A 115343-nucleotide genomic window follows, 5' to 3' on the forward strand; every position below is an offset into this window, starting at 1 on the left:
GAGAAATTTCGAGTGCGGATGTTCCGCCACCTTATTCTTCAGACTTTGCTCATCTTCGTGGAGATCAAACCAAATCACGTTTTCACGCGGTGTCATTGACGACGGAACGGTACGGGATTCCAGCTCAAAGACGTTTTCTATCAGCTCGTGTTCCTGTTTACGTAACACGCCCGCCAGTGCACCTGCTTCCACAACTGCATAGATGTCATCAGAAGTGATGTCATCTTTACGTACCATTGGCAGTTTAAAGATACGGAAGATCATATTCGCCAGGCCGTTGAAGAACCACACCAACGGGGTGCAAACGTACAGGCAGAAGCGCATCGGGTTGATGATACGCAAAGCCACCGCTTCTGGCGCAATCATACCGATGCGTTTCGGAGTTAAATCCGCAAACAGGATAAACATGCCAGTTACTAACGAGAAAGAGAGAATAAAGCTCAGTTGCTCAGAGAGTTCCGCCGACATATAGCGGGAGAACAGGCTGTGAAAAGCTGGAGAAAACGCCGCATCACCGACAATACCGCCGAGAATCGCCACTGCGTTAAGACCGATTTGTACCACGGTAAAGAACATGCCAGGATTTTCTTGCATATTCAGAACGCGTTGGGCATTTATATTGCCTTCATCAGCCAGCAGTTTTAGTTTGATTTTGCGTGAAGCGGCAAGTGAGATCTCGGACATCGAGAAGAACGCACTTACAGCGATCAAGCAGAGTATGACAAAAATACTGTTTAACATATCTTATCCGACCTTTCAGGCCAGATCCTCGGAAGGGGAAGTTGATTAATTTGTGTGAAATACACATTGAAAGCCGATTCGAAGAAAGTGAACCGGCATTTTCAGTGGCTAGTATAGCGTAAGGTACTGTAAAGTCGCCAGAGGGTTAAAATTCAGACGACTGATAAATGCAAAACTGCCTGATGCGCTATGCTGTTCAGGCCTACGAAGTCTCTGCAATACATTGAATTTTGAGGGTTTTGTAGGCCTGGCAAGGCGTTTACGCCGCATCCGGCATAAACAAAGCTCACTTTATCAACAATCTGAGTTTGTAACCGTAACGCTATGCTTCCGGCGGCAGACAGACGCCAATTCCGCCAATTCCACAGTAACCATATGGGTTTTTATGCAGATATTGCTGGTGGTCATCTTCGGCATAATAAAATGGTGAGGCGTTAGCGATTTCCGTGGTGATGTGACGATCGTCATCGGCGGCAAGCATCGCCGCCTGAAAACGCTCCAGACTGGCACGAGCGGCGGCATCCTGTTCTGGGGTCAGCGGATAAATCGCTGAACGATACTGCGTGCCGTGGTCATTGCCCTGACGCATTCCCTGGGCGGGATCGTGATTCTCCCAAAATACCTGTAGCAACTGCTCATAGCTGATGACTGAAGGATCGTAAACAATGCGTACCGCTTCGGCATGACCAGTATCACCGGAGCACACTTCCCGATAAGTGGGGTTTGGCGTATATCCGCCGGTGTAACCTGCGGCGGTGCTGTAAACGCCGGGTAACTGCCAGAACAGACGCTCCACACCCCAGAAACAACCCATCGCAAAAATGGCAATCTCCATTCCGTCAGGTACATTGGTCATTGAGTGACCATTGACCGCATGCAGCGTGGCTACGGGCATCGGGGTGTTACGTCCAGGCAGGGCATCGGCGGGGGAAACCAGATGCTTTTTATCAAATAAACTCATGGTGTCGCTCTCCCGAAAATCGGTCATTGGGGTTAAGGTTGTAACAAGAGACGTATTTGCACACAATAACCACCGTGAATAGGTCTAAAGTAAAACATAAGAAATATTTGGGGTTTAGTCTGCTTTTTAATCCATATTACTGGATTTTTGTTAAGCCGTTTAACGGCGTTCCAGGGGCAGGAATAAAGGATATTCAGGAGAAAATGTGCGCTATATCCGACAGTTATGCTGTGTAAGCTTACTCTGCTTAAGCGGATCTGCCTTCGCCGCGAACGTCCGTCTACAGGTCGAAGGGTTATCGGGACAACTGGAAAAGAACGTTCGTGCACAGCTTTCAACAATTGAAAGTGATGAAGTGACGCCAGACCGTCGCTTTCGCGCACGCGTCGATGATGCCATCCGCGAAGGTCTGAAAGCGCTGGGTTATTACCAGCCGACCATTGAATTTGATCTCCGTCCACCGCCAAAGAAAGGGCGGCAGGTATTGATCGCCAAAGTCACGCCAGGCGTGCCGGTGTTAATTGGCGGCACCGATGTGGTATTGCGCGGCGGCGCGCGGACCGATAAAGACTATTTGAAATTGCTCGATACTCGCCCGGCTATTGGTACGGTACTGAACCAGGGCGATTATGAAAATTTCAAAAAGTCCTTAACCAGCATTGCGTTGCGTAAAGGTTATTTCGATAGCGAATTTACCAAAGCGCAGCTGGGCATTGCGCTTGGCCTGCATAAAGCCTTCTGGGATATTGATTATAACAGTGGCGAACGTTATCGCTTTGGGCATGTGACCTTTGAAGGATCACAAATCCGCGATGAATACTTGCAAAATCTGGTGCCGTTTAAAGAGGGCGATGAGTACGAGTCGAAAGATCTCGCGGAACTGAACCGCCGACTTTCTGCTACCGGCTGGTTTAACTCGGTGGTGGTGGCACCACAATTTGATAAAGCGCGCGAAACGAAAGTATTACCGTTGACGGGCGTGGTTTCGCCGCGCACAGAAAACACCATCGAAACCGGTGTCGGTTACTCTACGGACGTGGGACCGCGCGTGAAAGCGACGTGGAAAAAGCCGTGGATGAACTCATACGGTCACAGTTTGACCACCAGTACCAGTATTTCCGCGCCAGAACAGATCCTCGACTTCAGCTATAAAATGCCGCTGCTGAAGAACCCGCTGGAACAATATTATTTGGTGCAGGGCGGTTTTAAGCGCACTGACCTGAACGATACCGAGTCTGACTCCACGACGCTGGTGGCTTCTCGCTACTGGGATCTTTCCAGCGGCTGGCAGCGTGCCATTAACCTGCGCTGGAGTCTCGACCACTTTACCCAGGGTGAAATTACCAACACCACGATGCTGTTTTATCCGGGGGTGATGATTAGCCGCACGCGTTCTCGTGGTGGCCTGATGCCAACCTGGGGCGACTCGCAACGTTACTCTATCGACTACTCCAACACGGCCTGGGGCTCGGATGTCGATTTCTCCGTTTTCCAGGCGCAGAACGTCTGGATCCGCACACTGTACGATCGCCATCGTTTTGTGACACGCGGCACGCTGGGCTGGATTGAAACGGGTGATTTCGACAAAGTACCGCCGGATCTGCGTTTCTTCGCCGGGGGCGACCGCAGTATTCGTGGCTACAAATACAAATCTATCGCCCCGAAATACGCCAACGGTGACCTGAAAGGGGCATCGAAGTTGATAACCGGATCGCTGGAGTACCAGTACAACGTGACCGGAAAATGGTGGGGCGCGGTGTTTGTCGATAGTGGCGAAGCGGTAAGCGATATTCGCCGCAGCGACTTTAAAACCGGTACCGGGGTTGGCGTGCGCTGGGAATCGCCGGTCGGGCCAATCAAACTCGATTTTGCCGTACCGGTCGCGGATAAAGACGAACACGGGTTACAGTTTTACATCGGTCTGGGGCCAGAATTATGAGTTTATGGAAAAAAATCAGCCTCGGCGTGGTTATCGTTATCTTACTGTTGCTGGGATCGGTGGCGTTTCTGGTGGGCACCACCAGCGGCCTGCATCTGGTATTTAAAGCGGCGGATCGCTGGGTGCCAGGACTGGATATTGGCAAGGTCACCGGCGGCTGGCGCGATCTCACCTTGTCTGACGTTCGTTATGAGCAGCCAGGCGTGGCGGTAAAAGCGGGCAATCTCCATCTGGCGGTCGTGCTTGAGTGCCTGTGGAACAGTAGCGTTTGTATTAATGACCTGGCGCTGAAAGACATTCAGGTCAACATCGACAGTAAAAAAATGCCCCCTTCTGAACAGGTTGAAGAAGAGGAAGATAGCGGGCCGCTGGATCTCTCCACGCCCTATCCCATCACCCTGACGCGGGTGGCGCTGGACAACGTCAACATCAAGATTGATGACACCACGGTGTCGGTGATGGACTTCACCTCCGGCCTGAACTGGCAGGAGAAAACCCTGACCCTGAAACCGACATCACTGAAAGGTTTATTGATTGCTCTGCCGAAAGTGGCGGAAGTAGCGCAGGAAGAGGTCGTCGAACCGAAGATTGAAAATCCGCAGCCGGATGAAAAACCGCTCGGCGAAACGCTGAAAGATCTCTTTTCTCGCCCGGTATTGCCGGAAATGACTGACGTGCATTTGCCGCTCAACCTGAATATTGAAGAGTTTAAGGGCGAGCAGTTGCGCGTGACAGGCGACACGGACATCACCGTGAGCACCATGCTGCTGAAAGTGAGCAGCATCGACGGTAATACCAAACTGGACGCCCTGGATATCGATTCCAATCAAGGGATCGTCAACGCCAGCGGCACGGCGCAGCTATCAGACAACTGGCCGGTGGATATCACCCTCAACAGCACACTGAACGTGGAGCCGCTGAAAGGCGAAAAGGTGAAGCTGAAAGTGGGTGGTGCGCTGCGCGAACAGCTGGAGATAGGCGTTAACCTTTCTGGCCCGGTAGATATGGATCTGCGCGCCCAGACGCGGCTGGCAGAAGCTGGATTGCCGCTCAACGTGGAAGTGAACAGCAAACAGCTTTACTGGCCGTTCACTGGTGAGAAGCAGTATCAGGCGGATGATCTGAAACTGAAACTCACCGGTAAAATGACCGATTACACGCTCTCTATGCGCACGGCAGTGAAGGGACAGGAGATCCCGCCAGCCACCATTACCCTTGATGCCAAAGGTAATGAACAGCAGGTCAATCTCGACAAACTCACCGTCGCGGCGCTGGAAGGGAAAACTGAACTCAAGGCGCTACTCGACTGGCAGCAGGCAATTAGCTGGCGCGGTGAGTTAACGCTTAATGGCATTAACACCGCGAAAGAGTTCCCGGAGTGGCCGTCGAAACTCAATGGTTTGATTAAAACGCGCGGTAGTCTGTATGGCGGCACCTGGCAGATGGAGGTGCCGGAGTTGAAGCTGACCGGTAACGTCAAACAGAACAAAGTGAATGTTGACGGTACACTAAAAGGCAACAGTTACATGCAGTGGACCATCCCTGGGTTGCATCTGGAACTGGGGCCAAACAGTGCCGAAGTGAAAGGTGAACTGGGTGTAAAAGATCTCAATCTTGATGCCACCATCAACGCGCCGGGGCTGGATAATGCGCTACCAGGACTGGGTGGTACAGCGAAAGGGTTGGTGAAAGTACGCGGCACAGTGGAAGCACCGCAGCTGCTGGCCGATATCACCGCACGCGGTCTGCGCTGGCAGGAACTTTCCGTGGCGCAGGTTCGTGTGGAAGGCGATATCAAATCCACCGACCAGATTGCGGGTAAACTTGACGTGCGCGTTGAGCAAATCTCGCAGCCGGATGTAAATATCAACCTCGTCACCCTCAATGCCAAAGGCAGCGAAAAGCAGCACGAGCTACAGTTGCGGATTCAGGGCGAACCGGTTTCCGGGCAGCTTAATCTGGCAGGAAGTTTTGATCGCAAAGAAGAACGCTGGAAGGGAACACTTAGCAATACCCGCTTCCAGACGCCAGTCGGCCCGTGGTCGCTGACCCGCGATATTGCGCTGGATTATCGCAACAAGGAGCAAAAAATCAGCATCGGGCCACACTGCTGGCTTAACCCGAATGCAGAACTGTGCGTGCCACAAACCATTGATGCCGGGGCTGAAGGGCGTGCGGTGGTGAATCTCAACCGCTTCGACCTGGCGATGCTGAAACCGTTTATGCCAGAAACCACACAGGCCAGCGGTATCTTCACGGGTAAAGCGGATGTCGCATGGGACACCACTAAAGAAGGGCTGCCACAGGGGAGTATCACCCTTTCGGGGCGTAACGTGCAGGTAACGCAAACCGTCAACGATGCGGCGCTGCCCGTGGCGTTTCAGACGCTGAATCTGACAGCGGAGTTGCGTAACAACCGTGCCGAACTGGGCTGGACCATCCGCCTGACCAATAACGGCCAGTTTGATGGGCAGGTGCAGGTGACCGATCCGCAAGGCCGCCGTAATCTTGGTGGCAACGTTAATATCCGTAACTTCAACCTTGCGATGATAAATCCCATCTTTACCCGTGGGGAAAAAGCAGCGGGGATGGTGAGTGCTAACTTACGTCTGGGTGGTGATGTGCAAAGCCCGCAGTTGTTTGGTCAGCTCCAGGTTACGGGTGTGGATATCGACGGCAACTTTATGCCGTTTGATATGCAGCCGAGCCAGCTTGCGGTTAATTTTAACGGTATGCGCTCGACGCTTGCCGGTACTGTGCGGACCCAACAGGGAGAAATCTACCTGAGTGGTGACGCCGACTGGAGCCAGATTGAAAACTGGCGGGCGAGGGTAACCGCGAAAGGCAGTAAGGTACGGATCACCGTGCCGCCGATGGTACGAATGGATGTATCCCCAGATGTTGTATTCGAGGCTACACCAAACCTGTTTACCCTCGATGGTCGCGTGGATGTCCCGTGGGCGCGCATCGTGGTGCACGATCTGCCGGAAAGTGCAGTAGGCGTCTCCAGCGATGTGGTGATGCTTAACGATAACCTGCAACCGGAAGAGCCGAAAACGGCGTCGATTCCGATTAACAGCAACCTGATTGTCCACGTTGGCAACAATGTGCGCATTGACGCCTTTGGCCTGAAAGCGCGGCTGACGGGCGATCTTAACGTCGTACAGGATAAACAAGGGCTGGGCCTGAACGGGCAGATCAACATCCCTGAAGGGCGCTTCCATGCCTATGGTCAGGATCTGATCGTTCGCAAAGGCGAGTTGCTGTTCTCTGGTCCGCCGGATCAACCATATCTTAATATCGAAGCCATTCGTAACCCGGATGCTACAGAAGACGACGTAATCGCCGGAGTTCGCGTCACTGGTCTGGCAGACGAACCGAAAGCGGAGATCTTCTCTGACCCGGCGATGTCGCAACAGGCCGCGCTTTCCTACCTGCTACGTGGACAAGGGTTGGAGAGCGATCAGAGTGACAGTGCGGCGATGACCTCAATGCTGATTGGTCTGGGGGTTGCACAAAGTGGTCAGATTGTGGGTAAAATCGGCGAGACGTTTGGCGTAAGCAATTTAGCGCTCGACACAGAGGGAGTAGGCGACTCCTCCCAGGTGGTGGTCAGCGGCTATGTATTGCCAGGTCTGCAAGTGAAATACGGCGTGGGTATATTTGACTCAATAGCAACACTCACGTTACGTTATCGCCTGATGCCTAAGCTATATCTGGAAGCCGTGTCTGGTGTAGATCAGGCACTGGATTTGCTCTATCAGTTCGAGTTTTAGCAATGCGAATATTTGTCTACGGCAGTTTACGCCACAAACAAGGCAACAGTCACTGGATGACCAATGCCCAGTTACTGGGCGATTTCAGTATCGATAACTACCAGTTGTATAGCCTGGGCCACTATCCAGGCGCAGTTCCGGGGAACGGAACAGTACACGGTGAAGTTTATCGTATTGACAACGCCACGCTGGCCGAACTTGATGCCTTGCGCACCAGGGGCGGTGAATACGCGCGCCAGTTGATTCAGACGCCGTACGGGAGTGCATGGATGTACGTTTATCAACGACCCGTCGATGGATTAAAGCTAATTGAAAGCGGCGACTGGTTAGACAGGGATAAGTAATAATAAAAGCACGCCACCTTCGGGTGGCGTTGTTTTATGCGATGTATCTCGCGATTTTTTTTGTAACTTCCCTATCTTTAGCTTTTCTCTCCGAGCCGCTTTCCATATCCGTAAACGCATAAAAAACTCTGCTGGCGTTCACAATTACGTAGGGGTAAAACGGGGGCATGCTTTGAACGGTGAGAATGAGTGAGGTCGGCTAATTTCCAGCAAGCGGCTATGAACAGCAAAATGGTGGTCGTGTTTGCTTGTTCTTACCGTTCAAGCCTTGCAAGCGCTGAGAATAATGATAGGGGAATAGAGAGTTTATTTATCGCGGGCATAAAAAACCCTTACTAACCGAAGCCCGGCGTTCAGGGTTATGGCACTAGAAGAACTTATTTATTCTTTGCGCGCTCGAAGGAGGCAACGATTTCAGCTTTAGCGGCTTCTGCGTTTTCCCAGCCTTCAACTTTCACCCACTTGCCTTTTTCGAGGTCTTTGTAGTGCTCGAAGAAGTGAGCGATCTGTGCTTTCAGCAGTTCAGGCAGATCGTTAACGTCTTTGATGTGATCGTATTCTTTGCTCAGCTTGGTGTGCGGAACAGCAATCAGTTTCGCATCTTCACCAGCTTCGTCGGTCATTTTCAGAACGCCAACCGGACGGCAGCGAATCACAGAACCTGGCTGCAGCGGGTACGGAGTCGGGACCAGTACGTCAACCGGGTCACCGTCCAGAGACAGGGTGTGGTTGATGTAACCGTAGTTGCACGGATAGAACATCGCGGTGGACATGAAGCGGTCAACGAACAGTGCGCCGCTCTCTTTGTCGATTTCGTATTTGATCGGATCTGCGTTAGCCGGGATCTCAATAACAACGTAGATGTCTTCCGGCAGATCTTTACCCGCAGGGACGTTGAGTAAGCTCATGTCTGTTTCCTTTAAAAATATGTGGCAAACAAGTGCCGAGTATTATAGCCAACTCGCGCCGAATGTCTTCGCTTGTTTTCGTCTTCATTTTCCTTTTTCGCCAGTTTTAAGAAGGTTTACAGAGCAGGAAAATCCATAACCGTAGCCGCATTTTTCATAGTGAGATGAAAGCGATTACAAACTTGTGATTAACGTTTTATTTACTTTTTTGAAGTGTGATGTAACGCAATCCGTTACATAACGAATTGTCTATAGTTTTTTCGCGAACATCTTTTCACCAATAATAATTACCCCGACGAGGACAACCCTATGTGGAAACGCTTACTTGTAGTCTCTGCAGTCTCGGCAGCCATGTCGTCTATGGCGTTGGCTGCTCCATTAACCGTTGGATTTTCGCAGGTCGGATCGGAATCCGGCTGGCGCGCCGCTGAAACCAATGTGGCGAAAAGTGAAGCCGAAAAGCGCGGAATTACGTTGAAAATTGCCGATGGTCAGCAAAAGCAGGAAAACCAGATTAAAGCGGTACGTTCCTTCGTCGCGCAAGGGGTGGATGCGATCTTTATCGCTCCGGTGGTAGCGACCGGTTGGGAGCCGGTATTAAAAGAGGCGAAAGATGCCGAAATCCCGGTCTTCTTGCTTGACCGTTCCATCGATGTGAAAGACAAATCTCTCTATATGACCACCGTCACTGCCGACAACATCCTCGAAGGCAAATTGATCGGTGACTGGCTGGTAAAAGAAGTGAATGGCAAACCATGCAACGTGGTGGAGCTGCAGGGCACCGTTGGGGCCAGCGTCGCCATTGACCGTAAGAAAGGCTTTGCCGAAGCCATTAAGAATGCGCCAAATATCAAAATTATCCGCTCGCAGTCAGGTGACTTCACCCGCAGCAAAGGCAAAGAAGTGATGGAGAGCTTTATCAAAGCGGAAAACAACGGCAAAAACATCTGCATGGTTTACGCCCATAACGATGACATGGTGATTGGTGCAATTCAGGCAATTAAAGAAGCGGGCCTGAAACCGGGCAAAGATATCCTGACAGGCTCTATCGACGGCGTGCCGGACATCTACAAAGCGATGATTGATGGCGAAGCGAACGCCAGCGTTGAACTAACGCCGAATATGGCAGGCCCTGCTTTTGACGCGCTGGAGAAATATAAAAAAGACGGCACCATGCCTGAAAAGCTGACGCTGACCAAGTCCACCCTTTACCTGCCTGATACCGCAAAAGAAGAGTTAGAGAAGAAGAAAAACATGGGGTATTGAGGGGCATCAATGCCTGATGCCGACTTGTGGGCCGCCGGATAAGGCGTGTATGCCGCATCCGGCGGTTGTGCGAGATGCCTGATGCGACGCTCTTGTGTCTTATCTGGCGCACGCTTTACAACGGGGGAAACTATGAATACTAACCAGCACCAGGAAATCCTCCGCACCGAAGGATTAAGTAAATTTTTCCCCGGCGTCAAAGCGTTAGACAACGTTGATTTCAGCCTGCGCCGTGGCGAAATTATGGCGCTGCTCGGTGAAAACGGAGCAGGTAAATCAACGCTAATCAAAGCATTAACCGGTGTCTACCACGCCGATCGTGGCACCATCTGGCTGGAAGGCCAGACTATCTCACCGAAAAATACCGCCCACGCACAACAACTCGGCATCGGCACAGTCTATCAGGAAGTCAACCTGCTACCCAATATGTCGGTCGCTGATAATCTATTCATAGGTCGCGAACCCAAACGTTTCGGCCTTCTACGCCGTAAAGAGATGGAAAAGCGCGCCACCGAACTGATGGCATCTTACGGTTTCTCCCTCGACGTGCGGGAACCGCTCAACCGCTTTTCAGTCGCGATGCAGCAAATCGTCGCCATTTGCCGGGCCATCGATCTCTCCGCCAAAGTGCTGATCCTCGATGAACCCACCGCCAGCCTCGACACTCAGGAAGTAGAGTTACTGTTTGGCCTGATGCGTCAGTTGCGCGATCGCGGCGTCAGCCTGATCTTCGTTACTCACTTTCTCGATCAGGTCTATCAGGTCAGCGATCGGATCACCGTCTTACGCAACGGCAGTTTCGTAGGTTGTCGGGAAACCCGCGAGCTACCGCAGATCGAACTGGTAAAAATGATGCTGGGGCGCGAGCTGGACACCCACGCGCTACAGCGTGCCGGACGAACATTGCTGAGCGACAAACCCGTTGCCGCGTTCAAAAATTACGGCAAAAAAGGAACGATCGCACCGTTTGATCTCGAAGTACGCCCCGGCGAGATCGTTGGCCTGGCAGGCTTGCTGGGATCAGGACGTACCGAAACCGCCGAAGTGATCTTCGGGATCAAACCTGCTGACAGCGGCACGGCGTTGATCAAAGGCAAACAGCAAACCCTGCGATCGCCACATCAGGCTTCGGTACTGGGTATCGGCTTCTGCCCGGAAGACAGGAAAACCGATGGCATCATCGCCGCCGCCTCGGTGCGGGAAAATATTATCCTCGCTCTCCAGGCCCAGCGCGGCTGGCTACGACCGATTTCTCGCAAAGAACAACAAGAGATTGCCGAACGCTTTATCCGCCAGCTTGGCATTCGCACACCTTCAACTGAACAGCCGATTGAGTTTCTCTCCGGTGGCAATCAGCAAAAAGTGCTGCTCTCACGCTGGCTACTGACCCGACCGCAATTTCTGATCCTCGATGAGCCAACGCGCGGCATTGACGTTGGTGCGCATGCCGAGATCATCCGCCTGATTGAAACGCTGTGCGCTGATGGTCTGGCGCTGCTGGTGATCTCCTCTGAACTGGAAGAGCTGGTGGGCTATGCCGATCGGGTGATTATCATGCGCGATCGCAAACAGGTGGCGGAGATCCCGCTGGCAGAGCTTTCCGTTCCGGCGATCATGAACGCCATTGCGGCGTAAGGAGAACAGTGTGATGCCTCAATCTCTCCCTGACACTACGCCGCCGAAAAGGCGCTTTCGCTGGCCAACAGGAATGCCGCAGCTGGCGGCGCTATTGCTGGTGTTGCTGGTCGATAGCCTGGTGGCCCCGCATTTCTGGCAGGTGGTGCTTCAGGATGGGCGTTTGTTCGGTAGCCCTATCGACATTCTTAATCGCGCCGCCCCCGTTGCGCTACTGGCGATTGGCATGACGCTGGTTATCGCCACCGGTGGTATCGATCTCTCCGTAGGGGCGGTGATGGCTATCGCCGGAGCCACAACGGCTGCGATGACGGTCGCGGGATTCAGCCTGCCAATTGTTTTGTTAAGCGCCCTGGGCACTGGCATCCTGGCGGGATTGTGGAACGGCATACTGGTAGCGATCCTCAAAATTCAGCCGTTTGTCGCCACCCTGATCCTGATGGTCGCCGGGCGCGGCGTGGCGCAACTGATCACCTCCGGGCAGATCGTCACGTTTAACTCGCCGGATCTCTCATGGTTTGGCAGTGGATCGCTGTTGTTCCTGCCAACGCCAGTCATTATTGCGGTGCTGACGCTTCTTCTGTTCTGGCTGTTGACCCGCAAAACGGCACTGGGGATGTTTATCGAAGCTGTTGGTATCAACATTCGGGCGGCAAAAAATGCCGGAGTCAACACGCGGATCATCGTCATGCTCACCTACGTGTTGAGCGGGCTATGTGCGGCGATTGCGGGCATTATCGTGGCGGCGGATATTCGCGGTGCCGATGCCAATAACGCCGGGTTATGGCTGGAACTGGACGCCATTCTTGCGGTGGTGATTGGCGGTGGATCGCTGATGGGCGGGCGCTTTAACCTGCTGCTCTCAGTAGTGGGTGCGCTGATTATTCAGGGAATGAACACCGGGATCTTGCTTTCGGGCTTTCCGCCAGAGATGAACCAGGTAGTGAAAGCAGTGGTGGTGCTTTGCGTGCTGATTGTTCAGTCGCAACGCTTTATCAGTCTGATTAAAGGAGTGCGTAGCCGTGATAAAACGTAACCTGCCGCTTATGATCACCATCGGCGTCTTTGTGTTGGGCTATCTCTACTGCCTGACGCAGTTCCCCGGTTTTGCTTCCACAAGAGTGATCTGCAATATCCTGACCGATAACGCCTTTCTGGGGATTATTGCCGTCGGCATGACCTTTGTGATCCTCTCCGGAGGGATCGATCTCTCCGTCGGTTCGGTGATCGCCTTTACTGGGGTGTTTCTGGCAAAGGTGATTGGCGATTTCGGCCTCTCGCCGCTGCTGGCGTTTCCACTGGTGCTGGTGATGGGCTGTGCCTTCGGCGCATTTATGGGGCTTCTGATTGACGCCCTGAAGATCCCGGCGTTTATCATTACCCTGGCAGGAATGTTCTTTTTGCGCGGCGTCAGCTATCTCGTTTCGGAAGAATCGATCCCGATAAACCATCCTGTTTATGACACGCTCTCAAGCCTTGCATGGAAAATCCCTGGTGGCGGTCGCTTAAGTGCGATGGGGCTACTGATGCTGGCGGTGGTGGTTATCGGCATATTCCTCGCGCATCGTACCCGTTTTGGTAATCAGGTATACGCCATTGGCGGCAACGCAACGTCGGCGAACCTGATGGGGGTTTCCACTCGCAGCACCACTATTCGCATTTATATGCTCTCCACCGGACTGGCAACACTGGCGGGGATTGTTTTCTCGATTTATACCCAAGCCGGATATGCGCTGGCGGGCGTAGGTGTGGAACTGGACGCTATCGCCTCAGTGGTGATTGGCGGTACACTTTTGAGCGGTGGCGTTGGAACGGTATTAGGGACGCTTTTTGGCGTGGCGATTCAGGGGCTAATTCAGACTTACATAAACTTTGATGGCACGCTGAGTTCCTGGTGGACGAAAATCGCCATCGGCATTTTGCTGTTCATTTTTATTGCCTTACAGCGTGGATTAACGGTGCTGTGGGAGAATCGCCAGAGTTCGCCAGTAATGAGAGTGAGTCCGGAAATTAGACTAAAAGAATAAATTTTACTGATATATAAGGATATTTTTATGTGGGTGAAGGACGGCGAAGAATTACAAACAACATGTAAAAACTGTGGTGTGGCTGTTTTACCACCTGACGATTATTGTAAAAGTTGTGCGGATAAAAAGCTTACAGGGATTGGCGGCTGGCTATTTCTGCCGGCAATTGGTTTAGTGCTTGGTATTCTTGCGAACGCGTATTCAATTATCCATACTTGGGGGCTTACTCGCGTAATTTACGAAGAACCGCTCAGGACGGCACTTTATCTGGAAACCGCCGGATTTGCCGTTTTGTTTCTGCTGTTGATTTATACTACTTATTTGTTTTTTAACAAAAAACGCCAGCTTCCACAGTATTATATTGCCCTTCTTCTGTCACTGTTTGCATTCATTGTGGCTGATATTTGGGGGACAATGCACTTTCTTAATGCCTCATTTGAATTGACAGATGCATGGGAGCTTCTGAAAAGTATCATCCATCTTGCAATCTGGATCCCCTATTTTTGCGTATCTAAACGAGTCAAATTAACCTTTGTTAATTGATAATTGAAAACGCCGGACTGCTCCGGCGTTAACTCATTTACGCGTCCGGGAACTCACGGATAAAGCGTTCGACATCTTCAACCATATGGTCATTGCCGACAAAGAACGAACGACGCTGGTGCAGGGTTTCCGGGATGATATCCAGAATACGCTCTTTGCCATCGCTCGCTTTACCGCCCGCTTGTTCCGCCAGGAATGCCATCGGGTTGCACTCATACAGCAAACGCAGTTTACCGTCCGGGTGGCTGGCGGTGCTTGGGTAGAGATAAATCCCACCTTTCAGCAGGTTACGGTGGAAATCTGCGACCAGTGAACCGATATAACGTGAGGTATATGGACGGTTGGTGGACTTATCTTCTTCCTGGCAGAATTTAATGTACTTCTTCACCCCGTTCGGAAACTTAATGTAATTCCCTTCGTTGATGGAGTAGGTTTTGCCTTTCTCCGGGAAGCGCATCCGTTCCTGGCACAGGCAGAAAACGCCAAGCGAAGGATCGTAAGTAAAGGCGTGAACACCGCATCCGGTGGTGTAAACCAACATGGTAGAGGAGCCGTATACCACGTAACCTGCCGCAACCTGTTTGTTACCAGGCTGGAGGAAGTCTTCTTCCGTTACCGGCGTACCGACAGGGGTAACACGGCGGTAGATGGAGAAAATGGTACCGACAGAGACGTTAACATCGATGTTGGACGAGCCATCCAGTGGGTCCATCAGCACCACGTATTTTGCGTGTTCACAGCCTTCAAAGACGACAATCTCATCTTCTTCTTCAGAGGCAATGCCCGCAACGATATCGCGTGCTTTCAGTGCGGCTTTCAGTTTTTCATTAGCGAACAAGTCGAGTTTCTGCTGAACCTCGCCCTGTACGTTCTCAGCACCGCTGGCACCCAGGATATCAACCAGTCCTGCTTTGTTGATATCGCGATGGATAATCTTGGCGCCCAGTTTTATTGCCGACAGCAAAGCAGTGAGCTCACCGGTAGCATGAGAAAACTCGTGCTGCTTTTCGACAATAAATTCACCTAACGTTTTCATAAAACTTTCCCTGCAATGTTTATGGAGTAAAGCGACCGCAACAATCTTAACAAATAATCTCAATGTCGCGCTCAGGTGAATCGCGCCAGCAAATTACGGATTATCCTGAAATGCGTTTCTCACTTGCCCGACATATGCGTAAAATGAGCGGCAGATTAAAAAAGGATAGTGACGTATGCGCATTCATATTTTAGGAATTTGTGGCACGTTTATGGGCGGTCTGGCGATGCTGGCGCGCCAGTTAGGCCATGAAGTAACGGGTTCGGACGCCAATGTGTATCCGCCGATGAGCACCTTACTTGAGAAGCAAGGCATTGAACTGATTCAGGGTTACGATGCCAGCCAGCTCGACCCGCAGCCGGATCTGGTGATCATTGGCAACGCCATGACCCGTGGAAATCCGTGTGTGGAAGCGGTACTGGAAAAAAACATCCCTTATATGTCTGGCCCGCAGTGGCTGCACGATTTTGTGCTGCGTGACCGCTGGGTGTTGGCCGTTGCCGGTACACACGGCAAAACCACCACCGCGGGAATGGCGACCTGGATTCTGGAACAGTGTGGCTATAAACCGGGTTTTGTGATCGGCGGTGTTCCGGGGAACTTTGACGTTTCGGCACGTTTAGGCGAAAGCGACTTCTTTGTTATCGAAGCGGATGAGTATGACTGCGCCTTCTTCGACAAACGCTCTAAATTTGTCCATTACTGCCCGCGTACGCTGATCCTCAACAACCTTGAGTTCGATCATGCCGATATCTTTGACGACCTGAAAGCGATCCAGAAACAGTTCCACCATCTGGTGCGTATCGTTCCGGGGCAGGGGCGTATTATCTGGCCGGAAAACGACATCAACCTGAAACAGACCATGGCGATGGGCTGCTGGAGCGAGCAGGAGCTGGTGGGCGAGCAGGGGCACTGGCAGGCGAAAAAGCTGACCACTGACGCTTCCGAATGGGAAGTCTTGCTGGATGGCGAAAAAGTGGGCGAAGTGAAATGGTCGCTGGTGGGCGAACATAATATGCACAACGGCCTGATGGCGATTGCGGCGGCCCGTCATGTTGGCGTAGCGCCGGCAGATGCTGCTAACGCGCTGGGTTCGTTTATTAACGCTCGTCGTCGTCTGGAGTTGCGCGGAGAAGCAAATGGCGTGACGGTGTATGACGATTTTGCCCATCACCCGACGGCGATTCTGGCAACGCTGGCTGCGCTGCGCGGCAAAGTTGGCGGAACGGCGCGCATTATTGCCGTGCTGGAACCGCGCTCAAACACCATGAAAATGGGGATCTGCAAAGACGATTTGGCACCTTCATTAGGTCGTGCCGATGAAGTCTTCCTGCTGCAACCGGCGCATATTCCGTGGCAGGTCGCAGAAGTGGCAGAAGCCTGCGTTCAGCCTGCACACTGGAGTGGCGATGTGGATACGCTGGCAGATATGGTGGTGAAAACCGCTCAGCCTGGCGACCATATTCTGGTGATGAGCAACGGCGGTTTTGGTGGAATTCATCAGAAACTGCTGGATGGGCTAGCGAAGAAAGCGGAAGCCGCGCAGTAATTCGGCCTCAGCCTGATATAGTGTGTGTAGGCCGGATAAGGCGTTCACGCCGCATCCGGCATTTGAGCATAGTGCCTGATGCGACGCTTGATGCGTCTTATCAGGCCTACAGGTGCACCGCATCCGGCAAACCATACTCACATCAACAACGAAAATTACCCTTCGTTTTCCGCTAACTCACGCAGATACTGGAAAATCTGGCGCGCGGATTTCGGCGGCTTATTCCCTTCTTTCTCTTTCTTCGCGTTGCGGATCAGAGTACGCAGTTGCTGACGATCGGCATCGGGCCACAGATTCAATACTTCAGCGATGGCGTCATCACCTTGCTCGATCAGACGATCGCGCAGGTTTTCCAGTTTATGGAACAACACCACTTGCTGGTTGTGGCGGTTTTTCAGCTTATCCAGCGCCTGACGGATCGGTTCTACGTCGCGCTGGCGCAGCATCTTACCGATGAGCTGCAACTGGCGGCGGCGACCTTCCATCTTAATACGCTGGGCGAGCTCAATAGCCGCACGCAGATCCGCGTCTAACGGGATCTTATCCAGTGCGTTTTTCCCCAGATCAACAATTTCTGCGCCAAGGCGTTTTAGCTCCTCGGCATCACGTTTAATTTCACTTTTACTGACCCAGATAATTTCATCGTCTTCGTCTTCGATGTCATCACCGGGAACGTCGTCGAGCCAGTCTTCGGGCTGCTTAGTCATCTCAGGCTCCTTAAAAAAAGAGGCTAATGTTACCAGTTAAGATGCGCACTGAAAAACGGTTCTCTGTTAGACTTCAGAGAAACTCTCTACATTATGGCACTTGCAATGAAAGTAATCTCTCAAGTTGAAGCGCAGCGCAAGATTCTGGAAGAAGCAGTTTCCACTGCGCTGGAGTTGGCCTCAGGCAAATCGGACGGTGCGGAAGTTGCCGTCAGCAAGACCACCGGCATTAGCGTTAGCACGCGATATGGCGAAGTGGAGAATGTCGAATTCAATAGCGATGGCGCGCTGGGGATCACTGTTTATCACCAGAACCGTAAAGGTAGCGCATCGTCTACCGATTTAAGCCCGCAGGCCATTGCCCGCACCGTACAGGCAGCGCTGGATATTGCTCGTTACACTTCGCCAGATCCCTGTGCCGGCGTGGCAGACAAAGAGTTGCTGGCCTTTGACGCGCCGGATCTCGACTTGTTTCACCCTGCGGAAGTTTCCCCGGATGAAGCTATTGAACTGGCTGCTCGCGCAGAACAGGCAGCATTACAGGCGGATAAACGCATCACCAATACCGAAGGCGGCAGTTTTAACAGCCACTACGGCGTAAAAGTTTTTGGCAACAGCCACGGCATGTTGCAGGGTTATTGCTCAACGCGTCATTCACTCTCAAGCTGCGTAATTGCCGAAGAAAATGGCGATATGGAGCGTGATTACGCCTACACCATTGGTCGCGCGATGAGCGATCTGCAGACGCCAGAGTGGGTCGGGGCCGACTGTGCTCGCCGTACTTTATCGCGCCTGTCACCGCGTAAACTTTCCACCATGAAAGCGCCGGTAATTTTTGCCAATGAAGTGGCAACCGGACTTTTTGGGCATCTGGTTGGGGCGATAGCGGGTGGATCGGTTTACCGTAAATCCACCTTCCTGCTGGATTCGCTGGGTAAACAAATTCTACCGGATTGGCTGACTATTGAAGAGCATCCGCATTTGCTGAAAGGGCTGGCATCGACGCCATTCGACAGCGAAGGTGTGCGCACCGAGCGTCGCGATATTATTAAAGATGGCATTCTGACCCAGTGGCTGCTGACCAGCTATTCCGCACGCAAACTGGGGCTGAAAAGCACCGGACATGCAGGCGGTATTCATAACTGGCGAATTGCCGGGCAAGGGCTAAGCTTCGAACAAATGCTCAAAGAGATGGGCACCGGGCTGGTGGTGACGGAGCTGATGGGCCAGGGAGTGAGTGCCATTACCGGTGATTATTCCCGTGGTGCTGCGGGCTTCTGGGTAGAGAATGGCGAAATTCAGTATCCGGTTAGCGAAATCACCATCGCAGGTAATTTAAAAGATATGTGGCGCAATATTGTCACCGTCGGTAACGATATTGAAACACGCAGCAATATACAGTGTGGTTCTGTGCTGTTGCCGGAGATGAAAATCGCCGGGCAGTAAAAAAGCTGGCGCGACCTGCCGCGCCATAAACTAAAAAATTACACAAAATCATTCGCGCTGCATCGAGACGGAAAGTGAATGAGAGCCGGGGAGCGTACTCGTAGTACGTGACCCGGTCGAATGAGCGTAGCCGTCGATGAGGCAGTGTGAAGGATGAAGTGTAAATAAAAAAGGAAGTGAGCAATGCGCAAAAGCCTGTTAGCTATTCTTGCAGTCTCCTCGTTGGTATTCAGTTCGGCGTCGTTTGCCGCTGATCTTGAAGACAATATGGAAACCCTCAACGACAATTTAAAAGTGGTCGAAAAAGCCGATAACGCGGCGCAAGTCAAAGACGCGTTAACCAAAATGCGCGCAGCGGCGCTGGATGCGCAAAAAGCAACGCCGCCGAAGCTCGAAGGCAAATCGCCAGACAGCCCGGAGATGAAAGACTTCCGCCACGGTTTCGACATTCTGGTCGGTCAGATTGATGACGCGCTGAAGCTGACTAATGAAGGTAAAGTAAAAGAAGCGCAGGCTGCCGCAGAGCAACTGAAAACGACCCGCAACGCCTATCACCAGAAGTATCGTTAATTCCTTATTGGGCGGTGAAACGTTACCGCCCAACGCTTTCTTACCCTTCGTAAAATCACCGCAATATCTATCTTCACTACGGCATATTCCTGCGTGTCGTCCTCATTTTTGCGAGGCGTTTTCCAGAAATGAATGTAATGCATATGTAATGCTATAATGCATTACACTTTTCATAATTACCGGAGGCATAATGGCCACACTTAACGTCCGCCTGGATGACAAACTGAAAAATGAGGCTTATGCGGTGCTGGAAAAATTAAATATCACGCCTACTAAAGCAGTGCGGCTGCTGTTTCAGTACGTTGCGGAAAATGGACGAATGCCGGTAAAAACGCTCACTGTCAGTGATAGTGAAGAAGCCTTGTTACGCACTGTCAGGGAACGACTGGCCAACCCACAGGAGGCCATTAAGGTCCGACTGGATGAACTATGAACTGGCTTTTGATCCGCGGGCGCTGAAGGAGTGGCAAAAACTGGGCGTGAAAGTCCGGGAACAATTTAAAAAATGCTTGGGGATGTGCTGAAAAGGCCGCGCAATCCATCGGCTAAACTACGGGATTTGCCGGACTGCTACAAAATTAAGCTTCGCACACTGGGATATCGCCGGGTCTATCAGGTCAATGATAAAGAGTTGCTCGTGTTGGTGATAGCTATTGGTAAGAGAGAGAACTCAGCCGTTTATGAAGACGCGACAAAACGGCTGGATGAGTGACTAACGCAAATGATGCACCACCTGATTGCTGCTGCCGCGCCAGATCAGGGAAGGGTCTTTTAGATCCTGCATAAATTTGCCGTCGACCAGCACGTTAATCAAATCAACAACCTGCATTTGCGCAGCGTTGAGTTCGTCGAGTTTATAGCCTGTCCACACCCAGATGTCTTTACCCGGACATTCGGCGCGGATGCGTTGTACCAGTTTCAGAATATCCGGCACGTTTTGCGGATGCAGCGGATCGCCGCCGGAGAGGGAAATACCCTGGCGTTTGATGCGGGTGTCGTTCAGATCGTTAATGATCTGGTCTTCCATTGCTTTGGTAAATGGCTGACCGGAATTTACTCGCCAGGTGCTTTTGTTATAGCAACCGGGGCATTCATGAACACACCCGGAGACAAACAGGGTGCAGCGAGTGCCGGGGCCGTTGACGATGTCGACAGGATAGTACTGATGATAATTCATTATTTCGCCTGGCTTATCAGTCCGCGTGTAGGCTGTATCAGGCAATCAACGCCTGATGCGACGCTGTTGCGTCTTATCAGGCCTGGAGCCGTTGCCAAATGTAGGCCGGATAAGGCGTTTACGCCGCATCCGGCATTTGCTTAGCAGAGTGAAGATTAACCGATCTGCCCATTTCCCAAATGTTTAACGCGGCGCTTAACTTCTTCCTGCTTACCAGCGTTAAACGGACGCGCATCCGGGCTACCTAAATATCCGCACACGCGGCGAGTCACCGACACACGGGAGGCGTCATGGTTACCACATTTCGGGCAGGTGAAGCCTTTACTGGTGCACTCAAACTCACCGGTAAAACCACACTCGTAACACTCATCAATCGGCGTATTGGTGCCGTAATACGGTACATGCTGATAGCTGTAATCCCAGACATCTTCCAGCGCCTTCAGGTTGTGCTGAATGTTTGGATATTCGCCGTAGCAAATGAAGCCACCGTTCGCCAGCGGCGGGTAAGGCGCTTCAAAGTCGATCTTGTCGTACGGGTTCACCTTCTTCTCCACATCGAGGTGGAAACTGTTGGTGTAGTAACCTTTATCAGTCACGCCCGGCACCACGCCAAACTCCGCGGTATCGAGGCGGCAGAAGCGGTCGCAAAGGTTTTCACTTGGTGTGCTGTAGAGACTGAAACCGTAACCCGTTTCTTCTTTCCACTGATCCACTGCCTGACGCAGACGTTCAACAATGGCGATACCTTTCGCGCGCAGCTGCTCGTTGTCATACACATGCTCGCCGCCAAACAGCGCGTTGATGGTTTCGTGGATGCCGATGTAACCCAGCGAAATAGACGCACGACCGTTTTTGAAGATTTCAGAAACGTCGTCGTCAGCATTCAGACGAACGCCACAAGCACCTTCCATATAGAGGATCGGGGCCACGCGCGCTTTAACGCCTTCGAGACGAGCGATACGGGTCATCAGCGCCTTACGTGCCAGCACCAGACGTTCATCCAGCAGCTTCCAGAAGGTGGCTTCATCGCCTTTCGCTTCCAGAGCAATGCGCGGCAGGTTCAGGCTGATCACGCCGAGGTTGTTACGACCATCGTGGATCTGTTCGCCGTTTTCATTTTCCCACACGCCGAGGAAGCTGCGGCAGCCCATCGGGGTTTTAAACGAACCGGTGACTTTCACTACCTGATCGTAGTTCAGGATATCCGGATACATGCGCTTGCTTGCACACTCCAGCGCCAGCTGTTTGATATCGTAGTTCGGATCGCCTTTTTTATGGTTCAGGCCATCGCGAATCGCAAACACCAGTTTCGGGAACACCGCAGTTTTGCGGTTTTTACCCAGGCCAGCGATACGGTTACGCAGGATAGACTCCTGAATCAGGCGAGACTCCCAGCTGGTGCCCAGACCAAAACCAAAGGTCACAAACGGTGTTTGACCGTTGGCGGTGTGCAGGGTGTTTACTTCGTACTCCAGCGACTGGAAGGCATCGTAGCACTCTTTGATGGTACGAGAGTTAGCGTAACCTTCGGCGTCCGGGATGTTCCACTCTTCTGCGGTCTTGCGGTGTTTGTTGTAGCTGGCGGTGACAAACGGTGCCAGCACTTCATCGATACGGTTAATGGTGGTGCCGCCATAAATATGACTGGCGACCTGAGCAATAATCTGCGCAGTTACCGCGGTTGCCGTAGAGATCGACTTCGGTGGTTCAATCTCGGCGTTACCCATCTTAAAGCCCTGGGTCAGCATACCTTTCAGGTCGATCAACATGCAGTTGAACATCGGGAAGAACGGCGAGTAATCGAGATCGTGATAGTGAATATCGCCACGCTCATGCGCCTGCACCACGTCACGCGGCAGCAGGTGCTGACGTGCATAGTGTTTAGCCACAATCCCGGCCAGCAGGTCGCGCTGGGTTGGAATCACCTTGCTGTCTTTGTTGGCGTTTTCGTTGAGCAACGAGGCGTTGGTCTGCTCGACCAGACCACGGATCTCCTGATTCAGGCGACCGCGTTTTTCACGTTCAATGTCGCGATCGTGACGGTACTCGATGTAAGCACGAGCCAGTTGTTTGTATGGACCCGACATCAGCTGGTTTTCAACGGCGGTCTGGATCTCGTTGATATCCACCTGGCTGCGGCCCTGCATCTGCTCGCTGACAACCGCGGCAACAGTGGCGCAATAATCTGCATCATCGACTTCCGCTGCTTTAGCTGCACGCAGAATCGCTTCTTTGATGCGCTCTGATTTAAACGGCACTTTGCAGCCGTCTCGTTTCATCACATGCGGTGTCATGATCGCTCCATATTTTTAAGAACAGGTTATCCACAGAAATTGGGAAAGGCGTTTTCCGGTTTTTTCGTTTCGTTTTCCGGTGCTTTCCGCAATCGCCATCCGCTTATCCACAACGCCGCACCTTTTTCGTGGGGAGCTGTAGTAGCAATTATAGTCGATTAATACAACATATTGGGTCGGGACGCATTTTAAAGTCTATATATAGTGCTTTGCATCAAGGATGTTTGAACTTTTTTTGATGTAGCTCAAAGTAAAAAGCAGAGCGTACGGATGACGGGCGCTACAGCGTTATGTAAATTTTTTAATGAATTTGTTGATTATAAAATCAACAAAAACAACATACTGAAAGGCAAAACCCCGGAATGACCAGTATTAGCGGGGCTTAGCGGATACTTACTTCTGTAACCACCAGACGGCCTCAAAAGGCCGTAAAGTCATGGCACAGGGTTGTGCTGAGGCTTCTTCGTAGTTATGCATCACAAGCTGCCAGTTTCCTCGCATTTGCCCTGGCTGCCAGGGTTGGATCTCACGGCTAAGGTTGGCAATGACCAGCAAGGTTTGCCCCTTCCATTCACGGCGATAGCACCACAATACAGGGCTGTCTGGCAGCAGATCCTGGTAATTGCCCCATGTCAGGACGGCTTCTTGCTTACGCAGTGCGATTAACTTTTGGTAGGTATAAAACACCGAGGACTCATCGGCCAGCGCAGCTTCTACGTTGATTTCTTGATAGTTATCGCCCAGGCCAATCCACGGTTCACCCGTTGTAAACCCGGCATTATCGCCGTTGCTCCATTGCATTGGCGTGCGACTATTGTCACGGGATTTACTGGCGAGGATTGCCAATAACTCCTCGGCGTCACGCCCATCGTTGCGCAGTTCGGCAAACATATTGAGGCTCTCCACGTCGCGATAGTCAGTAATGCGCGTGAAATGTGGATTAGTCATGCCAATCTCTTCGCCCTGATAGATATATGGCGTTCCCTGCATGCCATGCAGCACCATCGCCAGCATTTTTGCCGCAGGTTCGCGGTAGTCCCCTTCATCACCAAAACGAGAAACAATGCGCGGCTGATCGTGGTTACACCAGAACAAGGCATTCCATGCCACGTTGTGCATTCCTTGTTGCCAGTGGCGGAACAATGCTTTCAACGCCACAAAGTCAGGTTTAGCCAGCGTCCATTTTTCACCACCGGGATAATCGACCTTCAGGTGATGAAAATTAAAGGTCATCGACAATTCACTGCCTGTTAGTGCCGCGTATCGCTGGCAATGCTCAAGGCTGGTGGAGGACATTTCACCCACGGTCATTAAACCGCGAGGCGTAAACACATCGCGGTTCATCTCGTGCAAAAACTCGTGTGCTCGTGGCCCGTCGGTGTAGAAGCGACGCCCGTCGCCATCCAGGTCATTAGGAAAACGCGGATCTTTAGAGATCAAATTCACTACATCCAGGCGTAACCCGTCGACCCCGCGATCGGCCCAGAACTCACAGACTTTTTTCAGTTCTGCGCGTACCGCCGGATTCTCCCAGTTGAGATCCGCCTGTTCTGGTGCAAAGAGATGCAAATAGTACTGTTCGCTTTCTGCATGCCAGCGCCACGCACTACCGCCAAATTTTGAACGCCAGTTATTCGGTGGCGTTTCTGGTTCACCATCGCGCCAGATATAAAACTGGCGGTAAGGGCTTTCTTTGCTCAGCGCCTCGCGAAACCAGGCATGTTGGGTAGAGGTATGGTTAAACACCATATCGAGAATGATACGAATGCCGCGTGATTTCGCCTGCGTCACCATTTCGTCAAAATCGTCCAGCGTACCGTAAGTGGGATCTATCGCCGTATAGTTCGCTACGTCGTATCCGTTATCGACCTGGGGAGAGACATAAAAGGGGGTTAGCCAGATAGCATCGACGCCCAGTTTATGCAGATAGTCCAGGCGTTGGATAACGCCACGTAAATCACCGGTGCCGCTACCCGTGGTGTCCTGAAAACTCTTGGGATAAATCTGGTAGATAACGCCGTTTTGCCACCAGTGGGGAAGATTCGTCATTACGTTATTCCTGCAAATGCGAGGGGGCGCAATTGCGCCCCGAAGAAAATTAAACAATGTCCAGCGTACCCAGGCGGTATTTCCGCTGGTAGATAAATGAGGTGAGTACAATCGGGATGATGATGGCGATAGCCATTGCCAGCGCAAACACTTGCCAGTAGCTCGGTTGAATAGAGAGCATTCCCGGCAGGCCGCCTACGCCGATGCCATTCGCCATAACGCCGTTCAGACCGCATAGTAATCCTGCCAGACCAGAACCAATCATCGCGCACAGCATCGGGAAGCGATATTTCAGGTTGATGCCGTACATTGCAGGCTCAGTGACCCCAAGCCAGGCGGAGATAGCGGCAGGCACGGAGATCTCGCGTTCATTGTTCTTGCGGCTGGAAATGATAATGCCTATCACGGCGGAGCCCTGAGCGATATTCGACAGCGCAATAAGCGGCCACACTGGCGTGCCACCCATGCTTTGAATCATCTGCAAATCTATAGCAAGCGTGGTCTGGTGTACGCCGGTGATCACCAGCGGTGCGTAAAGGAAGCCAAACAATGCCGCACCAATGGGGGCAAAGCTGCCGGTCATCAGGTGACGCACCGCAAAGGCAACGCCATCGCCAATCATGCGACCAAACGGACCAATCAGCGCATGGGCGAGGAACACCGCGAGGATCAGCGAACAGACCGGCACCACCACCAGATAGAGGTAATCCGGCACGATACGCTTAAGGCGAGTTTCTATAACGCCCAGCGCCAGCCCGGCTAACAGTGCCGGAATAACCTGTGCCTGATAGCCCACTTTGGCGATGCTGAACATGCCAAAGTTCCATACTTCCGGTAGCTGCTGCCCGAGCAGATAAGCGTTCATCAACTGTGGGGAAACCAGCGTCACGCCAAGCACGATACCGAGGATCGGCGTGCCGCCCATTTTTTTCACCGCTGACCAGCAAATTCCGACCGGCAGGTAGAAGAAGATCGCTTCACCGATCAACCACAGAAAATCGTAGATCGTTTGCAGGGAAGGGTACATTTGCGCCAGCGTTTGACCGTTGCTCATGGGCAAATCGCCGATCACATTGCGAAAACCGAGGATCAAACCGCCGCTAATCAGCGCGGGCAGCAACGGGAAGAAGATCTCCGCGAAATGAGAGATCAACTGCTCATGCCATTTCATATTCTGCCGGGCGGCTTTTTTCACCTGCTCTTTATCAACCTGCGCCTGTCCGGTCGTCGCTATCAGCGCTTGATAGTAATCACCCACGTTGGTGCCAATTACCACCTGAAATTGCCCGGCATTGGTGAAACAGCCTTTCACCATGGGGAGTTGCTCAATCTCTTTCGGTCTGGCATTGGCCGGTTGGTTGAGGACAAAGCGCAGGCGAGTAATACAGTGGCTCACCGTCGCAATATTGCCGCGCCCGCCGACCAGTTCAATCAACCGATCGAGATCCGTTTGGTTTATTTTGCTCATCATAAAGCCCCATGGCAGATGACATTTTTGGTTGGCTGCAGAATATATTGCGCGGAAAAATTTAAAAACGGGAACGTTCCCGAAACGCAGCGAAGATCACAATTTATCGTTCAGGAAACGATCAGGACAGGGTGGCGGGGATGATGATTTGTTGCGGTTCGCTGCGCCCGGTTACCTGCGCGATCAACTGGCAGGCCGCCTGGCGTCCAGCTTCGGCGTAACCTGGGTCAACGGTGACGATCTCCGGATGGAGGAATTTCATTAACGGCGTATTACCGACGCTCGCCAGTTGCAAGGTGTCGATGCGTTGCTCTTGCAGGTATTTACTTGCGCCAAGTGCCAGCGTGTCGGTTGCGCACAGTAACGCGGTAGTTTCAGGGGTAATCACTTTTGCTACGTTCTCATAGCCTTGCTTCATCGCAAGGCCTGGCAGAGCGGCAACGGGATGCAGTTTATGCGCTTTGCAGTACGCCAGGTAGGCTTCGTGACGTCGCTTACCGGTCGTCACGTCACTGTGCGGTACGCCGAGATAACTGATATTACGATGCCCCTGGTCATACAGCCGTTGCATCAGGATTTTGATTGCCCCTTCGTCGTCATAACAGACCGAAGCAAAGCCTTTTGCGTCACGCGCCAGCAGAACCAGCGATGACTGCCAGTGGGCTAACATGTCTTCTGTTATGCCGGTAAAACCGAACAGCACTACGCCGTCGATATTACGCCGTTTCAGCACCCCCAAATGTTCGGCAACTAATTGCGGAGAAAACTGACTTTCCATCATGATCGGGTCGTAACCTTGTTCATAGAACGCTGGCAGCATGGTTTGGACGGCGAGATTTTCTGACAACGAATCCAGACGGGTCACGATGATGGCGACGACTTTGTCGCTTTGCCCACGCATAGCGCGTGCGGAGCGGGAAGGGGAAAATCCATGCTGATTCATCACTGCTTCCACGCGCTCGCGCGTGCGCTGACTCACGCCGCTTTCGTTATTCAGCACTCGGGAAACCGTAGATTTCCCCACGCCGCTTAAGCGCGCGATGTCTTTGATGGTCAGCCGATTTTGCATCCTGTTGTCCCGTAATTGCGTTTCATTATTTGAGCCTAACTTTACCCGTGCATTCAGCAATGGGTAAAGTCTGGTTTATCGTTGGTTTAGTTGCCAGTAGGTATTATATCGCCATAAATGCCACGAATATTATTGGATTCTCCTTATTATTTGCGGCGCTTTTTTCACTTACCGGAGGTTATATGGAACCTGATCCCACGCCTCTCCCTCGACGGAGATTAAAACTTTTCCGGTAAGCCCGTCTTTTCACGGCGTTACCGGATGCGTAAGGCCGTGACGTTTTAACGTCCCAGCTCAGCTTTATTACCTTCAGGTAAGGCTTCGCCACGCCTGAAGACATTTCTGCACTGTTTTAGACAGTGCGGAGGGACTCCTTATGTTTAAAGAAATTTTTACCCGGCTCATTCGCCATTTACCTTCCCGTCTGGTTCATCGCGATCCATTGCCTGGCGCGCAGCAGACAGTGAATACGGCGGTCCCGCCGTCCTTAAGTGCGCATTGCCTGAAAATGGCAGTGATGCCAGAACAGGAATTATGGAAAACGTTCAATACCCATCCGGAAGGGTTAAATCAGGCGGAAGTGGAATCTGCCCGCGAACAACATGGTGAAAATAAATTACCCGCGCAACAACCGTCGCCGTGGTGGGTGCATTTATGGGTCTGCTATCGCAACCCCTTTAATATTTTGCTCACCATTCTCGGTGCTATTTCTTACGCCACGGAAGATTTATTTGCCGCAGGTGTTATCGCGCTAATGGTCGCTATTTCTACGTTGCTGAACTTTATTCAGGAAGCTCGTTCCACCAAAGCGGCAGATGCCCTGAAAGCGATGGTCAGCAATACCGCGACGGTGCTGCGCGTAATTAACGACAAAGGCGAAAATGGCTGGCTGGAGATCCCGATCGACCAGCTGGTGCCCGGCGATATTATAAAACTGGCGGCGGGGGATATGATCCCGGCAGATTTACGTATCTTGCAGGCGCGGGATCTGTTTGTCGCTCAGGCGTCGTTAACCGGTGAGTCTCTGCCCGTGGAAAAAGCTGCTACCACTCGCCAGCCGGAGCACAGCAATCCGCTGGAGTGCGACACCCTGTGTTTTATGGGCACCACCGTAGTGAGCGGCACGGCACAAGCAATGGTGATTGCTACAGGAGCCAACACCTGGTTTGGTCAACTGGCGGGGCGTGTTAGTGAGCAGGAAAGCGAGCCGAATGCCTTTCAGCAAGGGATTAGCCGCGTCAGTATGCTGCTGATTCGCTTTATGCTGGTGATGGCTCCGGTGGTGTTGCTGATCAACGGTTACACCAAAGGTGACTGGTGGGAAGCGGCACTGTTCGCACTTTCGGTTGCGGTAGGCTTAACGCCAGAAATGTTGCCGATGATTGTCACTTCGACGCTGGCGCGTGGTGCCGTAAAGCTGTCGAAACAGAAAGTGATCGTCAAACATCTGGATGCCATTCAGAACTTTGGCGCTATGGATATTCTGTGCACTGATAAAACCGGCACCCTGACGCAGGATAAAATTGTGCTGGAGAATCATACCGATATCTCCGGTAAAACCAGCGAACGCGTGCTGCATAGCGCGTGGTTGAACAGTCATTATCAGACCGGACTTAAAAACCTGCTTGATACAGCGGTGCTCGAAGGTACGGATGAAGAGTCAGCGCGCTCGCTGGCCAGTCGTTGGCAAAAAATTGATGAGATTCCGTTTGATTTCGAGCGTCGCCGGATGTCGGTGGTAGTGGCAGAGAATACCGAACATCATCAACTGGTTTGCAAAGGCGCATTGCAGGAAATCCTCAATGTGTGTTCGCAGGTGCGTCACAATGGTGAGATTGTGCCGCTTGATGACATCATACTGCGTAAGATTAAGCGCGTTACTGATACGCTGAATCGTCAGGGGCTGCGCGTGGTTGCGGTGGCGACGAAATACCTGCCAGCACGTGAAGGGGATTACCAGCGGGCGGATGAATCCGACCTGATCCTCGAAGGATATATTGCTTTCCTTGATCCGCCGAAAGAGACAACAGCTCCGGCACTGAAGGCATTAAAAGCGAGTGGCATTACCGTGAAAATCCTTACTGGCGACAGCGAGTTAGTGGCGGCGAAAGTGTGCCATGAAGTGGGACTGGACGCGGGAGAGGTGGTCATTGGTAGTGATATTGAAACGCTATCTGACGACGAACTGGCAAATCTTGCACAGCGCACCACGCTGTTTGCTCGCCTGACGCCGATGCATAAAGAACGCATCGTGACCTTGCTAAAGCGCGAAGGGCATGTGGTTGGCTTTATGGGCGATGGTATTAATGATGCGCCCGCCTTACGCGCTGCGGATATCGGCATTTCTGTGGACGGCGCGGTAGATATTGCCCGTGAAGCGGCTGATATCATCCTGCTGGAAAAAAGCCTGATGGTGCTGGAAGAGGGGGTTATTGAGGGACGTCGCACTTTCGCCAACATGCTGAAATACATCAAAATGACGGCGAGCTCTAACTTCGGTAATGTGTTCAGCGTGCTGGTGGCGAGTGCTTTCTTGCCCTTCCTGCCGATGTTGCCGCTACACTTGCTTATTCAAAATCTGCTGTACGATGTGTCACAGGTGGCGATCCCATTTGATAACGTCGACGACGAGCAAATTCAAAAGCCGCAGCGTTGGAATCCGGCGGATCTGGGGCGCTTTATGATCTTCTTCGGACCGATCAGTTCGATCTTCGATATTCTGACGTTTTGCCTGATGTGGTGGGTATTCCATGCCAACACGCCGGAAACGCAAACGCTGTTCCAGTCGGGCTGGTTTGTGGTGGGATTACTATCGCAAACGCTTATTGTGCATATGATCCGTACCCGTCGTGTACCGTTTATTCAGAGCTGTGCATCGTGGCCGTTAATGATCATGACCGTGATTGTGATGATAGTCGGGATCGCATTGCCGTTTTCGCCGTTGGCCAGTTATCTGCAACTGCAGGCGCTGCCGTTAAGCTATTTCCCGTGGCTGGTTGCGATTCTGGCAGGGTATATGACGTTAACCCAGTTGGTGAAAGGGTTCTATAGCCGTCGTTACGGCTGGCAGTAAGCAAGTGATGAAGCTGGCCTGAAATACTCTTTCAGGTCAGTCTGTTACGAAAACACCTGAATAAAAAAATAGATTACTGCAAAAATAAAAAAACAAATAAACGTCCAGCTCAAATTATAAAGGGCGCTATAGCTGTTATTAACAGAACGAGAGAGAAAAATGTCTTCTTTTTTTATATGTCTGGCGGAGATGTTGCGATACAGGCGGATATAATAAACACAATAGAGTAATAAAGGTGGTATTGCCCATCCACCTGTAGGTTTACCAAATATAAGCGTGAGTATAATGACGATAGCAATGAAAAGCAGAAAGACGATCTGTGCTTTAGATTCTATTTTTTTTAATTCGCTTCTGATGCCGTCAGCGTGCTGTTCTTGCCAGCGCCGCAGCGTGTTAACGCTAAATTGATAGTGTTCACAAAGCTCCTTATTAGATGCCCCCTCTTTTGACCGCTGTAAAATTTCAGCAATTTGCTTATCTGTGAAACGGGATTTAGCCATCTTCAACCCTCCGTGGTTGAATCAGATAATCCAGGCGCGAAACCTGGATTATCTTTTTGAAAGAGATTAGCGACGAACAGCGATCGCTTCGATCTCAATCTTCACGTCTTTCGGCAGACGGGCAACTTCAACGCAAGAACGCGCCGGGAAGGTGGCGTTGTGTTCGGTGAAGAAGGCTTCGTAGGTAGCATTAACGGTTGCGAAGTCGTTCAGATCTTTCACAAACACGGTGGTTTTGACGATATCGCCCACTTTCAGGCCAGCGGCTTCGACGATAGCTTTTACGTTATCCAGCGACTGACGTGCCTGTGTAGCGACGTCTGCCGGTACTTCACCCGTTTTCGGATTTACCGGGATCTGACCGGAGGTGATGATCATATTGCCCAGATCAACGCCCTGTACGTAAGGACCGATAGCTGCCGGTGCATTTTCCGTCGCGATAGTTTTGCTCATGATTTCTCCTTTATTACAGCGGTAAAAAGTCTGGCTCATTATAGGGAGCCAGACTTTTATTACCAACCGCAATTAATTAGCCAGCACCACATTATGGGAAAACTCTTTTTCACAGTATTTGCATTTGAGCGCGATGTCATTGGCGCGTTTTCGTACTGCAAAGCTGGAAGAAACCGGTTCGGCATGGCTGATACAGTTGCTGTTCGGGCAGACCAGCACATTGTCGATGTGCTCCGGCAGGCTGGGGCGCGATTTGCCCACCACTTCATAGTTGTCGATACGGTTAACCGTGGCTTGCGGCGCATACAATGCCAGTTGGTCTACCTGATCTTCACTCAAAAAGGTATTTTCGATTTTGATCAGATCTTTACGCCCCATCTCACCAGAAGGCAGATTCAGGCCGATGGTAATACGCTGATCTGTCTCGGTAAGCTTGAACAGACTCAATAGCTTAAAACCGATCTGGGCGGGGATATGGTCAATTACCGTGCCGCGTTTAATAGCTTCAACCTGCAATTTATTATCGTGTGTCATCTCTATTTCCCCTTACAGTACCAGATCGCGATTCAGAACCAGTGCCAGTAACGCCTGGCGAGCGAAAATCCCGTTGCCTGCTTGCTGGAAGTACCAGGCGTGCGGCGTTTTATCAACATCGGTGGCAATCTCATCAACACGCGGCAGCGGATGCAGCACTTTCATATTGGCTTTGGCGTTGTGGAGATCGCTGGCGCGAAGAACAAACTGCGCTTTCACGTTGGCGTACTCGGACGGGTCCAGACGCTCTTTTTGCACGCGGGTCATGTACAGGATGTCTACTTCCGCCATCACTTCTTCAATAGAGCTGTGCAGACTCCAGGCGATCCCTTTTTCATCGAGCATATCAAGGATGTATTGCGGCATTGCCAACGCGTCCGGCGCGATGAAGTAAAAACGGTTGCCGTCGAACTTCGCTAACGCCTGAGTCAGGGAGTGAACGGTGCGGCCATATTTCAGGTCACCAACCATTGCGACGTGGAGATTGTCCAGACGCCCCTGGGTTTCCTGAATGGTGAATAAGTCCAGCAAGGTTTGTGTCGGATGTTGGTTGGAGCCATCACCGGCATTCAGTACCGGTACATTGCCGGAAAACTCGGTGGCCAGACGCGCTGCACCTTCCTGCGGATGACGCATCACTATCGCATCGACGTAAGTGCTGATAACCGAAATGGTATCGGCCAGCGTTTCGCCCTTTTTACCCAGTGATGTATTGGCGCTGTCGGAGAAGCCCACCACGCTGGCACCCAGGCGGTGCATGGAAGTTTCGAAAGAGAGGCGGGTACGGGTAGAGGCTTCGAAGAAACAGCTGGCAATGACTTTGTGCTTCAACAGCTCTGGTTGCGGGTTTGCTTTCAGTTTCGCCGCTGTCGCCAGCACCAGATTAAGGTCATCGCGACTAAGGTCGTTTATGGAAATGATATGTTTCTGATATAGCGGATTAGCCATCTTTTATCTCCTGACGCCTGGGCAAAAAAAAGCCCCTCGATTGAGGGGCTGGGAATGGGTGATCAACGGGAAGAAAAACGGCAGGCCAGCGTCTTTTTTCAGACGCGGTAAGACAAAATGTCGAACACACTGAACCATACATCCTCCCGGCAAATTGTCCGGCATTATACTCATCGTCAGAAGCGGCGCAAGCATTTGATGCAATATTTTGTCTGCGCAAACGGTTTATTTGAATTATAAGTCAAAATATATGCATTTTTATTTGATGTGATTCTGGAGGAGAACTGTCGTTCGGTATCAATAATTGCAGACATTTCCTGCTTTTTTCTTTTTCAATTTCACCCAATCCGATATGCATTTTATTCCATTCATCCGACTTATAGGGCGGAGTGTGAAAACGAACGGCTAAAACTATTGCTTACAGCTCAGGGATGCGCGCTATCACTTTAATTTCAAAATCAAAGCCTGCCAGCCAGGTAACGCCCACCGCCGTCCAGTTTGGATAAGGTGGGGCGCTAAATATTTCATTTTTGACTGTCATGATGTCTTCAAATTGTTTTTCAGGATCGGTATGAAAGCTCGTCACATCAATGATATCGTCAAAAGTGCATCCCGCAGCTGCCAGGGTCGCATGCAAATTATCAAATGCCAGTCTGACTTGTTGCTGAAAATCGGGTTCTGGTGTTCCGTCCTCGAGACTTCCTACTTGCCCGGAAACAAACAGCAAATCGCCGGAACGAATAGCCGCAGAATAACGATGTTCAGCATACAGTGAATGTCGGCCAGCAGGGAAAACAGCGTTTCTTTCTACCATTTGGTTATCCTCAAGATTTACGACATGAACAGAAGATTTATATTTACCGGGAGCCGCTTTTAGGGGACGACGTGAGTAAACAAAACCCAGACATCATGGATAATGGCTGGGCTTAATTGAGCGTAGTCGGTTATGCGCCAAACGCGCCATCAATGGTATGCATCGCACCGGTAACAAAACTGGCTTCTGACCCTGCTAACCATGCGACCATACCAGCGACCTCTTCCGGTTGCCCATGTCTTTTGATAGCCATAAAACCATGCAACATATCGCGCATTGGCCCGTTGGCGGGATTCGCGTCGGTATCAATTGGCCCTGGCTGGACGACGTTGATGGTGATTCCACGCGGTCCAAAATCACGGGCCAGCCCGCGCGCCATACCTTGCAGGGCAGATTTACTGGCGGCATAAGCAGCCATGCCTGCAACAGGCATACGATCGCCATTCACGGAGCCGATGATTAAGATGCGCCCGCCTTCGGGCATCTGCCGGGCGGCTTCAACAGAGGCATGGTAAGGAGCATGAATATTGATTTTGAAAAGGCGATCAATATCGTCGGCATTTAATTCCAGGGAATCGCCAAAGACGCCAATACCTGCATTTACCACCAGGATATCCAATGCGCCGCTCTTACGAACGACATCAATGACAGCGTCTCTGTCAGCACTATCTGTGAATACTGCTGTCGCTCCCGTCTCTTGTGCCAGGCGTTCAGCGGCATCTTTCGACCCCGCATAGGTGAATCGTACATTGGCACCATCGGTGACGAAACGACGTACGATAGCAGCACCGATTCCACGACTGCCACCGAGGATGAGAACTGTCTTACCTGTAAAAGCGCCCATAAGGACTCCTTGATTTATTATGTAACATGCATTACAAAACTGTTTTAACTTTCTGTCAACAAGTTTTGTAATGGTCACTAAAAAACAATCTCGTGTTCCTGGTCGTCCCAGACGTTTCGCTCCTGAGCAGGCAGTCTCTGCGGCAAAAGTGCTTTTTCACCAAAAAAGTTTCGATGCTGTCAGTGTTGCTGAAATCACTGATTATCTTGGTATTAACCCCCCGAGCCTCTACGCGGCTTTTGGCAGTAAGGCTGGGTTATTTAGCCGTGTACTCAATGAATATGTCGGTACGGAAGCTATTCCGCTTGCCGATATTCTTCGTGATGATCGTCCCGTAGGCGAGTGCCTGGTTGAGGTATTAAAAGAAGCGGCGCGCAGATATAGCCAAAACGGCGGCTGCGCTGGCTGTATGGTTCTTGAAGGTATTCATAGTCATGATCCACAAGCGCGTGGTATTGCCGTTCAATATTATCACGCCGCAGAAACAACCATTTATGACTATATCGCCAGGCGGCATCCACAAAGCGCACAATGTGTGACTGATTTTATGAGTACCGTGATGTCAGGGCTTTCTGCGAAGGCACGGGAGGGGCACTCTATAGAACAACTCTGTGCAACAGCTGCAATGGCGGGGGAAGCGATAAAAACTCTTCTCGAGGAGTGATGCGGGCCTTGACCCAAAAGGCGGGAGCCCGTCTGCCGATAAGTTGTGATAAGACAATAATTCACACGTTAAGGCTAGCGGAATTGATCATCTTTTCGTATAACGATAGAAATGAAACATTGTTTTAATTAAGGAGTGGAAAAGATGATCATCGGAAATATTCATAATCTTCAGTCGTGGCTACCCCAGGAGTTACGCCAGGCGATTGAGCATATCAAAGCAAACGTTACGGCAGAAACGCCCAAGGGCAAGCACGATATCGAAGGCAATCGTCTGTTTTATCTTATCTCGGAAGATATGACCGAGCCGTACGAAGCTCGCCGTGCGGAGTACCATGCCCGCTATCTCGACATTCAGATTGTGTTAAAAGGTCAGGAAGGCATGACCTTCAGCACGCAACCTGCAGGCACCCCGGATACCGACTGGTTAGCAGACAAAGACATCGCATTTTTGCCGGAAGGCGTTGATGAGAAAACAGTTATCCTTAATGAAGGTGATTTTGTTGTGTTTTATCCGGGGGAAGTGCATAAACCGCTGTGCGCAGTGGGCGCGCCAGCCCAGGTTCGCAAAGCAGTAGTGAAGATGCTGATGGCGTGATGACTTTTCGCCGTAAATAACTCCAGGTTTACGGCGAGTTTGTGAAAAGAGCGTTTTTTGATATTTTTTTGTGAGTAAAATTTGTAATGCTTAGACGTTCTTATTAACTCAAGGAGTTCGTCATGAGCAAAATATCAGATTTGAATTATTCTCAACACATTACATTAGCCGACAATTTTAAACAAAAAAGTGAAGTTTTAAATACCTGGCGTGTTGGAATAAATAATTTTGCCCGTAATGCCGAGGGGCAGGATAATACAAGAAATATCCTTGATCCTAAGACATTTTTGGAGTTTTTGGTAAAAATATTTACCCTGGGTTATGTGGATTTTAGCAAACGCTCCAACGAAGCGGGAAGAAATATGATGGCTCATATTGAGTCCTCATCTTATATCAAAAATAATGATGGCAGTGAGATAATGAAGTTTGTTATGAATAATCCTGAAGGGGAACGAGCGGATTTATCTAAGGTGGAAATAGAAATTACACTTTCCACTATTACTACTATGGGGACTCGTCAAGGACATACGGCTATTATATTTCAACAACCTGATGGTTCGACTAATCGTTATGAAGGAAAGTCCTTTGAAAGAAAAGATGAGAGTTCATTACACCTGATTACTAACAAGATTCTGGCGTGTTACCAAAGTGAATCTAACAAGGAAATAGCTCGTCTATTAAATAATCATCAGAAGTTAAATAATCGTCAGAAGTTAAATAATTCGCAGGAGTTAAATAATTCACAGGATTTAAATAATTCGCAGGAGTTAAATAATCCACAGGAGTTAAATGATTCTCAGGAGTTTAATAACTCTCAGGACTTAAATAACTTGCAGGTGAGTTGTAAAGGTTCAGTTGATTCTACGATTGCGGATTTATTAGAGAAACCATTGAATAATGCATTATTAGCAATAAGGAACGAACATCTGCTATTAATGCCTCATGTATGTAGTGAATCGATTTCATACTTACTGGGCGAAAATGGTATACTTGAAGAAATAGATAAGCTCTACGCATTAAATGATCACGGAATTGATAATGACAAAGTAGGTAACAATGAAATTAATGAAATCAAAGTTAATCTGTCTCATATTCTTATTGATTCCTTAGATGATGCAAAGGTTAACCTTACACCGGTCATCGATTCGATTCTGGAGACTTTTTCAAAATTCCCATATATTAATGATGTAAGAATACTGGATTGGTGTTTTAATAAAAGTATGCAATATTTTGGTGATTCTGAAAAGATAACGCATGCATGCTCCGTGATGAGTCATATTGATTTTGATTGCAATCAATCTAAAATAGCTGAGACCTTATTTTTCAATCTCGATAAAGAACCCTATAAAAATAGCCGTAAATTACAGGAATTGATTTGGGATAAGTTGGTTGCATATGTCAATGATTTTAACTTAAGCAATCAAGAAAAATCACGCTTAATACTAAAGTTATTTGATGATGTTAAGTTGCTATTTAATGAAGTGCCTGTCAGCATTTTAGTAAATGATATTTTTTTGAAGGGTTTTTTCATGAAGCAACCTGATTTTGCTAAGTGGTACTTCTATCAATTACTTAAGTGTTATGAGGGCGAACAGCTGTATCTTAATGAGTTAGGATATGTTTATGGTGATGAAGAAAAAACAAAAGAAATTGTAAATAAATTTCCGGGTTATGTCGTTAAGATTTTTGAAGAAAAGATGGTTAATGAATTAAAAATTAGAACAAGAATGATGGAAGTCCTCCGGGATGGGAAAATCAATATATATAATTATATTAATGAAAAACAGTTAGAAAAATTAAATCCTCCGGAAAATTTACGAACAGTAATAGAAAAATGGGGGTGGAAGAATAGAACTCACACTGCATAAAATAATATGATGCCGGGATATTTTTTGTATTTCCCGGCATCTTTATAGAGATGTCAATTATTTACTGAGCGTCGCGACCATCACCGCTTTGATGGTATGCATGCGGTTTTCCGCCTGATCAAATACAATGCTGGCGGCAGATTCGAAGACCTCATCAGTCACTTCCATTCCGCCATGTAGGCCAAACTCTTCCGCCATTTTTTTGCCAAGCGTCGTTTGGTCGTCATGAAACGCGGGCAGGCAGTGGAGGAATTTGACCTCCGGGTTACCGGTCAACTGCATCATCTTGCTGTTCACCTGATAATCACGCAGTAATGCAATGCGTTCAGCCCATTTTTCTTTTGCTTCACCCATCGACACCCATACATCGGTATAGATAAAGTCAGCACCTTCAACTCCTTTAGCTACATCTTCCGTCAGCGTAATATTCCCGCCATTTTGTTGTGCCAGGGCGCGGCATTCCGTAACCAGCGCAGCTTCTGGCCAGCACGCCTGTGGCGCGACCAGACGCAAATCCAGACCGGTAAGCGCTGCAGCTTCGAGCATCGAATTGCCCATGTTGTTACGTGCGTCACCTGCATAGACCAGCGTCATTTCGTTGAACGCTTTGCCGGGCAAATGCTCCTGCATGGTGAGGAGATCCGCCAGCAGCTGCGTGGGGTGAAACTCATTGGTCAGGCCGTTCCATACCGGCACGCCAGCGTATTCCGCCAGTGTTTCGACAATCTCCTGACCATAGCCGCGATACTGAATACCGTCATACATGCGACCAAGCACGCGGGCAGTGTCTTTAATCGACTCTTTATGACCAATTTGGCTGCCGCTTGGACCGAGATAAGTAACGCGAGCACCCTGGTCATATGCGGCAACTTCGAAAGAGCATCGGGTACGGGTCGAGTCTTTTTCGAAGATGAGCGCGATGTTTTTACCAGTGAGTTTGGCTTCTTCTTTACCGCTTTTCTTATCGGCTTTCAGCTTCGCGGCTAACTGCAGCAGGCTGTTAAGTTCAGCTGGCGTGAAATCGAGTAATTTCAGGAAATGCTTATGATAAAACCCGGACATAGATCCCTCCTGTGGCTAACGCCTAAATGAATTAAAATTCAATTTATATGTATGGTTATTCATTTGCAAGTCTAAAGCATAAATCTTTATCACAAAGGTGGAGGCAATGTCAGTGGTGTGTGACAATAAGAGTATCGGCAGGACATTAAGAGGAATGAGCCATGGCAAACCCGGAACAACTGGAAGAGCAGCGTGAAGAGACACGTCTGATTATTGAAGAATTACTGGAAGATGGCAGCGATCCAGATGCGCTGTACACCATTGAGCACCATCTTTCCGCAGACGACCTTGAAACGCTGGAGAAAGCAGCGGTAGAAGCGTTTAAACTCGGATATGAAGTCACCGATCCGGAAGAACTGGAAGTAGAGGATGGTGATGTGGTGATTTGCTGCGACATCCTCAGCGAATGCGCCCTGAATGCCGACCTGATTGATGCTCAGGTGGAACAACTGATGACGCTGGCGGAGAAATTTGACGTCGAGTATGACGGTTGGGGCACTTACTTTGAAGATCCTAACGGCGAAGATGGCGACGATGAAGATTTTGTCGATGAAGACGATGACGGAGTTCGCCACTAATTAAGCGTAGCGCATCAGGCCCAGGTAGTTCCTGCAACCTGGTGAATTTGTTGCCCGGATAAGGCATTCATGTCACATCCGGCATAAACAAAACGTACGTTGTTAATGTTCGAATGCCCGCGAGTTGAACACGCGGGCATTTTTTTAGAGTTCGCGCAACATCCGTACTTCACAATCGACATGGCCCGTGCAGCCAAGCGCATAGTCGATATGCTCAAAGCCCAAGTGCTCATAAAGCGCAATGGCTTCCTTTAAAAAAGCTGTCGTTTCCAGATAGCAGCGTTTGAAACCCATCTCTCGCGCCTGCTCCATCGCCATTAAGGCCAGTTTTTTTGCCAGCCCTTTGCCGCGGATAGCCGGAAGAAAATACATCTTTTGCAGTTCGCAAATGTCCGACTCACTCCCGGTTAATGGCGCTATCCCACCGCCGCCGACCACTTCACCCTCGTACTCAACTACCCAATATGCATGGCCAGGCTGACTATACACTTGATACAGCTCGTCAAGATTCGGATCGGCGACGGTGTAGCCTTTATCAGCGGTAAGACCGTATTCGGCGGATACCTGACGAATGACGCGGGCGATAGCAGGATTATCCGCGGCGGTAAGTTTGCGCAAACGGAGCGCGGGAGAAGTGACAACATTCATAGCATAGCTCAATTTCAAATGTATGATTTATAGCTCACTTTAATACCACCCTCGCTTAAGTGGTGCAAGAAGAAGATAAATCAGAATATATTAAGCATATAACCTTGAGATAAAGCGTATTCTAGGCGGTGCAGTATTAATGGACTGGAAATTATTATCTATATGAATGGGATTTATTTTAGGGATATGATTCATGAATGATGTAAACGTCGAGAAAGATAATTCTCGTCACGCATTTGTTTTTACAGGCAAAGGTGGTGAGTATTTTCTTATTTGTCTTGTGAATTTTTTACTGACAATTATTACCTTGGGTATATATGGGCCGTGGGCATTGGTGAAATGCCGTCGTTATATTTATCAACATGTGACACTCAATGGGCAACCGTTTAGTTATAAGGGAACTGGGGGGGCCATTTTTGTTAGCATGTTACTTATTATGGTCGTTTATTTTCTCAGTATTTCTTGTTTTGCAGGCCAACACTTTGCTCTTGCTTTTCTCCTCTTTGCTTTCTTGATCTGCGGTATTCCTTGTATGGCAGTGAAGAGTCTGCAGTATCAGGCGAACATGACCTCACTGAATGGCATTCGCTTTGGCTTTAACTGTTCAATGCTGCGTGCATGGTGGGTTATGCTAGGGCTGCCTGTTCTGTTGGCGTTAGTTTTTTGGTTCGCACTGTATCTTATTGCGCAAGTGACGACATCGATTGGAGGCTTATTCTTTAACTTAGTCGCGTTAAGTTTGCTTTCTGCCATCGGGCTGGGTGTTGTCCATGGTATAACCTATAGTAAATGGATGCCATTGCTGGCTAACAATGCAAATTTTGGTATTCATAAATTTTCTATTCAGGTCAATGTAAAAGAATGCATTAAAGGATGCATACTCGCCATATTAACTATGGCTCCTTTCATCATTGTGATTGGTATTATGATTGCGCCAGTATTCCAGCAGTTAATGATGATGAGCATGTTGGGGCAGTCTGAGGCCGGTGGTGAGCTAGTATTGCAATATTATCCGCAGATTATGGCTTCCTACTTCCTGTATTTTGTTGCGATTCTTGTGTTTGCCAGTTATCTCTATGTTACGTTACGCAATCTGTTTCTGAATAATCTAACGCTGGCAAATGGATCAATTCGTTTTCATTCGTCCGTTACCACGTTCGGTATGCTTCTGCGCATGTTTGCAGTATTAATGGGTTCCTCAATCAGTTGTGGTCTGGCTTATCCCTGGCTGAAAATGTGGATGGTTAGCTGGATTGCCAACAATACCCATGTTCAAGGTGACCTTGATTCGCTGGAGTTAACCAATGACGACAAACCGCAGGATAGCGGTCCGTTAATGTGGATATCTCGCGGTATTATGCCGTATGTTCCGTTTATCTAAATAAAAAGGCCGGAGTATGCTCCGGCCTTCGTTTTCACTATGAGTATTACAGCGCAGCGATAACAGCCTGCTGCTCAATCAGTTTCGCTTTCGCTTCCGCATAGCCTTCCAGCTTCTCACGCTCTTTCGCGATGACCGCTTCCGGTGCGCGGGCGACAAAGCCTTCGTTCGCCAGTTTGTTCTCGATACGGCTGATTTCACCTTCAATCTTCGCCACTTCTTTCGCCAGACGCGCCAGCTCATCTTCTTTGTTGATGAGGCCAGCCATCGGGATCAGCAGCTCTGCACCGTCGATGATCTTCGTAACAGAAACCGGACCTTTGTCATCGGCAGGCAGCACGGTGATGCTTTCCAGACGCGCCAGCGTTTGCAGGAAGCCACGGTTTTCATTTACGCGACGTTCTGCATCCGCGCTGCAACCACGCAGCAGCAGCTCCAGCGGTTTACCCGGCGCGATGTTCATTTCTGCACGGATGTTACGTACCGCAACGATCGCCTGCTTCAGCCACTCGGTGTCGGCCAGTGCGGCTTCATCGACCTGAGACGCATCGTACTGCGGGAACGGCTGCAGCATGATGGTGTCAGCGGTGATGCCGCAAAGTACTTTCACACGCTGCCAGATGGTTTCGGTGATGAACGGAATGATCGGATGCGCGAGGCGCAGCAGACCTTCCAGTACAGTCACCAGCGTATGGCGAGTACCGCGCAGTTCGGCTTCTGTTCCACCGTTCATTACCGGCTTGGTCAGCTCCAGATACCAGTCACAGAACTGGTTCCAGGTGAACTCATACAGAATGCCGGCGGCGATATCGAAGCGGAAGCTGTCCAGCGCTTCGCGGTACGCTTTAATGGTCTGATTGAACTCCGCCAGAATCCAGCGGTCCGCCAGCGACAGCGTCATTTCGCCGCCGTTGAAGCCGCAATCCTGACCTTCTGTGTTCATCAGCACAAAGCGGCTGGCGTTCCACAGCTTGTTACAGAAGTTACGGTAGCCTTCCAGACGCTTCATATCCCAGTTGATGTCACGACCGGTAGAAGCCAGCGCCGCCAGGGTGAAGCGCAGCGCGTCAGTACCGTGTGGCTCAATGCCGTTCGGGAACTGCTTCTCGGTGCGCTTACGGATTTTGTCCGCCAGCTGCGGCTGCATCATATTACCGGTACGTTTTTCCAGCAGTTCCGGCAGCGAAATACCGTCAACCATATCCAGCGGGTCAATCACGTTACCCTTGGATTTGGACATCTTCTGGCCTTCGTCATCACGAATCAGGCCGGTCATGTAAACGGTGTGGAACGGCACCTGCGGTTTGCCATTTTCATCTTTGATGAAGTGCATGGTCATCATGATCATGCGGGCAATCCAGAAGAAGATGATGTCGAAGCCGGATACCATCACGCTGGTTGGGTGGAACTGGCGCAGTGCGTCGGTGTTTTCCGGCCAGCCAAGGGTAGAGAAGGTCCACAGTGCGGAGGAGAACCAGGTGTCGAGAACATCTTCGTCCTGACGCAGGGCAACATCAGCACCGAGGTTATTTTCTTTACGCACTTCGTCTTCGTTGCGGCCAACATAAACGTTACCCGCGTCGTCATACCATGCCGGGATGCGGTGACCCCACCACAGCTGACGAGAGATACACCAGTCCTGAATATCGCGCATCCAGGAGAAGTACATGTTTTCGTACTGCTTCGGTACGAACTGAATGTCGCCGTTCTCAACCGCTTCAACTGCCGGTTTCGCCAGTACATCGGCACGCACGTACCACTGGTCGGTCAGCATCGGTTCGATAACCACGCCGCCACGGTCGCCGTAAGGAACGGTCAGGTCGTGCGGTTTAATTTCTTCCAGCAGGCCGAGTGCATCAACCGCAGCAACGACTGCTTTACGTGCAGCAAAACGCTCGAGTTTCTGGAACTCTGCCGGGATTTCGCTGGAATAAACGTCAGATTCGTTACCTTTGGTATCGAACACCTGGGCGCTTTCACGGATATCACCGTCAAAGGTCAGGATGTTGATCATCGGCAGCGCGTGACGTTTACCGACTTCATAGTCGTTAAAGTCGTGCGCCGGAGTGATTTTCACGCAGCCGGTGCCTTTTTCCATGTCGGCGTGTTCGTCGCCAACGATCGGAATACGACGGTTAACCAGCGGCAGAATGACATATTTGCCAATCAGATCTTTGTAACGCGGATCTTCCGGGTTAACGGCCACGCCGGTATCGCCCAGCAGGGTTTCCGGGCGAGTGGTCGCAACCACCAGATAATCTTTACCGTCTGCGGTTTTCGCGCCGTCAGCCAGCGGATAGCGGATGTGCCACATCGAACCTTTCGATTCGCGGTTTTCCACTTCCAGGTCAGAGATAGCGGTACGCAGTTTCGGGTCCCAGTTTACCAGGCGTTTACCACGGTAAATCAGGTCTTCTTTATATAGACGAACGAAAACTTCTTTCACCGCATTGGACAGGCCTTCGTCCATGGTGAAGCGTTCACGCTCCCAGTCGACGGAGTTGCCGAGACGACGCATCTGACGGGTAATGGTGCCGCCGGATTCCGCTTTCCATTCCCAGATTTTGTCGATGAAAGCTTCGCGGCCGTAGTCGTGACGGGTTTTACCTTCTTCTGCGGCAATCTTGCGCTCAACTACCATCTGGGTAGCGATCCCGGCGTGGTCAGTACCGACCTGCCACAGGGTATTTTTACCCTGCATACGCTGATAGCGGATCATGGTATCCATGATGGTTTGCTGGAAGGCGTGACCCATATGCAAACTGCCGGTGACGTTCGGCGGCGGGATCATGATGCAGAAACTTTCCTGGCTTTCATCGCCATTAGGCTTAAAGTAGCCCTGCTTTTCCCAGTGCTCGTAAAGCGGCTGTTCGATATCTTGTGGGTTGTATGTCTTTTCCATTATTTCCAGGTTGCCGTATTCAGGTTGAAACCAGCCACGCGGTAGGCTTTATAGCGTTCGCGCGCCAGTTGTTTCAGAGAATCTTCATAAGGAACGAAGTCTACCACTTCTGTGAAAGCGGTGGCAAAATCTGCAAAGCTTGTTCGCAGACTAATCAATATATCGCGCGGGCTGCTGCTACGCTTTTGTGGCCAGGCGATCTCCACCGGTGCACCGCCGCGCGGTCCTTCTCCCGCTAAATTATGCGGAACAAAGCTTTCTGCCGGACGCGCCCACAGGGCTTCATCCAGCCGGTAAGCCTGCTTTTCATCTTCACAGGCGATGAGTACGCGCTTACCGCTGCGCCAACGTTCTGCGGCAATTTCGCACACCAGCTGCTCAACGGCGCTTAAGCCATCGACGGTGGTGTCATTGTCCAGAAGGTAGAACGTTGCGTTTTTCATAAATGGGGCTTCTTGTGGTGGATTTAAATATGCATTTGGTAATACACAGCGTTGCCTGATGCGACGCTGTCGCGTCTTATCAGGCCTACGGGTCCGGTATTCTGTGTCGGTCGGATAAGGCGTTCACGCCGCATCCGACAATAACAACATTGCCAGATGCGACGCTGTCGCGTCTTATCAGGCCTACGAGTCCGGTGCTCTGTGTCGGTCGGATAAGGCGTTCACGCCGCATCCGACAATAACAACACAGCCTGATGCAATTACTCTTCGCCGTTAAACCCGGCGCGGTTGAGCAGGAACTGTGCCAGCAACGCCACCGGGCGGCCGGTTGCGCCTTTCGCCTTACCAGAACGCCAGGCGGTACCGGCGATATCCAGGTGTGCCCAGTTGTACTTACGGGTAAAGCGCGACAGGAAGCAACCTGCGGTAATCGCCCCGCCAGGACGACCGCCAATGTTCGCCATATCGGCAAAATTGGACTCCAGCTGTTCCTGATACTCGTCACCCAGCGGTAAACGCCATGCGCGGTCACCGGATTGTTCAGATGCAGCAATCAGCTCATGGGCCAGCGGATTGTGGTTCGCCATCAGACCGGTAATGTGATGGCCTAGCGCGATAACGCAGGCACCGGTCAGCGTCGCCACGTCAATCACCGCTTCCGGCTCAAAACGCTCAACGTAAGTTAACACATCGCACAGTACCAGGCGGCCTTCGGCGTCGGTATTCAGCACTTCTACGGTTTGACCGGACATGGTGGTTAACACATCGCCCGGACGATAGGCACGTCCGCCAGGCATGTTTTCGCAGCCTGCCAGCACGCCAATAACGTTAATCGGCAGTTGCAGCTCCGCGACCATCCGCATCACGCCGTAAACCGCCGCCGCACCGCACATATCGTACTTCATCTCATCCATGCCTTCTGAAGGCTTGATGGAGATACCGCCGGAGTCGAAGGTTAAACCTTTACCCACCAGCACGATTGGGCGAGCATCTTCCGACGCGTTGCCTTTGTACTCAATCACCGACATCAGCGATTCGTTCTGCGAACCCTGACCGACCGCCAGATAGGAATGCATCCCCAGCTCTTTCATCTGCTGTTCGCCGATAACGCGGGTGATGACATTCTTGCTGTAGCTGTCAGCCAGCTGGCGCGCCTGAGAGGCGAGGTAAGCGGCATTACAAATATTCGGCGGCATATTGCCGAGATCTTTCGCTGCTTTAATCCCGGCGGCAATCGCCAGACCGTGCTGGATCGCGCGCTCGCCGCTGGTCAGTTCACGGCGGGTCGGCACGTTGAACACCATCTTACGCAGCGGACGACGCGGCTCGCTCTTGTTCGTTTTCAGCTGATCGAAACTGTAGAGCGTCTCTTTTGCCGTCTCGACAGCCTGACGCACTTTCCAGTAGTTGTTACGGCCTTTAACGTGCAGTTCGGTCAGGAAACAGACCGCTTCCATTGAGCCAGTATCATTCAGCGTGTTAATGGTTTTCTGAATGACTTGTTTGTACTGGCGCTCATCGAGTTCACGTTCTTTACCGCAACCGATGAGGAGAATTCGCTCGGACAGTACATTTGGCACATGGTGCAGCAACAGTGTCTGCCCCGGTTTTCCTTCCAGTTCGCCCCGACGTAGCAGGGCGCTGATGTACCCATCGCTGATTTTATCGAGCTGTTCTGCAATCGGAGAAAGGCGACGTGGTTCGAAGACGCCCACGACGATGCAGGCACTCCGCTGTTTCTCCGGGCTACCGCTTTTTACACTAAACTCCATGCACTACGCTCCTGAATCTTAAAGACAACGGCGGTGGCTACAGATAGAATTGCAAGCTTTCGTAACTCATGTCCGCTGTTGCGATGACTTCGTGTTAATCTTAACGTTATTACGGCATTGGCACGTCAGAACAAAATCTGAGAGGTGAATCCGTTGAGTATAATTATCTTAGCGACGATTTCGACGACTCAAGAGAATAAATGACGTTTAAGCCATGAAACAAGCTAAAATCCTGCAAAAGACGAGTTTTTACGGGCGTATTTAAAGTGATAATCATAAGATATCTGGTGCGGGAGACGCTCAAAAGCCAGCTGGCGATACTCTTCATCTTGCTTTTGATCTTCTTCTGTCAAAAGTTAGTGAGGATCCTCGGCGCAGCGGTTGACGGCGATATTCCGGCGAATCTGGTGCTCTCCCTTCTCGGGTTGGGCGTGCCGGAAATGGCGCAGCTTATCCTGCCATTAAGCCTGTTCCTCGGGCTGCTGATGACGCTGGGCAAACTGTATACCGAAAGTGAAATTACGGTAATGCATGCCTGCGGCTTGAGCAAAGCGGTTCTGGTGAAAGCGGCAATGATCCTTGCGGTATTCACGGCAATCGTCGCGGCGGTTAACGTGATGTGGGCGGGACCGTGGTCATCGCGACATCAGGATGAAGTGTTAGCAGAAGCGAAAGCGAACCCTGGCATGGCGGCGCTGGCGCAAGGGCAATTCCAGCAAGCGACTAATGGCAGCTCGGTGCTGTTCATCGAAAGCGTTGACGGCAGCGATTTCAAAGATGTGTTCCTCGCGCAAATTCGACCAAAAGGTAATGCACGTCCTTCTGTGGTGGTGGCCGATTCCGGACATTTAACCCAGCTGCGCGACGGCTCCCAGGTCGTCACTCTCAACCAGGGAACGCGCTTCGAAGGCACTGCACTGTTACGCGATTTCCGCATTACGGACTTCCAGGATTATCAGGCGATCATTGGTCACCAGGCGGTGGCGCTCGACCCGAACGATACCGACCAGATGGACATGCGCACATTGTGGAACACTGACACCGATCGTGCCCGCGCAGAACTGAACTGGCGTATCACGTTGGTATTCACCGTGTTTATGATGGCGCTTATGGTCGTTCCGCTGAGCGTGGTTAACCCGCGTCAGGGGCGCGTACTGTCGATGCTGCCAGCCATGCTGCTGTATCTGTTGTTCTTCCTGATCCAGACCTCCCTGAAATCGAACGGCGGTAAAGGTAAGCTGGACCCGACGCTGTGGATGTGGACCGTAAACCTGATTTATCTGGCTTTGGCGATTGTTCTCAACCTTTGGGACACCGTGCCGGTCCGCCGCCTGCGCGCCAGTTTTTCGCGTAAAGGAGCGGTGTGATGCAACCTTTTGGCGTACTTGACCGCTATATCGGTAAAACTATTTTCACCACCATCATGATGACGCTGTTCATGCTGGTGTCGCTGTCGGGCATTATCAAGTTTGTCGATCAGCTGAAAAAAGCCGGGCAGGGGAGTTACGACGCGTTAGGCGCAGGAATGTATACCTTGCTGAGCGTGCCGAAAGATGTGCAAATCTTCTTCCCGATGGCGGCTCTGCTTGGGGCGTTGCTTGGTCTTGGGATGTTGGCGCAGCGCAGCGAACTGGTGGTCATGCAGGCTTCTGGTTTTACCCGTATGCAGGTGGCACTGTCGGTGATGAAAACCGCCATTCCGCTGGTCTTGTTGACGATGGCGATTGGCGAATGGGTCGCACCGCAGGGCGAGCAGATGGCGCGTAACTACCGTGCGCAGGCGATGTACGGTGGCTCGTTGCTCTCTACCCAGCAAGGTTTATGGGCAAAAGATGGCAACAACTTCGTCTACATTGAGCGGGTTAAAGGTGACGAAGAGTTAGGTGGCATCAGTATCTATGCCTTTAATGAGAATCGTCGTCTGCAATCTGTACGCTATGCCGCTACCGCGAAGTTTGACCCGGAACATAAAGTCTGGCGTCTGTCGCAGGTTGATGAATCTGATCTGACCAATCCGAAACAGATCACCGGTTCGCAGACGGTGAGCGGCACCTGGAAAACCAACCTCACGCCAGACAAACTGGGCGTGGTGGCGCTGGACCCGGATGCACTCTCCATCAGTGGTTTGCACAACTACGTGAAGTATCTGAAGTCGAGCGGTCAGGATGCCGGACGTTATCAGCTCAACATGTGGAGCAAAATTTTCCAGCCGTTATCCGTGGCGGTGATGATGCTGATGGCGCTGTCGTTCATCTTCGGCCCACTGCGTAGCGTGCCGATGGGCGTGCGTGTGGTCACCGGTATCAGCTTCGGTTTTGTCTTCTACGTACTGGACCAGATCTTCGGCCCGCTGACGCTGGTTTACGGCATCCCGCCGATCATCGGCGCACTGTTGCCAAGCGCCAGCTTCTTCTTAATCAGCCTGTGGCTGTTAATGAGAAAATCGTAACTGGATGAACGTATAAGGGGAGCGAAAGCTCCCTTTATTATTGTTAGCAAAGTGTTCTTTGTTTATGCCTGAAAAATCATGAAAATTCAATATATTGCAGTAGTGTAGGCATGGTAAGACGCGCCAGCGTCGCATCAAGCAAAGACAAATCGCACCTGACTTACCTTCTTCTCCCCCCCAGCAAACTCCCCAGCACACCACGCACAATCTGATTCGTCACCTGGCGGGCGGCGCTTTTCGCCATTGTTTGCACCACACCATCTTTCTTCCCGCCGCGTGGTCCGGTAGTGCCAAACAAAATATCCTTCAATCCACCAAGAATACCGTCATCCACCGCCACCTCTTTCCCTTTCGCGGGAGGATTATTTTGCTGCTCGGTACTGGCCTGAAAGCCTTTTTGCAACATTTCATAGGCGGATTCCCGGTCCACGTCATCCTCGTACTTGCCATACACCGGGGAGTGATTAATCAGGCCGTTACGCTCATCTTCCGTCACCGGCCCCATTCGTGAACAGGGGGCAATCACCATCGCCCGTTCCACCACTGAAGGGCTTCCTTTCGCATCGAGAAACGAGATTAACGCCTCGCCGGTCCCCAGTTCCTGAATCGCCTTTTCGGTATCAAACGCCGGATTGGCCCGCATGGTTTGCGCCGCAGCTTTTACTGCTTTCTGATCTTTGGGCGTAAAAGCCCGCAAAGCGTGTTGAACGCGATTACCGAGCTGCCCGAGCACATTATCCGGAATATCTGACGGGTTTTGCGAAACGAACCAGACGCCCACGCCTTTTGAGCGAATAAGCCTTATCACCTGCTCAATCTTATCCAGCAGTACCTGCGGTGCATCGTTAAACAGCAGATGTGCTTCGTCGAAGAAAAACACCAGTTTTGGTTTCTCCAGATCGCCCGCTTCAGGCAATTGTTCATATAACTCTGAAAGCATCCACAGCAGGCTGGCGGCGTACAGTTTCGGCATCTGATAAAGCTTCTCGGCGCTGAGGATATTGATAACGCCTTTACCGTTGGTATCGCTACGCATCCAGTCTTTGATATCCAGCATCGGCTCACCAAAGAAGTGTGCTGCGCCTTGCTGTTCCAGCGATAACAGCCCGCGCTGGATGGCACCAACCGATGCGCTACTGATATTACCGTACTGATTCTGGAAGGATTTGGCGTTATCGCCGATGTACTGGGTAATCGCCCGCAAATCTTTAAAGTCGAGCAGCAACAGCCCCTGATCGTCAGCAATGCGGAAGATAATATTCAGCACGCCAGATTGCACATCGTTGAGATTCAACAGTCGCGCCAGCAACAGCGGCCCCAGGTCTGAAACCGTCGCCCGCACCGGGTGGCCTTTCTCGCCAAAGATATCCCACACCACCACCGGATTAGCATGCGGTTGCCAGTCATTGACGCCGATATTTTTAAGCCTTGCGAGCAGTTTTTCCGAAGATGTACCTTCCTCCGCTACTCCCGTTAAATCACCTTTCACATCGGCCATAAACACCGGAACACCGATTTCCGACAATGACTCTGCCAGTTTTTGCAGCGTAACGGTTTTACCCGTCCCCGTTGCGCCAGTAATCAGCCCGTGACGGTTAGCCATTCCCGGCAGTAAAAACAGTTCTGTGTCCGGCGTGCGGGCAATTAACAGGGGTTCGCTCATGAGATATCCTCCAGTTTCCTGCCTGGAGTATAGGCAACGTCCGGCAAAGAGAATACGTGTAATGAAGAGAAAATAACCTAAAGCGTGTTACCGTGATAAATCTGATACCCGAGGTCAACAGTGTTGTGGTTGTGATCGTTATTTTTAATTTTGCTCAGCAACATTTGGGCGGCCATCCGACCAATATCAAAACGGGGAGTAATTACGCTGGCGAGGCTTGGGATCATTTGCCTGCCAATCTCCAGCCCATGAAAACCCGCAATGGAAATTTGTTCTGGCACGGCGAGGTTTCGCTCGCGGCACAGCAGAAGCGCACCCATCGCAATATCGTCATTGGTGCAAAATACACCGTCTAAATCCGGGGTTGCGCTAAGGGCATCACGCATTAATTGCATTCCTAAATGAATGGATGAGATGGCGCGTGGATTCATGCGTAACGGGGAAAGATTATGCAGCATCATCGCATCGCAATACCCCTGATAACGCTGTTCATCGCGGGTGTCATCTTTGGAACCGAGATACAGAATTTTGCGCCTGACTCGCTTATCCAGCATGGTACACACCATGTCAAAAGCGGCCTGCCGATTATCAAAACCGACCTCCATATCCAGCCGTTCTCCCTGTACATCCATCAATTCCACGACCGGAATGGTGGCTGAACGCAGAAATTTCACCGTCCTGATGGTGTGATATTTTTCCGAAAGAATAATCCCGTCAATGTTATAAGAGAGCAGGTTAATCACCGACTCTTCTTCGGAATCGCGATCGTAATTGTAATTAGCAATAAGGGTCTGATAATTATGCTCAGAGGTGACGGATTCTATTCCCGCGAGAATGTCAGCGAAGAGTTGATTTTGAAATGACGGAATCAAGATACCGAGGGTATAACTTTGTGCATTCAACAACATGCCGGGAGCGCGATTAGGGATATAATTGATCTCTTCCATAATTTTGGCGATGCGCTCGCCTGTTTCCTTTGCCACCTTTTTCGGCGAGCGGATATAACGACTCACGGTCATTTTTGTTACGCCAGCCAGCGTAGCGATATCCTGTAAAGAAATTCTGTGATTGCGCATAACTTCTCCCAACGTCGGGGGAATCTTCAATCTTCCCCCGAAACTACATCACAATATTTTATTCTTTCAGTGCAATACGGCGTTAATGGCTAACACGCCCAGCAAACCCATAATAGAAATAAGGGTTTCCATCACCGTCCAGGTACGCAACGTTTCACCAACCGTCAGATTAAAATACCCTTTAAATAGCCAGAAGCCAGGGTCGTTTACGTGTGACGCGATCACGCTGCCCGCACCGGTTGCCAGTACCATTAAAGCGGGATCGGCATGGGTAACGTTGATAATCGGCAACACCACACCCGCGGTGGTAATGGCCGCGACGGTGGCAGAGCCCAGAGCGATACGCAACAGCGCCGCAACAGTCCAGCACATCAATAACGGCGAAAGTGTAGTTCCGGTCATTAAGTGTGAAATATACTGCCCGACACCGCTATCTACTAATACCTGCTTAAACGCGCCGCCGCCAGCGATAATAAACACAATCATCGCGATAGCGCCTATAGAATCCCCAATGATATCCATGATTTGCTCGATGGTGCGTCCATTACGTCGGCCCAGTGTGAAAATCGCAATAACAATGGCAATAAACAGCGCAACGGCAGGGTTACCGACAAATTCAAAGAAGAGGCGCGCGGTGTTAGTTTTCGGTAACGTAATTTCACAAACGGCGGCGATAGCCATCAGGATGACCGGGATCACGGCAGCGAAAATACTGTTCCAGAAGGAGGGCATCTCCTCTTCGCTAAACAGATGAGGATTAAATAAGCCTTCCGGTGGTGCTTTCTCAAAGCGAGTTAGCAGTTTAGAAAACAGCGGTCCTGCGACAATAACTGTCGGAATGGTAATGATAAATCCATACAGCAAAGTCGTTCCGAGATTAGCCTCAAAGATAGTCGCGATGGCAGTAGGCCCTGGATGTGGCGGCAGAAAACAGTGGGTTACAGAGAGCGCTGCTACCATTGGTACGCCAACATACAACAGGGGTAATCCTGATGATGCTACGATGGTAAATACCAACGGCAACAGCAGGACAAAACCCACTTCAAAAAACATGGCGAGGCCCACAACCAGACCGGTGATCACTAGCGCCCATTGCACGCGTTTTTTACCAAAAGTAGCAATCAGCGTAGTGGCGATACGTTGTGCCGCACCCGTATCAGAAATCAGCTTGCCTAACATGGCCCCGAAACCGAGGATCATTGCCAGCCCGCCGAGCGTGCTGCCGATACCATTTTGTATAGAGTGCAGGACGGCCTGTGCATCCATCCCTTCGGCAAATCCGACGACGGCAGCTACCAGAACGAGGGCAATAAAGCCGTTAACTTTAAAGCCGATCATCAGGATAAGAAGCAGCGCGACGCCTGCCGCAATAATGATTAATGGCATAGTCTTTATCTCTTATTAGTGCCAGAAAAGCAGCGCTTTCGCGCTGCACGTAGGGTAGTAGGTGTTAAACAGCCACTAACATGCCGCCATCAACAAACAACAGGTGGCCGTTTACGAAATCAGAGGCTTTTGAAGAAAGGAACACCGCAGCACCAATCAGTTCCTGCGGATCTCCCCAGCGTGCGGCGGGGGTCCGTTTGCACAACCAGGCGGTGAAGGCTTCGTCCTCAACCAGTGCTTTAGTCATTTCTGTTTTGAAATAGCCCGGCGCAATACCGTTGACCTGAATATTGTGGCGCGCCAGCTCGACGCACATGCCGCGGGTGAGCATTTTTACCGCCCCTTTCGATGCGGCATAAGGGGTGATGGTGTCACGTCCCAGTTCGCTTTGCATCGAGCAAATATTAATAACTTTACCTGCCTTGCGTTCAACCATGTGACGAGTTACCGCTTGCGACACCAGGAACACGGCGGTCTGGTTTACTGCGATCACATCATTCCACTCTTGTTCAGGGAACTCAGTAAAAGGATGACGGCGCTGGATACCGGCGTTATTCACCAGCACATCAATGGGGCCGATGTCCTTTTCGATATGTTCAACGGCGGCATCAATTTCATGTTTATGAGTAACATTAAAAGGTGCGGCAACGGCCTGAATACCCTCCTGGTGGAGTTTTTTTACAGCAAGTTCTGCGCGTTCGGCAGTAATATCATTAATAATTATTTGTGCGCCATATTTACCCAGGCCGGTTGCCAGTAAAAAGCCAATGCCCTGTGCTGAACCGGTAATCAAGATATTTTTTCCTGCCAGTGAAAATAGATCGTTCATTGTATTATTCCTTTATTTATCTCTTAGAAAACAAGCTGGACTTTTGCTGCCTGGGTTTTATCACCGGCGAAACGTAGCGCCTCTTCCAGGTCAGTGAAGGGATATTCAGCACTCAGTAAAGGCAGTGGATTGATAACGCCATTCGCCAGCCATGACACTGCGGTATTAAATTCGCTGGTAAAACGGAAAGAGCCTTTGAGTGAAATCTCCTTACCAATCAACGTCATCATTGGGAATTCTGCCATCGCGCCTCCCATACCTACCTGCACCATTACGCCGCGTGCACGAGTGACCTCCAGACAGGTATTCACTGATGAAGGATGACCGGACACTTCAAAGCTGACATCGAAATAGCCTTTTTCCGCTTTCCAGTGATCCATGTCGTCGTTTTGTGGGTTTACGAGCACATCCGCCCCCATCTCTTTGGCCAGCAAAAGGGAACGGGGACTCACATCGGCACAGACAATTTCCGAGGCCCCCAGTGTTTTCACAGCACTGACAATCAGGCAGCCAATGGGCCCAACACCGGAAATAAATACTCGCTTGCCCTGTAACTCGCCGGCCTGATGTGCGGCATGAATCGCGACGGCTAAAGGTTCGGCAAAAGCCATAACCTTTTCGTCAGCTTTGGCCGGATAAGGGACACATTGCGACGTTTCGACCATTTTATAACGGGTAAAGCCACCATCAACATGAGGGAAATACATGGCACTGCCAAAAAAACGCATCTCTGTACACTGATTCTCGTTATGTTCAATGCAGTATTTGCAGTGACCGCAAGGTTTAGACGGATTAATGGCTACCGTTTGCCCTTCATGTAATTCTGATGAGTCGCTATGAATAACTTTACCGATAACTTCATGACCTAACACCATCGGTGCCTTTATCATGAAATTACCTACTTTTCCTTCCTGATAATAATGTAAATCGGAACCGCAAATTCCACCTCGGGTTATTTGTACTAATGTTCCATTATTATTCCAATCTATCGTCTGCTCGGTAACGGCAACAGTTTTCTTGCCCGCAACAACGCAGGACTGTGTTTTCACTTGCATAAATTCCTCACTGGTCAGGTAGACACCTCGGAAGCATTTAAGCGGTTTTAATTGTCATTATTTGTGATGAAGATCACGTCAGAAAATTGTTACATTACTATGTTACGCATAACGTGATGTGCCTTGTAATTCTTATCAACAGAAATAAAAAAACGTGAAATTATTATGCCGCCAGGCGTAGTATCGCCGCAGGTAAGATGATTCAGGAGATTTTAAATGGCGGGTGAAAGCTTTATTTTGATGGGCGTATCAGGGAGTGGTAAAACATTAATTGGTAGCAAGGTTGCCGCGTTATTGTCTGCGAAATTTATTGATGGTGACGATCTTCATCCAGCCAAAAATATAGATAAAATGTCGCAAGGCATTCCATTATCTGATGAAGATCGACTTCCCTGGCTGGAACGCTTAAATGATGCTTCATACAGTCTTTATAAAAAGAATGAAACAGGATTTATTGTCTGTTCATCATTAAAAAAACAGTATCGTGATATTTTACGCAAGGGTAGCCCCCATGTTCATTTCCTCTGGTTAGATGGCGATTATGAAACTATTCTCGCGAGAATGCAGCGTCGGGCTGGGCATTTTATGCCGGTAGCGTTACTAAAAAGTCAGTTTGAGGCGCTGGAGCGTCCACAAGCAGATGAACAGGATATTGTGCGCATTGATATCAACCATGATATTGCCAATGTCACCGAACAATGTCGGCAGGCTGTGCTGGCGATAAGACAAAACAGAATATGTGCGAAAGAGGGCAGCGCCTCAGATCAGCGCTGCGAATGATTTTCAAAAATCTGCTTTCAGGACCACTCGGTAGCGCGCTTTACCATCGCGTACATGCTGAATGGCGTCGTTAATTTTCGACATTGGGAACAGTTCGGTAGTCGGTGCAACCTTGCTGCGGGCGGCAAAGCGCATCAGCTTACGCAGCTCATAAGGTGTACCTGTTGCTGAACCAGAGACGCTGCGGTCGCCCGCAATTAACGTAAAGGCCGGAACAGACAGCGGCGTGAGGACCGCGCCGACTGTATGGAAATTACCGCCATACGTCAGCGCCTCAAAATAAGGCTGCCAGTCGAGGCTGACGTTGACGGTGTTGATAATGAGATCAAACTGCCCCACCAGTGCTTTCAGTGCCTGCGGATCGCGGCTATTCACCACTTTATCGGCACCCATCGCCAGCACCTCCTGCTCTTTCGCCGGATTCGAACTAAAGGCCGTCACCTCGCATCCCATTGCGTGCAGAAGTTTTATAGCGATATGCCCCAGCCCGCCAATACCAATTACCCCAACGCGGCTGGTGGCAGTGATATGGTGCATCAACAGTGGTTTAAAGACCGTGATACCGCCGCACAACAGTGGCCCGGCAGATTCAATGTCGATATTTTCTGGCAGTGGAATCACCCATTGCCAGTCCGCACGCAACTTCTCAGCAAAGCCGCCACGATTCATAATCGTCGGCACCGCACCTTGCTCACAGTTGATCTGATTACCGCTAATACAGGCGTCGCAGTGACCACAGCTACGCGCCGTCCAGCCAATCCCGACACGCTGACCGACCTGCAAACCTTTATCCTGCGCGGCGCTCCCGAGCGCCACCACGCGCCCAATCACCTCATGCCCGGCAACCAGCGGATACTGTGAAAATCCCCATTCGTTGTCGATCATCGACAGATCGGAATGGCAGATCCCGCAGTAATCCACCTGCACTTCGACATCTTGTGGTTTCAGTTCACCGGGATCGTACTCATAAACTTCCAGTTTGCCGCCAGCCTCTTTTGCGGCATAGCTTTTTATCATCGACATATTTTTGTCCTTCTCTGGTGTTGTCTGGGAAGTGTAGAGCATGGTAGGGCGGGGTGCCTGGAGTGTGACAAAGGTTACACATCGCGGAATGCAATGCTGAAAATTTCAGCACTTAGCGAGGTGCGAGCAAGCTGGCGCTTGCATGGTGGCGCGTGACAGGTATAATCCACAACGTTTTCCGCATACCTCTTCAGTGCCGAAGTGGCGAAATCGGTAGACGCAGTTGATTCAAAATCAACCGTAGAAATACGTGCCGGTTCGAGTCCGGCCTTCGGCACCACACCGTATGCAAATCGAGTCGCTCAAGAGCGGCTTTTTTTGTGTCTGAAATCACCCATATCCGTGCAGTATATAGGCCTGCCAGAAAAGCAGTTCAGTATTCTTCATTTGGTAGTCGATGGTCCCAAGTTTGCTCTGGCTGGAAGCTGCATCGTCCACATTACGTGGGCAGGGTGGTTTCGCTATGCTACTTGAACGTTTTGACCATGTGGCTCAGGTAGCTAATATCAAAAGACGTCATTTTGTCTCCACGCCCACCTTGGTGAACATTCAATAAATAGTTTCGGTCGAGAGCAGTTATGTAGGGCTAGCAGACGAGATGCGCAGACATCTTGTTGAAGACAATTTTACTGACCACCTGAGAACGCTATTCTACCGAATAATATTTATTATCTTGGTGAATAATGATGATTACCTGTGTAACTATGGTTTTATGCTGATGGGACCGGCAGTACAATTTCTGTAGTGTACTCGCAATTTCAGGTCTCTGGCGTTTATTCTGGTGCAAAGGAGGTATGTGATGAAAACTTTGCTACCATGCCATTAAATGCGACCAATATCGGATTATCCATCAGTTGCTTGTTGTAGATTTCATTGGTTATAAAAATGCAAGGTGCAAAAGATGAAATTTATAATTATTAGTTAAGTGGCTAATTTTATAGTAATTTAGACAATAGGATGTATGGAAAAATGGAAAAAGTTTATGATACCACTAGAATTAGTAATCTTGCTAACGACCCGAAACAGTTTTGTTCTTTTTTTTGTGAGTACATAAAAAGAGATGATATTAGTATAGATATCGCCTTGGATGTGCTGAGAATATCTTCCATCTATTATAATAGATTTTCAGTTCAGACTGAAGTTGAGTATAACAATACATTCAAAAAATGTATTAATGAGCTAGTAAACTCATTTCCTGATAACATTGAACTAATCTCTGAGTTCGAGAGTCAATGTAAAATTATGCATGATATAAATAATTCTTTCTTTGGGGCTGCAAAATGTGCTGGTATTTGGCGTAAAAATACAAAAAAATCACATGCATTAATACTTAATCTCATCATGTTTTGTGAGATGTTTTTATCATCATTATCATCCTTGGTTGTGGTCAATGATCCTAAAAAAATGAAGAGGATTTTTCCATTATTTATCGTTTCTGAAAATATTAATATTCATGCTGAACCTGATATCGAATATTTTCGAGTTATCGATAGGGCATTTGATGAGGTAGCCAATTACACCGGAAGAATATTTTCTTATTTACGGACTCATGGGCCATTGAAACTAACTTCTTGTGTGAATAAACAAACCTTGCTTTCAATGGGAGGGTACCTTAATGAGTGGAATGTTTTTGACTCATTAAGCAGAGTAAGAGACTTTTTCAGACTAAGTAGTGCAGTATTTACAAAATTGGATAATAACATTTACTCTCTTGAGGTTGATAGTTTTTGTTTATACCGAGATTATGAGATTGCAAGAAATAGACTAATGATGAGAGCGTCACATCTATATAGCGAAGTTCATGAATTTAGTAACAAACATTTTCATCTAAATAGTTGGGTAAAGGATCATATGCCATCTTACTTAAATTCTGATGGCGTTTTTAGCTCATTTCATTTAAGCGAGTTGGAAAATATGTCTCCTGATGACCTTCATGAAGAATATGGGAATATATCATTATTTAATTGGGTGCACGCTTATCAATGTTTAGTCGAGTTATCTAAAGAAGAAATGAGCAAAAGATTTTCATCGACAAAACCTATACCCCTACAGTTGGATCGCTGGCTGGTCATAAAAAGCCGTGAGAGTTGGTTATCATTCTTTCAACGTAAGGGGATTGCAGCAGATGCAGCAAAAAAACTGATAGATTATTTTACCTTCAATTCAAAATCACATGATCTTAATGATTGCCCATTTATTCCCTGTATGGACGGTTTATGCTTAATGCCTGCATTAATAGCAAATAGCTCAGTGACTCGCTCTCTAATGTCATTATTTGGTTCCAAAAAAATTTCTCAAGCAAGTAAAGGGCGATTTCATGAGCAACAATTTATAAAACAAGTTCGTGATGCGGGGATTAAAGCTTCTCCAATTGATGCTCATGCTAATTATCAGTGCGATTGCGTGATTCTCCTGGATGATTGTTTGATTTTTACAGAACTAAAATCAAATGGTCAACCAATATATTATGGTAAGTACTATCAGCAAGTGTGTAACATCGTTGGAGATAGCTCATTAATACATGATCATAATAATAAATTTATGCGTTCTTATTTTCAACAAATAAATCGAATTTCTGAACATTATCTTAATCATCTTGATGTGATCATTAAAGAATTCGAACTACCATCAACATGGCAACCCAAAGGTGTGTATAAGCTTATTGTTACTACAACTATGCTCGGTGGGAAATATCATGTGGATGATACATATGTAGCGGACAAATATGCATTATCTAGTTTTTTTCAACGAATACCTGGAGTGATATATCAAACAAATGAAAATGGAAAAATGGCGAAAAATATCATTGATGGGTTTGAGTGTTGCGAAGGGAAAATCACTATCGATAAGTTTATAGATTATCTTTCCTCTTTGCCCAGTATTAATGCTGTACGTAAAAATATAAAAAAATTAACTTATAGTGTTCGATTTAATGAAAAATTAGTCCATCACCCTTATTATGATTCTTGGGCTTTTGGCCCATATATTCGTAAGGGAAATGATTAGAGCAATTTATTATATAGTCCATGTTATTCACTGATTATATTATTGATAATATAATCAGTGAATAACTCTAATTTTTTTAATGTTGGGGTTTAGCCTGAAGTTGAAATTGGTACTACGGAACGGTATGATCATATCGCATCAAAATATCAAGGAAGTGATGATTTTCTACGCACCGATCCAGAAACGTGGATTTTATCATCACCATAAGCAATGGCAGCGACAACACCATCAATTTCTATATCAAAGGTGGTGAAATAAATTAGAAAATTGTTTATTTAATCCATTAGCGATAAGTTTTATTGTTATTTAGCCGAGATATATTCCATTGAAAAAAGTAAATTGGCACTGATATTATATCAAATGGGAATAATCCTTTTGTAAATAAGCTGAGGAATGTGTTAATTCACATCCAGCGCCTTATAAACCGCATCAACCGGTTCTGAGTAAAAACTTACCTGAAACTTGGTAAACAACTCTGCCGGAACTGTTGGAATATCCATAGCCGAGGATATCGGCAACAGAACTCGTTTTGCGCCGCTATCGAAGGCGAGTTGTAAACTAGCGGCAAGATCCTGCACTGATTATGTCAGCAATATTGAACATACTGCGATAGTTATCAACCTCACCCCCTAAAAACCTCTTTTCGATGCCACTCCACAAACCCCTCAAAAGGGTAATTTTTACGCACCTGTGGTAACGCAATAGTTTTCCCGTCAAAATCCCAGAATAGTTTCTCAACGATCCCTCCGCCGTTTACCGCATCCGAGACCAGTACCCGCATATTTTCATCCAGGCCAATCGATCCTTTATCAAAGGCTTTATGGTGTATTGCACAAAGCGCCAGGCCATTAGGAATTTCACAAGGACCGCCGTGCTGTTTCCATTTTATATGCGCTGCTTCCAGTGCGACGGTGGTGTCATCGTGGCGCATATTAAAGCCACATATCGCGCACTGGTAGTTATATGCGCGCAATACAAGTTTGCGAAATAACGGGTCGCGCTGTTTACGGATTTGCTGGAGATCAAAACCCAGCTCGTCAGCAATTTCTTCCTGAATGCTCTCGGTGAAGTGCGCTTCGAGTATCTGTTGCGCCAGGGTATTGATGAGTTTTTTATTGCCGATTACCAGGGCATAGTGCTGTTCATCGAAACCGCCTGCAACGCGGTGTTCGGTCAGTTCCTTCACTGGCGGTTGTCGGCTACTCCCTGCTGTTGAGCAAAGTTCGGCATTGTGTAATTGCCAGAATCCGTCGCCTTGTAATCGCCAGAACGGCATATCAGGTCGGTACTGTGAACGCTGTGGCCCAAAACGTTCCAGTAAACTGTGCAGAGGTTCGTAGATTTCCGAGCCATAATCGAAAAGGCGCGGATGTCCATTCAGGTATCCCGCTAATACGTATAGCAATAACAATGGCTTATGCGGCGCGCGCTGTTCACCCTTGTGCCAGATTTTTATATTGGCAATTGCCTGCTGTAGCGATTTACTGGAAGCCATTGATATCCCTGGCAGTGAAATAATTGCGATCATGCTCGCAAATTTTCTGCTGTTCAAGCCTGCAAGTGAAGATATATTACCTTGATCTCATTTGTTTTTTTGCTGCCTGTTCTGAGAACGTATAAGGACATTCTCCATGAATAAACTCCCTGATCATCTTCCGCGGCGGTATATCATCGAAGCTATCCATTTATGGGATGCGGGAGAAACTCATCAGTTCCAGCCTGCGCGGTTGTATGAGATTGAATATCATGGCCGACGTTACCCCTCGAAGGCGATTGCTGGCATCGCAGCGACATTGATGACGGGGACGCAATTTACCCCTGCGGATTTCACCGGCGGAATAAAATCTAAATGCGTCAAACTACTCATAGAGCAGGGATTTCATATTCATCAGGATAAAGCCGCTGCGGCTCCCATAGCCGACGTTCTGTTCCCGGATGAGTTGCCGTCGCAGGAGACATACGTTGAAGGTGCGGCGATAAAGGTGACAGTAAACCGCTATGAACGCGATAAAAAGGCCCGAGATAAAGCGGTCGAACATCATGGATGCCAGTGCAACGTATGCGGCGTTGATCTGGTGAAGATCTATGGTGATATCGCTGAAGGCTTTATCCATGTGCATCACCTGGTGCCGCTTTCAGCCATTAAAGAGAATTACCAGCTGGATCCAGTTAATGATTTGCTTCCTGTGTGCCCTAATTGCCATGCGATGTTGCACCGACGCAAACCACCGTTTTCGCCGGAGCAGTTAAAAGCGTTGATGGATGCAAATAAATCAAATTAATGAACGCTCACCCTTCACGCCAAAACCGCAAAATAGCGTCAACAAATTTGTCTACAATCATCCCCCGACTGAAATGACTGCTTCGCAGTGCCGTCATCCAGTTCTCCGGTGACCGGTACGCTGAATCTTTTCCAGCTTCGTTAAGATCTTCAAAATAGCCATTGAAGATATTCTGGTTAACACCGCCAGTAACATAAGCCTTGCCGTTGTGTACAAATGTCACATGACCCGCCATGCCCATCGGCGCGTGCGACATCAATTTAACCCAGCTATTGGTTTTGAGGTTGTATTTGTGAACGTCATTAAATACCTGAGTCAAGCCCTCACTGTTTTTGCCAATGCCGTCAAACACATACAGATTGCCATCAATAAATGCAGAAGTTGCTTGATCTCTCGGTCCACCAGGAAATGCAGCTAACGCTGTCCATTTTTTTATCTTTGGTCTGTTTCTCCAGCTTGTACCATGCCGTACCTGCGCTACCTAAACCAATGTAGACAGTGTTGTTATCAATTGCTCCGGTACCACTTTTAAATGGCACAGGCGTTTCCGGTAATACATACGCATTTACGGAAAATGAAGCCATCATTATAGCAAGCACCGTTATTGCTTTATTCATTGTGACTGTAACCTATCTACCAAGCTTTAACCTTCACCCGTATGAGGAAAGTTTTAAATATAAGGCTAACCATAGCATATGCCTTTATACCTATTACACCAAAAAAACAGACAAGTTATGCCATAAACGACTTTTATAATTTGAGTCACAAATCAGGAGAATTTTATTTATCTTCCGTGAAAGTCTTAACTTTCACGGAGTTTCGGAATTTACAACGTTGCTGACGTAAAGGCTCCTGTTTGTATTTCTTTAACCAGCTCACCCACGGTATATATTCTCCATCCTTCGACTTCGGCGGGAGTAAGGTTAACTGCAATTTTAAGGCCTGGCCATGCAGCTTCTACGGTTGCAATAATTTCATGTTCTGAGTTTTGAAGATCTAACCCAGGAACAGGAGGTTGAAAGCCTTTATGTTGCATCATATTAATATCACCATGCACTGATGGATCAGTCAGGTCATATATTTCATTCCAGGATTCTGCTTTTAATAACCCTTGTTGGGAACGTAAACGTTGAATGATAGCCATCTCAGCTTGGGTAACGAATATACCTTCGTGGAGGGGCTGTTTTCGATGGCAATCCTTGCACAGAACAAGAAGGTTTTCATGGTGATTATCATATTTGATGCCATTTTTATGATGGACATGGCACAAGTTTTTGGCGGTTGATAAATTCACGCCACAATCATTACAAACATAATTTGCCTTTTCTCGTATTGATTTAGATATATCTTTCCAGTTTTCGACATACCCACTATTTGTTTTGTCATAGATACCCTTAGGCATATGACGAAAACAGGTACTATAATCTGAAAAAAACTCATTTAATGAGAATGATTTAAAAATCTCTCTTTTTCGTTGTTTATCAATACTTCCTTTATAATTAAGTCGTTCGAGGCAATTCATACATACCCGTAAATCAACATCCTGGCTCCGACCTGAACCATCATCAATTTCGAATAAACCATCTATGCGGTTAGTTGCATGATACCTTTCAAATCGATTTTTATGGCGCATTTCATCAAGAGTTCTGCACCAGGCAATATGAAAACGTTTTCCTTTTTCGCCATCTACGATAGCCGCATCATAACGCCCTGAATGGTCCCGAATATATAAAAGAACCTGGCGGCCATGATAAGAGATAAGCCCGCTACCAGGGTCAAGATCTTCGATACTAACTTCTTTACCCGTGGATAACTCAATATCTATAGGATCAAAGTCAATAGGGGATTCATCCAGAAAAAAATCGACTCCTTCTGGTAACATTTTCTTCCCTAATTGAATAAGTTCTGAAATGTCGATAGATAATTTCATCTCTTACTCCTGAATAATCTTTCTAATCTGCAATTCGGCATTTGTTACAACTTTGAAGGTGACACGACGAGAGCGATTAGGATCCTCCTTGCCGGTTTTATCAAGAATGGGATGTGCAGATGAATAACCTACTGCGGCAAATTTACTTTTAACCCATTGTTGGTGTGTCGCGATATTTTTTATGTCATAAACGTATTGTAATACTGCACGTGTACGACCTTGTGATAGTGCCATATTATTAAAATAAGCAATATCAGGATTCGTTGTTCCTGTCCAGTCAGTACTTGTGTGACCTTCAATGCGGACTTCAGTAATATGGTCCTGATAATTATCTAGAACTTTTAGGTAGCGAGGAAAGAAGTCGTCAAGAATGAGTTTAAACTTTGGTTTTAGCTCTGTGCTTCCTAAGCCAAATAAAACATCCGGTGATTTAAATCGAACCTCCAGAGTCTGTTTATCGATCTCTGCATCCCAGTCTTGTAAATCCTTTGCAAACTCAATATCCAGAGCATTATAAAGCTGTAACTGAGCATTCTCGTAGGCTACGGCAACTTCTTTAATTTTTTCTTTTTCAATACGTACGTAGTGCATATAAGCAATAGATATGAACATAAAAACCATCATCAGCCCTGCCATTAGGTCTGACATGGATACCCAGTGTTCATTATCTTGATCTTTTTTAGGTAATTGTTTCCCTATAATCTTATCCATGATCGATTACCCTCGATGTTTATTAGCAGAAATTAATGCTTGTAACTGTCCCATAATTATTTGGTAATCTTTAATAAGTTTTTCATAGTTACCGACAAAACCTTTGCTGATTGAAAGCAGAGCATTACCTAATGATTGCATTTCACGGTTCATCTCACGTTCAGTTGCTTGCTCAAAAGCATGTAACTGCTCGTTGATGGATAGAGCAAATTTTTCAATTGATTCTCTGACTTGAGAAGTCAGCCCTGCACTTGCCTTATCAAATGATGTCTGGATTGAATCAAACATATTATCGGCATTACTGGATAGTTGATGGTTAATCTTTTCACCAGTCTTACTGAACATATCAATTACATTAGTCGTATTTTGTTCCATATTTCTATGCAATTCTTTCGAGTGCGACTCTAGTGACTTCCGGAATTCTTCACCACTTTGTTTCATTTCAGTAATTGTTTCACCTAACGTGCTGGTTAGAGTTTCGGAGGAATTGCTGACATCATGTGCCATCGAGGCAAATGCTTGTTGTGTTTGGGTAACCGATTGTCTGAATCCTTCGGTACCTTCATCCAGGGCCACGCGCATTGAATCTGCATTAAGAAGTATTTGCTGGCTGGTTTGCTCAAGAGATGCACTAACATTTGCAGCTCCGGATTTCAGCAGTTCACCCACTTCAGCCATTTTGTTCTGTATTTCAGGTAATACGGTTGTAGCTTTATCGCGGATAGCGACAAAGGTTTCTAAATGGCGGGAGAGTTCGCTGATTTGATGTTGGTTCACCTGAAGCACTTCACGCAGTTCAGACATAGCCAGAGGAATTTCTTTACATTCTTCCCAAATCCCGGCAACCGCAGTTTTTGTTTCAACCAGAGACTCGACACTTTGTTGATATTGTTCTGACATCAGCTCAACTTGCGTTTTATAATTTTCCTGCCACTCAACAAGTTTTTTTACAGAGGCATCAAGTGCTTTAAAGTTTTCACCAAACTGTTCAGTTAAATTTTCATTAAAATCAATAATGACTTGTCGTAAAGCATCAATAATTTGTTCTGTAGCACCTTTTGCCATTAGATCTGCAAATTGTTCAAGTTGTTCCCAAAGCTTATTACTGAAATGAGTGTGATTAGCTAATTGTGCCTGCGAGGAATCGCTAATCTCAGTACGTAGTAATTTTATTTGAGCAATAAGAGAACCTTCACTATCACCGTTAATACCCAAGACTAATTTAGTCAGAGTCTGGTTCTGCTCTTTTAATTCATGATAGATATGTTCAGGTGTAACAGATTCAGGGTTATTTTCTGCTAACGCACTTCGTTTATTGGCAAAAAAGAAAGCATCCATTCCATTAAATAAAATGGCAAAAAACATACCTACAATGCTTGTAATGAATGCTGTTTTTAGGCCGCCTAATAATACGGGGATGCTGGTATCAATACTTTCAGTATTAAAATTGAGTAACCCAATAATAATACCAATGAAAGTACCCAGAATACCTAATGCCCCCATTAAGGTTGGAGCATATTCTCTAAACTTACTATGTATATTTTTTTTGTCACACCACCACGCTGATAAAAATACGAATATAACAGCCCAGATGAAAATATTGGTGATCAGTGTAGAGTCTATCGATTGAAACAACTGCTCAAAAAGCTGCGCTAACATTTTGATACCTGTGTAAATAATGGATAGTTGTAATTGTTTAAAAAATAAACAAAACGCACATAATTTATATGGTTAAGTTCGGTGTAGCGCTCATGATTGTAACAAGTTTTTTCGAGATATAAATGATTTGTCTCATTTTTAGCGAGTTCATCGGGTTGAGCTTTTTTATGATGATAGTAACCTGTTACGAATTGTATCAAAGGAAGGCAGGTTGCTTGTGAAAACTCCAGTTAACCCACTTTTGCAATGGCTTAACATGTTTTTTAGTCGCCGTTCATTATCCGGAGCTGATGGACGGGCGTTATATGCTTACCGTTGTACTGATACAGAGTACGAAAGTTTGGCAGAACTACTGCGTACATATGCCCCTCGTAGTTATCCAAGAACGATATTCATTTCCTATAGCGATGTTCTATTTAGCATATATGCCGCAGAGTTTATCCGCCGGACTCATACGGTCGGACACCCTAAATGGGACACAATTTTAGATTCTATTGACTGGAAAGTTCCGTATGTTCATCGACAGAAGCTGGTTAATGATGGCATTCGCTACTGGAAAAGAAAGATAAGAAACCTGGGGCAAGCTTCGGGTTATCTGCATACACTGGCTTGTGAAGGTGGTTTACCTATCCGCATGATTGAAAATGAGAGCGGTTATTTGATTACCTATTTCAGAAGGATATATCAGGCGCTTCGTGGGCAAGCATCTCAATATCCTGCCGCTAAAATTGCACAAGAATTAGGCGATACGATTCCTGTCACAATGCAAAACGAACTGGTCTATGAAATAGCCGGTGAATTCTGCGAGACTCTCTGCCGATTACTTAGTGAGCATCCACCTCAAAGCAGTGATCCCGTTTCTGCATTACGTAAGCTCTCTCCAGACTGGCATCTTCAACTTCCACTCGTTCTCCCCGAAGCGAATGCTGCAGAGATTGTAAGGCGATTACTTTCTCAATCTTCTGAAATACGCAGTGCAAGTAGTCTTCAGGTTGAAAGAATCTGGGTCGATGTTGATGACAGTTGGTATTGTGATGCCCGGTTCCGATTCCCGGCCACAATGCGTACAGAACAGTTAACCTCTTTGTTTGAATGCCATATTCAGCCGGAGCAGACCCGACTCATCATTTCAGGAAAATGGAGAAATGGCGGGGCAAGGTTGGCAATGCTAAGCCGTTATGAGCAGCAAGATTGGCGGGTCGAGTTATTACCTATTGCGATGCAAAAGCTCTCTGGTGCAGATGCAATGGCCGAAATCTCGTTGTCGCTTCATGAAGGTCCAATTCTGTTAGGCCACACAATTCCAAAAGGCGGTTATGAACTTACTGAAGAACTCCCCTGGGTTTTTGAAGCGATGAATGAGAGTGAATCGCAGCTAAAACTTGTCGGTATGGGGTCTGTGAGTTCCAGGCTAAATGCTCTGTTTATTTCGCTACCGAAAAATAGCCATTTAGATATTAGTGGAGAAGGTGAGTTTGATATCCCAAGGTTGCTGAAAAACAGTGAACGCAGCTTAACTAAAATAAGTGGAGTATTTAGCGTTGTTTTACATGATGGTGCAGTTTGTACAATTCGCACCCAGCAACTTTATGATTCTGCGATTGAATATTATATTAAATCGACAGAAGTTGAACTGGTTAAATCGGATTATCCTGTCCATCGAGCCTGGCCGAAGATCGGTTGGAAAAAGGATCTGCAATATGGCATTGTACCGGAGAAAGAACTTTTTTGGCGTTCCATTCGTTCAGGTAACAATGCCTGGTATTCTGTCGCATCAGAAATGCCAAAAGGACAGATAGAAGTCCGGCGAATAGTTAATGATGAGGTTTTATTTAGCGGTAAAGTTGTAGTTTTACCAGCAGACTTCGATATTAATATTATACCTGAGAGTGCTCAGCAAGGCATTATTATGCTTTCTGGTATAACGGATACTAGAATTGATAAATATTCAAACAATGAAAAAGTAACACTTAAGTCCGATTATTCACAAAACGAGTGTGCTATTTATTATAATTCATCGCAGATGCTGGAAAATACCGTTGATTTACGGGTCTCCTGGAAAGATGGTTCTAATCTTAAACTATTATTACCTAAGCCGGTTAGCGGTGGCCGATTTGTAACTAATGATGGTTCTGTTCATTTTGATGGTGTGGCATCTATAGCACATTTGCATGGAATAGATGCTGAGTTATTAACCATATCATGTGCTGGAAGAGGATATCTTAATATCGAGTTATTGGATGAAAATCCAGTAGCTGAAAAATTCCGTTATTTACATGCCGACCTTCCTCTTTTATCAGGACGCAATGACAAATTACAACAAATTTCACTTTATGAGAACTATAATTTGCTAAATGCTATGCTGGCATGTGCATGGAACAGCAATAGTACATTATGTGTTGATTTTTACTCTGACAGATTTGGAAAGGATAAAGCAACACTCAATATTAAACGCTACGATGGTAGTTTTATTGAACACGATCAAGGGTTGCTGGTTGATATAAAAAATTCTGTTGTTTTTCCTGCAAATAGAATAGACGAACTGGTTGTTGATGCTATTTCTCTTAAGGATCCTGGCTTACACAAATCATTGCTAAAAAAAGATGAATTTGCTTATGATCTTTCAGCTCTGAATGTTCAGGATAGTCCATGGTTAATTGTGGGAAAACTTGATGGTACAGCTCGCATTGCACCAGTAATTAAATGGATGCTACCTGTATTGCAGACAAATGATTTATTACTAAATGCTCTATGCGAAGCAGACCCAGAACAGCGCAAAAAAAATTTTAATGAGCTAATTTTTGAAATAGATAACAACCCATTGCAAAATTATTGCTGTTTATTAACAGAGTATATTAAGAAGTACAAAATGAATAATGGCTTATCCTTGCTGGATCTGGACTTGTTCAGAGGTATTTCGAGTAATTACCGCGTGGTTGTTCAATTGTTAATATCATCATGTCTTTCTGGTGATAGCGATACGATTTATGATATACAGGAAGAATTACCCTTTTCATGGGGATGGATTCCCGTTTCAATCTGGAAAGATGTTTTCCAAAAATGTTGGACTTATCTGGAAAAACAGATTAACGATAAAACATTAGCATTACATATATTGCAACCCTTTATTGCTTTTATGAACCATCGTGCACATATCGATCGTCGGCTGGCTCCCATTGCGAATATGTTACTTACATATAGTGAGAGCCTACCAACCGGTTGTGATGTATTGCCAACTGTTAGTCGTGAGCAGTTTAATGAAGCTAAACAGATGCTATTAAGGAACCCCGACAGCTTTGGGCGTATCAGTATCTTCCCTAAAGAACTTTGGTCTAGTGCTATTACTCCAGAGTTAAAATCTGTTTTTAATAAGCTTTGGATTGAAGATAAATATCACTCACGGCTTGAAAAACGTTTTAATTTGATGTTAGTCGCAGCGCTGTTAACCCAAAAAGATAATAACCTGATACATCAACTGTCTGCGCTTTTTGAATTTCACTATCAGCAAGCCCCACAGCAATTAGGGGTAATCTATCAATATTATTTTGAACAAGCAGGAGTATGTCATTGATGGACGTTCAGCAACTGCATTATGCGCCACTTCTAAATCAGCTTCATCAGCGTGCGGTGAGGTCGGTGGTAAGTCAGTTGGCATTGCGGAGCAAGTCGTTGACTCATTATCTGGAATCACAATATTTTCAGCCTCCCGGTCAGGAGGGGTCACTGCTTGCAGACCCGGTATTCGAAAGTACATTCGGCTGGATGCCTGCGGATGAAACAATGGAGGATTTGCGGGACAAGCTGATCTCCAGCCCGCTGGTTGATGCATTGAGCAAAGCGCCAGTGCCATTTCGTCATCAACTCACTGCGTGGCGAACAATTCTGGAAGACAAAAAATCCTTGTTAGTGAGCAGCGGTACGGGATCCGGGAAAACAGAATGCTTTATGGTACCGGTTCTGGAAGATCTTATTCGTCAGCAAAAATCGACCCGCCAGTCACTAACAGGGACACAAGCTATTTTCTTGTATCCGTTAAATGCATTAATTAACAGTCAACAGGAGCGGCTTCGCGAATGGACGCGCGGATTTAAGGGGAAAATACGCTTCGCGCTATATAATGGCGAAACCCGGCATACCAAATACGAAATTCAGGAAGATCAGTTGAAAGTACCTGAACAAGCTTTGAGTCGGGAAGCCATTTACGAAGCACCACCTTCCATCATGGTGACGAATACCACCATGCTGGAATATATGCTGATTCGTCGTAAAGATGCCCCAATCATCGAAAAGTCTCAGGGGATGTTAAAGTATATCGTCCTGGATGAAGCCCATAGTTATATTGGTTCTCAGGCTGCTGAGTTAGCGCTGCTTTTACGTCGTGTTATGCAGGCTTTCAATGTTGGACCCGGCACAGATAAACCTGTGCAGATTATCGCGACCTCTGCCACTATTGGTGAAGACTCTCCTGAAGGTAATAAGGAGCTTGCTAAATTTGTCGCTGATCTCGCGGGCGTTACAGAACGTGATGTCAAAGTGGTTCGCGGTTATCGACAAATACCGCGGGTATCGGAGTCGCTGATTCGTCATGAATACCCCACATCTTTAACTTCTCTTAAATCTCTGAGCCCTCAGGATCTTTACCAACAGCTTTGTCATTACCGTGTGGCCCAGCAATTGCGTCAGGCGTTAACTCATCCCGGACGGCAGGCAGTACGTTTGAGTGAGTTGCTCAATGTTGCCAGAAGAACCTGGCCAGATATTAATCACCGTGAGCTACTGCAACTCCTCGATCTAATGGCAAGATCGCGAGAAGGTGAACTGGCTTTTACGCCATTACGTATGCATGGATTTATCAGAACACTGGCGGGTCTATGGGCATGTTCAAACAAACAATGCTCACATAAAGCACATGAATTAAATCAGAGTGACTGGCCATTTGGTCAGGTATGGTTTGAGCAGCGCCAATATTGTGACTGTGGTGCGCCGGTATTTGAAGTTTTACGTTGCTCCGGGTGTGGTTCAGCTTATTTGTCTGCCAAAGAGGAGATGCGCGGTGATGGAACGAACTGGTTGGTAGCGCAACCCGCCGCTGCCGAAGTGGATGAGTTTGCTCTTGATGTAGATGTTTATTCTGAAGATGAAGACAACGACGAATTAGACAATAACTCTCAATTTGATCGTCTGATTGCGAGCGATGGTGAAAAATATATCATTTCACTGGAAGAAACGACGGCGGGGAAAATTGATAGTGAAGCGCAAAAGCACTATGAAATAAACCTGTTAAGACCGGAATCTCGAGGTGAGGGACGTAATAATTCCTTTGCTTGTGTTTGCTGTGGTGACACCCAACGAAAAAATAATCCTTTATTCCGTCCGCTTCGACTTGGCGCGCCCTTTTTTTTAAATGAAATTATTCCTACTCTGCTGGAGTTTTCACCATTACCGCAGACAAGAGAAGAGCAGTTAGGACCGTTTAATGGTCGACGTCTGCTCACCTTTACGGATTCACGTCAGGGCACTGCCCGCATTTCTGCCCGCTTACAGCAGGATGCCGATAAAGCGACGTTGCGAGCTCTTTGCTACCAGGAGCTGGCCAATATTAATGAGCCATCAGCAAAGCTCAGCCCGGCACACTGCGCATTGTTAGAGAGTTTTATTGCCCAGTTTTCTATCCTTCCTTTAAAAAACTCTATTGACGCGCTGAAAAAAGCGATGGTTGCTAATGAAGAGCTTAGCCCGGCGGACATTCAGGCACTTAAAATTATCGAGCCGATGGTGAGTTCCTTAAGCCCGGATCATGCTGAAGCGATGCAAATACTCCAGGCTAACTCTGGCAATCAGCAGAAGAAAACCATGTCATGGCAAACACTGTCTGAACAGCTGGTTGGCAGTGTGGACCTTGCCGATAGAATGAGAGGCAGTTTTAAAGAATTGTCTGGGCTTGATCTTACTAAACAACAGTTTGCAGATTTTTGTTTATACAGTGAGTTTGGTCGCCGCCCTAAAAATGCCTGGACCCTCGAAAGTCTGGGTCTGGTAGCCATTCACTATCCATTTATTGATAAAGTTACAACCTGCCCGCAGGACTGGAAGACATTATTACCCGATCCCGATAAGCAATTAGCGGAATGGCGTAATTTATTGAAGATTACTCTTGATTTCTTTATACGTGAAAACAGTGCCGTTTTTTACGAAAACGAGCAATACCCTCGCTGGATGGGGGCTCGTTTCCCGGTAAAAATGCTGCAGGGTCCAGATAAAAAAAACAAAGGGCAGAAACGTGATCAACTTTGGCCACAAATACGCGATCGCCATTATAACCGGGTCATTAAGCTATTAATTGCAGTCTTTCCGGCAATACAACCTGAGCAGGCTCACTGGAAATCGTTAGTTAACCACTTAATGATTGAGGTCTGGGATGCAATTCGACCCTGCTTACGTCAGTTTGAGTCGGGTTATCAGCTGGATATTAAACAACAAGCTGAATTTTACAGTCCAAAGCAAGTGTGGCGTTGCCCCTATACTCGACGTGCGTTAGACGTCACGTTACTGGGATACTCTCCGTATTTGCCGGGTAGCAAAGAAATTGCACCTGAAAAAGCAGTGTTGATTGAAATGCCTGAGCTTCCTGTACGTCACTGGCGTTTGTCTGGTGGTGGAGAAATCGCCCGAGAAGAACGTCTGGAGTGGCTGGAAAGTAATGCGCTGATTCAACATGCCCGCGAGGAAGGATTATGGTCTACTCGCAGCGACCGACTGGCCCTGAAAGATAGCTGGTATCGTCTGGAGGAACACTCTGCGCAGAGAACGCCTGAGCAGAACCAGTTTAATGAAAAACAATTTAAGTCAGGCAAAGTTAATGTGCTGAACTGCTCCACGACCATGGAGATGGGGGTGGACATTGGTGGTATGAGTTTGGTGGCAATGAACAACGTTCCTCCAGCTCCGGCAAATTATTTGCAGCGTGCAGGCCGCGCGGGTCGACGTGGAGAGAGTGCATCTGCTGCCATTACGTTATGTAAAAACACGGCGCATGGAATGGAGGTATTCAAAGACCCCCTCTGGGCGTTCAACACTACTGCCAGTGCGCCACGGGTTCGTTTTGGGAGCAGCAGTATTGTTCAACGACATGTTAATGCCCTGGTTTTAGGTCTGTTTTTACGAGCTGAAGTTCCTGATGCGACAAAACTGAGTTGCAAATGGTTCTTTGAAGGTGATGAGAGCCAGTGTCTTCGTTTTCTCCATTGGTTAAATAACCAGGCCGATCAGCTAGCGGATAAACTTAAACGCCTTACTCAGGGAACCGTCCTGATGTCATTGACGGCAACCCAGCTCTTGACCCGCACACAAGCAATGATGCAGCAGGTTGATATCCGCTGGAGAAGCCAACTTGCGATACTGTTGGAAAATATCGAAGCGTTGAAAGCGGATAACAGCGCGTGGGAAGAAACGCCAGCAGGTAAAGCCATCGCTTATCAGCTTCGTGATTATCGCGGTGCATATCTGTTTTCTAAACTCATTAGTGAAGCGTTCCTGCCGGGGCATGGTTTCCCGGTTGGTGTCGTCAATTTCAATTATCTGACGGCAGATGAGCTGGAAAAACGTCGCGCAATAAAAGCTACTCAGGCTGACCCTAATGAAGGGGGAGAAAGCTTTTCTCGTCGTATTGAAAAATTGCCCAGCCGTGATTTGCCTACAGCATTACGCGAGTATGCTCCAGGTGCAGATGTGGTATTGGGCGGAAAAGTATATCGTTCCTCGGGCATTATGCTTGGCAAGGTACTTGCCAGCGGGCAGGAGCTGTCAGGCGATCATCATATTCCGTGGTTCTGGCATTGCCGTAAATGTGGTGCGGGGGCAACCAGTGCTACCCATCCTGTCGAATGTAGTCACTGCAAAGCGGATATACAGCAACTTGATGTGAAGCGTTATTTACAGCCTGTTGGTTTTGCGACAGATATTCGTTATCAGGCACATAATGATGTATCCATGCCTGCACAACTTCCCTGGAAAGATCCACGTGTTCTTGTACCGTCTTCGGTGTGGGTTTCTTTACCCGATGCTGGGCTAGGACGTTACCGTTTTAGCCATAGTGGGGAATTGTTCCACTTCAGTGAAGGGGAATTTGGGCACGGCTACGCAATTTGCCTCTCATGTGGTCGGGCAGAATCTCAAACTCAACCCCAGCGTACCCCTGAAAATCTAAAGAACCCAGAGCGGGAAAATACGCATTACCTGTTGCGAGGGGGCAGTAACGATCGTCAGGGGAGCAATAAATTGTGCCACGGTCATGTGCATAAAGATCTGTGGTTGGGGTATAGCAGTCGTACAGATATGGTTGAGCTGCAACTCAATGATGATAATGGCCTGTTGATCCGTGATGAGGTTGCCGCGCGATCCCTTGCGGTCGCTTTGCGTGAAGGGTTAGCGCATAAATTGGGTATCGAAAATACTGAGCTGGGCGTGACGACGCAGCAAGCGCGCGATATCAATGGCTATACCGGATATTCCATCTTCATTTACGACAATAATGCGGGTGGTGCAGGTTATGCAGTGCAATTGATCGACCATTGGGCTGATGTCTTTAATTACGCCAGAAAATTGCTCGATTGCAGTTGCGATAAATTCTGTCACCACTGCTTGCTCAGCTACGACAGTCAGCATTATGTCAACAGATTAGATCGTCACCATGCATTAACCCTGCTTACCAATGTACGGTTGCAGCGACTTAACCTCGCGCCAGAATATCAGTACTTCGGCGATGGTAGCCGGGTTGAAACTAACCCGCTGAGTTTACGTATTGCGCAATGCCTGAACAGCGAGATTTATGACTCCTGCTCGCTGGTTCTTGCGGGGCCGCAGGAACAGTGGGATTTTGCCCAATGGCCATTATTTAAAGAGTTGCTCCAGTTTGCCTCCTCCGGTGGGCATGTTGAGTTGCTGGTGGCCACGCCGTTGGCAAACTTAACTGATAGCTCCAGACATCAGCTTTCCGCGTTGGCGGCGATGCCGGGAGGGCGCTTACAAGTGAAATCCATTGCCACTGCGCAACTCATGCAAGGAAAGGGGCGCTGGCTTGCGCAGGTGACTCGCGAAGGGCAAAGCCAACAGTGGGCCGCAGACGACAGCGCTACCGTTGCACCTGGTGAATTATGGGGACAAAGTGCGTCCTCACCAGTAGTGACACTTAAAGGAACGTCCGGAAAAACCTTCTCGGGTCAGACCTTAAGTGCAGAAGATTTACTGCCCGCCTTACCCACCGGGGCGGTGCGCATCAACCTCTGCGAGCAACTGGACGGGCCGCTGGAAGGGTTTGGTTCGCGTTTCTGGTCGTTAGTCACGCAACAGCACGCTGGCTGGAAGCAGGCATTTACCCGCCACAAAGAGATAACGCATGTTGAGTACAGCGATCGTTATCTTAATAGCCCATTCACGGCGCGTTTGTTAGGTGAAATCTTAACTGAGCTGGTTGAACAGGGAATGGCGGAACGTGCCAGCCTCACTGTTTGCGTCAAAAAATTGGATTACAACTCTCGCCAACACGACGCTCTCTATAACGCGTGGCTTAATGAGGAAGATCGTCAGCAGGTTGTGACCACTTTACTTGAAGAAGGATATCTGGGGCCTGCGTGGCCGGGAGCAATTAGCTGGTTAACGGGGGATAACCAGAGTACGGAGCATGGACGAGAACTGACAGTCACCTTCAGCGATGGCAGTCAGCATTATGTCCTGCTCGACATGGGGCTTAGCTACTGGCGCTGTATTGAAGACACCTTCTTTGATTTTGCTCTGCGAGTACCGCAGCAAGTTGAACGGCTGGCAAACACGCGAGCGCGAGCTGTTGCCCCGGGTAATGACCTTAGGAGTTATGTTATCGCTGGATAAATAATTGCTCCCCTGGGGATATCTTCCAGGGGAGTTGACCCAGCTCACTTTTTAATAATTTTTGTTTGAAAATCATGCGCAATTTATGCGCATTCCCTCCCATTTTGTCACTTTGCCGGGGGCCTTCATGATATCTTTAAGGCCCTCTTTTTTATCGCAGTGTGCCGCGCCACATTTTTCAGGATGACGTTACCGCCACTGCCCCAAATAGACAGAAAAACCGATGAATAAGCAAAATTATGCACCTGGTATGCGGGTGGTTATTCGTGATGCCGAATGGCGTATTCGCCGGGCGGATGACAGTGGTGATGGTGGGTATTTGCTGACCTGCGATGGTATTTCAGAGCTGGTGCGCGGTAAAGAAGGGTTATTTCTGACCAAACTGGAACAAAAAGTAGAGATCCTTGATCCCGCAAAAACGCATTTGGTGGAAGATGAATCCGCCAATTATCAGGCGGCACAGTTGTATATTGAAAGTCAGTTACGCCAACGCGTACCGACAGACAGTAAAGTCCATTTTGGACATCTGGCGGCGATGGATTCCATGCCGTTTCAGCTCGATCCTACGCGGATGGCGCTGGCACAACCGCGTCAGCGGATACTCATTGCCGACGCTGTCGGTCTGGGTAAAACGCTGGAAGCGGGTATTCTGGTTTCGGAACTGATCCGTCGTGGGCGCGGAAAACGTATTCTGGTTCTGGCGGTTAAATCGATGCTGACACAATTCCAGAAGGAGTTCTGGAGCCGTTTTGCGATCCCATTGACCCGCCTGGATTCTGCTGGTTTACAAAAAGTGCGTAACCGCATCCCTACCAACCACAACCCGTTCCACTATTTTGACAAGACCATTATCTCCATCGATACGCTGAAACAAGATATTGAATATCGTCACCATCTGGAAAATGCCTGGTGGGATATTATTGTCATTGATGAGGCCCATAACGTCGCAGAACGTGGAACCAGTTCGTTACGCAGTAAACTGGCAAAACTGCTCGCCGGGCGCAGCGATACGCTGATTATGCTTTCAGCAACGCCGCATGATGGTAAAGCTGAAAGTTTTGCCAGCCTGATGAACATGCTTGACCCGACGGCGATCGCCAACCCGAAAGAGTATGAATACGCCGACTTTGCCGATAAAAATCTGGTTGTCCGTCGCTTCAAAAAAGACGTGAAAGATCAGATGTCTGGCGAGTTCCCCGAGCGCAATATTGTCAAACTGACTCGCCTGGCATCCGGTGCCGAAGAAGAAGCATACCGTCGCCTGGTTGAGAGTCAGTTCCGTGATGATGACGATGAACAGGCCCAGTCTAACAAAGGTCGTCTGTTCAAGATAACCCTCGAAAAAGCGCTATTTTCCAGCCCGATGGCGTGTGCCAGCGTAGTGGCTAATCGTCTGAAGCGTCTTGAGAGCCGTAAAGATCATAATAGCCAGAGCCAGATCAACGAACTGGAGTCATTGCTGTTGGCGCTGAATAACATTGATGCCAGCCAGTTTAGCAAATACCAGTTGCTGCTCGACACCATCCGAAAAGACCTCGCCTGGAAAGCCAATAACACGGAAGATCGCCTGGTGATCTTCACCGAAAGCATTAAAACGCTGGAGTTCCTCGAACAGCAACTGCGAGCGGATCTGAAATTGAAAGATGATCAGATCGCCACGCTGCGCGGCGATCAGGGCGATACGGTGTTGATGGAAACCGTAGAAGCCTTTGGTAAAACGCAGTCGCCGTTGCGTCTTCTGGTTTGTTCGGATGTGGCATCTGAAGGGATCAACCTGCATCACCTTAGCCACAAAATGATTCACTTTGATATTCCGTGGTCGTTGATGGTATTCCAGCAACGTAACGGGCGTATTGACCGCTATGGGCAAAAACATCAGCCTCAAATCCGCTATCTGCTTACCGAGGCCAGCGAACCGCAGATCAATGGCGATATGCGCGTACTGGAAGTGTTGATCAACAAAGACGAACAGGCGCAGAAGAACATTGGGGACAGTTCGGAGTTTACCGGCAAATTTACCCAGGAAGAGGAAGAAGAGCAGGTTGCAGAGTTCATGATGCAGGATGATGGTGCCAGCCTGTTTGATCAACTGCTGAACAGCAACGTCTCGGAAAGCGCCGAACATGATCTGTTTGGCGAAATATGCAGTGCGGTTTCCAGCGATGCCTCAATGGTTACCGAAACAGACACCAGCTTGTTTGCCAGCGAACAGGCGTACTGCGAAAGAGCATTGGGTTACCTGAAAGCCAGTGGTCAAACTATCCAGTATGAAACCTTGCCTGATAATACCTTGTCGCTGGTGGCACCGGAGGAGTTACGCCGCCGCTTCAACCAGCTACCGCCTGAAATCGCCCCGGAGAACTGGCAGCTCTATTTAAGTCAGGATAAAACCGTCATCACCGACGCGATTGCACGCGCTCGCGGTGAGCAACATGCCTGGCCCGATGTGCAGTATCTCTGGCAAATCAACCCGGTAGTGCAGTGGCTGGACGATAAAATCTCTTCGGCTTTTGGTCGTCATCAGGCACCGGTTATCCGTCTGCCATACCTGCTTGAACCCGATGAAGATCACTTCATTCTTTCCGGGTTATTCCCGAACCGTAAATCACATCCGATGGTGAACCCGTGGATAGTGGTGAGCTTTAACCGTGAATCGCTAATCGGCAGTCAGCCATTTGCTGAGTTTTTACAACGTCATCCGCAGTTGAGTAACAAGCTGACTAACAGCGGCGGTAAAGATCGTAATCACCAGCGCCAGCAGGATTTACTGGAAGCGGCTATTGCTCATGCCCGGGAGGTATTCATCCATGATCGGAATGCGTTTGAAACGCACATTAACCAGCAACTGAATGAGCATCTGCAAAAGCTGGACGTTTTGCGTGGGCGGCAGTTGAGCCAACTTGAGCTGGATTTTGCCGATAACAAACAGCAATTGTCAGTTAAGCAGAGCCGTAAAGAGCAGAGACAACGCGAAATCGAACACAATTTTGACAGCTATATTGAATGGATTGAGGACACCATGACGACTGAAAAAGAACCCTACATTCAGGTAATTGCTGTTATCACCGGAGCGGAGGGTTAATCATGGCGCTGGTCGGTATTAATAACGAAAACGAATTTTACTCTAACCACTATTTGGGTGAGGTTTTCACCAGTGATATCCGCGATGTGCTGGAACCCTGGATAGCCCAGGAAAATGCAGCGCGTGAAGCGGAGCGTGCCGCTCGTGAACAGGGCAAAGACGTAGAGCCGGGATACCGCGCTCCGTGGAACCAGTTTAACAGTCTGGCGACTGAGTTTTTCCGCAAACTTGCCGAGCACGAAAAACAGCGTCAGATCTCGCAACGTCTGGCCGATCAACGTAATCGCTGGCAGCCATTGTTAAAGGCGCTGGGTTACGAAATTACGCCGCAGATCCAAATGCTGGATGACGATACACCGCTGCCGGTACTGGCGCGTTACAACAGCACTGACGGTAGCCCGTGGCTGTGGATTGTCGAAGCACACGATCAGGAAGAGGGAACGCTGGATCCGCTGGCGCTCTCTTTACTGACCGCGCAATTCCCGGCGGATACCGACAAACATAAGCGCGACAGCCTGCGCAAAAAAGCCAACGGTGAATATCGCAGCTGGCAAGATCTGCTCTCTACGGCGGTCTTCACCCAAAATGAACCTCCGCGTTTTGTGCTATTGCTCGGTAACCGTCAGCTATTGCTGCTGGACCGTACTAAGTGGGCGCAAAACCGTCTGCTGCGTTTTGATTTTGAAGAGATTTTAAGTCGTCGTGAAACGGATACGCTGAAAGCGACGGCGGTGTTGCTACATAAAGATTCTCTGCTGCCGGGCAGTGGGGCACCTTATCTTGACTCGCTGGATGACAATTCGCACAAACATGCGTTTGGCGTGTCGGAAGATCTGAAATATGCCCTGCGCGAAAGCATTGAGCTGCTGGGCAACGAAGCGATGCATTACCTGATCGACCGTGGCCTGGCAAACTATACCGGTAACCGTGCGGTGGACCCGGATGAACTGAGCCGCGAATGTCTGCGTTACATGTACCGCCTGCTGTTCCTGTTCTACATTGAAGCGCGCCCGGAGCTGGGTTATGCGCCGATGACCGCCAAAACCTATCTGCAAGGTTACAGCCTGGAAACGTTGCGCGATCTGGAGATGATCCCGCTGACCAGCGAAGAAGATCGCAACGGGCGCTACTTCCACGACAGCCTGAATATGCTGTTTAAACTGGTGCGCGAAGGCTACAACGGCGGCGTGAAAATGCAGAGTGACCTGGAGAGCGGCGACCGGATCACCATCCATAGTCATCAGTTCAGCGTCCCGCGTCTGGAAAGTCATCTGTTTGATGCCAACAACACGCGCATTCTTAACCGCGTGGTATTCCGTAACGAAACCCTGCAACAGATTATCCAGGCGATGTCGTTAAGCCGCCCGGGCAAAGAGCGCTTTAACCGCCGCGGACGTATTTCTTATCGCCAGTTGGGTATCAACCAGTTGGGTGCGGTGTATGAGGCACTGCTCTCCTATCGCGGATTCTTCGCCAGCGAAGATCTCTACGAGGTGAAGAAAGCCGGAGAAGAGTTTAACGAGCTGGAGACGGGTTACTTCGTCAGTAAGGATGAGATTGGCAAATACCACGAAGACGAGAAGGTCTACGAGAAAGACGGCAGCCTGCGCATTCACCGCAAAGGCAGTTTTATCTACCGTATGGCCGGACGCGACCGTGAGAAATCTGCCTCTTATTACACCCCGGAAGTGCTGACCCGCTCACTGGTTAAATATGCCCTGAAAGAGTTGTTTAAGGAGCAGATTGATCCCATTAGCGATCCGCACGCCAAAGCTGATGCCATCTTAAACCTCACCGTGTGCGAACCGGCGATGGGCAGCGCGGCGTTCCTTAACGAAGCCATCAACCAGCTGGCGGAAGCGTATCTGTTCCACAAACAGCAGGCGGAAGGTCGACGTATTCCGCAGGATCGTTACACCCAGGAGTTACAGCGGGTGAAAATGTACATTGCCGACAACAACGTTTTCGGCGTGGACTTAAACCCGGTGGCGGTGGAGCTGGCGGAAGTGTCACTGTGGCTGAACGCCATCAGTGGCGATGCCTTTGTACCGTGGTTTGGTTACCAGCTGCACTGCGGTAACTCGCTGGTGGGCGCGCGCCGTCAGGTGTTCAACAAGAGCGAACTGACCTACAAAAAAGTCAAAGATCCGAGCTGGCTTAACAGCGAGCCGGTCGAACTGGCGATGAACACGCCGCGTGAAGAGACGCAGATTTTCCACTTCCTGCTGCCCGACGGCGGTATGGCTAATTACAGCGATAAAACTGTTAAGCAGCGTTATCCGGATGACTTCAAAGCGCTGGACAGCTGGCGCAAAGAGTTTATTAAAAGCTTTGCCGGGCATGAGATTGCTGATGTGCAGCGTATCAGCGAAAAGGTGGAAGCACTGTGGAACACCTATCGCCAGCAACTTAAAGCAGAACGTCTGAAAACCGCCGACAGCTACCCGGTGTGGCCGGCAGAAAACAGCGAGCAGACACGTTCTTCGCTGAGCAGTAAAGATGAAACCTTTAGCGGTCGTCTTGAAGATAACAGCGCCTACCAGAAGCTGCGTTGGGTGATGGACTACTGGTGCGCGCTGTGGTTCTGGCCGATCGACAAAGCTGATGAGCTACCGGATCGCGGTACCTGGTTGTTTGAGATTGAAACCCTGCTCGACGGGATTGTAATCACGGAAAAAGTCACTGAAGTTGCGGATCACACCACTGGCGATCTGTTTGCCGAAGAAGGCCTGCTGCGAGAAGAGTCTTCGCTGTTTTCCGTTGCTGGTCGTCTGAAAACCGATGTGCTGTTCCGCCATTTGCCGCGTCTGGCGATTGTCGATGCCCTGAGAAAGCAGCACCGTTTCTTCCACTGGGATCTGGAGTTCTGCGACTTGTTTGCCGAGCGCGGCGGTTTTGACCTGATGCTCGGAAACCCGCCGTGGCTAAAAGTGGAATGGCAGGAAGCGGGCGTGCTGGGTGATTACGAGCCGGAATTTGTGCTGCGTAAGCTGAGTGCATCGAAGCTGGCAACGTTGCGTGTTGATACCTTTAACCAGATCCCAGCGCTGGAAGCGGCCTGGCGCAGCGAGTATGAAGGCTGTGAAGGGATGCAAAACTTCCTCAATGCGCAGCAAAACTACCCGGTACTGCGCGGGGTGCAGACCAACTTGTATAAATGCTTCCTGCCGCAGGCATGGCGCTTAGGGGCAGAGAAAGGCGTGGCAGGCTTCCTGCACCCGGAAGGGATTTATGATGACCCGAAAGGTGGGCAGTTGCGTGCGGCAGTGTACCCGAGGTTGAGGGCGCATTTTCAATTTGCCAATGAAGTTAAAATATTTGCTGAAGTAGATAATCACACTAGATTTAGCATCAATGTATATGGCCCCTATTCTCAGATAGTGGCATTCTCAAATATAGCAAATTTATTTATTCCTCAAACTATTGACGCGTGTTTTGAACATAAAGGGGAAGGCATTGTCCCGGGGATAAAAGAAGAAACTGAAATCGATGGCAAAGTAAAAGTTAAATGGAATTTCCAGGGACATTTCGATCGAGTCGTGCCTATAAATTTAAAACAGTTGGGTCTTTTTGCGCGTCTTTATGATGTTGTCGGAACTCCTGCCCAGGAAGCCCGTCTTCCTGCGTTGCATGCTACACAATTAGTTACAGTACTTGAAAAGTTTGCGAAACAACCTAGGCGATTAGGTGATTTGCAGGGGCAATATTATTCTCTAGAAATGTGGCATGAAACTAATCAGCAAAGCGATGGTACAATTGAGCGACATACACAGTTCCCGGAAGAAGCATCACAATGGGTTTTGTCTGGCCCTCATTTTTTTGTTGGCAATCCTTTCTACAATACGCCTAGAGCGGTTTGTGACACGAATAAAGCATACGATAACCTAGACTTGCTAACTCTGCCCGACGACTATTTGCCGCGCACTAACTATATTCCAGCCTGTGATGCACAGGAGTATGCCAAACGTACTCCATGCGTTACATGGACTGAACTGGCTGAAGATGAACCGAAGAAGGTAACAGATTATTATCGCTTAGCTATCAGAGCCATGTTGGCTCAATCGGGGGAACGTACACTAATTAGTGCTATTTATCCGCCAGAAATAAGTCACATGAACGCAGTACGTTCTTACTGCTATAGCTCACAGAATCAGTTACTCGAACATTCAGGTATGTGTTTTTCTTTACCTTTTGATTTTATTTGTAAATCTACTGGCAAGGCAAACTTACATCAGATGCTTGATGGTTTCTCATACGTATTATTCAATCCGAGACAAAAGGCATTATTATACTGCTTAGTATTATCATTAAATTCTGTAAATGATGTATATGCTGGCCTTTGGCAATCCTGCTACACCCCAGACTTCAATACCCAACGCTGGAGCCGCGATCTCCCGCAGCTCCCACAAGATTTCTTCGCCAATCTGACCCCAGAGTGGCAGCGTAACTGTGCCTTACGCTCCGACTACAGTCGTCGTCAGGCGCTGGTGGAAATCGACGTTCTGGTGGCACAGGCGCTGGGGTTAACCCTCGAAGAGCTGCTTACCATTTACCGTGTACAGTTCCCGGTGATGCGTCAGTACGAAGCGGACACCTGGTACGACCAAAACGGCCGCATCATCTTTACCCCAAGCAAAGGGTTGGTGGGCGTTGGCTTGCCTCGCACCGCGCGTAAAGCTGACCTGAAAAACGGCTTTGTCTTTAACGTCGACAGCCCGGAGTGGACCGGCGGTGACTGCACCGATCAAGCCATCGGTTGGGATGATGTCAAACATTTGCAAACCGGTACCGTCAGCGTCACCTTTGATGACTATACCCGCAGCGACGAAGGCGAGCGCCGTACCGTCACCTGGCAGGCACCGTTTATCAAGCCGGATCGCGAAGACGACTACAAAGTGGCCTGGGCGTTCTTTGCACAAGATAAGGAGAGCGCCTGATGTTGCCGTCCGTTGTCAGTCGGCAGGTCGCCGACAGCGTTGCCGCCTTTTTACGGGCGGCGTTCCCGCTAAACAGCCCGCTGTTTAACGGTGAGAATAACGATAATGTCTCAATGCTGGAGCAATTTCTGGCCCAGCCGGAAACGCTGCTGAAAGGACCATACCTTTCCGCCCAGTTGCCGTTTCGTAAAAGTGACTTACCGCTGAATTTTTTCCCTAATCTGACGCTGCCGTTCCCGCCGCACGCGCATCAGGCCCGGGCATTTCAGCGTCTGGGAAGCGACGCGCCACAGCCGACACTGGTCGCTACCGGTACCGGCTCCGGTAAAACAGAATGTTTTATGTTCCCGCTGCTCAACCACTGCGCGGGCGCGTCACAAGCCGGGGTTAAAGCGATTATCATCTACCCGATGAACGCCCTGGCAACCGATCAGGCCAGCCGTTTCGCCAAAACCATCGCCAGCGATCCACAACTGCATGGCAAGGTGACCGTCGGCCTGTTTGTCGGCGACAGCGAAATCGAACCCAGCAAAAAAATGTCGGCAGAAAAGGTCATTACCTGCAAGCACACGCTGCGCGAAAGCCCGCCGGACATCCTGTTGACCAACTACAAAATGCTCGACTACCTGCTGATGCGCCCTGGCGATCAGCCGCTCTGGCGTTACAACCAGCCCGGTTCATTGCGCTACCTGGTCGTGGATGAATTGCATACGTTTGATGGCGCGCAAGGGTCGGATCTGGCCTGTCTGGTGCGACGTCTGAAGCATCACATAGGTGTGGATAACCAACGATTCGCCTGTGTCGGGACATCAGCGACCGTCGGCGACGAACTGGGGCAACTGCTCGATTACGCAAAAACAATCTTTGACCAGCCGTTTACCGATGACGCCGTTATTCGCGAAGATCGCTACACGGCAGCGGAGTACTTGCAGGATTACGCCATTGCGTACAGTCAGTATCCGGGGCAGGAGGTCGCTTCGGCCCTGGACCCGCAGAGTTACGCTACCCCGGTAGCGTATCTTAACGGGCAAATCCCTTTGTGGTTCCCCGACAGCGACTTGCAACTCCCGGACGATCTGGAGAGCGACGACGGGCGTGAAAAGCGTATTGCGCTGGGGTCACTGTTACGCCGCCACAGCGTGATGCATGTCTTACTCCATGATCTGCAAGGCGGGATCCTCTCTGAACGAGAGTGTCTGGAAAATCTCCAGGTTATGCTGGCAGAAAGCGCCGACCATGCCCGACGCGTGCTGCAAAGCATTCTGGCGCTGATCGCACAGGCACGTCTCGAAGTACCGGAAACGGAACACGATCGGCAAAAACGTCTCCAGGCGAAGAAAGCGCGCCCGGTGCTGCCGTTTGTGCAACTGCGCTCCCAGTTGTGGCTTCGTGAGATGCGTCGTCTGGTCGCCAGCGTGGCGAAAACGCCGAGACTGGTGTTTGCCGATGATGTGGCGGTGGAAGACCGCGAACACTATTTGCCGGTTATCCACTGCCGTGACTGCCACGCAACTGGCTGGGCCAGCCTGCGTCATGGGCAAAGCGTTCAGCTGGAAACAGACCTCGACGGCATTTATCGCCAGTTCTTTGAAAAAGGGCGCTCCATCGTCCTTGCTTTCCCGGATAACAACGAAAAAGCGGTCAGTGGCGCACACCAGAAACTGTGCCCTACCTGTCTGAAACTGAACCGACAGTCCAGCGTCCAGTGTGGACATTGCGGTCATACGGAACTGTTGCAGGTACTGATCCCGGATATGCTCAAAGAGCGTAAGGACGAGCTGGAGTTTGCTAATGAATGCCCGTACTGCAACAGCAAACAGGGGATTTCGATTCTGGGGTCACGGGCTGCCAGTTTGTCGGCGGTGATGATTCACCAGCTTTATGGCAGCCAGTTCAACGAACATAAAAAGCTGATTACGTTTTCTGACTCGGTACAAGACGCCGCGCATCGTGCCAGCTTTTTTACTGCCCGAACCTGGCCGCTGATGATTCGTGGGCAAATCGCCAGTGTTCTTGGCGAAAAAGAGACATTACCGCTGGATGCGTTCGCGGCGCGTGTTTGCCAACAAACGCGTGAACGTTCACCGGACGATGCTCATTTTGCAGCGAACTTCATCGCACCAAATATGCAGTGGCTGAATGATTATCAGACACTGAAAAATGAAGGCAAACTGGCGGAGAACTCCGATCTGCCGGAGCTGGTTTCCCTGCGCCTCGACTGGGAGGTGTACAGCGAATTTACCCTGCGCGCGCGTATCGGACGTACGCTGGAAGCCACCGGTTATGCCGTTGCCGGAGTGGATAAAGAACGCTTTAATCCGGCAATTACCGCCCTGCATCAACAGCTTTGTGAAGAGCTGGGTGATGAGATGTCCGGTGTGAGCGTCGAGCAGGTAGCGCACCTGGCGCTGGGGGTTATCTGGTATCAACGCCAGGCCGGGGCCGTTATGCATCCGGCGTTCGAAAGTTATCGCCGTGATGGCACGACCTTTATGATGACGCAAAAAGAGCGTACATCGCGCTATATGCCTTCTATCGGTCCGAAAACGCGTAAACCGGCTTATGCGTCGTTTGAAAAAATTAATGGTTTCCATCGCCTGATTGGCGCGAAGTCTAACCCCAGTTGGTATCAGCATTGGATCAATCGCACGCTGAGTAACGGCAATAATCTGTTTATCAGTAGCGTTGCGGAAACAGTGTTACGACGCCTGTTTACGGCGTTGAAAATAGCCGGAGTAGTAAAAGATTTTGACACCAAAGGGCGTGAAGCCTGGGGACTGGTGCCTTCGGCGCTGGTGGTGAGCCGTGACGTCGTTCAGCTTAATTGCTCATGTTGCCGTGAGGTTGTCCGGGCTCCGGCCGATCAAGGCTGGCAGTGGCGTAATGCGCCTTGTCTCTCTTTACGTTGTGAAGGTCGTTACCAGGAAGTCGACAATATGGCGACCTGGCGTTGGGAGAACATGGACATCGCGCGCGTGCAGGGCGCAGAACACACGGGGCTGCTTAGCCGTGAAGATCGCGAAGCCACCGAAAAATCGTTCTACCGTGGCAACCAACCGTGGAATATCAACCTGTTGTCGGCAACACCGACGCTGGAGATGGGTATTGACGTTGGGGATCTTTCCACCGTTTTACTCTGTTCTGTCCCACCTGCTCAGGCCAACTACTTGCAGCGTATTGGTCGCGCCGGTCGTAAAGATGGTAACGCGTTAAACATTACCGTGGCAGAAGGGAACCCGCACGATCAGTTTTTCTTTGAAGAACCGCTGGAGATGATGCAGGGCCAGGTGCAGGCTCCTGGCGTCTTCCTCAATGCAACGGCTATTCTCGAACGCCAGCTGGCAGCTTTTTGTATGGATAACTGGGTGAAAACCGGTGTACCAGAATCCGCTATCTGTAAAAACGTCAAACAGATGCTGGATGAGCTGGAGTTCGGGCGTAAATCGGGTTTTCCGTATAACTTACTGAGATATATCGAACAGCATCATGCGGAGATTGCTGCACAATTTACGGCGATCTTCCCCGATCTTGCCGCAGAAACTCGCCAACAGTTGTTGTCTTATCTTCAGGGCGCGCCAGGACAACGCTCTCTGGTGCAGCGTATCGAAGAGGCGTTAAAACTGCTGGTGGAAGATCGCAAATCTCTGCGTTCACGCATCGATAAACTCAAGCGCAGTATCGATAAGCTGGAGAACGCGCCGCGCGATCAAAACTTTGACAGCGATATGCGCGAGTTAACTTCAGAACGGCAGGCGCTGATGGCGCTAGTCAATCAAATCAACAATAAGCAGACGCTGAATTTCCTCACGGATGAAGGTCTGCTGCCTAACTACGCCTTCCCGGAAGCCGGTATTACGTTACGTTCTGTGCTCTGGCGGCGTAAAGAAGGCGGGGAAGCGCGTGAATATCAAAACACCACTTTCGAATATGAACGCCCGGCATCAACGGCGCTGGCTGAGCTGGCTCCGCTGAATAATTTCTATGCCGGTGGGCATAAAGTTGAAATTGAGCAGATAGACCTGAAGGTCTCTGAGCCGGAGAACTGGCGTATCTGTAGCCACTGTAACTACAGCGAAAATATCGACCAGACGGGCGACCAGCATAAATATTGCCCGAAATGTGGCACACCGGGGTGGGCCGACGCCGGACAAAAAACCACGCTGCTGAAACTTCGCCAGGTGTATGCCCGCGCCAGCGCACGTGATAGCCAGATCAGCGACGAGAGCGACAGCCGTGAACCTGCTTTCTTCCAGCGTCAGCTATTGGTTAGTTTCGAAAAAGAAGATGTATCGGCGGCATACGCGATTGAGGAAGGCGAAGTTCCGTTTGGTTTTGAATTTTTAAGCAAAGTCACCCTGCGGGATATCAACTTCGGCAAAATGGCGGATGATGCCAATGAGTTGATGATTGCCGGAGAAGCGAAGAAGCGAACCGGGTTTAAAGTTTGCCTGGGGTGCGGCATGGTACAGCGTCCTCGCGATCATGAACCACGTCATGATTTGAGCTGCAAATATCGCACGGAACCGGAAAAGGCGAAGTTCGAAGATTATCTCTATCTCTATCGCCAGCTGGAGTCAGAAGCGTTGCGAATTCTGCTCCCGGTAAGCAGTTACAGTAATGACCGTGTCGTGGAGGCTTCTCTTGGGGCGGCGATCCAGCTCGGCCTTAAACATTACTTCAAGGGGAATGTCGATCACCTGAAAGGCGTTGTGTACCGCGAGCCGGAAAATGAAGGCGAATCCTGGCGGCAGTATCTGGTGATTTACGATACCGTCCCGGGGGGGACTGGTTCTCTTAAAGAGCTGATGCGCACTCCCGACAATTTGCTGAAATTACTTGAACTGGCCTATCAGGCGATAGTGGAATGCAGTTGCAACCATGATACGCATAAAGATGGTTGTTATCGTTGCGTTTACGCTTACCGTGACCGTGGGCGCATGAAGTATGTCTCCCGCGATCAGGCGCGTCTCTTGCTGGCGAAAATTTTGCAGGCAAGAGATTCGATACGGGTAATTGATTCCATCAAAAACATTTCCCTCGAAGCCATGATGGGCAGTGAGCTGGAAAAACGGTTTATTAGCTGCCTGCAAGAAAATAAAAACCTGATTGTCAGTCGCAGTTACGCGCATCAGGGCGCTGGGTGGATTATTAACACCCGCAGCGAACCGATGATGAGCTGGCATCTTAAAGCTCAGGTGGATTTAGGCGCTAAAGAGGCTGTGGGGATCCCTTGTCGCCCGGATTACGTGCTATATCCGCTTATGCAGTCTGATGCCATTAAACCGGTAGCTATTTTCCTTGATGGCTTTGCGTTTCACAAAAATAGCGTCGCAGAGGATGTGCAAAAACGCCAGGCGATTCGGGATAGCGGTAATTTCTGGGTGTGGACAGTCACGTGGGCCGATCTCAAAGAGCCTGGGCTTAAACATGTTCAGGATGTCCTGGGGCTTGGGCATAACCCGGATATGAAACAGCCTAAGTTTTATAACCTGTTTCACGATACCAACTTTGCGGCCCTTGAAGCGTCGTTCCGGGAACGCAACAGTTTTGCACTGCTGCTGGATTATCTCGCCGAGCCGGGAGGAAGAACGCAGTTATGGCAGAAAATGGCTGCTGCACATGCCTGGGTGTGGTTGGATGTGAAGAAGTCACAGGACGCGGGAACGAAACAAAAGTATGCCTATGAAATGCAGGAAAACGCGCCAGACTGGCGGCTAGCAGAGCTTTTGCCAGACGAACCGTTTGTCTTTGGTGGTTTACTCGATAGCTGTAACTCATCGCAGCAATTTATTGAGCTGGCTTCGGTGTTGCCACAACAAGCCATTAAACCGACGACCAGTGTCGCACAAATGCGCAGCTGGCTGCGTTTGCATATCTGTTTTGACGATCGCTATACGCAGGATGACGGTTATGAAGCGGGACTCAATGGCTTCTGGCGACTGGTAAACCTGTTACAGTTCCTGCCGGATATGACCTTTACCAGCCGTAAAGCCGTACATTTACCGCAGGAAAGCGTTGACGTTAAAGTTACGGCAACGCCAGAGGCAGTACCAGAGACTGATGAAAGTTGGGCTGAGATTATTGAGTTTGGCTTATTAAGCGCTGAAGAGATCGCGTTGCTTCAGTCTCATTCTCTCTCTGCGCCGACTCTCGGCTACGAATTGCAAAATGATGAAGGTGAAATTATTGCGGAAGCCGATCTCGCCTGGCCATCACAAAAATGGGCATTGATTATTGATAATCAAGAATTTATTCCATTATTCACAACCAGGGGTTGGCACGTTGCATTCGGGCCAATTGACGAAAATACATTGCAACATCTGTCCGGAGGTGACAAATGACGGTGCAAACGCCCAAGGTGGCACTTTCTGATGGTTTTCTGGGCGCATTCGCGCGGATCCCAAAAGCACAGCAAAAAAAGGTGCAGGAATTCATCTCCAAATTCCGTCAGGACCCGACCAGTAATGGACTTAACTATGAAAAGATCCACGATGCGCGCAGTAAAAATGTCCATTCGGTGCGAATCGATCAAACTTATCGCGGCATTGTTCTGAAACCTGAACAGGGTGCTCTGTATATGCTGATGTGGGTGGATAAACACGACGAAGCATATGACTGGGCGCGGCGGCATGATTGTTCGATTCACCCGGTTACTGGCGCGATTCAGGTCATTGATATTAGCTATATCAAACCGGCAGCGGAAACGGTGGTTGATAAACCGAAACTCTTCGCAGCTTACAGCGCGGAACAGATTCTGGCCCTGGGTGTGCCGCCTGTCTTTATTGATCAGGTGATGGCGCTTACCGATGAAGCCGGGCTTAATCAACTTGAAAGCATAATGCCAGCAGAAGCCTGGGAACCTCTGCACTGGCTGGCAGAAGGGCTGGATTACCAGGAAGTGCTGGAAGAGTTTAACGATCATCGTGATGAGCCTGTTGATACCAACGACTTTATGGAGGCGATTGAACGAAGTAAACGTCGCTTCCATGTCGTTGAAAATGAACAGGAACTATTGCAGATGCTTAATGCGCCTTTAGAAAAATGGCGTGTATTTCTGCACCCGAGCCAGCGAAAACTGGTGGAGTCGCCCGCTAATGGTCCGGTACGAGTACTGGGCGGTGCAGGTACAGGGAAAACGGTTGTTGCAATGCACCGTGCGCGGTGGTTATCTCAGCGTCTGGTAGATAAACCCGGTAAGAAGGTACTTTTCACGACCTTTACGCGTAACCTGGCGGCAGATATTCGCGCTAATCTCCAGCGGTTGTGTACGCGAGAAGAGATGGCGCGTATTGACGTCGTTAACATTGATGCCTGGATGAGCGACCAACTAAAACGCCACGGTTATGATTTCCGCGTGGTATACGACAGCGATGAAGGGCGACGTAAATGCTGGAACTATGCCTTGCAGCAGGCACCTGCCGAACTGGGGCTACCTGACAATTTCTATGCTGAAGAGTGGCAACGCGTTGTCCAGCCAAATGCGGTTTACACCCGGGAGGAATACCTCAAAGTCAGCCGGGTTGGACGTGGTACAGCGTTATCCCGTATTCAACGGGCGAAAATCTGGCCAGTTTTCGAAGAATTCAGAGCACAAATGGCGCGTGCCAAACTGCGCGAAATGGGCGATGCCATGCATGAGGCTATTGTTCTGTTTAAAGAAAAGCAGGTCCAACTACCTTATAGCAGTATTGTCGTCGATGAAGCTCAAGATATCGGTGCCCCGGCATTTACTCTTATTCGCAGCCTGGTTCCCGAGTCGCCCAACGATCTGTTTATTGTCGGGGATGGGCATCAGCGTATTTATCGCAATAAGGTCGTTCTTGGTCAGTGTGGTATTAACGTCCGTGGTCGTCGCAGTAAAAAATTGAAGATTAACTATCGGACCACAGAAGAGACGCGTCAATTTGCTGTTGGGCTGTTAACTGGTGTGAAGGTTGATAACCTCGATGGCGAAGCGGATACCAGTAATGATTATTTGTCATTACTGCACGGGGAAAAGCCCATGATTACGCATGCGGCAGATTTCAAAGAAGAGGCTGCAACACTCGTCAAGCAAATTCAGGCATTGCTGGCGAATCAGGTTCGTTCTCAGGATATCTGCATTACTGCGCGTACTAAACATGCTTGTGACCGCTACGCATCAGCACTCAATGACGCCGGAATTGAGACATTTAATTTAGGCAATGATAGCGGTGACAGCGATGCACGCCCAGGCGTGCGAGTTGCAACGATGCACCGTATTAAAGGGCTTGAGTTCCAGTATGTGTTCCTGGTGGGGATTAACGAAGGCGTTGTGCCGGAAATAAAAGCATTAGCATCCGATGATCCCGTTGAACAGCGTGATGCATTATTTAATGAGCGCGCGTTACTGCATGTGGCTGCAACCCGTGCCGTAAAAGGGCTGTTTGTTTCATCATCTGGTATCCCTAGTCCGCTATTAGTGGCTGATTAATAATATGTCCGAAACAGACCAGGAGCCGAAACGCTCCTGGTCTATATAACCGTTCTGGCAACTGGCGATATTTATATTGTTTAGCTCCCAACAGCCAGACAATATCAGCTTAGAAATTATATTCGCTTATGCGGTTAGCATATTGCACAGTACAACCTGTTTTCTCTATATCTAACATAACATCAGGATGTGGATGATTTTTGGATGGGGTAACACACTGGACAAATATAGCTGGCACGAAAAGGCTGGCATTTTCTGGTGACCAATAGTCTTTGGAACCATGATTATAAAACAAACACCTTAAATTTTAAACGTATGATGCCAGGATTACCAGAATTATAAACGAATGTATGAGTTCTTTTCTGTTTGTTCAGGGGAGGGTATAAATATTGTAATTGTTAATAGTATCGTCAGGACGATAAAAATATAATCATGACAAAGGAAATTGAACTAAAATGATTGACCTTTTACAGGTGGTTTGTCAGTGATTTCTTGTTATTAATGATTCATCTCTTATTCATGAACTGAATTATTCGTATGGTTACTGTTACTATTGCGATAAATCGCAATTCCTTTTCTTAATTGCTCGACATTCATTTCGATTTTTGACTTTTCAATGAGCAGGTTTTTTCCGGTAAGAATATATCCAGGAAGTATGCTTATTCCTTTCCAGACTAATTCGCTATTCATCAGTTTGTACGTCGGAGTTGAAGGGATGGCATGTTTACGTGTTTGCTTTTTCGCGATGATGTTAAGGCATTTTCGCGCGATATCGCCGCCAACGAAAATAACTTTTATATTGGCAAAGAGTTCGAGCTCCCATTCTACAATAGGTGACCAGAGAATGATCTCCGCGGGTGTGGCTGTGATCTGTGTTTTAGGTAGTTTCAGTGCGGAGGTCAGGTAGATACCATGGTTGAGTAAGACTTCGCCACTACTTGCCGATAATCCAGCCAGCGCTAACTGTCGGGCGACAGTCGTAAAATAACCAGACTCTGGTGTATAAAAATCTTCTTGCGGTGTTATAGCTACCACCTCATTAATCATAACCATTTTTATGGTCGATGGCATAATTTCATAAGTGGGGAAATACAGTAATATATCTTTAGCCTGTTGAGGGTATTCTGCATAGATTCGGTCATGTAATGATTGACGGATATTCATGATTTATTTTCCGTATAAAATAGTAAGGTGATCACCTGAATAAAGGTGATCATCATATTTTGATGAGTATAGTGATTTTTTATTTCTCTGGTGAGGAATGAAGAAAATATCAATGGTGAGGATCGTCAGAGATTCAGGGAAAGTTAAGGCCAGTCAGAAACACAATGCCGTCACTTAAGCGGGGCAGCACTGTGTTTCACCGGATAACGGGTTTTTGATACCTTAACAGCCCTCGGCCTTGATAGTCGTGGGAACACCGCTTCCAGAGCACCCCGCAGATGCTCCAGCCGTTTCGGGATGGTTCCTGGTGACGCCGTATTTCCCTGCACTATCATTTCTGTCACGATAAACTGGAATGCGAACTTAAAGCTGATTTCTGACGCCGCTTTAGTTGCCTCACGCTGTATCGCTCCGCCGGTAGGCCGCGGTCATGGCATTCAGCAGAATGTGATTCCCAGATTCATTAACGCCACCAGACGCATGACCGGGTAGGCGCTCTGCCGCTCAGTGGATGTGTTGGCAGAGCCATAATATTCACGCAACTCAGGTTCATAGGTGTCCTGAACTGTGCGCCATCAATGGCAAAAAGTTGCAGGCCGTGCCAGTCATCCTTCAGGTAACGTTCCGCGCCCCATGTCTGTGCGGTCTGGCGGAAGAGCCATTCCACCAGGGGGCCCCCACGCGCTGGCGCTCCTGGGTGACAGCGCTGCGGGCCAGCAGGCTAATCCCCGCTTCGCCATCCGCGCTCAGGTTAAGACGACAAATAGTCGCATGAGCAGAAAGCGTCAGGAGGTGCTGTATCCACTCGGTGGGAAGGTGCTCTGCAAACAGTTGCGTAGAGGGCGGTGGCATAAGCGGATGGTCTCTGAAAGTGGTATAAGAAAATGGCTCCTTGTTGTGAAAACCATTATAGTGCCGCACGCCGGAGCAGTTAAAAGCGCTAATGGATGCAAATAAATCAAATTAATGAACGCTCACCTTTCGCGCCAAAACTGCAAAATTGCTTCTACAAATCTGTCAGAAATAATCCCCCGACGGGCTGCTGAGCTGAAATGACTGCTTCGCAGTGACGTCGTCCAGTTCTCCGCTGACCGGTACGCTGAACCGAAATATCCCGTGCTTAAATCGTCCGGATCTTCATCAGGCGCGTTCGTCAGCCCTCTTGCACCTTGTTGCTGGAAGTCGACGAAAATAATATTGGCTAAAACATTATTTTGATAATTACCATAAATAGCTTCATACGCATGAGGGAAATTTTCTTTCCAGTACCAGGTGGTATCGCCGCAAAACCACGGCGCGTCAGTAATTTTATTAAGCAGAGAATGGTATTGTTTTAGATCCCTACGAAAGGCGTCAACCATATGATTAAAGTGTTGAGGGTGTGACGCGTAGTCACTGGTCATTAAGTCAAATTCGCCTTGCATCCAGCATACGCCGAGGAATTTGTTATGCGGATTTTTTGCCAGTGCGACTCGCGTTCTGCTGACTAAATCCTGGTACAGCGGAGTATCCGTTCCCCAACGACAAGCATCATGGCTGGCTCCGTGCCGTTCTGAATATGTCCCCTCGCTGCCCGCGGTAAAAGCCGATCCGCCACGGCAACATGGAACGATGAGAACCCCCGCGTTATCAGGAATAAAGGGCAGTAATTTCCGTGCAATATGCAGTGCCTGGCCAACGGTGCCGTACTGTGTTTGATGATTCGTTGCCAGAGGATGGTGATAACCCTGCATATCCTGAACATCGTGTGGGCAGTGAGTCAGTGGAATAATGTCGTTAAAGTGACATGACGGGCCTCCGGGATGCGTATGCGCAAATCTCGCTAATTGTTTAATCCTGGGATGAGGCGCATCTTCCCTGTCCGGTAATGGCAGTCCTTCGCCATACGCCATGGCATTAGACTGACCGGCAACGGTAAGAACATAGTAATAATCGGGCGTTATTATTGCGTTCATATAATTTTCGCGTAATTGAAATGGCAAATTGATAGCAGAGCCCCTTTACTGGGGCCCTGAAGCGTTAGTTTTGCACTGTGACTTTATTATCCTTCACAGAGATCAATACTGAATCCGTTACCGCTTTGCCGCCTGCAGTTTCACCGCCAATAATCAATAGACTATTATTCCAGGGCAATGATACTCCGTAGGCCCGACCTTGCGATAATTCGCCCGATTTATCCCATTTCCCGTTATGCCAAAGATGAATATCAGCGCTATATGATTTTTTCAGGCCTTCATGCGCATAGTTCTTACCGTTCTGATAATTTTCCCGCGCCCCCTTGAATCCGGCCCCCCCGGCAAATATAAGTGAGTCATTGCTTATCCCCGCAAAACCGCCAGCGACGCCATCTGGTGATGAGACGGGAGCAAGTTTATTCCATTTTAAATTATTACCGGTGAAATCAAGTTCAAATACGGCATCCGTTCGTAGTCCTGGTTTGGCTTCACCATTAATAAGCCAGGTTTTATCGCCTTTATTCACAACCGCTGCACCAGCCGTCCCGTACCAGGGAGATTCGCCAGCGTAACTCCATTGCTGTGTTGAGGGATCAAAAGACAACAGAAACTTATTGAAGAAATAATCTTCTGCTTTTTTGTCAAAATAGTGGGCGTTGATTTTCTCTATAGCGGTTGGATCTTTTCCAGCTTCGTTGAGATCTTCAAAATAGCCATTGAAGATATTCTGGTTAACACCGCCAGTAACATAAGCCTTGCCGTTGTGTACAAAAGTCACATGGCCCGCCATGCCCATCGGTGCGTGCGACATCAATTTAACCCAGCTATTGGTTTTGGGGTTGTATTTGTGTACGTCATTAAATACCTGAGTCAAGCCCTCGCTGTTTTTGCCAATGCCGCCAAACACATACAGATTGCCATCAATAAATGCAGAGGTTGCTTGATCTCTCGCCCCACCAGGGAATGCAGCTAACGCTATCCATTTTTTATCTTTGGCCTGTGTATCCAGCTTGTACCATGCCGTACCTGCGCTACCTAAACCAATGTAGACAGTGTCGTTATCAATTGCTCCGGTACCACTTTTAAATGGCACCGGAGTTTCCGGTAATACAGACGCGTTTGCGGCAAATGAAGCCATCATGATAGCAAGCGCCGTTATTGTTTTATTCATTGTGACTGTCTCCTGTCTACTACAGTTTAAATGACACACCAATGCGATAACTATTTTCTGATAAATTATCTCTGCCGTTATAAACACCCTGACGGTCAAGGTAGTCATATTCTATGTATGGCGTAATATCAGGCGTCATATGGTATTGTAGAACAAATGCATTTTCCGTCGCCCATTTCTTATGGTTTGCATAGCGATAATCGTTTTGTTTGCTGTATAGCGTCGTTTGCCATGCGAAGGTGAAATCACTATTAATATGGTAAGTGACATATCCATCCCAACGATGAACGTTATCACGAGACATCTCACCGGATAAGTCTTGTTGTCGGTAAGCTTTCCAGTCGTAACGATAGCGAATGCCAAAATTAAGATCTTTTGTCGCGTCCCAGGACAGTTTTACGTAGGGTCCGTAGCGTGTGCCGTTGCTGCTAAAATGCGTTAACATTCCCGGGCGCACCGTCCATTGATCATCAAGTTTAATCGCGTAATTAACTTCAACCTGAACATCATTGAGTGCGGCATTTTCCTTTTTATTATCATGAATGGTATTCCAGGTATTACTTTCCATGCTTGCCCACCATCCATTTTGCCATCCCTCACTGACTTTGAGTCGAGTCTCATAGGCGTGGCTTCCACTACGATATCCACCACGTACGTCCAGTGTCGCAGCTTGAGAAATTAATGGTGACGAAAAGCACAGTAATAATATGCCAGAAAGTATTTTAGCCTTTTTCATAAATTTCACTCATTTGTAGGATACAGAAAGCAATACAAAGCCCGCATAAACAATTAGCATTTATGTTGTGTAATATTTTTTGCCAGGCTTATAGTGTCTTTGGCAACCGATAGCTGTATTTTATATTTTTTGTATAATGTCTCCTGTGAAAAATCTCTTTCCACATTATTTAAATAAACAGAGATCCAGATTAAATACCTGAGTATAAAATCTCTTCTGATGTTTGATTGATTTGAATGTTCGTAAGCTATATCACTTACTCAATCCATTTTACCCAGAGTCATAAAATAGAGTGTCTGTTGATCTCATTTTCATATTCCTTTCAGACTGAAGTGCATTTTCATCACCCGATGTGAAAGAACTGAAGTGATGTTTGCCATAGATTTCGAGATGCCCAGTCTCATTGACTATCGTGGTGCACCTTTATACCTGTTATACCAGATCAAAAATCACGCAATCCATACAACAAAACCAGATTTGCAATTCGTGTCACAAAATATGTCGATCTTTTTCTAAGAGGAAGATGCCATGTGAAGCCAGACGAACACTTGCGGTGGTCTTCAAAAACTAAAGATTTTCTTTTAACTATCTGTTTTATAGGTAATTTATTTAGAATCTAAACAAGGAAAGCTTTGCAAGCTAACTCAGTGAGCTTGGTGAAAATAAGTGTTTACCCGCCATCAGGTTGAGCATAATTCTCATCATGAAATATGTTTCCAGGTTTGTGGCTTGTAACTGGTCACTTCTGAAGTCGATCAGGGGAGGCTTGTTGATGTTCAGTACGCATTGGTGTTTTCAGGATGATGTTTCACTTAGTTTGTTTGCCGTATCGCCCGGCGAATAGCTGTGATTGAGGAAGGTTTAAGTCGTAGTGACCAAAGCCATATTTACCAACGAATGTAGATGAAAAAGCGTCGCCTGCGTTCCCCCATATCTCCAGGATAAAAAGGAATGTAGCAATCTCATGGCGTAAGCTGACGAACCAGACAGGAATAATCGCTAGGGACCTAAGAATTAGCATGATAATAGACGCTAAGAAATTACTGCGTTCCATGAAATAGCCATTTTGTGGCAAATGCAGTTGACTAATAATGTCATATGTGAGACGGCTAGTTGAACGAATATTAAATTTTGCTGAATTTTTTATGTTGATTTTACTTGTTACAGAACATATCACATGATATATAGATAAGATTAGTTGCATTAATGATGAGGGTTATTATTAGATTCGTATCAGATTGATAAATATATAAAGGTACATAGCATGCAAGAGCATGGCGTTTGTATGGCAAAGTTATTATAAGTAACTATCGCTACTCCATTTAAGTTCACTCAGAAGAACTGGTCCACTTACGTTAGTTATTAAGCAAACGTTCGCTTTTATAAACATAATCAGGATTAAAATGTTGGATTATTGCTAACCCAGCACAGCTAGTGCGCGTCTGTAATTATAAGGGAAAACGATGAAGAATAAGGCTGATAACAAAAAAAGGAACTTCCTTACCCATAGTGAAATCGAGTCACTCCTTAAAGCAGCAAATACCGGGCCTCATGCAGCACGTAATTATTGTCTGACTTTGCTTTGTTTTATTCATGGTTTCCGGGCTAGTGAAATTTGCCGATTGAGGATTTCGGATATTGATCTTAAGGCAAAGTGTATCTATATCCATCGATTAAAAAAAGGCTTTTCAACAACGCACCCGCTATTGAACAAAGAAGTTCAGGCTTTAAAAAACTGGTTGAGTATCCGTACTTCGTATCCGCATGCTGAGAGCGAGTGGGTATTTTTATCACGTAAGGGGAACCCGCTTTCTCGGCAACAGTTTTACCATATTATCTCGACTTCTGGTGGTAATGCTGGGTTATCACTGGAGATTCATCCGCATATGTTACGCCATTCGTGTGGTTTTGCTTTGGCGAATATGGGAATAGATACACGACTTATCCAGGATTATCTTGGGCATCGCAATATTCGTCATACTGTCTGGTATACCGCCAGCAATGCAGGGCGTTTTTACGGCATCTGGGATAGAGCCAGAGGACGACAGCATCACGCTGTTTTATAGAGATAGATGAGATACCAGGGATGGTGTTAAAAAATACATTATTCTTACGATATATCAAAAATGATTAACCATTTATTAATTGATGTTATTGTAAGTGTGATTCTTAATTATCATAATAAACATTAAGTTAACCATATCCATACAAAATACAATGGTTTATGTTCTTCAAAATAAATAAACAAAATCATTCATAAATTTACACATCACTCAAGTTCTCCTGTTTCTGCACTTTTTTCTTTATTTTTTAAGCAACTGGAAGTTAATCCGCTGCAATCTATTGTTATATTGAATCAAATCAATGAAAATAGATGTTGTCACATCAGTGATATTTTATTTTTGTATGATATTTAATGTAATTGACTGATAGCCACATAACTCCCTGTGTGGTTATCTTTTTATCTATTGGGCTAATTTTAACCGATCGAGGTTTCCTATAGGTATTCATTCAAATATATCTCAGTCAGGAGTACTACTATTGTGAGTAAACGTCGTTATCTTACCGGTAAAGAAGTTCAGGACATGATGCAGGCGGTTTGTTACGGGGCAACGGGAGCCAGAGATTATTGCCTAATTTTGTTGGCATATCGGCATGGGATGCGTATTAGTGAACTGCTTGATCTGCATTATCAGGATCTTGACCTTAACGAAGGTCGAATAAATATTCGCCGACTGAAGAACGGATTTTCTACCGTTCACCCGTTACGTTTTGATGAGCGTGAAGCTGTGGAGCGCTGGACCCAGGAACGTATTAACTGGAAAGGCGCTGACCAGACCGACGCCATATTTATTTCTCGCCGCGGGAGTCGACTTTCTCGCCAGCAGGCCTATCGCATTATTCGCGATGCCGGTATTGAAGCTGGAACCGTGACGCAGACTCATCCTCATATGTTAAGGCATGCTTGCGGTTATGAACTGGCGGAGCGTGGTGCAGATACCCGTTTAATTCAGGATTATCTCGGGCATCGAAATATTCGCCATACTGTGCGTTATACCGCCAGTAATGCTGCACGTTTTGCCGGATTATGGGAAAGAAATAATCTCATAAACGAAAAATTAAAAAGAGAAGATGCCTGATGTAACTTATTGATAATAATATGAAAAGATAAAGAAATATAAGACAATTGGGGCCAAACTGTCCATATCATAAAAAAGTTTTGTATTTGTTCTCAAGCATAAAAATATAAAAAAACGACATAAAGCAACTAACTGTTTGATATGTAAATTGTTTCTCTTATAAATTAATTTCACATAACCTCCGCTATAGGTAAAGCTAACGTTTTTGTGTCTCGAAGCAACTTCCTCATTCATCTCTCCAAAAACCACCGCGTTCAATATAAAAATCTATAAAATAATGCATTAATAGAATATAAATCCAAATAATAAACTAAGAAAGTTCGTGCGTAATGCTTTCCGCTATGAGTCAAAATGGCCCCAAATGTTTCATCTTTTGGGGAAGAACTGTGCAGTGTTGGCAGTCCAATTCGTTTCAAAACAAAGTGTACAGAACGACTGCCCATGTCGATTTAGAAACAGTTTTTTTAAAGGAAAGCAGCATGAAAATTAAAACTCTGGCAATCGTTGTTCTGTCGGCTCTGTCCCTCAGTTCCGCAGCGGCTCTGGCCGATACTACGACGGTAAATGGTGGGACCGTTCACTTCAAAGGGGAAGTTGTTAACGCCGCTTGCGCAGTTGATGCAGGCTCTGTTGATCAAACCGTTCAGTTAGGACAGGTTCGTACCGCTAGCCTGAAGCAGGTTGGAGCAACCAGCTCTGCCGTTGGTTTTAACATTCAGCTGAATGATTGCGATACCACTGTTGCTACAAAAGCCGCTGTTGCCTTCTTAGGTACGGCAATTGATGCTACGCATACTGATGTACTGGCTCTGCAGAGTTCTGCTGCAGGTAGCGCAACAAACGTTGGTGTGCAAATTCTGGACAGAACCGGCGCTGCGCTGGCGCTGGACGGTGCGACATTTAGTGCAGAATCAACCCTGAATAACGGTACTAACACCATTCCGTTCCAGGCGCGTTACTTTGCAACCGGTGCCGCAACCCCAGGTGCTGCTAATGCGGATGCGACCTTCAAGGTTCAGTATCAATAACCTACCCAGGTTCAGGGACGTCATTACGGGCAGGGATGCCCACCCTTGTGCGATAAAAATAACGATGAAAAGGAAGAGATTATTTCTATTAGCGTCGTTGCTGCCAATGTTTGCTCTGGCCGGAAATAAATGGAACACCACGTTGCCCGGCGGAAATATGCAATTTCAGGGCGTCATTATTGCAGAAGCTTGCCGGATTGAAGCTGGTGATAAACAAATGACGGTCAATATGGGGCAAATCAGCAGTAACCGGTTTCATGCGGTTGGGGAAGATAGCGCACCGGTGCCTTTTGTTATTCATTTACGGGAATGTAGCACGGTGGTGAGTGAACGTGTGGGTGTGGCGTTTCACGGTGTCGCGGATGGTAAAAATCCGGATGTGCTTTCCGTGGGAGAGGGGCCAGGGATTGCCACCAATATTGGCGTAGCGTTGTTTGATGATGAAGGAAACCTTGTACCGATTAATCGTCCTCCAGCAAACTGGAAACGGCTTTACTCAGGCTCTACGTCGTTACATTTCATCGCCAAATATCGTGCTACCGGGCGTCGGGTTACTGGCGGCATCGCCAATGCTCAGGCCTGGTTCTCTTTAACCTATCAGTAATTGTTCAGCAGATAATGTGATAACAGGAACAGGACAGTGAGTAATAAAAACGTCAATGTAAGGAAATTGCAGGAAATAACATTCTGCTTGCTGGCAGGTATCCTGATGATCATGGCAATGATGGCTGCCGGACGCGCGGAAGCAGGAGTGGCCTTAGGTGCGACTCGCGTAATTTATCCGGCGGGGCAAAAACAAGTGCAACTTGCCGTGACAAATAATGATGAAAATAGCACCTATTTAATTCAATCATGGGTGGAAAATGCCGATGGTGTAAAGGATGGTCGTTTTATCGTGACGCCACCTCTGTTTGCGATGAAGGGGAAAAAAGAGAATACCTTGCGTATTCTTGATGCCACAAATAACCAATTGCCACAGTATCGGGAAAGTTTATTCTGGATGAACGTTAAAGCGATTCCGTCAATGGATAAATCAAAATTGGCTGAGAATACGCTACAGCTCGCAATTATCAGCCGCATAAAACTGTACTATCGCCCGGCTAAATTAGCGTTGCCACCCGATCAGGCCGCAGAAAAGTTAAGATTTCGTCGTAGCGCGAATTCTCTGACGCTGATTAACCCGACACCCTATTACCTGACGGTAACAGAGTTGAATGCCGGAACTCGGGTTCTTGAAAATGCATTGGTGCCTCCAATGGGCGAAAGCACAGTTAAATTACCTTCTGATGCAGGAAGCAACATTACTTACCGAACAATAAATGATTATGGCGCACTTACTCCAAAAATGACGGGCGTAATGGAATAACGCAGGGGGAATTTTTCGCATGAATAAAAAGAATTGACTGCCGGGTAATTTTACACCGGAGGAATAATGTCATATCTGAATTTAAGACTTTACCAGCGAAACACACAATGCTTGCATATTCGTAAGCCTCGTCTGGCTGGTTTTTTTGTTCGGCTCTCTGTTGCCTGTGTTTTTGCCACACAGGCACCTTTGTCATCTGCCGAACTCTATTTTAACCCGCGTTTTTTAGCGGATGATCCCCAGGCTGTGGCTGATTTATCGCGTTTTGAGAATGGTCAAGAATTACCACCTGGGACGTTTCGCGTCGATATCTATTTGAATAATGGTTATATGGCAACGCGTGATGTCACCTTTAATACGGGCGACAGTGAACAAGGGATTGTTCCCTGCCTGACGCGCGCTCAACTTGCCAGTATGGGGCTGAATACGGCTTCTGTCTCCGGTATGAATTTGCTGGCGGATGATGCCTGCGTGCCATTAACCACAATGATCCATGACGCTACTGCGCATTTAGATGTTGGTCAGCAGCGACTCAACCTGATGATCCCTCAGGCATTTATGAGTAATCGCGCGCGTGGTTATATTCCTCCAGAGTTATGGGACCCCGGTATTAATGCCGGATTGCTCAATTATAATTTCAGCGGAAATAGTGTACAGAATCGGATTGGTGGTAACAGCCATTATGTATATTTAAACCTACAGAGTGGGTTAAATATTGGTGCATGGCGTTTACGCGACAATACCACCTGGAGTTATAACAGTAGCGACAGTTCATCAGGTAGCAAAAATAAATGGCAACATATCAATACCTGGCTTGAGCGAGACATAATTCCGTTACGTTCCCGGCTGACGCTGGGTGATGGTTATACTCAGGGCGATATTTTCGATGGTATTAACTTTCGCGGCGCACAATTGGCCTCAGATGACAATATGTTACCCGATAGCCAAAGAGGATTTGCCCCGGTGATCCACGGTATTGCGCGTGGTACTGCACAGGTCACTATTAAACAAAATGGGTATGACATTTATAATAGTACGGTGCCGCCGGGGCCTTTTACCATCAACGATATCTATGCCGCAGGTAATAGTGGTGACTTGCAGGTAACGATTAAAGAGGCTGACGGTAGCACGCAGATCTTTACCGTACCCTATTCGTCAGTTCCGCTTTTGCAACGTGAAGGGCATACTCGTTATTCCATTACGGCAGGAGAATACCGTAGTGGAAATGCGCAACAGGATAAACCCCGTTTTTTCCAGAGTACATTACTCCACGGCCTTCCGGCTGGCTGGACAATATATGGTGGAACGCAACTGGCGGATCGTTATCGCGCTTTTAATTTCGGTATCGGGAAAAACATGGGGGCACTGGGCGCTCTGTCCGTGGATATGACGCAGGCTAATTCCACACTTCCTGATGACAGTCAGCATGACGGGCAATCGGTGCGTTTTCTCTATAACAAATCGCTCAATGAGTCAGGTACGAATTTTCAGTTAGTGGGTTACCGTTACTCGACCAGCGGGTATTTTAATTTCGCTGATACAACATACAGCCGAATGAATGGCTACAACATCGAAACACAGGATGGTGTTATTCAGGTTAAGCCGAAATTTACCGACTATTACAATCTCGCTTATAACAAACGCGGGAAATTACAGCTCACTGTTACTCAGCAACTCGGGCGCACATCAACACTGTATTTGAGTGGTAGCCATCAAACTTATTGGGGAACGAGTAATGTCGATGAGCAATTCCAGGCTGGATTAAATACTGCGTTCGAAGATATCAACTGGACGCTCAGCTATAGCCTGACGAAAAACGCCTGGCAAAAAGGACGGGATCAGATGTTGGCTCTTAACGTCAATATTCCTTTCAGCCACTGGCTGCGTTCTGACAGTAAATCTCAGTGGCGACATGCCAGTGCCAGCTACAGCATGTCACACGATCTCAACGGTCGGATGACCAACCTTGCGGGCGTATACGGTACGTTGCTGGAAGACAATAACCTCAGCTATAGCGTGCAAACCGGCTATGCCGGGGGAGGCGATGGTAATAGCGGAAGTACAGGCTACGCCGCGCTGAATTATCGTGGTGGCTACGGCAATGCCAACATTGGTTACAGCCATAGCGATGATATTAAGCAGCTCTATTACGGAATCAGCGGTGGGGTACTGGCTCATGCCAATGGCGTAACGCTGGGGCAGCCGTTAAACGATACGGTGGTGCTTGTTAAAGCGCCTGGCGCAAAAGATGCAAAAGTTGAAAACCAGACGGGGGTGCGTACCGACTGGCGCGGCTATGCCGTGCTGCCTTATGCCACAGAATATCGGGAAAATAGAGTGGCGCTGGATACCAATACCCTGGCTGATAACGTCGATTTAGATAACGCGGTCGCTAACGTTGTTCCCACCCGTGGGGCAATTGTGCGAGCAGAGTTTAAAGCGCGTGTTGGGATAAAACTGCTCATGACGCTAACCCATAATAATAAGCCGCTGCCGTTTGGGGCGATGGTCACATCAGAGAGTAGCCAGAGTAGCGGCATTGTTGCGGATAATGGTCAGGTTTATCTCAGCGGGATGCCTTTAGCGGGAAAAGTTCAGGTGAAATGGGGAGAAGAGGAAAATGCTCACTGTGTCGCCAATTATCAACTGCCACCAGAGAGTCAGCAGCAGTTATTAACCCAGCTATCAGCTGAATGTCGTTAAGGGGGCGTGATGAAAAGCAAACCTTTTTATCTTCTGTGCGCTTTTTTGTGGCTGGCGGTAAGTCACGCTTTGGCTGCGGATAGCACGATTACTATCCGCGGCTATGTCAGAGATAACGGCTGTAGTGTGGCCGCTGAATCAACCAATTTTAATGTTGATCTGATGGAAAACGCGGCGAAGCAATTTAACAACATTGGCGCGACGACTCCTGTCGTTCCATTTCGTATTTTGCTGTCACCCTGTGGTAATGCCGTTTATGCCGTAAAGGTTGGGTTTACCGGCGTTGCAGATAGTCACAATGCCAACCTGCTTGCACTTGAAAATACGGTGTCAGCGGCTGCGGGGCTGGGAATACAGCTTCTGAATGAGCAACAAAATCAGATCCCCCTTAATGCGCCATCCTCCGCTATTTCGTGGACGACCCTGACGCCGGGTAAACCAAATACGCTGAATTTTTACGCCCGGCTAATGGCGACACAGGTGCCTGTCACTGCGGGGCATATCAATGCCACGGCTACCTTCACTCTTGAATATCAGTAACTGGAGATGCTCATGAAATGGCGCAAACGTGGGTATTTATTGGCGGCAATGTTGACGCTCGTAAGTGCGACGCTACAGGCCGCCGATGTCACGATCACCGTGAACGGTAAGGTCGTCGCCAAACCGTGCACGGTTTCCACCACCAATGCCACGGTAGATCTCGGCGATCTTTATTCTTTCAGTCTGATGTCTGCCGGGGCGGCATCGGCCTGGCATGATGTTGCGCTTGAGTTGACTCATTGTCCGGTGGGAACGTCGAGGGTCACCGCCAGCTTCAGCGGGGCAGCCGACAGTACCGGATATTATAAAAACCAGGGGACCGCGCAAAACATCCAGTTAGAGCTACAGGATGACAGTGGCAACACATTGAATACTGGCGCAACCAAAACAGTTCAGGTGGATGATTCCTCACAATCAGCGCACTTCCCGTTACAGGTCAGAGCATTGACGGTAAATGGCGGAGCCACTCAGGGAACCATTCAGGCAGTGATTAGCATCACCTATACCTACAGCTGAATCCGAAGAGATGATTGTAATGAAACGAGTTATTACCCTGTTTGCTGTACTGCTGATGGGCTGGTCGGTAAATGCCTGGTCATTCGCCTGTAAAACCGCCAATGGCACCGCTATCCCTATTGGCGGTGGCAGCGCCAATGTTTATGTAAACCTTGCGCCCGCCGTGAATGTGGGGCAAAACCTGGTCGTAGATCTTTCGACGCAAATCTTTTGCCATAACGATTACCCGGAAACCATTACAGACTATGTCACACTGCAACGAGGTTCGGCTTATGGCGGCGTGTTATCTCATTTTTCCGGGACCGTAAAATATAGTGGCAGTAGCTATCCATTTCCTACCACCAGCGAAACGCCGCGCGTTGTTTATAATTCGAGAACGGATAAGCCGTGGCCGGTGGCGCTTTATTTGACGCCTGTGAGCAGTGCGGGCGGGGTGGCGATTAAAGCTGGCTCATTAATTGCCGTGCTTATTTTGCGACAGACCAATAACTATAACAGCGATGATTTCCAGTTTGTGTGGAATATTTACGCCAATAATGATGTGGTGGTGCCCACTGGTGGCTGTGATGTTTCTGCTCGTGATGTCACCGTGACTCTGCCGGACTATCCCGGTTCGGTACCTATTCCTCTTACCGTTTATTGTGCGAAAAGCCAGAACCTGGGGTATTACCTCTCCGGCACAACCGCAGATGCGGGCAATTCGATTTTCACCAATACCGCGTCGTTTTCACCAGCACAGGGCGTCGGCGTACAGTTAACGCGCAACGGTACGATTATTCCAGCGAATAACACGGTATCGTTAGGAGCAGTAGGGACTTCGGCGGTAAGTCTGGGATTAACGGCAAATTACGCACGTACCGGAGGGCAGGTGACTGCAGGGAATGTGCAATCGATTATTGGCGTGACTTTTGTTTATCAATAAAGAAATCACAGAACATTGCTAATGCTGGTACGCAATATTGCCTGAAGCTAAAAACCTGCACGTTAGCCCTTTGTAGGCCAGATAAGACGCGTCAGCGTCGCATCTGGCATAAACAAAGCGCACTTTGCCGACAATCCGAACTGAGCCTGCCATTGGCAGGCTCTGGTGTTCTTTTACGCTACCATGCTAATAATCAACACAATAATCAGCCCAACCACGGAGTTGACCAGCTCCAGCAGACCCCATGTTTTCAACGTGTCTTTTACTGACAGGTCAAAGTAACCTTTGAACAGCCAGAATGAGGCATCATTAATGTGGGTGAGGGTGTTGGAACCTGCAGCTGTCGCCAGCACCAGCAGCGCCGGATTCACGCCAACCAGTTGACCGGTTGCTGGATCAAGGATTGCAGCACTGATAATCCCGGCGGCAGTCATCGCCGAAACCACACCTTGACCCGTCGCCAGACGAATTAGCACAGTGATCAGCCACGCCATGATGTACGGCGAGATATTGCCGTGTGACATCAACATGCCAATGGTGTCACCAATGCCGGTATCGATGATGGTCTGCTTCAGCACGCCACCCGCACCGATGATCAGAATCACCATCGCAATGCTTTTTACCGCGCTTTCAAAGGCGTTCATCACCCACTGCATGTCATGACCACGCGCGGTGCCAAAGAGTATGAATGCAACCACCATCGCAATAAACATTGCAATCGGCGATGAACCTATAAAGTTAACGACTTCCCACGCAGGGGTGTCTTTGGCCAGCCAGATATTGGCGATGGTGGTGGAGATCATAATGATTGCCGGGATCAGCGGCACCAGAATCGAAACGCCGAAAGAGGGCAGATTATTCATATCTACCGGTTGATCTGCTTTCAGGAATGATGGCGTTGGGCGCTCAAGATTGCCGAGGAACTTCGGCAGGATCAGACCTGCGCAGATGACACTTGGGATCGTCACCAGTACGCCATAGATATAAACCATCCCCATATCTGCACCATAAGCATTCACCAGCGCCACCGGACCCGGCTGCGGAGGGAAAAGTGAATGTGCGGTGGTAGCAGCCGCTACTGCCGGAATAGCCAGTTTCAGGAACGGAATTTTAGCTTCGGCGGCAATGACGATAACCAGCGGCGCTAACATGATAAAGGCCACTTCATAGAACATCGCCAGACCAAAAATCAGGCCGATGATAATCACCGATATCTGGACATAGCGCAGGCCGAGACGCGCCAGCAGCGTATGCGCTATCTGGTGCGCCGCGCCGGAGTCGACCATCAATTTACCAATGACCGCACCGAACACAACAATGATTGCCAGTTCCCCCAGCGTGTTGCCGAAGCCCGCTTTCATGGTGTGCAGCAGCGACATCAAATCCATGCCCGCCAACATCCCGACGGACAGCGCCGCCACTAGCAAAGCCACCATTGAATTGATTTTGAACTTCAAATTCAGTACCAGCATCAGGCCGATACCGAATACTACCCAAAGAATGTTAAGCACATGCATAACGTTTTACCTTACCTGGTTGAACCGTTGTTATTTTGGGCGACATGTTATGTAAATTGGTCAACCATTGTTGCGATGAATGTCACACCCTCTGATTAATAACTATCAATTACCCGTTGCTGCAATTTGCAGCAACGAGCGTGCGCGTGAAAATCTTGTGATGTGGTTAACCAATTTTAGAATTCGGGTTGACATGTCTTACCAAAAGGTAGAACTTATACGCCATCTCATCCGATGCAATGCCACGGCTGCGGTCTGGTTGTTCATCCGGATACCTAAACAACTCCAGGGTTCCGCGTCTCTTTGCTGTGGAACCCACTATGTGAAAGAGGAAAAATCATGGAACAGACCTGGCGCTGGTACGGCCCTAATGATCCGGTCACTTTAGCTGATGTCCGTCAGGCGGGCGCGACTGGCGTGGTTACCGCTTTGCACCATATCCCGAACGGGGAAGTATGGTCCGTAGAAGAGATCCTCAAACGCAAGGCGATCGTTGAAGACGCAGGCCTGGTGTGGTCTGTCGTAGAAAGCGTGCCAATTCACGAAGATATCAAAACTCATACTGGCAACTACGAGCAGTGGATCGCTAACTATCAGCAAACTCTGCGCAATCTGGCGCAGTGCGGCATTCGCACCGTGTGCTACAACTTCATGCCGGTGCTCGACTGGACCCGTACTGACCTCGAATACGTGCTGCCAGATGGCTCCAAAGCTCTGCGCTTCGACCAGATCGAATTTGCTGCGTTTGAAATGCACATCCTCAAGCGTCCAGGCGCGGAAGCGGATTACACCGAAGAAGAAATTGCTCAGGCCGCTGAACGCTTCGCCACTATGAGCGACGAAGACAAAGCGCGTCTGACCCGTAACATCATTGCCGGTCTGCCGGGCGCGGAAGAAGGCTACACCCTTGACCAGTTCCGTAAGCACCTGGAGCTGTACAAAGATATCGACAAAGCCAAACTGCGCGAAAACTTTGCGGTCTTCCTGAAGGCGATCATTCCAGTTGCGGAAGAAGTTGGCGTGCGTATGGCTGTTCACCCGGACGATCCGCCGCGCCCAATCCTCGGCCTGCCGCGTATCGTTTCCACCATTGAAGATATGCAGTGGATGGTTGATACCGTAAACAGCATGGCGAACGGTTTCACCATGTGCACCGGTTCCTACGGCGTGCGTGCTGACAACGATCTGGTTGATATGATCAAGCAGTTCGGTCCGCGTATTTACTTCACCCATCTGCGTTCCACCATGCGTGAAGATAACCCGAAAACCTTCCACGAAGCGGCGCACCTGAACGGTGACGTTGATATGTACGAAGTGGTGAAAGCGATTGTTGAAGAAGAACACCGTCGTAAAGCGGAAGGCAAAGAAGACCTGATCCCGATGCGTCCGGACCACGGTCATCAGATGCTGGACGACCTGAAGAAGAAAACCAACCCAGGTTACTCCGCGATTGGTCGTCTGAAAGGCCTGGCCGAAGTTCGCGGTGTCGAAATGGCGATCCAGCGCGCTTTCTTTAGCCGTTAATATCCACCGGCATGGCTGCGCGCCGTGCCGGTTCCTTCTTCCTTGCCGTCACTCTCTGAAGACGGATTCTGGAGTTTACGATGACTACTATTGTTGACAGCAATCTGCCGGTTGCCCGCCCGTCATGGGATCATTCTCGTCTGGAATCACGCATTGTGCATCTCGGTTGCGGGGCGTTTCACCGCGCGCACCAGGCGCTGTACACCCATCACCTGCTGGAAAGCACGGATAGCGACTGGGGGATCTGCGAAGTTAACCTGATGCCAGGCAACGACCGTGTGCTGATCGAAAACCTGAAAAAACAGCAACTGCTGTACACCGTAGCGGAAAAAGGCGCAGAAAGCACCGAGCTGAAAATTATTGGCTCGATGAAAGAAGCGCTGCACCCGGAAATCGACGGTTGTGAAGGTATTCTCAACGCGATGGCGCGTCCGCAGACGGCGATTGTCTCCCTGACGGTCACGGAAAAAGGTTACTGCGCCGATGCGGCAAGCGGTCAGCTGGATCTCAATAATCCGCTGATTAAGCACGATCTGGAAAACCCGACTGCGCCGAAGTCGGCGATTGGTTACATCGTCGAAGCCTTGCGCCTGCGTCGTGAGAAAGGGTTGAAAGCGTTTACGGTGATGTCCTGCGACAACGTGCGTGAAAACGGCCATGTAGCGAAAGTTGCCGTTCTGGGGCTGGCTCAGGCGCGTGATCCGCAACTGGCGGCATGGATTGAAGAGAACGTCACCTTCCCGTGCACCATGGTTGACCGCATCGTTCCGGCAGCTACCCCAGAAACGTTGCAGGAAATTGCTGACCAGCTGGGCGTTTACGACCCGTGCGCCATTGCCTGCGAACCATTCCGTCAGTGGGTCATTGAAGATAACTTCGTTAATGGTCGCCCGGACTGGGATAAAGTGGGCGCACAGTTCGTTGCAGACGTTGTGCCGTTCGAAATGATGAAACTGCGTATGCTGAACGGCAGCCACTCTTTCCTGGCGTACCTCGGTTACCTCGGCGGCTATGAAACTATTGCCGACACCATGACTAACCCGGATTATCGCAAAGCGGCCTTTGCCCTGATGATGCAGGAACAAGCGCCAACGCTGTCGATGCCGGAAGGTACGGACCTGAACGCCTATGCGACGCTGCTGATCGAGCGTTTCAGCAACCCGTCTCTGCGTCACCGTACCTGGCAGATTGCGATGGACGGCAGCCAGAAGTTACCGCAGCGCCTGTTGGACCCGGTGCGTCTGCACCTGCAAAACGGCGGTAGCTGGCGTCACCTGGCGCTCGGCGTGGCTGGCTGGATGCGTTACACCCAGGGGGTGGATGAGCAGGGGAATGCCATTGATGTGGTCGACCCGATGCTGGCGGAGTTCCAGAAGATCAATGCGCAGTATCAGGGCGCAGACCGCGTGAAAGCGCTGCTGGGCCTGAGCGGTATTTTTGCCGATGATCTGCCGCAAAATGCCGACTTTGTTGGCGCGGTGACGGCGGCATATCAGCAACTGTGTGAACGCGGCGCGCGCGAGTGTGTGGCTGCGCTGTAACTGACTGATTACCCAACAGACTTACTGGTCAATCAAAATAATATTTGGTTGACCAGTTTTCGTTTTTTTGCCCACCTGTACGTGCCAACTTCCAGTGCTAATGGTATAGTTTGAGATTGACGGGTGCCGTAAAATCGCCCGTTGTAGGCCGGATAAGGCGTGCACGCCGCATCCGGCAAAAATTTGATTAACTGCACCTAACGGACACAACACCATGAAATCTGCCACTTCTGCGCAAAGACCTTACCAGGAAGTCGGGGCGATGATCCGCGATCTGATCATAAAGACGCCGTACAATCCTGGCGAACGGCTGCCGCCGGAGCGTGAAATTGCAGAAATGCTTGATGTCACGCGGACGGTGGTACGTGAAGCGCTGATCATGCTGGAGATCAAAGGGCTGGTGGAAGTGCGCCGGGGTGCCGGTATTTATGTTCTTGATAGCTCAGACAGCCACAACACAGACGGTCCGGATGCCAACGTTTGCAATGATGCGGGTCCTTTTGAGCTGTTACAGGCGCGTCAGTTACTGGAAAGTAACATCGCGGAATTTGCCGCCCTGCAGGCTACCCGCGAAGATATCGTCAAAATGCGTCAGGCATTGCAACTGGAAGAGCGTGAACTGGCTTCCAGCGCGCCGGGTAGCAGCGAAAGCGGTGATATGCAGTTCCATCTCGCCATTGCCGAAGCAACGCATAACAGCATGCTGGTGGAGTTATTCCGTCAGTCCTGGCAGTGGCGGGAAAACAATCCAATGTGGATCCAATTGCACAGCCATCTGGATGACAGCCTGTATCGCAAAGAGTGGTTGGGCGATCACAAACAGATCCTCGCCGCGTTAATCAAAAAAGACGCCCGAGCGGCGAAGCTGGCAATGTGGCAGCATCTGGAAAACGTTAAACAACGTCTGCTGGAATTCTCGAACGTTGACGATATTTATTTTGACGGCTATCTGTTTGATTCATGGCCGCTGGATAAAGTCGACGCCTGACTTATTATGATAAGCGCAAGGGTAAACGTTCCTTGCGCTTTCTTAAATTAAGAAGTTGCAATGAGTATTACTTTGTAAATTGCAGGGTATTGTTTAAATATCTGTATAACCTGAATGTTAGTACTCATTCTTCCCCGTGGTTATTTACCAATATAATTCCATTCACCATTTTTTAATTCAAACAGTTCTGGGAGAGATGACGGTTGCAGAGTCATACGTTTGACATGTGCATTTTCATCCCCGGGGATAACTTTATATCCAATCTTAGCGTGGATCTCAGCGGTACCAGGATAGGCTTCTATACCAATTATTGGGTCATTTCCCATTCCAATATTAGCATTAAGTAATGCAGCAAGGGCGAATCCGGAAGAATTTGCTACCCCTGACACAGTCATTATCTGATCAATATAGATATCAATTCTTGGCAGTGTTGTATCTTGCCAATTTTCAACCTTTTCAAGGGGGAGTGTTGCCAGGTATCCTATCGTGGTTCCCGCATAGCCTGGAACATTGCAACCAGGGCCTAGGGTTATTTCATGTATCGTGTTTGGAATTTTAGAATCCATAGTTAGGTTAAACCGTAGACCAGCTTCTAACGCTGCGGAAACATGCGCCTTTTTACATACTCCACCGTATATTCCGTCTAATACTGAGCTGGCCTTCCAGGTACCACAGCGTATGTTTCCTGTGATTGAAATACCATCGGATTCTTTACATGCGGCTGTTACGTAATTGAATGGCCAATACCCTTGTTTACCAATTTCAAGCTGTCTAATTTCGACAACACTTCCCCCATCATAGTTATGGTTATTTCCACGAACAAGAGGTCTGACATAGATGTTTTCCGAGTTAAGATGCGAGGGCATACTGTCTGCTAATTCTTTATCGGCATTTGGATGATGAGCGAAATGATTATCTGTAAAAATTTTGTTGTTAGCGGCATTGCTTATTGGCATAGACATATTAATTACCTTTATGAGTATTTCACTGATGCTTAGAAAAATAGATAAATTTTTCTGTAGTAAAAAGAGAAGTAAACAAATGACATGCATGTTTCTGTTGTAGTGATATCAACTCTACACGGTCATATTAAAGGGTGGGAAACACTCTAAAGTATCAAAAAACGCTCATTTAAAATTATTTGCATGCAATTAAAAAGCATATCTTATTACTAATTGGAATTTGATGTTGTTATATTGATGTCTATATTAATAATGCCTGTGAATGGTGTTTTTGATGTATTTGATATGTTATCAATTTATATTATTTACAAACTAATTGTTTCAAGTAATACATGGTTGATTATACGAAAATAAATAATGTCCCGCCGGGATTAAGTAGCGGCGGTGACAAGTATTTTCATCTACGTAACTATTCGGAATATTCAGAATATACTAGCAGTTTTTTTTTGAGTTTGATGATTTTTATCAAATCATGACTTTTTTCCTGAAAAGTCAGTAGATATTCATAGGCAAGTAAGGTTTTATACTTTGCTGACAGGATTCAGGCCTGTCTCAGACTGACATGGATGTAATGAACAAAAGGGAATGGCTATGGAAAATGAGCATCAATACAGTGGTGCCCGGTATTCAGGGCAAGCCACATATGTTGCTAAACGTCAGGAGTGCGCAAAATGATGCGCCAATCACTTCAGGCTGTTTCACCTGAAATTTCAGGCAATAAAACGTTATCACTGCGTAAATCGGTATGCAGCGATCTCCTCACTCTTTTTAATTCTCCT

86 protein-coding genes, 1 tRNA gene and 5 pseudogenes (2 of these 92 cut by a window edge) are annotated in these 115343 nt (G+C 48.6%); 51 read left to right on the plus strand and 41 right to left on the minus strand.

Features of this window, described 5'->3' with window-relative positions; genetic code table 11:
* Both FQZ95_RS10120 and msrA read right to left on the minus strand, forming a co-directional pair.
* Positions 1-741 carry the 5' portion of a hemolysin family protein gene (locus FQZ95_RS10120; protein WP_000934983.1) on the minus strand. The gene continues 603 nt to the left of window position 1, outside the view, so only the first 741 of its 1344 coding nucleotides appear in the window; its start codon is at positions 739-741; the stop codon falls past the left edge of the window.
* Positions 742-1063: 322 nt separating this feature from the next.
* Positions 1064-1702, minus strand: coding sequence for a peptide-methionine (S)-S-oxide reductase MsrA (msrA, locus tag FQZ95_RS10125; RefSeq protein ID WP_001355104.1), 639 nt, complete (start codon positions 1700-1702; stop codon positions 1064-1066).
* Between the two features lie 205 nt (positions 1703-1907).
* Here msrA and tamA point away from each other — a divergent pair, with 205 nt between their 5' ends.
* The 3 genes from tamA to FQZ95_RS10140 are packed head-to-tail and all read left to right on the plus strand — an operon-like array spanning position 1908 to position 7761.
* Positions 1908-3641, plus strand: a complete 1734-nt coding sequence (gene tamA, locus FQZ95_RS10130) for an autotransporter assembly complex protein TamA (RefSeq protein ID WP_001269295.1) — start codon at positions 1908-1910, stop codon at positions 3639-3641.
* Complete coding sequence (gene tamB / locus FQZ95_RS10135) at positions 3638-7417, plus strand: autotransporter assembly complex protein TamB (RefSeq protein ID WP_088541510.1); 3780 nt, start codon at positions 3638-3640, stop codon at positions 7415-7417. Before tamA ends, tamB begins: the two co-directional genes overlap by 4 nt.
* Positions 7418-7419: 2 nt before the next feature.
* On the plus strand, positions 7420-7761 hold the full coding sequence (locus FQZ95_RS10140) for a gamma-glutamylcyclotransferase family protein (protein ID WP_001219160.1): 342 nt from the start codon (positions 7420-7422) through the stop codon (positions 7759-7761).
* Between the two features lie 377 nt (positions 7762-8138).
* Here FQZ95_RS10140 and ppa read toward each other — a convergent pair whose 3' ends face one another.
* The gene (gene ppa, locus FQZ95_RS10145; RefSeq protein ID WP_000055072.1) at positions 8139-8669 is read right to left on the minus strand and encodes an inorganic diphosphatase; all 531 of its coding nucleotides are present in this window, start codon (positions 8667-8669) and stop codon (positions 8139-8141) included.
* Positions 8670-8978: 309 nt separating this feature from the next.
* Here ppa and ytfQ point away from each other — a divergent pair, with 309 nt between their 5' ends.
* The 5 genes from ytfQ to FQZ95_RS10170 all read left to right on the plus strand — a co-directional run bounded on the left by ytfQ (position 8979) and on the right by FQZ95_RS10170 (position 14140).
* Positions 8979-9935 (plus strand): galactofuranose ABC transporter substrate-binding protein YtfQ, encoded by a 957-nt coding sequence (ytfQ, locus tag FQZ95_RS10150; RefSeq protein ID WP_000265933.1) that lies wholly within the window; start codon positions 8979-8981, stop codon positions 9933-9935.
* A gap of 132 nt (positions 9936-10067) precedes the next feature.
* Positions 10068-11570, plus strand: coding sequence for a galactofuranose ABC transporter, ATP-binding protein YtfR (ytfR, locus tag FQZ95_RS10155; RefSeq protein ID WP_032185771.1), 1503 nt, complete (start codon positions 10068-10070; stop codon positions 11568-11570).
* A 13-nt stretch (positions 11571-11583) separates the two neighbouring features.
* On the plus strand, positions 11584-12606 hold the full coding sequence (gene ytfT / locus FQZ95_RS10160) for a galactofuranose ABC transporter, ATP-binding protein YtfT (RefSeq protein WP_001383778.1): 1023 nt from the start codon (positions 11584-11586) through the stop codon (positions 12604-12606).
* Complete coding sequence (yjfF, locus tag FQZ95_RS10165) at positions 12593-13597, plus strand: galactofuranose ABC transporter, permease protein YjfF (protein ID WP_039021189.1); 1005 nt, start codon at positions 12593-12595, stop codon at positions 13595-13597. The genes ytfT and yjfF overlap by 14 nt, the downstream gene beginning before the upstream one ends.
* A gap of 27 nt (positions 13598-13624) precedes the next feature.
* Entirely contained in the window at positions 13625-14140 is a 516-nt protein-coding gene (locus FQZ95_RS10170; protein WP_074501146.1) for a DUF2569 domain-containing protein, read from the plus strand.
* 37 nt (positions 14141-14177) lie between these two features.
* Here FQZ95_RS10170 and fbp read toward each other — a convergent pair whose 3' ends face one another.
* Positions 14178-15176 (minus strand): class 1 fructose-bisphosphatase, encoded by a 999-nt coding sequence (gene fbp / locus FQZ95_RS10175; RefSeq protein WP_000853753.1) that lies wholly within the window; start codon positions 15174-15176, stop codon positions 14178-14180.
* Positions 15177-15351: 175 nt separating this feature from the next.
* Between fbp and mpl the strand changes: the two genes are divergently transcribed.
* Positions 15352-16725, plus strand: coding sequence for a UDP-N-acetylmuramate:L-alanyl-gamma-D-glutamyl-meso-diaminopimelate ligase (mpl, locus tag FQZ95_RS10180; RefSeq protein WP_001219783.1), 1374 nt, complete (start codon positions 15352-15354; stop codon positions 16723-16725).
* A gap of 155 nt (positions 16726-16880) precedes the next feature.
* Here mpl and yjgA read toward each other — a convergent pair whose 3' ends face one another.
* Positions 16881-17432: a ribosome biogenesis factor YjgA gene (gene yjgA, locus FQZ95_RS10185; RefSeq protein WP_000166277.1), complete on the minus strand. Its 552-nt coding sequence runs from the start codon at positions 17430-17432 to the stop codon at positions 16881-16883.
* 93 nt (positions 17433-17525) lie between these two features.
* Here yjgA and pmbA point away from each other — a divergent pair, with 93 nt between their 5' ends.
* From pmbA to FQZ95_RS10205, 4 genes and pseudogenes are all read left to right on the plus strand, one after another.
* A complete protein-coding gene (gene pmbA / locus FQZ95_RS10190) occupies positions 17526-18878 on the plus strand; it encodes a metalloprotease PmbA (protein ID WP_001162171.1) in 1353 nt (450 codons plus the stop codon).
* Positions 18879-19061: 183 nt separating this feature from the next.
* Positions 19062-19448 carry a cytochrome b562 gene (gene cybC, locus FQZ95_RS10195; protein WP_160530148.1) on the plus strand — a complete coding sequence of 129 codons (387 nt, stop codon included), beginning with the start codon at positions 19062-19064 and terminating at the stop codon, positions 19446-19448.
* Positions 19449-19638: 190 nt separating this feature from the next.
* A complete protein-coding gene (locus FQZ95_RS10200; protein ID WP_160530149.1) occupies positions 19639-19881 on the plus strand; it encodes a type II toxin-antitoxin system RelB/DinJ family antitoxin in 243 nt (80 codons plus the stop codon).
* A pseudogene (locus FQZ95_RS10205) lies at positions 19871-20160 on the plus strand (type II toxin-antitoxin system RelE family toxin). Before FQZ95_RS10200 ends, FQZ95_RS10205 begins: the two are co-directional and overlap by 11 nt.
* Here FQZ95_RS10205 and nrdG read toward each other — a convergent pair.
* From nrdG to treR, 5 genes are all read right to left on the minus strand, one after another.
* Positions 20161-20625, minus strand: a complete 465-nt coding sequence (nrdG, locus tag FQZ95_RS10210; RefSeq protein ID WP_001106232.1) for an anaerobic ribonucleoside-triphosphate reductase-activating protein — start codon at positions 20623-20625, stop codon at positions 20161-20163.
* A gap of 155 nt (positions 20626-20780) precedes the next feature.
* Entirely contained in the window at positions 20781-22919 is a 2139-nt protein-coding gene (gene nrdD / locus FQZ95_RS10215) for an anaerobic ribonucleoside-triphosphate reductase (protein WP_000187805.1), read from the minus strand.
* A 393-nt stretch (positions 22920-23312) separates the two neighbouring features.
* On the minus strand, positions 23313-24968 hold the full coding sequence (treC, locus tag FQZ95_RS10220; protein WP_160530150.1) for an alpha,alpha-phosphotrehalase: 1656 nt from the start codon (positions 24966-24968) through the stop codon (positions 23313-23315).
* Positions 24969-25017: 49 nt separating this feature from the next.
* On the minus strand, positions 25018-26439 hold the full coding sequence (gene treB / locus FQZ95_RS10225) for a PTS trehalose transporter subunit IIBC (RefSeq protein ID WP_160530151.1): 1422 nt from the start codon (positions 26437-26439) through the stop codon (positions 25018-25020).
* A 118-nt stretch (positions 26440-26557) separates the two neighbouring features.
* Positions 26558-27562 carry a trehalose operon repressor TreR gene (gene treR, locus FQZ95_RS10230; protein WP_272917202.1) on the minus strand — a complete coding sequence of 335 codons (1005 nt, stop codon included), beginning with the start codon at positions 27560-27562 and terminating at the stop codon, positions 26558-26560.
* A gap of 125 nt (positions 27563-27687) precedes the next feature.
* On the opposite strand from treR, the gene mgtL reads away from it, so the two are divergent.
* Positions 27688-27741, plus strand: coding sequence for a mgtA regulatory leader peptide MgtL (gene mgtL, locus FQZ95_RS10235; RefSeq protein ID WP_001387276.1), 54 nt, complete (start codon positions 27688-27690; stop codon positions 27739-27741).
* Between the two features lie 140 nt (positions 27742-27881).
* The gene (gene mgtA, locus FQZ95_RS10240) at positions 27882-30578 is read left to right on the plus strand and encodes a magnesium-translocating P-type ATPase (RefSeq protein WP_000471876.1); all 2697 of its coding nucleotides are present in this window, start codon (positions 27882-27884) and stop codon (positions 30576-30578) included.
* Between the two features lie 44 nt (positions 30579-30622).
* On the opposite strand, the gene FQZ95_RS10245 is transcribed toward mgtA, so the two are convergent.
* The 7 genes from FQZ95_RS10245 to bdcA all read right to left on the minus strand — a co-directional run bounded on the left by FQZ95_RS10245 (position 30623) and on the right by bdcA (position 34671).
* Positions 30623-31078 (minus strand): transposase, encoded by a 456-nt coding sequence (locus FQZ95_RS10245; RefSeq protein WP_001130089.1) that lies wholly within the window; start codon positions 31076-31078, stop codon positions 30623-30625.
* A 66-nt stretch (positions 31079-31144) separates the two neighbouring features.
* Positions 31145-31531, minus strand: coding sequence for a 2-iminobutanoate/2-iminopropanoate deaminase (gene ridA, locus FQZ95_RS10250; protein ID WP_160530153.1), 387 nt, complete (start codon positions 31529-31531; stop codon positions 31145-31147).
* A gap of 72 nt (positions 31532-31603) precedes the next feature.
* Complete coding sequence (gene pyrI / locus FQZ95_RS10255) at positions 31604-32065, minus strand: aspartate carbamoyltransferase regulatory subunit (RefSeq protein ID WP_000148577.1); 462 nt, start codon at positions 32063-32065, stop codon at positions 31604-31606.
* A gap of 12 nt (positions 32066-32077) precedes the next feature.
* Positions 32078-33013: an aspartate carbamoyltransferase gene (gene pyrB / locus FQZ95_RS10260; protein ID WP_000013046.1), complete on the minus strand. Its 936-nt coding sequence runs from the start codon at positions 33011-33013 to the stop codon at positions 32078-32080.
* Positions 33014-33016: 3 nt separating this feature from the next.
* Positions 33017-33151, minus strand: coding sequence for a pyr operon leader peptide (gene pyrL, locus FQZ95_RS10265; protein WP_001296693.1), 135 nt, complete (start codon positions 33149-33151; stop codon positions 33017-33019).
* Between the two features lie 280 nt (positions 33152-33431).
* The gene (locus FQZ95_RS10270; RefSeq protein WP_072651984.1) at positions 33432-33827 is read right to left on the minus strand and encodes a RidA family protein; all 396 of its coding nucleotides are present in this window, start codon (positions 33825-33827) and stop codon (positions 33432-33434) included.
* Positions 33828-33957: 130 nt separating this feature from the next.
* Positions 33958-34671: an SDR family oxidoreductase gene (gene bdcA / locus FQZ95_RS10275; RefSeq protein ID WP_160530154.1), complete on the minus strand. Its 714-nt coding sequence runs from the start codon at positions 34669-34671 to the stop codon at positions 33958-33960.
* Between the two features lie 70 nt (positions 34672-34741).
* On the opposite strand from bdcA, the gene FQZ95_RS10280 reads away from it, so the two are divergent.
* The 3 genes from FQZ95_RS10280 to FQZ95_RS10290 all read left to right on the plus strand — a co-directional run bounded on the left by FQZ95_RS10280 (position 34742) and on the right by FQZ95_RS10290 (position 37800).
* Positions 34742-35335: a TetR/AcrR family transcriptional regulator gene (locus FQZ95_RS10280; RefSeq protein WP_088541506.1), complete on the plus strand. Its 594-nt coding sequence runs from the start codon at positions 34742-34744 to the stop codon at positions 35333-35335.
* A 144-nt stretch (positions 35336-35479) separates the two neighbouring features.
* Positions 35480-35932 carry a toxin-antitoxin biofilm protein TabA gene (gene tabA, locus FQZ95_RS10285; protein WP_001348242.1) on the plus strand — a complete coding sequence of 151 codons (453 nt, stop codon included), beginning with the start codon at positions 35480-35482 and terminating at the stop codon, positions 35930-35932.
* Between the two features lie 122 nt (positions 35933-36054).
* Positions 36055-37800, plus strand: coding sequence for a hypothetical protein (locus FQZ95_RS10290; RefSeq protein ID WP_160530155.1), 1746 nt, complete (start codon positions 36055-36057; stop codon positions 37798-37800).
* Between the two features lie 57 nt (positions 37801-37857).
* Here FQZ95_RS10290 and argF read toward each other — a convergent pair whose 3' ends face one another.
* Complete coding sequence (gene argF, locus FQZ95_RS10295) at positions 37858-38862, minus strand: ornithine carbamoyltransferase (protein WP_000012907.1); 1005 nt, start codon at positions 38860-38862, stop codon at positions 37858-37860.
* 161 nt (positions 38863-39023) lie between these two features.
* Here argF and rraB point away from each other — a divergent pair, with 161 nt between their 5' ends.
* Positions 39024-39440: a ribonuclease E inhibitor RraB gene (gene rraB / locus FQZ95_RS10300; RefSeq protein ID WP_000002959.1), complete on the plus strand. Its 417-nt coding sequence runs from the start codon at positions 39024-39026 to the stop codon at positions 39438-39440.
* Positions 39441-39584: 144 nt separating this feature from the next.
* Here the strand turns inward: rraB and FQZ95_RS10305 are convergent, their stop codons facing one another.
* Complete coding sequence (locus FQZ95_RS10305) at positions 39585-40088, minus strand: GNAT family N-acetyltransferase (RefSeq protein WP_088541504.1); 504 nt, start codon at positions 40086-40088, stop codon at positions 39585-39587.
* A 193-nt stretch (positions 40089-40281) separates the two neighbouring features.
* Here FQZ95_RS10305 and FQZ95_RS10310 point away from each other — a divergent pair, with 193 nt between their 5' ends.
* Complete coding sequence (locus tag FQZ95_RS10310; RefSeq protein ID WP_160530156.1) at positions 40282-41469, plus strand: YjgN family protein; 1188 nt, start codon at positions 40282-40284, stop codon at positions 41467-41469.
* Positions 41470-41515: 46 nt separating this feature from the next.
* Here FQZ95_RS10310 and valS read toward each other — a convergent pair whose 3' ends face one another.
* The 3 genes from valS to pepA all read right to left on the minus strand — a co-directional run bounded on the left by valS (position 41516) and on the right by pepA (position 46586).
* The gene (gene valS / locus FQZ95_RS10315) at positions 41516-44371 is read right to left on the minus strand and encodes a valine--tRNA ligase (RefSeq protein ID WP_046083062.1); all 2856 of its coding nucleotides are present in this window, start codon (positions 44369-44371) and stop codon (positions 41516-41518) included.
* Entirely contained in the window at positions 44371-44814 is a 444-nt protein-coding gene (holC, locus tag FQZ95_RS10320) for a DNA polymerase III subunit chi (protein ID WP_000786399.1), read from the minus strand. The genes valS and holC overlap by 1 nt, the downstream gene beginning before the upstream one ends.
* A 260-nt stretch (positions 44815-45074) precedes the next feature.
* Positions 45075-46586, minus strand: coding sequence for a leucyl aminopeptidase (pepA, locus tag FQZ95_RS10325; protein WP_000397144.1), 1512 nt, complete (start codon positions 46584-46586; stop codon positions 45075-45077).
* A gap of 153 nt (positions 46587-46739) precedes the next feature.
* Between pepA and ytgA the strand changes: the two genes are divergently transcribed.
* The 3 genes from ytgA to lptG all read left to right on the plus strand — a co-directional run bounded on the left by ytgA (position 46740) and on the right by lptG (position 49035).
* Entirely contained in the window at positions 46740-46790 is a 51-nt protein-coding gene (gene ytgA, locus FQZ95_RS26375) for a protein YtgA (protein ID WP_211180521.1), read from the plus strand.
* Between the two features lie 62 nt (positions 46791-46852).
* Positions 46853-47953, plus strand: a complete 1101-nt coding sequence (lptF, locus tag FQZ95_RS10330; protein WP_000584114.1) for an LPS export ABC transporter permease LptF — start codon at positions 46853-46855, stop codon at positions 47951-47953.
* Entirely contained in the window at positions 47953-49035 is a 1083-nt protein-coding gene (gene lptG, locus FQZ95_RS10335) for an LPS export ABC transporter permease LptG (protein ID WP_001295681.1), read from the plus strand. The genes lptF and lptG overlap by 1 nt, the downstream gene beginning before the upstream one ends.
* Before the next feature lie 160 nt (positions 49036-49195).
* Here lptG and FQZ95_RS10340 read toward each other — a convergent pair whose 3' ends face one another.
* From FQZ95_RS10340 to idnD, 5 genes are all read right to left on the minus strand, one after another.
* Positions 49196-50698, minus strand: a complete 1503-nt coding sequence (locus tag FQZ95_RS10340; RefSeq protein ID WP_160530157.1) for a helicase HerA-like C-terminal domain-containing protein — start codon at positions 50696-50698, stop codon at positions 49196-49198.
* Positions 50699-50775: 77 nt separating this feature from the next.
* On the minus strand, positions 50776-51774 hold the full coding sequence (idnR, locus tag FQZ95_RS10345) for a DNA-binding transcriptional regulator IdnR (RefSeq protein ID WP_001348245.1): 999 nt from the start codon (positions 51772-51774) through the stop codon (positions 50776-50778).
* A 66-nt stretch (positions 51775-51840) separates the two neighbouring features.
* On the minus strand, positions 51841-53160 hold the full coding sequence (idnT, locus tag FQZ95_RS10350) for a gnt-II system L-idonate transporter (RefSeq protein WP_105288122.1): 1320 nt from the start codon (positions 53158-53160) through the stop codon (positions 51841-51843).
* Positions 53161-53224: 64 nt separating this feature from the next.
* On the minus strand, positions 53225-53989 hold the full coding sequence (gene idnO / locus FQZ95_RS10355) for a gluconate 5-dehydrogenase (RefSeq protein ID WP_000998702.1): 765 nt from the start codon (positions 53987-53989) through the stop codon (positions 53225-53227).
* A 23-nt stretch (positions 53990-54012) separates the two neighbouring features.
* Positions 54013-55044 (minus strand): L-idonate 5-dehydrogenase, encoded by a 1032-nt coding sequence (idnD, locus tag FQZ95_RS10360; RefSeq protein WP_001197418.1) that lies wholly within the window; start codon positions 55042-55044, stop codon positions 54013-54015.
* Between the two features lie 216 nt (positions 55045-55260).
* Here idnD and idnK point away from each other — a divergent pair, with 216 nt between their 5' ends.
* The gene (gene idnK, locus FQZ95_RS10365) at positions 55261-55824 is read left to right on the plus strand and encodes a gluconokinase (protein WP_000896738.1); all 564 of its coding nucleotides are present in this window, start codon (positions 55261-55263) and stop codon (positions 55822-55824) included.
* Between the two features lie 3 nt (positions 55825-55827).
* Here the strand turns inward: idnK and ahr are convergent, their stop codons facing one another.
* A complete protein-coding gene (ahr, locus tag FQZ95_RS10370) occupies positions 55828-56847 on the minus strand; it encodes an NADPH-dependent aldehyde reductase Ahr (RefSeq protein ID WP_105288121.1) in 1020 nt (339 codons plus the stop codon).
* A gap of 195 nt (positions 56848-57042) precedes the next feature.
* Here ahr and FQZ95_RS10375 point away from each other — a divergent pair.
* Both FQZ95_RS10375 and FQZ95_RS10380 read left to right on the plus strand, forming a co-directional pair.
* Positions 57043-57127: transfer RNA gene (locus FQZ95_RS10375), tRNA-Leu, on the plus strand.
* Between the two features lie 689 nt (positions 57128-57816).
* Complete coding sequence (locus tag FQZ95_RS10380) at positions 57817-59853, plus strand: hypothetical protein (protein WP_105282219.1); 2037 nt, start codon at positions 57817-57819, stop codon at positions 59851-59853.
* A gap of 398 nt (positions 59854-60251) precedes the next feature.
* Here FQZ95_RS10380 and FQZ95_RS10385 read toward each other — a convergent pair.
* A pseudogene (locus tag FQZ95_RS10385) lies at positions 60252-60431 on the minus strand (hypothetical protein); the annotation flags it as partial.
* 44 nt (positions 60432-60475) lie between these two features.
* On the minus strand, positions 60476-61348 hold the full coding sequence (locus FQZ95_RS10390; RefSeq protein WP_105288120.1) for a phosphorothioated DNA-binding restriction endonuclease: 873 nt from the start codon (positions 61346-61348) through the stop codon (positions 60476-60478).
* 136 nt (positions 61349-61484) lie between these two features.
* On the opposite strand from FQZ95_RS10390, the gene FQZ95_RS10395 reads away from it, so the two are divergent.
* Both FQZ95_RS10395 and FQZ95_RS26965 read left to right on the plus strand, forming a co-directional pair.
* Positions 61485-62135, plus strand: a complete 651-nt coding sequence (locus tag FQZ95_RS10395; protein WP_054496419.1) for an HNH endonuclease — start codon at positions 61485-61487, stop codon at positions 62133-62135.
* Positions 62135-62212, plus strand: a complete 78-nt coding sequence (locus FQZ95_RS26965; protein WP_212734751.1) for a hypothetical protein — start codon at positions 62135-62137, stop codon at positions 62210-62212. Before FQZ95_RS10395 ends, FQZ95_RS26965 begins: the two co-directional genes overlap by 1 nt.
* 44 nt (positions 62213-62256) lie before the next feature.
* On the opposite strand, the pseudogene FQZ95_RS26120 reads toward FQZ95_RS26965, so the two are convergent.
* The 4 genes and pseudogenes from FQZ95_RS26120 to zorA2 form a co-directional block, all read right to left on the minus strand.
* Positions 62257-62752: pseudogene (locus FQZ95_RS26120) on the minus strand (kelch repeat-containing protein); the annotation flags it as partial.
* A gap of 209 nt (positions 62753-62961) precedes the next feature.
* The gene (gene zorE / locus FQZ95_RS10410) at positions 62962-64065 is read right to left on the minus strand and encodes a type II Zorya anti-phage system protein ZorE (protein ID WP_105288118.1); all 1104 of its coding nucleotides are present in this window, start codon (positions 64063-64065) and stop codon (positions 62962-62964) included.
* A gap of 3 nt (positions 64066-64068) precedes the next feature.
* Positions 64069-64776, minus strand: a complete 708-nt coding sequence (zorB2, locus tag FQZ95_RS10415; protein WP_105277775.1) for a type II Zorya anti-phage system protein ZorB2 — start codon at positions 64774-64776, stop codon at positions 64069-64071.
* A gap of 6 nt (positions 64777-64782) precedes the next feature.
* Positions 64783-66435 (minus strand): type II Zorya anti-phage system protein ZorA2, encoded by a 1653-nt coding sequence (gene zorA2 / locus FQZ95_RS10420; protein WP_160530158.1) that lies wholly within the window; start codon positions 66433-66435, stop codon positions 64783-64785.
* Between the two features lie 211 nt (positions 66436-66646).
* On the opposite strand from zorA2, the gene FQZ95_RS10425 reads away from it, so the two are divergent.
* The 6 genes from FQZ95_RS10425 (at position 66647) to FQZ95_RS10450 (ending at position 92791) form a co-directional block, all read left to right on the plus strand.
* Entirely contained in the window at positions 66647-70006 is a 3360-nt protein-coding gene (locus FQZ95_RS10425; RefSeq protein WP_160530159.1) for an STY4851/ECs_5259 family protein, read from the plus strand.
* Positions 70006-76320: a DEAD/DEAH box helicase gene (locus tag FQZ95_RS10430; protein WP_105288116.1), complete on the plus strand. Its 6315-nt coding sequence runs from the start codon at positions 70006-70008 to the stop codon at positions 76318-76320. Before FQZ95_RS10425 ends, FQZ95_RS10430 begins: the two co-directional genes overlap by 1 nt.
* 223 nt (positions 76321-76543) lie before the next feature.
* Entirely contained in the window at positions 76544-79402 is a 2859-nt protein-coding gene (locus FQZ95_RS10435) for a DEAD/DEAH box helicase (RefSeq protein WP_001041505.1), read from the plus strand.
* Between the two features lie 2 nt (positions 79403-79404).
* A complete protein-coding gene (locus FQZ95_RS10440; RefSeq protein WP_160530160.1) occupies positions 79405-84339 on the plus strand; it encodes a class I SAM-dependent DNA methyltransferase in 4935 nt (1644 codons plus the stop codon).
* Entirely contained in the window at positions 84339-90680 is a 6342-nt protein-coding gene (locus FQZ95_RS10445) for a DEAD/DEAH box helicase (RefSeq protein WP_160530161.1), read from the plus strand. Before FQZ95_RS10440 ends, FQZ95_RS10445 begins: the two co-directional genes overlap by 1 nt.
* Positions 90677-92791, plus strand: coding sequence for a UvrD-helicase domain-containing protein (locus tag FQZ95_RS10450; RefSeq protein ID WP_103253448.1), 2115 nt, complete (start codon positions 90677-90679; stop codon positions 92789-92791). Before FQZ95_RS10445 ends, FQZ95_RS10450 begins: the two co-directional genes overlap by 4 nt.
* Before the next feature lie 513 nt (positions 92792-93304).
* Here the strand turns inward: FQZ95_RS10450 and FQZ95_RS10455 are convergent.
* Together FQZ95_RS10455 and FQZ95_RS10460 are read right to left on the minus strand one after the other, a co-directional pair.
* Positions 93305-93955 carry a hypothetical protein gene (locus FQZ95_RS10455; protein WP_001026378.1) on the minus strand — a complete coding sequence of 217 codons (651 nt, stop codon included), beginning with the start codon at positions 93953-93955 and terminating at the stop codon, positions 93305-93307.
* Positions 93956-94125: 170 nt separating this feature from the next.
* Positions 94126-94807, minus strand: a pseudogene (locus FQZ95_RS10460) (hypothetical protein).
* Between the two features lie 114 nt (positions 94808-94921).
* Between FQZ95_RS10460 and FQZ95_RS26970 the strand changes: the two are divergent.
* Positions 94922-95011, plus strand: a complete 90-nt coding sequence (locus FQZ95_RS26970; RefSeq protein WP_418134933.1) for a hypothetical protein — start codon at positions 94922-94924, stop codon at positions 95009-95011.
* A 332-nt stretch (positions 95012-95343) separates the two neighbouring features.
* Here the strand turns inward: FQZ95_RS26970 and FQZ95_RS26975 are convergent.
* The 3 genes and pseudogenes from FQZ95_RS26975 to nanC form a co-directional block, all read right to left on the minus strand.
* A pseudogene (locus FQZ95_RS26975) lies at positions 95344-95910 on the minus strand (sialate O-acetylesterase); the annotation flags it as partial.
* A 64-nt stretch (positions 95911-95974) separates the two neighbouring features.
* Positions 95975-97081, minus strand: a complete 1107-nt coding sequence (nanM, locus tag FQZ95_RS10470) for an N-acetylneuraminate epimerase (protein WP_160530163.1) — start codon at positions 97079-97081, stop codon at positions 95975-95977.
* A gap of 19 nt (positions 97082-97100) precedes the next feature.
* On the minus strand, positions 97101-97817 hold the full coding sequence (nanC, locus tag FQZ95_RS10475; RefSeq protein WP_160530164.1) for an N-acetylneuraminic acid outer membrane channel NanC: 717 nt from the start codon (positions 97815-97817) through the stop codon (positions 97101-97103).
* A gap of 1463 nt (positions 97818-99280) precedes the next feature.
* Between nanC and fimB the strand changes: the two genes are divergently transcribed.
* The 9 genes from fimB (at position 99281) to fimH (ending at position 108032) form a co-directional block, all read left to right on the plus strand.
* Entirely contained in the window at positions 99281-99883 is a 603-nt protein-coding gene (gene fimB / locus FQZ95_RS10480; protein ID WP_000790582.1) for a type 1 fimbria switch DNA invertase FimB, read from the plus strand.
* Positions 99884-100360: 477 nt separating this feature from the next.
* Complete coding sequence (fimE, locus tag FQZ95_RS10485; RefSeq protein ID WP_000044720.1) at positions 100361-100957, plus strand: type 1 fimbria switch DNA invertase FimE; 597 nt, start codon at positions 100361-100363, stop codon at positions 100955-100957.
* Positions 100958-101436: 479 nt separating this feature from the next.
* Positions 101437-101985: a type 1 fimbrial major subunit FimA gene (fimA, locus tag FQZ95_RS10490; RefSeq protein ID WP_160530165.1), complete on the plus strand. Its 549-nt coding sequence runs from the start codon at positions 101437-101439 to the stop codon at positions 101983-101985.
* Between the two features lie 64 nt (positions 101986-102049).
* Complete coding sequence (locus FQZ95_RS10495; protein ID WP_000824095.1) at positions 102050-102589, plus strand: fimbrial protein; 540 nt, start codon at positions 102050-102052, stop codon at positions 102587-102589.
* 36 nt (positions 102590-102625) lie between these two features.
* Complete coding sequence (gene fimC / locus FQZ95_RS10500) at positions 102626-103351, plus strand: type 1 fimbria chaperone FimC (protein ID WP_160530166.1); 726 nt, start codon at positions 102626-102628, stop codon at positions 103349-103351.
* 66 nt (positions 103352-103417) lie between these two features.
* Entirely contained in the window at positions 103418-106054 is a 2637-nt protein-coding gene (gene fimD, locus FQZ95_RS10505; protein ID WP_160530167.1) for a fimbrial usher FimD, read from the plus strand.
* A gap of 9 nt (positions 106055-106063) precedes the next feature.
* A complete protein-coding gene (fimF, locus tag FQZ95_RS10510) occupies positions 106064-106594 on the plus strand; it encodes a type 1 fimbria minor subunit FimF (protein ID WP_160530168.1) in 531 nt (176 codons plus the stop codon).
* A gap of 12 nt (positions 106595-106606) precedes the next feature.
* Complete coding sequence (gene fimG / locus FQZ95_RS10515) at positions 106607-107110, plus strand: type 1 fimbria minor subunit FimG (RefSeq protein ID WP_160530169.1); 504 nt, start codon at positions 106607-106609, stop codon at positions 107108-107110.
* Positions 107111-107129: 19 nt separating this feature from the next.
* Complete coding sequence (gene fimH, locus FQZ95_RS10520; protein WP_103253485.1) at positions 107130-108032, plus strand: type 1 fimbria D-mannose specific adhesin FimH; 903 nt, start codon at positions 107130-107132, stop codon at positions 108030-108032.
* Positions 108033-108205: 173 nt separating this feature from the next.
* Here fimH and gntP read toward each other — a convergent pair whose 3' ends face one another.
* Complete coding sequence (gntP, locus tag FQZ95_RS10525; RefSeq protein WP_105277725.1) at positions 108206-109549, minus strand: gluconate permease GntP; 1344 nt, start codon at positions 109547-109549, stop codon at positions 108206-108208.
* A 339-nt stretch (positions 109550-109888) separates the two neighbouring features.
* On the opposite strand from gntP, the gene uxuA reads away from it, so the two are divergent.
* The 3 genes from uxuA (at position 109889) to uxuR (ending at position 113602) form a co-directional block, all read left to right on the plus strand.
* Complete coding sequence (gene uxuA, locus FQZ95_RS10530) at positions 109889-111073, plus strand: mannonate dehydratase (RefSeq protein ID WP_000438605.1); 1185 nt, start codon at positions 109889-109891, stop codon at positions 111071-111073.
* 80 nt (positions 111074-111153) lie between these two features.
* On the plus strand, positions 111154-112614 hold the full coding sequence (locus FQZ95_RS10535) for a fructuronate reductase (RefSeq protein WP_000208194.1): 1461 nt from the start codon (positions 111154-111156) through the stop codon (positions 112612-112614).
* 214 nt (positions 112615-112828) lie between these two features.
* On the plus strand, positions 112829-113602 hold the full coding sequence (gene uxuR, locus FQZ95_RS10540; protein ID WP_105288106.1) for a Uxu operon transcriptional regulator: 774 nt from the start codon (positions 112829-112831) through the stop codon (positions 113600-113602).
* A 140-nt stretch (positions 113603-113742) separates the two neighbouring features.
* On the opposite strand, the gene FQZ95_RS10545 is transcribed toward uxuR, so the two are convergent.
* Positions 113743-114564, minus strand: a complete 822-nt coding sequence (locus FQZ95_RS10545; protein WP_000062493.1) for a DUF2686 family protein — start codon at positions 114562-114564, stop codon at positions 113743-113745.
* A gap of 285 nt (positions 114565-114849) precedes the next feature.
* Between FQZ95_RS10545 and FQZ95_RS26980 the strand changes: the two genes are divergently transcribed.
* The 4 genes from FQZ95_RS26980 to iraD all read left to right on the plus strand — a co-directional run.
* Positions 114850-114918: a hypothetical protein gene (locus FQZ95_RS26980; protein ID WP_425323063.1), complete on the plus strand. Its 69-nt coding sequence runs from the start codon at positions 114850-114852 to the stop codon at positions 114916-114918.
* Entirely contained in the window at positions 114897-115040 is a 144-nt protein-coding gene (locus FQZ95_RS26710) for a hypothetical protein (protein WP_269218583.1), read from the plus strand. Before FQZ95_RS26980 ends, FQZ95_RS26710 begins: the two co-directional genes overlap by 22 nt.
* A gap of 115 nt (positions 115041-115155) precedes the next feature.
* Positions 115156-115239, plus strand: a complete 84-nt coding sequence (gene idlP, locus FQZ95_RS10550; RefSeq protein ID WP_123009414.1) for an iraD leader peptide IdlP — start codon at positions 115156-115158, stop codon at positions 115237-115239.
* Positions 115236-115343 carry the 5' portion of an anti-adapter protein IraD gene (iraD, locus tag FQZ95_RS10555; protein ID WP_000986225.1) on the plus strand. The gene runs 285 nt beyond the window's last position, so only the first 108 of its 393 coding nucleotides appear in the window; its start codon is at positions 115236-115238; its stop codon lies beyond the right edge, outside the window. Before idlP ends, iraD begins: the two co-directional genes overlap by 4 nt.

It is taken from the genome of Escherichia sp. HH41S (assembly GCF_009820115.1).
In the GTDB taxonomy this organism is placed as follows: domain Bacteria; phylum Pseudomonadota; class Gammaproteobacteria; order Enterobacterales; family Enterobacteriaceae; genus Escherichia; species Escherichia coli_F.

What these genes read in the sequence shown, in the direction of transcription:
- FQZ95_RS10380 (WP_105282219.1), top strand. Translation starts at nt 57,817, where the DNA reads ATGGAAAAAGTTTATGATACCACTAGAATTAGTAATCTTGCTAACGAC.
- fimD (WP_160530167.1), top strand. Translation starts at nt 103,418, where the DNA reads ATGTCATATCTGAATTTAAGACTTTACCAGCGAAACACACAATGCTTG.
- FQZ95_RS10280 (WP_088541506.1), top strand. Translation starts at nt 34,742, where the DNA reads ATGGTCACTAAAAAACAATCTCGTGTTCCTGGTCGTCCCAGACGTTTC.
- FQZ95_RS10245 (WP_001130089.1), bottom strand. Translation starts at nt 31,078, where the DNA reads ATGGCTAAATCCCGTTTCACAGATAAGCAAATTGCTGAAATTTTACAG.
- FQZ95_RS10270 (WP_072651984.1), bottom strand. Translation starts at nt 33,827, where the DNA reads ATGGTAGAAAGAAACGCTGTTTTCCCTGCTGGCCGACATTCACTGTAT.
- fimG (WP_160530169.1), top strand. Translation starts at nt 106,607, where the DNA reads ATGAAATGGCGCAAACGTGGGTATTTATTGGCGGCAATGTTGACGCTC.
- msrA (WP_001355104.1), bottom strand. Translation starts at nt 1,702, where the DNA reads ATGAGTTTATTTGATAAAAAGCATCTGGTTTCCCCCGCCGATGCCCTG.
- mgtA (WP_000471876.1), top strand. Translation starts at nt 27,882, where the DNA reads ATGTTTAAAGAAATTTTTACCCGGCTCATTCGCCATTTACCTTCCCGT.
- treB (WP_160530151.1), bottom strand. Translation starts at nt 26,439, where the DNA reads ATGATGAGCAAAATAAACCAAACGGATCTCGATCGGTTGATTGAACTG.
- idlP (WP_123009414.1), top strand. Translation starts at nt 115,156, where the DNA reads ATGGAAAATGAGCATCAATACAGTGGTGCCCGGTATTCAGGGCAAGCC.
- FQZ95_RS10450 (WP_103253448.1), top strand. Translation starts at nt 90,677, where the DNA reads ATGACGGTGCAAACGCCCAAGGTGGCACTTTCTGATGGTTTTCTGGGC.
- gntP (WP_105277725.1), bottom strand. Translation starts at nt 109,549, where the DNA reads ATGCATGTGCTTAACATTCTTTGGGTAGTATTCGGTATCGGCCTGATG.
- FQZ95_RS26710 (WP_269218583.1), top strand. Translation starts at nt 114,897, where the DNA reads ATGGTTGATTATACGAAAATAAATAATGTCCCGCCGGGATTAAGTAGC.
- tabA (WP_001348242.1), top strand. Translation starts at nt 35,480, where the DNA reads ATGATCATCGGAAATATTCATAATCTTCAGTCGTGGCTACCCCAGGAG.
- fimB (WP_000790582.1), top strand. Translation starts at nt 99,281, where the DNA reads ATGAAGAATAAGGCTGATAACAAAAAAAGGAACTTCCTTACCCATAGT.
- fbp (WP_000853753.1), bottom strand. Translation starts at nt 15,176, where the DNA reads ATGAAAACGTTAGGTGAATTTATTGTCGAAAAGCAGCACGAGTTTTCT.
- uxuR (WP_105288106.1), top strand. Translation starts at nt 112,829, where the DNA reads ATGAAATCTGCCACTTCTGCGCAAAGACCTTACCAGGAAGTCGGGGCG.
- mpl (WP_001219783.1), top strand. Translation starts at nt 15,352, where the DNA reads ATGCGCATTCATATTTTAGGAATTTGTGGCACGTTTATGGGCGGTCTG.
- holC (WP_000786399.1), bottom strand. Translation starts at nt 44,814, where the DNA reads ATGAAAAACGCAACGTTCTACCTTCTGGACAATGACACCACCGTCGAT.
- zorB2 (WP_105277775.1), bottom strand. Translation starts at nt 64,776, where the DNA reads ATGGATAAGATTATAGGGAAACAATTACCTAAAAAAGATCAAGATAAT.
- FQZ95_RS10535 (WP_000208194.1), top strand. Translation starts at nt 111,154, where the DNA reads ATGACTACTATTGTTGACAGCAATCTGCCGGTTGCCCGCCCGTCATGG.
- FQZ95_RS10495 (WP_000824095.1), top strand. Translation starts at nt 102,050, where the DNA reads ATGAAAAGGAAGAGATTATTTCTATTAGCGTCGTTGCTGCCAATGTTT.
- argF (WP_000012907.1), bottom strand. Translation starts at nt 38,862, where the DNA reads ATGTCCGGGTTTTATCATAAGCATTTCCTGAAATTACTCGATTTCACG.
- nrdG (WP_001106232.1), bottom strand. Translation starts at nt 20,625, where the DNA reads ATGAATTATCATCAGTACTATCCTGTCGACATCGTCAACGGCCCCGGC.
- FQZ95_RS10310 (WP_160530156.1), top strand. Translation starts at nt 40,282, where the DNA reads ATGAATGATGTAAACGTCGAGAAAGATAATTCTCGTCACGCATTTGTT.
- pyrL (WP_001296693.1), bottom strand. Translation starts at nt 33,151, where the DNA reads ATGGTTCAGTGTGTTCGACATTTTGTCTTACCGCGTCTGAAAAAAGAC.
- FQZ95_RS10390 (WP_105288120.1), bottom strand. Translation starts at nt 61,348, where the DNA reads ATGGCTTCCAGTAAATCGCTACAGCAGGCAATTGCCAATATAAAAATC.
- FQZ95_RS10395 (WP_054496419.1), top strand. Translation starts at nt 61,485, where the DNA reads ATGAATAAACTCCCTGATCATCTTCCGCGGCGGTATATCATCGAAGCT.
- rraB (WP_000002959.1), top strand. Translation starts at nt 39,024, where the DNA reads ATGGCAAACCCGGAACAACTGGAAGAGCAGCGTGAAGAGACACGTCTG.
- nrdD (WP_000187805.1), bottom strand. Translation starts at nt 22,919, where the DNA reads ATGACACCGCATGTGATGAAACGAGACGGCTGCAAAGTGCCGTTTAAA.
- FQZ95_RS26970 (WP_418134933.1), top strand. Translation starts at nt 94,922, where the DNA reads ATGAACGCTCACCTTTCGCGCCAAAACTGCAAAATTGCTTCTACAAAT.
- FQZ95_RS10545 (WP_000062493.1), bottom strand. Translation starts at nt 114,564, where the DNA reads ATGTCTATGCCAATAAGCAATGCCGCTAACAACAAAATTTTTACAGAT.
- ytfQ (WP_000265933.1), top strand. Translation starts at nt 8,979, where the DNA reads ATGTGGAAACGCTTACTTGTAGTCTCTGCAGTCTCGGCAGCCATGTCG.
- tamB (WP_088541510.1), top strand. Translation starts at nt 3,638, where the DNA reads ATGAGTTTATGGAAAAAAATCAGCCTCGGCGTGGTTATCGTTATCTTA.
- FQZ95_RS10430 (WP_105288116.1), top strand. Translation starts at nt 70,006, where the DNA reads ATGGACGTTCAGCAACTGCATTATGCGCCACTTCTAAATCAGCTTCAT.
- ridA (WP_160530153.1), bottom strand. Translation starts at nt 31,531, where the DNA reads ATGAGCAAAACTATCGCGACGGAAAATGCACCGGCAGCTATCGGTCCT.
- FQZ95_RS10140 (WP_001219160.1), top strand. Translation starts at nt 7,420, where the DNA reads ATGCGAATATTTGTCTACGGCAGTTTACGCCACAAACAAGGCAACAGT.
- cybC (WP_160530148.1), top strand. Translation starts at nt 19,062, where the DNA reads ATGCGCAAAAGCCTGTTAGCTATTCTTGCAGTCTCCTCGTTGGTATTC.
- zorA2 (WP_160530158.1), bottom strand. Translation starts at nt 66,435, where the DNA reads ATGTTAGCGCAGCTTTTTGAGCAGTTGTTTCAATCGATAGACTCTACA.
- pyrI (WP_000148577.1), bottom strand. Translation starts at nt 32,065, where the DNA reads ATGACACACGATAATAAATTGCAGGTTGAAGCTATTAAACGCGGCACG.
- FQZ95_RS10440 (WP_160530160.1), top strand. Translation starts at nt 79,405, where the DNA reads ATGGCGCTGGTCGGTATTAATAACGAAAACGAATTTTACTCTAACCAC.
- idnD (WP_001197418.1), bottom strand. Translation starts at nt 55,044, where the DNA reads ATGCAAGTGAAAACACAGTCCTGCGTTGTTGCGGGCAAGAAAACTGTT.
- FQZ95_RS10200 (WP_160530149.1), top strand. Translation starts at nt 19,639, where the DNA reads ATGGCCACACTTAACGTCCGCCTGGATGACAAACTGAAAAATGAGGCT.
- nanC (WP_160530164.1), bottom strand. Translation starts at nt 97,817, where the DNA reads ATGAAAAAGGCTAAAATACTTTCTGGCATATTATTACTGTGCTTTTCG.
- uxuA (WP_000438605.1), top strand. Translation starts at nt 109,889, where the DNA reads ATGGAACAGACCTGGCGCTGGTACGGCCCTAATGATCCGGTCACTTTA.
- idnR (WP_001348245.1), bottom strand. Translation starts at nt 51,774, where the DNA reads ATGCGCAATCACAGAATTTCTTTACAGGATATCGCTACGCTGGCTGGC.
- FQZ95_RS10435 (WP_001041505.1), top strand. Translation starts at nt 76,544, where the DNA reads ATGAATAAGCAAAATTATGCACCTGGTATGCGGGTGGTTATTCGTGAT.
- FQZ95_RS10170 (WP_074501146.1), top strand. Translation starts at nt 13,625, where the DNA reads ATGTGGGTGAAGGACGGCGAAGAATTACAAACAACATGTAAAAACTGT.
- idnK (WP_000896738.1), top strand. Translation starts at nt 55,261, where the DNA reads ATGGCGGGTGAAAGCTTTATTTTGATGGGCGTATCAGGGAGTGGTAAA.
- FQZ95_RS26965 (WP_212734751.1), top strand. Translation starts at nt 62,135, where the DNA reads ATGAACGCTCACCCTTCACGCCAAAACCGCAAAATAGCGTCAACAAAT.
- ytfR (WP_032185771.1), top strand. Translation starts at nt 10,068, where the DNA reads ATGAATACTAACCAGCACCAGGAAATCCTCCGCACCGAAGGATTAAGT.
- pmbA (WP_001162171.1), top strand. Translation starts at nt 17,526, where the DNA reads ATGGCACTTGCAATGAAAGTAATCTCTCAAGTTGAAGCGCAGCGCAAG.
- FQZ95_RS10445 (WP_160530161.1), top strand. Translation starts at nt 84,339, where the DNA reads ATGTTGCCGTCCGTTGTCAGTCGGCAGGTCGCCGACAGCGTTGCCGCC.
- bdcA (WP_160530154.1), bottom strand. Translation starts at nt 34,671, where the DNA reads ATGGGCGCTTTTACAGGTAAGACAGTTCTCATCCTCGGTGGCAGTCGT.
- treC (WP_160530150.1), bottom strand. Translation starts at nt 24,968, where the DNA reads ATGACGAATCTTCCCCACTGGTGGCAAAACGGCGTTATCTACCAGATT.
- FQZ95_RS10290 (WP_160530155.1), top strand. Translation starts at nt 36,055, where the DNA reads ATGAGCAAAATATCAGATTTGAATTATTCTCAACACATTACATTAGCC.
- zorE (WP_105288118.1), bottom strand. Translation starts at nt 64,065, where the DNA reads ATGAAATTATCTATCGACATTTCAGAACTTATTCAATTAGGGAAGAAA.
- idnT (WP_105288122.1), bottom strand. Translation starts at nt 53,160, where the DNA reads ATGCCATTAATCATTATTGCGGCAGGCGTCGCGCTGCTTCTTATCCTG.
- FQZ95_RS10340 (WP_160530157.1), bottom strand. Translation starts at nt 50,698, where the DNA reads ATGAGCGAACCCCTGTTAATTGCCCGCACGCCGGACACAGAACTGTTT.
- yjgA (WP_000166277.1), bottom strand. Translation starts at nt 17,432, where the DNA reads ATGACTAAGCAGCCCGAAGACTGGCTCGACGACGTTCCCGGTGATGAC.
- lptG (WP_001295681.1), top strand. Translation starts at nt 47,953, where the DNA reads ATGCAACCTTTTGGCGTACTTGACCGCTATATCGGTAAAACTATTTTC.
- valS (WP_046083062.1), bottom strand. Translation starts at nt 44,371, where the DNA reads ATGGAAAAGACATACAACCCACAAGATATCGAACAGCCGCTTTACGAG.
- fimH (WP_103253485.1), top strand. Translation starts at nt 107,130, where the DNA reads ATGAAACGAGTTATTACCCTGTTTGCTGTACTGCTGATGGGCTGGTCG.
- ppa (WP_000055072.1), bottom strand. Translation starts at nt 8,669, where the DNA reads ATGAGCTTACTCAACGTCCCTGCGGGTAAAGATCTGCCGGAAGACATC.
- pepA (WP_000397144.1), bottom strand. Translation starts at nt 46,586, where the DNA reads ATGGAGTTTAGTGTAAAAAGCGGTAGCCCGGAGAAACAGCGGAGTGCC.
- pyrB (WP_000013046.1), bottom strand. Translation starts at nt 33,013, where the DNA reads ATGGCTAATCCGCTATATCAGAAACATATCATTTCCATAAACGACCTT.
- ytfT (WP_001383778.1), top strand. Translation starts at nt 11,584, where the DNA reads ATGCCTCAATCTCTCCCTGACACTACGCCGCCGAAAAGGCGCTTTCGC.
- idnO (WP_000998702.1), bottom strand. Translation starts at nt 53,989, where the DNA reads ATGAACGATCTATTTTCACTGGCAGGAAAAAATATCTTGATTACCGGT.
- FQZ95_RS10305 (WP_088541504.1), bottom strand. Translation starts at nt 40,088, where the DNA reads ATGAATGTTGTCACTTCTCCCGCGCTCCGTTTGCGCAAACTTACCGCC.
- nanM (WP_160530163.1), bottom strand. Translation starts at nt 97,081, where the DNA reads ATGAATAAAACAATAACGGCGCTTGCTATCATGATGGCTTCATTTGCC.
- ahr (WP_105288121.1), bottom strand. Translation starts at nt 56,847, where the DNA reads ATGTCGATGATAAAAAGCTATGCCGCAAAAGAGGCTGGCGGCAAACTG.
- fimF (WP_160530168.1), top strand. Translation starts at nt 106,064, where the DNA reads ATGAAAAGCAAACCTTTTTATCTTCTGTGCGCTTTTTTGTGGCTGGCG.
- FQZ95_RS10455 (WP_001026378.1), bottom strand. Translation starts at nt 93,955, where the DNA reads ATGAATATCCGTCAATCATTACATGACCGAATCTATGCAGAATACCCT.
- fimA (WP_160530165.1), top strand. Translation starts at nt 101,437, where the DNA reads ATGAAAATTAAAACTCTGGCAATCGTTGTTCTGTCGGCTCTGTCCCTC.